The sequence below is a fragment of the Stenotrophomonas sp. genome (assembly GCF_035634915.1).
In the GTDB taxonomy this organism is placed as follows: domain Bacteria; phylum Pseudomonadota; class Gammaproteobacteria; order Xanthomonadales; family Xanthomonadaceae; genus Stenotrophomonas.
Window position 1 is genome coordinate 115,344 of sequence record NZ_DASQCB010000003.1, and the last position, 111,441, is coordinate 226,784.

Annotated in this window: 107 protein-coding genes, 1 tRNA gene and 1 riboswitch (2 of these 109 running past the window's edge); of the genes, 56 read left to right on the forward strand and 52 right to left on the reverse strand. The window is 67.9% G+C overall.

Annotated elements, in window-relative coordinates; translation table 11 throughout:
* Both ftsZ and lpxC read left to right on the forward strand, forming a co-directional pair.
* Positions 1-132, forward strand: partial view of a cell division protein FtsZ gene (gene ftsZ, locus VER16_RS03555; protein WP_324805496.1) — the 3' portion only. Its footprint begins 1,110 nt before the window's first position; only the last 132 of its 1,242 coding nucleotides appear in the window; the start codon falls outside the window, past its left edge; it ends in the stop codon at positions 130-132.
* A gap of 182 nt (positions 133-314) precedes the next feature.
* Positions 315-1,226 carry a UDP-3-O-acyl-N-acetylglucosamine deacetylase gene (lpxC, locus tag VER16_RS03560; protein ID WP_079220636.1) on the forward strand — a complete coding sequence of 304 codons (912 nt, stop codon included), beginning with the start codon at positions 315-317 and terminating at the stop codon, positions 1,224-1,226.
* A gap of 282 nt (positions 1,227-1,508) precedes the next feature.
* Here the strand turns inward: lpxC and VER16_RS03565 are convergent, their stop codons facing one another.
* Positions 1,509-1,958: a DUF721 domain-containing protein gene (locus VER16_RS03565; RefSeq protein WP_324805497.1), complete on the reverse strand. Its 450-nt coding sequence runs from the start codon at positions 1,956-1,958 to the stop codon at positions 1,509-1,511.
* Positions 1,959-1,970: 12 nt separating this feature from the next.
* Here VER16_RS03565 and VER16_RS03570 point away from each other — a divergent pair, with 12 nt between their 5' ends.
* From VER16_RS03570 to VER16_RS03580, 3 genes are all read left to right on the forward strand, one after another.
* Positions 1,971-2,924 (forward strand): M23 family metallopeptidase, encoded by a 954-nt coding sequence (locus tag VER16_RS03570; RefSeq protein WP_108767756.1) that lies wholly within the window; start codon positions 1,971-1,973, stop codon positions 2,922-2,924.
* Between the two features lie 264 nt (positions 2,925-3,188).
* Positions 3,189-5,921 carry a preprotein translocase subunit SecA gene (secA, locus tag VER16_RS03575; RefSeq protein ID WP_324805498.1) on the forward strand — a complete coding sequence of 911 codons (2,733 nt, stop codon included), beginning with the start codon at positions 3,189-3,191 and terminating at the stop codon, positions 5,919-5,921.
* 102 nt (positions 5,922-6,023) lie between these two features.
* Positions 6,024-6,977 carry a Nudix family hydrolase gene (locus tag VER16_RS03580; protein ID WP_324805499.1) on the forward strand — a complete coding sequence of 318 codons (954 nt, stop codon included), beginning with the start codon at positions 6,024-6,026 and terminating at the stop codon, positions 6,975-6,977.
* A 120-nt stretch (positions 6,978-7,097) separates the two neighbouring features.
* Here the strand turns inward: VER16_RS03580 and VER16_RS03585 are convergent, their stop codons facing one another.
* Both VER16_RS03585 and metF read right to left on the reverse strand, forming a co-directional pair.
* Positions 7,098-7,679 carry a DUF4124 domain-containing protein gene (locus VER16_RS03585; protein WP_324805500.1) on the reverse strand — a complete coding sequence of 194 codons (582 nt, stop codon included), beginning with the start codon at positions 7,677-7,679 and terminating at the stop codon, positions 7,098-7,100.
* A 40-nt stretch (positions 7,680-7,719) separates the two neighbouring features.
* A complete protein-coding gene (gene metF / locus VER16_RS03590; protein ID WP_324805501.1) occupies positions 7,720-8,547 on the reverse strand; it encodes a methylenetetrahydrofolate reductase [NAD(P)H] in 828 nt (275 codons plus the stop codon).
* A 203-nt stretch (positions 8,548-8,750) separates the two neighbouring features.
* Between metF and VER16_RS03595 the strand changes: the two genes are divergently transcribed.
* From VER16_RS03595 to VER16_RS03610, 4 genes are read left to right on the forward strand one after another with little or no spacing between them, the layout of a single operon-like run.
* Positions 8,751-9,683: an alpha/beta hydrolase gene (locus VER16_RS03595; protein ID WP_324805502.1), complete on the forward strand. Its 933-nt coding sequence runs from the start codon at positions 8,751-8,753 to the stop codon at positions 9,681-9,683.
* Between the two features lie 26 nt (positions 9,684-9,709).
* Positions 9,710-10,780 (forward strand): sensor histidine kinase, encoded by a 1,071-nt coding sequence (locus tag VER16_RS03600; RefSeq protein ID WP_324805503.1) that lies wholly within the window; start codon positions 9,710-9,712, stop codon positions 10,778-10,780.
* Complete coding sequence (locus VER16_RS03605; protein ID WP_324805504.1) at positions 10,765-11,496, forward strand: LytTR family DNA-binding domain-containing protein; 732 nt, start codon at positions 10,765-10,767, stop codon at positions 11,494-11,496. The genes VER16_RS03600 and VER16_RS03605 overlap by 16 nt, the downstream gene beginning before the upstream one ends.
* A 50-nt stretch (positions 11,497-11,546) precedes the next feature.
* Positions 11,547-12,104, forward strand: coding sequence for a DUF3228 family protein (locus VER16_RS03610; protein ID WP_116862573.1), 558 nt, complete (start codon positions 11,547-11,549; stop codon positions 12,102-12,104).
* A gap of 80 nt (positions 12,105-12,184) precedes the next feature.
* Here the strand turns inward: VER16_RS03610 and VER16_RS03615 are convergent, their stop codons facing one another.
* The 3 genes from VER16_RS03615 to ahcY all read right to left on the reverse strand — a co-directional run bounded on the left by VER16_RS03615 (position 12,185) and on the right by ahcY (position 14,852).
* Positions 12,185-12,667 carry a hypothetical protein gene (locus tag VER16_RS03615; protein WP_324805505.1) on the reverse strand — a complete coding sequence of 161 codons (483 nt, stop codon included), beginning with the start codon at positions 12,665-12,667 and terminating at the stop codon, positions 12,185-12,187.
* Positions 12,667-13,140 (reverse strand): Cys-tRNA(Pro) deacylase, encoded by a 474-nt coding sequence (ybaK, locus tag VER16_RS03620; RefSeq protein WP_324805506.1) that lies wholly within the window; start codon positions 13,138-13,140, stop codon positions 12,667-12,669. The genes VER16_RS03615 and ybaK overlap by 1 nt, the downstream gene beginning before the upstream one ends.
* 266 nt (positions 13,141-13,406) lie before the next feature.
* Positions 13,407-14,852 (reverse strand): adenosylhomocysteinase, encoded by a 1,446-nt coding sequence (gene ahcY, locus VER16_RS03625; RefSeq protein ID WP_324805507.1) that lies wholly within the window; start codon positions 14,850-14,852, stop codon positions 13,407-13,409.
* Positions 14,853-14,888: 36 nt separating this feature from the next.
* A riboswitch (S-adenosyl-L-homocysteine riboswitch) is annotated at positions 14,889-14,972 on the reverse strand.
* Positions 14,973-15,075: 103 nt separating this feature from the next.
* Here ahcY and VER16_RS03630 point away from each other — a divergent pair.
* Together VER16_RS03630 and ppc are read left to right on the forward strand one after the other, a co-directional pair.
* Positions 15,076-17,586 carry a S9 family peptidase gene (locus VER16_RS03630; RefSeq protein WP_324805508.1) on the forward strand — a complete coding sequence of 837 codons (2,511 nt, stop codon included), beginning with the start codon at positions 15,076-15,078 and terminating at the stop codon, positions 17,584-17,586.
* Between the two features lie 221 nt (positions 17,587-17,807).
* On the forward strand, positions 17,808-20,519 hold the full coding sequence (ppc, locus tag VER16_RS03635) for a phosphoenolpyruvate carboxylase (protein WP_324805509.1): 2,712 nt from the start codon (positions 17,808-17,810) through the stop codon (positions 20,517-20,519).
* Between the two features lie 69 nt (positions 20,520-20,588).
* On the opposite strand, the gene VER16_RS03640 is transcribed toward ppc, so the two are convergent.
* Both VER16_RS03640 and metK read right to left on the reverse strand, forming a co-directional pair.
* Positions 20,589-21,092 carry an acyl-CoA thioesterase gene (locus VER16_RS03640; RefSeq protein WP_324805510.1) on the reverse strand — a complete coding sequence of 168 codons (504 nt, stop codon included), beginning with the start codon at positions 21,090-21,092 and terminating at the stop codon, positions 20,589-20,591.
* Positions 21,093-21,229: 137 nt separating this feature from the next.
* Entirely contained in the window at positions 21,230-22,441 is a 1,212-nt protein-coding gene (gene metK / locus VER16_RS03645; RefSeq protein WP_079220656.1) for a methionine adenosyltransferase, read from the reverse strand.
* A gap of 314 nt (positions 22,442-22,755) precedes the next feature.
* Between metK and VER16_RS03650 the strand changes: the two genes are divergently transcribed.
* From VER16_RS03650 to VER16_RS03660, 3 genes are all read left to right on the forward strand, one after another.
* On the forward strand, positions 22,756-24,465 hold the full coding sequence (locus VER16_RS03650) for a lysophospholipid acyltransferase family protein (protein WP_324805511.1): 1,710 nt from the start codon (positions 22,756-22,758) through the stop codon (positions 24,463-24,465).
* Positions 24,462-25,262, forward strand: a complete 801-nt coding sequence (locus tag VER16_RS03655) for a UDP-2,3-diacylglucosamine diphosphatase (protein ID WP_324805512.1) — start codon at positions 24,462-24,464, stop codon at positions 25,260-25,262. The genes VER16_RS03650 and VER16_RS03655 overlap by 4 nt, the downstream gene beginning before the upstream one ends.
* Positions 25,263-25,376: 114 nt before the next feature.
* On the forward strand, positions 25,377-26,432 hold the full coding sequence (locus VER16_RS03660; protein WP_324805513.1) for a metal-dependent hydrolase: 1,056 nt from the start codon (positions 25,377-25,379) through the stop codon (positions 26,430-26,432).
* Positions 26,433-26,457: 25 nt separating this feature from the next.
* Here VER16_RS03660 and VER16_RS03665 read toward each other — a convergent pair whose 3' ends face one another.
* The 4 genes from VER16_RS03665 to VER16_RS03680 form a co-directional block, all read right to left on the reverse strand.
* Complete coding sequence (locus VER16_RS03665; RefSeq protein ID WP_150453395.1) at positions 26,458-27,285, reverse strand: methyltransferase domain-containing protein; 828 nt, start codon at positions 27,283-27,285, stop codon at positions 26,458-26,460.
* A 115-nt stretch (positions 27,286-27,400) separates the two neighbouring features.
* On the reverse strand, positions 27,401-28,396 hold the full coding sequence (gene dusB, locus VER16_RS03670; protein ID WP_324805514.1) for a tRNA dihydrouridine synthase DusB: 996 nt from the start codon (positions 28,394-28,396) through the stop codon (positions 27,401-27,403).
* 331 nt (positions 28,397-28,727) lie between these two features.
* Complete coding sequence (locus VER16_RS03675) at positions 28,728-29,693, reverse strand: ribokinase (RefSeq protein ID WP_324805515.1); 966 nt, start codon at positions 29,691-29,693, stop codon at positions 28,728-28,730.
* Positions 29,694-29,718: 25 nt separating this feature from the next.
* Positions 29,719-31,017, reverse strand: coding sequence for a NupC/NupG family nucleoside CNT transporter (locus tag VER16_RS03680; protein ID WP_324805516.1), 1,299 nt, complete (start codon positions 31,015-31,017; stop codon positions 29,719-29,721).
* 191 nt (positions 31,018-31,208) lie between these two features.
* On the opposite strand from VER16_RS03680, the gene VER16_RS03685 reads away from it, so the two are divergent.
* The 4 genes from VER16_RS03685 to VER16_RS03700 all read left to right on the forward strand — a co-directional run bounded on the left by VER16_RS03685 (position 31,209) and on the right by VER16_RS03700 (position 34,432).
* Positions 31,209-32,180 carry an aldo/keto reductase gene (locus VER16_RS03685; RefSeq protein ID WP_324805584.1) on the forward strand — a complete coding sequence of 324 codons (972 nt, stop codon included), beginning with the start codon at positions 31,209-31,211 and terminating at the stop codon, positions 32,178-32,180.
* A gap of 204 nt (positions 32,181-32,384) precedes the next feature.
* The gene (hemP, locus tag VER16_RS03690; RefSeq protein WP_005412278.1) at positions 32,385-32,579 is read left to right on the forward strand and encodes a hemin uptake protein HemP; all 195 of its coding nucleotides are present in this window, start codon (positions 32,385-32,387) and stop codon (positions 32,577-32,579) included.
* Positions 32,580-32,818: 239 nt separating this feature from the next.
* On the forward strand, positions 32,819-33,421 hold the full coding sequence (locus VER16_RS03695) for a Hemin transport protein (protein ID WP_324805517.1): 603 nt from the start codon (positions 32,819-32,821) through the stop codon (positions 33,419-33,421).
* Positions 33,422-33,505: 84 nt separating this feature from the next.
* Entirely contained in the window at positions 33,506-34,432 is a 927-nt protein-coding gene (locus VER16_RS03700) for a DUF6607 family protein (protein ID WP_324805518.1), read from the forward strand.
* A gap of 132 nt (positions 34,433-34,564) precedes the next feature.
* On the opposite strand, the gene VER16_RS03705 is transcribed toward VER16_RS03700, so the two are convergent.
* From VER16_RS03705 to VER16_RS03715, 3 genes are all read right to left on the reverse strand, one after another.
* Positions 34,565-34,918: a DMT family protein gene (locus tag VER16_RS03705; RefSeq protein ID WP_079220666.1), complete on the reverse strand. Its 354-nt coding sequence runs from the start codon at positions 34,916-34,918 to the stop codon at positions 34,565-34,567.
* Positions 34,919-34,986: 68 nt separating this feature from the next.
* Positions 34,987-37,503 (reverse strand): ABC transporter permease, encoded by a 2,517-nt coding sequence (locus tag VER16_RS03710; RefSeq protein ID WP_324805519.1) that lies wholly within the window; start codon positions 37,501-37,503, stop codon positions 34,987-34,989.
* A complete protein-coding gene (locus VER16_RS03715) occupies positions 37,500-38,147 on the reverse strand; it encodes an ABC transporter ATP-binding protein (protein WP_108767784.1) in 648 nt (215 codons plus the stop codon). Before VER16_RS03715 ends, VER16_RS03710 begins: the two co-directional genes overlap by 4 nt.
* A 75-nt stretch (positions 38,148-38,222) precedes the next feature.
* On the opposite strand from VER16_RS03715, the gene VER16_RS03720 reads away from it, so the two are divergent.
* The 3 genes from VER16_RS03720 (at position 38,223) to VER16_RS03730 (ending at position 41,089) form a co-directional block, all read left to right on the forward strand.
* A complete protein-coding gene (locus VER16_RS03720; protein ID WP_324805520.1) occupies positions 38,223-38,867 on the forward strand; it encodes an arylesterase in 645 nt (214 codons plus the stop codon).
* An 86-nt stretch (positions 38,868-38,953) separates the two neighbouring features.
* Positions 38,954-39,667 carry a response regulator transcription factor gene (locus VER16_RS03725; protein WP_002811889.1) on the forward strand — a complete coding sequence of 238 codons (714 nt, stop codon included), beginning with the start codon at positions 38,954-38,956 and terminating at the stop codon, positions 39,665-39,667.
* A gap of 150 nt (positions 39,668-39,817) precedes the next feature.
* The gene (locus VER16_RS03730) at positions 39,818-41,089 is read left to right on the forward strand and encodes a HAMP domain-containing sensor histidine kinase (RefSeq protein WP_324805521.1); all 1,272 of its coding nucleotides are present in this window, start codon (positions 39,818-39,820) and stop codon (positions 41,087-41,089) included.
* 280 nt (positions 41,090-41,369) lie between these two features.
* On the opposite strand, the gene VER16_RS03735 is transcribed toward VER16_RS03730, so the two are convergent.
* A complete protein-coding gene (locus VER16_RS03735; protein WP_324805522.1) occupies positions 41,370-42,071 on the reverse strand; it encodes an SGNH/GDSL hydrolase family protein in 702 nt (233 codons plus the stop codon).
* A gap of 213 nt (positions 42,072-42,284) precedes the next feature.
* On the opposite strand from VER16_RS03735, the gene VER16_RS03740 reads away from it, so the two are divergent.
* The 9 genes from VER16_RS03740 (at position 42,285) to VER16_RS03780 (ending at position 49,564) form a co-directional block, all read left to right on the forward strand.
* Positions 42,285-42,680, forward strand: coding sequence for a diacylglycerol kinase (locus VER16_RS03740; RefSeq protein WP_324805523.1), 396 nt, complete (start codon positions 42,285-42,287; stop codon positions 42,678-42,680).
* 32 nt (positions 42,681-42,712) lie between these two features.
* Positions 42,713-43,462, forward strand: a complete 750-nt coding sequence (locus VER16_RS03745) for a TerC family protein (protein WP_324805524.1) — start codon at positions 42,713-42,715, stop codon at positions 43,460-43,462.
* Positions 43,463-43,619: 157 nt separating this feature from the next.
* Positions 43,620-44,780 (forward strand): MFS transporter, encoded by a 1,161-nt coding sequence (locus tag VER16_RS03750; RefSeq protein WP_324805525.1) that lies wholly within the window; start codon positions 43,620-43,622, stop codon positions 44,778-44,780.
* Between the two features lie 566 nt (positions 44,781-45,346).
* Positions 45,347-45,964, forward strand: coding sequence for a LemA family protein (locus VER16_RS03755; RefSeq protein ID WP_324805526.1), 618 nt, complete (start codon positions 45,347-45,349; stop codon positions 45,962-45,964).
* A gap of 3 nt (positions 45,965-45,967) precedes the next feature.
* A complete protein-coding gene (locus VER16_RS03760) occupies positions 45,968-46,858 on the forward strand; it encodes a TPM domain-containing protein (protein ID WP_324805527.1) in 891 nt (296 codons plus the stop codon).
* Positions 46,858-47,352 carry a TPM domain-containing protein gene (locus VER16_RS03765; RefSeq protein ID WP_324805528.1) on the forward strand — a complete coding sequence of 165 codons (495 nt, stop codon included), beginning with the start codon at positions 46,858-46,860 and terminating at the stop codon, positions 47,350-47,352. The genes VER16_RS03760 and VER16_RS03765 overlap by 1 nt, the downstream gene beginning before the upstream one ends.
* Positions 47,353-47,388: 36 nt before the next feature.
* Entirely contained in the window at positions 47,389-48,276 is an 888-nt protein-coding gene (gene lgt / locus VER16_RS03770) for a prolipoprotein diacylglyceryl transferase (RefSeq protein WP_324805529.1), read from the forward strand.
* Complete coding sequence (locus VER16_RS03775) at positions 48,273-49,067, forward strand: thymidylate synthase (protein ID WP_324805530.1); 795 nt, start codon at positions 48,273-48,275, stop codon at positions 49,065-49,067. The genes lgt and VER16_RS03775 overlap by 4 nt, the downstream gene beginning before the upstream one ends.
* Positions 49,068-49,072: 5 nt before the next feature.
* A complete protein-coding gene (locus VER16_RS03780; RefSeq protein WP_324805531.1) occupies positions 49,073-49,564 on the forward strand; it encodes a dihydrofolate reductase in 492 nt (163 codons plus the stop codon).
* Between the two features lie 66 nt (positions 49,565-49,630).
* Here the strand turns inward: VER16_RS03780 and VER16_RS03785 are convergent, their stop codons facing one another.
* From VER16_RS03785 to VER16_RS03825, 9 genes are all read right to left on the reverse strand, one after another.
* Positions 49,631-50,638 (reverse strand): symmetrical bis(5'-nucleosyl)-tetraphosphatase, encoded by a 1,008-nt coding sequence (locus VER16_RS03785; RefSeq protein WP_324805532.1) that lies wholly within the window; start codon positions 50,636-50,638, stop codon positions 49,631-49,633.
* Positions 50,639-50,653: 15 nt separating this feature from the next.
* Complete coding sequence (gene apaG / locus VER16_RS03790) at positions 50,654-51,037, reverse strand: Co2+/Mg2+ efflux protein ApaG (protein WP_324805533.1); 384 nt, start codon at positions 51,035-51,037, stop codon at positions 50,654-50,656.
* A gap of 13 nt (positions 51,038-51,050) precedes the next feature.
* On the reverse strand, positions 51,051-51,854 hold the full coding sequence (gene rsmA / locus VER16_RS03795; RefSeq protein ID WP_324805534.1) for a 16S rRNA (adenine(1518)-N(6)/adenine(1519)-N(6))-dimethyltransferase RsmA: 804 nt from the start codon (positions 51,852-51,854) through the stop codon (positions 51,051-51,053).
* Complete coding sequence (gene pdxA / locus VER16_RS03800; protein ID WP_324805535.1) at positions 51,851-52,831, reverse strand: 4-hydroxythreonine-4-phosphate dehydrogenase PdxA; 981 nt, start codon at positions 52,829-52,831, stop codon at positions 51,851-51,853. Before pdxA ends, rsmA begins: the two co-directional genes overlap by 4 nt.
* A 3-nt stretch (positions 52,832-52,834) precedes the next feature.
* Positions 52,835-54,178, reverse strand: coding sequence for a peptidylprolyl isomerase (locus tag VER16_RS03805; protein ID WP_414716016.1), 1,344 nt, complete (start codon positions 54,176-54,178; stop codon positions 52,835-52,837).
* On the reverse strand, positions 54,175-56,646 hold the full coding sequence (gene lptD / locus VER16_RS03810; protein ID WP_324805536.1) for an LPS-assembly protein LptD: 2,472 nt from the start codon (positions 56,644-56,646) through the stop codon (positions 54,175-54,177). The genes VER16_RS03805 and lptD overlap by 4 nt, the downstream gene beginning before the upstream one ends.
* 89 nt (positions 56,647-56,735) lie before the next feature.
* The gene (locus VER16_RS03815; RefSeq protein ID WP_324805537.1) at positions 56,736-57,674 is read right to left on the reverse strand and encodes a histone deacetylase family protein; all 939 of its coding nucleotides are present in this window, start codon (positions 57,672-57,674) and stop codon (positions 56,736-56,738) included.
* A 6-nt stretch (positions 57,675-57,680) separates the two neighbouring features.
* Positions 57,681-58,235 carry a cob(I)yrinic acid a,c-diamide adenosyltransferase gene (locus VER16_RS03820; RefSeq protein ID WP_108758826.1) on the reverse strand — a complete coding sequence of 185 codons (555 nt, stop codon included), beginning with the start codon at positions 58,233-58,235 and terminating at the stop codon, positions 57,681-57,683.
* Between the two features lie 8 nt (positions 58,236-58,243).
* A complete protein-coding gene (locus VER16_RS03825; protein WP_108758827.1) occupies positions 58,244-58,828 on the reverse strand; it encodes a hypothetical protein in 585 nt (194 codons plus the stop codon).
* 89 nt (positions 58,829-58,917) lie between these two features.
* Here VER16_RS03825 and ubiH point away from each other — a divergent pair, with 89 nt between their 5' ends.
* Both ubiH and VER16_RS03835 read left to right on the forward strand, forming a co-directional pair.
* Positions 58,918-60,126, forward strand: a complete 1,209-nt coding sequence (gene ubiH, locus VER16_RS03830; RefSeq protein WP_324805538.1) for a 2-octaprenyl-6-methoxyphenyl hydroxylase — start codon at positions 58,918-58,920, stop codon at positions 60,124-60,126.
* Positions 60,123-61,304 carry a UbiH/UbiF family hydroxylase gene (locus VER16_RS03835; RefSeq protein WP_324805539.1) on the forward strand — a complete coding sequence of 394 codons (1,182 nt, stop codon included), beginning with the start codon at positions 60,123-60,125 and terminating at the stop codon, positions 61,302-61,304. The genes ubiH and VER16_RS03835 overlap by 4 nt, the downstream gene beginning before the upstream one ends.
* 167 nt (positions 61,305-61,471) lie before the next feature.
* Here the strand turns inward: VER16_RS03835 and VER16_RS03840 are convergent, their stop codons facing one another.
* From VER16_RS03840 to VER16_RS03865, 6 genes are all read right to left on the reverse strand, one after another.
* The gene (locus VER16_RS03840; RefSeq protein ID WP_324805540.1) at positions 61,472-61,864 is read right to left on the reverse strand and encodes an EF-hand domain-containing protein; all 393 of its coding nucleotides are present in this window, start codon (positions 61,862-61,864) and stop codon (positions 61,472-61,474) included.
* A gap of 48 nt (positions 61,865-61,912) precedes the next feature.
* Complete coding sequence (gene rlmM, locus VER16_RS03845; RefSeq protein ID WP_324805541.1) at positions 61,913-62,980, reverse strand: 23S rRNA (cytidine(2498)-2'-O)-methyltransferase RlmM; 1,068 nt, start codon at positions 62,978-62,980, stop codon at positions 61,913-61,915.
* Entirely contained in the window at positions 62,964-63,524 is a 561-nt protein-coding gene (locus VER16_RS03850) for a nucleoside deaminase (RefSeq protein ID WP_324805542.1), read from the reverse strand. Before VER16_RS03850 ends, rlmM begins: the two co-directional genes overlap by 17 nt.
* A 92-nt stretch (positions 63,525-63,616) precedes the next feature.
* Positions 63,617-64,345, reverse strand: coding sequence for a DUF6348 family protein (locus VER16_RS03855; protein WP_324805543.1), 729 nt, complete (start codon positions 64,343-64,345; stop codon positions 63,617-63,619).
* 51 nt (positions 64,346-64,396) lie between these two features.
* Complete coding sequence (locus VER16_RS03860) at positions 64,397-65,047, reverse strand: hypothetical protein (protein WP_324805544.1); 651 nt, start codon at positions 65,045-65,047, stop codon at positions 64,397-64,399.
* A 43-nt stretch (positions 65,048-65,090) separates the two neighbouring features.
* Positions 65,091-66,839 carry a glutamine--tRNA ligase/YqeY domain fusion protein gene (locus VER16_RS03865; protein WP_324805545.1) on the reverse strand — a complete coding sequence of 583 codons (1,749 nt, stop codon included), beginning with the start codon at positions 66,837-66,839 and terminating at the stop codon, positions 65,091-65,093.
* Positions 66,840-67,035: 196 nt separating this feature from the next.
* Between VER16_RS03865 and VER16_RS03870 the strand changes: the two genes are divergently transcribed.
* Both VER16_RS03870 and msrA read left to right on the forward strand, forming a co-directional pair.
* Positions 67,036-67,299: a DUF2007 domain-containing protein gene (locus VER16_RS03870; protein WP_324805546.1), complete on the forward strand. Its 264-nt coding sequence runs from the start codon at positions 67,036-67,038 to the stop codon at positions 67,297-67,299.
* Between the two features lie 30 nt (positions 67,300-67,329).
* Positions 67,330-67,995 carry a peptide-methionine (S)-S-oxide reductase MsrA gene (gene msrA, locus VER16_RS03875; protein ID WP_324805585.1) on the forward strand — a complete coding sequence of 222 codons (666 nt, stop codon included), beginning with the start codon at positions 67,330-67,332 and terminating at the stop codon, positions 67,993-67,995.
* 659 nt (positions 67,996-68,654) lie between these two features.
* On the opposite strand, the gene VER16_RS03880 is transcribed toward msrA, so the two are convergent.
* The 5 genes from VER16_RS03880 to ahpC form a co-directional block, all read right to left on the reverse strand.
* Positions 68,655-69,611, reverse strand: coding sequence for a transaldolase (locus VER16_RS03880; RefSeq protein ID WP_324805547.1), 957 nt, complete (start codon positions 69,609-69,611; stop codon positions 68,655-68,657).
* A gap of 50 nt (positions 69,612-69,661) precedes the next feature.
* Positions 69,662-70,066 (reverse strand): nucleoside diphosphate kinase regulator, encoded by a 405-nt coding sequence (rnk, locus tag VER16_RS03885; RefSeq protein WP_004154317.1) that lies wholly within the window; start codon positions 70,064-70,066, stop codon positions 69,662-69,664.
* Positions 70,067-70,189: 123 nt separating this feature from the next.
* A complete protein-coding gene (locus VER16_RS03890; RefSeq protein ID WP_324805548.1) occupies positions 70,190-71,155 on the reverse strand; it encodes a LysR substrate-binding domain-containing protein in 966 nt (321 codons plus the stop codon).
* A 60-nt stretch (positions 71,156-71,215) separates the two neighbouring features.
* Positions 71,216-72,808 carry an alkyl hydroperoxide reductase subunit F gene (gene ahpF, locus VER16_RS03895; RefSeq protein WP_324805549.1) on the reverse strand — a complete coding sequence of 531 codons (1,593 nt, stop codon included), beginning with the start codon at positions 72,806-72,808 and terminating at the stop codon, positions 71,216-71,218.
* Positions 72,809-73,024: 216 nt separating this feature from the next.
* Positions 73,025-73,588, reverse strand: a complete 564-nt coding sequence (gene ahpC, locus VER16_RS03900) for an alkyl hydroperoxide reductase subunit C (RefSeq protein WP_079220707.1) — start codon at positions 73,586-73,588, stop codon at positions 73,025-73,027.
* A 333-nt stretch (positions 73,589-73,921) separates the two neighbouring features.
* On the opposite strand from ahpC, the gene prmC reads away from it, so the two are divergent.
* Together prmC and pip are read left to right on the forward strand one after the other, a co-directional pair.
* The gene (prmC, locus tag VER16_RS03905) at positions 73,922-74,779 is read left to right on the forward strand and encodes a peptide chain release factor N(5)-glutamine methyltransferase (protein WP_324805550.1); all 858 of its coding nucleotides are present in this window, start codon (positions 73,922-73,924) and stop codon (positions 74,777-74,779) included.
* Between the two features lie 48 nt (positions 74,780-74,827).
* A complete protein-coding gene (gene pip / locus VER16_RS03910; protein ID WP_313439906.1) occupies positions 74,828-75,769 on the forward strand; it encodes a prolyl aminopeptidase in 942 nt (313 codons plus the stop codon).
* Positions 75,770-75,932: 163 nt separating this feature from the next.
* Here pip and VER16_RS03915 read toward each other — a convergent pair whose 3' ends face one another.
* Entirely contained in the window at positions 75,933-76,832 is a 900-nt protein-coding gene (locus VER16_RS03915; RefSeq protein ID WP_324805551.1) for a LysR family transcriptional regulator, read from the reverse strand.
* A gap of 91 nt (positions 76,833-76,923) precedes the next feature.
* Here VER16_RS03915 and VER16_RS03920 point away from each other — a divergent pair, with 91 nt between their 5' ends.
* Together VER16_RS03920 and VER16_RS03925 are read left to right on the forward strand one after the other, a co-directional pair.
* On the forward strand, positions 76,924-78,336 hold the full coding sequence (locus VER16_RS03920; RefSeq protein WP_324805552.1) for an MFS transporter: 1,413 nt from the start codon (positions 76,924-76,926) through the stop codon (positions 78,334-78,336).
* Positions 78,333-79,004, forward strand: a complete 672-nt coding sequence (locus VER16_RS03925; RefSeq protein WP_324805553.1) for a DUF7716 domain-containing protein — start codon at positions 78,333-78,335, stop codon at positions 79,002-79,004. Before VER16_RS03920 ends, VER16_RS03925 begins: the two co-directional genes overlap by 4 nt.
* A gap of 111 nt (positions 79,005-79,115) precedes the next feature.
* Here the strand turns inward: VER16_RS03925 and VER16_RS03930 are convergent, their stop codons facing one another.
* From VER16_RS03930 to VER16_RS03945, 4 genes are read right to left on the reverse strand one after another with little or no spacing between them, the layout of a single operon-like run.
* Positions 79,116-79,913, reverse strand: a complete 798-nt coding sequence (locus VER16_RS03930; RefSeq protein WP_324805554.1) for an N-formylglutamate amidohydrolase — start codon at positions 79,911-79,913, stop codon at positions 79,116-79,118.
* Positions 79,906-80,460, reverse strand: a complete 555-nt coding sequence (locus VER16_RS03935) for an NUDIX hydrolase (protein ID WP_324805555.1) — start codon at positions 80,458-80,460, stop codon at positions 79,906-79,908. Before VER16_RS03935 ends, VER16_RS03930 begins: the two co-directional genes overlap by 8 nt.
* Positions 80,457-81,401: a 5'-3' exonuclease gene (locus VER16_RS03940; RefSeq protein ID WP_324805556.1), complete on the reverse strand. Its 945-nt coding sequence runs from the start codon at positions 81,399-81,401 to the stop codon at positions 80,457-80,459. The genes VER16_RS03935 and VER16_RS03940 overlap by 4 nt, the downstream gene beginning before the upstream one ends.
* Positions 81,398-81,976 carry a nitroreductase gene (locus VER16_RS03945; RefSeq protein ID WP_324805557.1) on the reverse strand — a complete coding sequence of 193 codons (579 nt, stop codon included), beginning with the start codon at positions 81,974-81,976 and terminating at the stop codon, positions 81,398-81,400. The genes VER16_RS03940 and VER16_RS03945 overlap by 4 nt, the downstream gene beginning before the upstream one ends.
* Positions 81,977-82,307: 331 nt before the next feature.
* Here VER16_RS03945 and VER16_RS03950 point away from each other — a divergent pair, with 331 nt between their 5' ends.
* Positions 82,308-84,647 carry a DUF1631 domain-containing protein gene (locus tag VER16_RS03950; protein ID WP_324805558.1) on the forward strand — a complete coding sequence of 780 codons (2,340 nt, stop codon included), beginning with the start codon at positions 82,308-82,310 and terminating at the stop codon, positions 84,645-84,647.
* Positions 84,648-84,698: 51 nt separating this feature from the next.
* A complete protein-coding gene (locus VER16_RS03955; RefSeq protein WP_324805559.1) occupies positions 84,699-85,778 on the forward strand; it encodes an NAD(P) transhydrogenase subunit alpha in 1,080 nt (359 codons plus the stop codon).
* A gap of 77 nt (positions 85,779-85,855) precedes the next feature.
* On the opposite strand, the gene VER16_RS03960 is transcribed toward VER16_RS03955, so the two are convergent.
* From VER16_RS03960 to VER16_RS03970, 3 genes are read right to left on the reverse strand one after another with little or no spacing between them, the layout of a single operon-like run.
* A complete protein-coding gene (locus VER16_RS03960; RefSeq protein ID WP_324805560.1) occupies positions 85,856-86,311 on the reverse strand; it encodes a DUF3106 domain-containing protein in 456 nt (151 codons plus the stop codon).
* 5 nt (positions 86,312-86,316) lie between these two features.
* On the reverse strand, positions 86,317-86,643 hold the full coding sequence (locus tag VER16_RS03965) for a hypothetical protein (RefSeq protein ID WP_324805561.1): 327 nt from the start codon (positions 86,641-86,643) through the stop codon (positions 86,317-86,319).
* The gene (locus tag VER16_RS03970; protein WP_324805562.1) at positions 86,640-87,224 is read right to left on the reverse strand and encodes an RNA polymerase sigma factor; all 585 of its coding nucleotides are present in this window, start codon (positions 87,222-87,224) and stop codon (positions 86,640-86,642) included. Before VER16_RS03970 ends, VER16_RS03965 begins: the two co-directional genes overlap by 4 nt.
* Positions 87,225-87,322: 98 nt before the next feature.
* Between VER16_RS03970 and VER16_RS03975 the strand changes: the two genes are divergently transcribed.
* Entirely contained in the window at positions 87,323-87,643 is a 321-nt protein-coding gene (locus tag VER16_RS03975) for an NAD(P) transhydrogenase subunit alpha (protein ID WP_324805563.1), read from the forward strand.
* Positions 87,640-89,100: an NAD(P)(+) transhydrogenase (Re/Si-specific) subunit beta gene (locus VER16_RS03980; RefSeq protein WP_324805564.1), complete on the forward strand. Its 1,461-nt coding sequence runs from the start codon at positions 87,640-87,642 to the stop codon at positions 89,098-89,100. Before VER16_RS03975 ends, VER16_RS03980 begins: the two co-directional genes overlap by 4 nt.
* Positions 89,101-89,427: 327 nt before the next feature.
* Here the strand turns inward: VER16_RS03980 and VER16_RS03985 are convergent, their stop codons facing one another.
* Entirely contained in the window at positions 89,428-89,847 is a 420-nt protein-coding gene (locus tag VER16_RS03985) for a hypothetical protein (RefSeq protein WP_324805565.1), read from the reverse strand.
* A gap of 122 nt (positions 89,848-89,969) precedes the next feature.
* Between VER16_RS03985 and sufT the strand changes: the two genes are divergently transcribed.
* From sufT to VER16_RS04000, 3 genes are all read left to right on the forward strand, one after another.
* Entirely contained in the window at positions 89,970-90,521 is a 552-nt protein-coding gene (gene sufT / locus VER16_RS03990; protein WP_108764140.1) for a putative Fe-S cluster assembly protein SufT, read from the forward strand.
* Between the two features lie 59 nt (positions 90,522-90,580).
* Positions 90,581-91,675: a branched-chain amino acid aminotransferase gene (locus VER16_RS03995; protein ID WP_313439861.1), complete on the forward strand. Its 1,095-nt coding sequence runs from the start codon at positions 90,581-90,583 to the stop codon at positions 91,673-91,675.
* 452 nt (positions 91,676-92,127) lie between these two features.
* Positions 92,128-93,876: a S8 family peptidase gene (locus VER16_RS04000; protein WP_324805566.1), complete on the forward strand. Its 1,749-nt coding sequence runs from the start codon at positions 92,128-92,130 to the stop codon at positions 93,874-93,876.
* 119 nt (positions 93,877-93,995) lie between these two features.
* On the opposite strand, the gene VER16_RS04005 is transcribed toward VER16_RS04000, so the two are convergent.
* The 3 genes from VER16_RS04005 to wrbA all read right to left on the reverse strand — a co-directional run bounded on the left by VER16_RS04005 (position 93,996) and on the right by wrbA (position 95,486).
* The gene (locus VER16_RS04005; protein WP_079220726.1) at positions 93,996-94,481 is read right to left on the reverse strand and encodes an asparaginase domain-containing protein; all 486 of its coding nucleotides are present in this window, start codon (positions 94,479-94,481) and stop codon (positions 93,996-93,998) included.
* Positions 94,482-94,560: 79 nt separating this feature from the next.
* The gene (locus tag VER16_RS04010; RefSeq protein ID WP_324805567.1) at positions 94,561-94,896 is read right to left on the reverse strand and encodes a DUF2069 domain-containing protein; all 336 of its coding nucleotides are present in this window, start codon (positions 94,894-94,896) and stop codon (positions 94,561-94,563) included.
* Positions 94,893-95,486, reverse strand: coding sequence for an NAD(P)H:quinone oxidoreductase (gene wrbA, locus VER16_RS04015; RefSeq protein ID WP_324805568.1), 594 nt, complete (start codon positions 95,484-95,486; stop codon positions 94,893-94,895). Before wrbA ends, VER16_RS04010 begins: the two co-directional genes overlap by 4 nt.
* Positions 95,487-95,563: 77 nt before the next feature.
* Here wrbA and VER16_RS04020 point away from each other — a divergent pair, with 77 nt between their 5' ends.
* The 3 genes from VER16_RS04020 to ppk2 all read left to right on the forward strand — a co-directional run bounded on the left by VER16_RS04020 (position 95,564) and on the right by ppk2 (position 98,287).
* Positions 95,564-96,838, forward strand: a complete 1,275-nt coding sequence (locus VER16_RS04020; RefSeq protein ID WP_324805569.1) for a YihY family inner membrane protein — start codon at positions 95,564-95,566, stop codon at positions 96,836-96,838.
* Positions 96,835-97,407 (forward strand): TlpA disulfide reductase family protein, encoded by a 573-nt coding sequence (locus VER16_RS04025; protein WP_324805570.1) that lies wholly within the window; start codon positions 96,835-96,837, stop codon positions 97,405-97,407. The genes VER16_RS04020 and VER16_RS04025 overlap by 4 nt, the downstream gene beginning before the upstream one ends.
* Before the next feature lie 97 nt (positions 97,408-97,504).
* Positions 97,505-98,287: a polyphosphate kinase 2 gene (gene ppk2, locus VER16_RS04030; protein WP_200753234.1), complete on the forward strand. Its 783-nt coding sequence runs from the start codon at positions 97,505-97,507 to the stop codon at positions 98,285-98,287.
* A gap of 31 nt (positions 98,288-98,318) precedes the next feature.
* Here ppk2 and VER16_RS04035 read toward each other — a convergent pair whose 3' ends face one another.
* From VER16_RS04035 to hemA, 3 genes are read right to left on the reverse strand one after another with little or no spacing between them, the layout of a single operon-like run.
* Complete coding sequence (locus VER16_RS04035; protein ID WP_324805571.1) at positions 98,319-100,022, reverse strand: tetratricopeptide repeat protein; 1,704 nt, start codon at positions 100,020-100,022, stop codon at positions 98,319-98,321.
* Positions 100,023-100,026: 4 nt separating this feature from the next.
* Entirely contained in the window at positions 100,027-101,109 is a 1,083-nt protein-coding gene (gene prfA / locus VER16_RS04040; protein ID WP_324805572.1) for a peptide chain release factor 1, read from the reverse strand.
* A complete protein-coding gene (gene hemA / locus VER16_RS04045; RefSeq protein ID WP_324805573.1) occupies positions 101,087-102,370 on the reverse strand; it encodes a glutamyl-tRNA reductase in 1,284 nt (427 codons plus the stop codon). Before hemA ends, prfA begins: the two co-directional genes overlap by 23 nt.
* 63 nt (positions 102,371-102,433) lie before the next feature.
* Between hemA and VER16_RS04050 the strand changes: the two genes are divergently transcribed.
* The 8 genes from VER16_RS04050 to ychF all read left to right on the forward strand — a co-directional run bounded on the left by VER16_RS04050 (position 102,434) and on the right by ychF (position 109,445).
* Positions 102,434-104,119 carry a tetratricopeptide repeat protein gene (locus tag VER16_RS04050; protein WP_324805574.1) on the forward strand — a complete coding sequence of 562 codons (1,686 nt, stop codon included), beginning with the start codon at positions 102,434-102,436 and terminating at the stop codon, positions 104,117-104,119.
* Positions 104,116-104,772 carry a lipoprotein insertase outer membrane protein LolB gene (gene lolB / locus VER16_RS04055; protein ID WP_324805575.1) on the forward strand — a complete coding sequence of 219 codons (657 nt, stop codon included), beginning with the start codon at positions 104,116-104,118 and terminating at the stop codon, positions 104,770-104,772. The genes VER16_RS04050 and lolB overlap by 4 nt, the downstream gene beginning before the upstream one ends.
* Positions 104,769-105,638 (forward strand): 4-(cytidine 5'-diphospho)-2-C-methyl-D-erythritol kinase, encoded by an 870-nt coding sequence (gene ispE / locus VER16_RS04060; RefSeq protein ID WP_324805576.1) that lies wholly within the window; start codon positions 104,769-104,771, stop codon positions 105,636-105,638. The genes lolB and ispE overlap by 4 nt, the downstream gene beginning before the upstream one ends.
* Positions 105,639-105,649: 11 nt before the next feature.
* Positions 105,650-105,726 (forward strand) — tRNA-Gln (locus tag VER16_RS04065).
* Positions 105,727-105,863: 137 nt separating this feature from the next.
* On the forward strand, positions 105,864-106,823 hold the full coding sequence (locus tag VER16_RS04070) for a ribose-phosphate diphosphokinase (protein WP_025879147.1): 960 nt from the start codon (positions 105,864-105,866) through the stop codon (positions 106,821-106,823).
* 110 nt (positions 106,824-106,933) lie between these two features.
* The gene (locus VER16_RS04075; protein WP_324805577.1) at positions 106,934-107,551 is read left to right on the forward strand and encodes a 50S ribosomal protein L25/general stress protein Ctc; all 618 of its coding nucleotides are present in this window, start codon (positions 106,934-106,936) and stop codon (positions 107,549-107,551) included.
* A 48-nt stretch (positions 107,552-107,599) separates the two neighbouring features.
* The gene (gene pth, locus VER16_RS04080) at positions 107,600-108,178 is read left to right on the forward strand and encodes an aminoacyl-tRNA hydrolase (protein ID WP_079220740.1); all 579 of its coding nucleotides are present in this window, start codon (positions 107,600-107,602) and stop codon (positions 108,176-108,178) included.
* A 175-nt stretch (positions 108,179-108,353) separates the two neighbouring features.
* Positions 108,354-109,445 carry a redox-regulated ATPase YchF gene (ychF, locus tag VER16_RS04085; protein WP_108767842.1) on the forward strand — a complete coding sequence of 364 codons (1,092 nt, stop codon included), beginning with the start codon at positions 108,354-108,356 and terminating at the stop codon, positions 109,443-109,445.
* 850 nt (positions 109,446-110,295) lie between these two features.
* On the opposite strand, the gene VER16_RS04090 is transcribed toward ychF, so the two are convergent.
* On the reverse strand, positions 110,296-111,441 hold the 3' portion of the coding sequence (locus tag VER16_RS04090) for a TonB-dependent receptor (protein ID WP_324805578.1). 1,593 nt of this gene lie beyond the right edge of the window; 1,146 of the gene's 2,739 nt are visible here — the last part of the coding sequence; its start codon lies off the right edge, out of view; it ends in the stop codon at positions 110,296-110,298.

Consider the following 111,441-nt stretch of genomic DNA (forward strand, 5'->3'; position numbering starts at 1 on the left):
CTGCGCCGTGCCAGCAGCGACAGCGTGGCCGCGTCGACCCCGTCGGCGCCGGCTTCCTCGGCCCCGGCCGCGGCTGAACTGCCCAACGATTACCTGGACATCCCGGCGTTCCTGCGCCGCCAGGCGGACTAAGGGAGCTGCCCGGGGCTTGTCCCCCCCGGGTTGCGCCACCATGTCCTGAAAATGCAGGCGCCGGGCCAGGATGGGCCCGGCTGCCTTGCTTCATGCGTGTCCCACCGGCAGCCGCGACGGGCTTTCAGCCGGGGTATGGGGCCCTGCGTGTTAATCTAGTGTGTCACTTCCGGTCTGCCCCCATGATCCAGCAACGCACCCTCAAGAACACGATCCGCGCCACCGGCGTTGGCCTGCACAGCGGTGACAAGGTCTACATGACCCTGCGCCCGGCACCGGTCAACCATGGCATCGTGTTCCGGCGCGTGGACCTGGACCCGGTGGTGGAAGTGCCGGCCAAGGCCGAACTGGTCACCGAAGTGACCCTGTGCACCGGCCTGACCTGCAACGACGCCAAGATCCAGACCGTCGAACACCTGATGTCGGCACTGGCCGGCCTGGGTGTGGACAACATCATCGTCGAACTGTCCTCGGCCGAGCTGCCGATCATGGACGGTTCGTCCGGCCCGTTCGTGTTCCTGCTGCAGTCGGCGGGCATCGTGGAACAGGATGCGCCCAAGCGCTTCATCCGCGTGCTGAAGACCGTGGAAGTGACCGAGGGCGACAAGGTCGCCCGCTTCACCCCGTACGAAGGGTACAAGCTTGGCTTCACCATCCAGTTTGACCACCCGATGATCCCGGCCAAGCAGTCGCGCCAGGAAATCGAGTTCTCGACGATGGCCTACACCAAGGAAATCTCCCGCGCGCGCACCTTTGGTTTCATGCGCGACCTGGAGTACATGCGCGAGCGCAACCTGGGCCTGGGCGGTTCGATGGACAACGCCATCGTGCTGGACGAGTTCCGCGTGCTCAACGAAGACGGCCTGCGCTACGCCGACGAATTCGTGCGCCACAAGATCCTTGACGCGATCGGCGATCTGTACCTGGCCGGTGGCCAGGTGCTGGGTGCCTATGAGGGCTTCAAGTCCGGTCACGCACTCAACAACAAGCTGGTGCGGGCGCTGATGGCCGATGCCACCGCCTGGGAATGGGTGACCTATGAGTCGCCGACCGCCGAAGATCCGGTGGTGTACGCGGTGCCGGCCTACGCCTGATCGCTGCAAACTGTTGAAATAACAAAAGAAAACGCCGCCTCTCAGGGCGGCGTTGTCGTTTCATGGCGTCGTTGGCTGAATGGCGCAGCGCGTAAAGCGACGGTCGGTTGCGGATCACGGTTTTGTGAACCTGACCGCTTTGAAGCCTGAATATAACGATTATTTAACAACAATCTAACGACTCGACCACTCAGGGCGGCTAGGATGCGACCCGGCCCCCGAACATTTCACGCAGCGGTGATGTGTATTTGACGGGGTTCGGAGCTGGATGCTCCGTTGTCCTCAGGACCCTTGCTTCGGTTTCACCGGGGCATCCTGCAGGGCCGCCAAGGCGTCGCGTAGCCCTTTGTGCGTGGCGGCTGAAACTGCGTGGGGGCCATTCCGGTTGTCGTGCGCTGGGGAGCGCGTGGGAGTGGATGACGCAGTCTTGATGGTCACCCTGGTGGCCTTCAGCCCGATGGACCGGGCCGCGTCGAGCAACTGGGCTTCGGCAAGCCGCAACTTGGCATGCCAGACCGGTGATTCGACGAGAAAAACGAGGTGTTCCCCGTCCACATTGGCCAGCCGGCAACGGTTGCGCAACGCGGGCGGTAACTGGGGGCGCAACTGACGGTCCAGCGCATCGAGCCACAGGGCACGACGCAGAGGGTTCCCGCTTTTGTCCGCCATCACTGCATCCAGTGCCGGTTTCGGCCTGGATGCGGGACGAACGCTGGATTTCGGCTCAGACATGAAAACTCACTGATGGCATTCAAAAAGATCGTAATCAAAACGCGTGAAGGGCAGGCCAAATCGCCGATCGCGCGTCTGCGGTTCTATTTCGAGGACCGCCCCCGTGCCCTGCTGGGCAGCGTGCTCGGGGTAGGCTGCATTATCGGCCTTGCCGGCGGCATTGGCGCCAGTGCGCTCAATGATTCGCGCCTGCAGGCCAAGGTCGACCGCCAGGAAGCCGAGCTGGCCAAGGTCCAGCGCGATGCGCAGACCCAGGTCAATGCGCTGGCCGCCCGCCTGGGCGAGCTGCAGGCACAGGCCACCCGCCTGAACGCCTTGGGCGAACGGCTGACCCAGATGGGCAAGCTGGAGGACGGCGAGTTCGACTTCAACGAGACCCCCGGCCTGGGTGACGGCGATGCCGGCGGTCCGACCTCGGACATCCCGGTGAAGGACGTCAACGCCGACTTACAGGTGCTGGAGCAGCGCTTTGCTGCTTCAGGCCGCCAGTTGTCGGTGATGGAATCGCTGATGTTCGACCACCAGCTGCAGCAGAACGCCGTGCCTTCGCGCATGCCGATCCGCAACAGCTACGTGACCTCCGGCTTCGGCACCCGTGCCGACCCGTTCGGCCGCGGTGCCGCCACCCACAAGGGCATGGATTTCCACGCCAAGGTGGGCGACCCGGTGATGTCCGTCGCCGATGGCGTGGTCAGCTTCTCCGGCGTGAAGGGCGGCTACGGCAACGTGGTCGACGTCGACCATGGCAACGGCTACGTGACCCGCTACGCGCACAATTCGCGCCTGGTGGTGAAGGTCGGTGACCTGGTCCGTGCCGGCCAGGAAGTGGCCAAGGCCGGTTCCACCGGCCGCTCGACCGGTGCCCACGTGCACTTCGAGGTCTGGGAAAACGGCAACGTGGTCAACCCGCGCAAGTTCCTCGGCGACGGCGGTAACACCCCGGTCGGCCGCATCAGCCGCGGCTGAACCCGGTTGGGGGTAGCGCGGGGCCATGCCCCGCGAGCGCGCAGCGCGGTGAACCTATGGAGACCGCCGGGCATGGCCCGGCGCTACCGGTTTGCCAAATCCGGGACGATTGCGGCCGGATCAGCGCTTGAAACCCCTCGCGGCCGTCCCAAGCTACAATGGGTGTTGCCATCGACAGGGCGCCAGGCGCCCTGTTTCGTTTGCGGCGGACGGATCCCCGGGGGGGAGGCCGGGCCGCTGTGTCCATCCAACCCGGTTCCTTCAATGATCAACAGCCTGCTTACCCGCGTATTTGGCAGTCGTAATGAACGACAGCTGCGCCAGCTCAACCGCATCGTCGCCAAGATCAATGCGCTGGAGCCGGAGATCGAGAAGCTTTCCGACGAGCAGCTGCAGGCCAAGACGCCGGAGTTCAAGCAGCGCATCGCCGGTGGTGAAGCCCTGGACAAGGTGTTGCCGGAAGCGTTCGCGGTCTGCCGCGAAGCCGGCCGCCGCGTGCTGGGCATGCGCCACTACGACGTGCAGCTGATCGGCGGCATGGTGCTTCACCTGGGCAAGATCGCAGAAATGCGCACCGGTGAAGGCAAGACCCTGGTCGCGACCCTGCCGGTGTACCTCAACGCGCTGGAAGGCAAGGGCGTGCACGTGGTCACCGTGAACGACTACCTGGCCCGCCGCGACGCCGCCCAGATGGGCAAGCTGTACAACTGGCTGGGCCTGAGCGTGGGCGTGGTCTACCCGGGCATGCCGCACAGCGACAAGCGCGAAGCGTATGCCTCGGACATCACCTACGGCACCAACAACGAGTTCGGTTTCGACTACCTGCGCGACAACATGGCGCTGTCCAAGGCCGACCGCTACCAGCGCGGCCTGCACTACGCCATCGTCGACGAAGTCGACTCCATCCTGATCGACGAAGCGCGTACCCCGCTGATCATCTCCGGCCCGGCCGACGATTCCCCGGAGCTGTACATCCGCGTCAACCGCGTCGTGCCGAACCTGGTCAAGCAGGAATCGGAAGACGGCGAGGGCGACTTCTGGGTCGATGAGAAGGGCAAGCAGGTGCACCTGTCCGAAGCAGGCATGGAGCACGCCGAGCAGCTGCTGGTGGACGCCGGCATCCTCGACGGCGAGACCGAAGGCCTGTACGCGCCGCAGAACCTGACCGTGGTCCACCACCTCAACGCCGCCCTGCGCGCGCACGCCATCTACCAGCGTGACGTGGATTACATCGTGCGCGACGGCGAAGTGGTCATCGTCGACGAATTCACCGGTCGTACCCTGGCCGGCCGCCGCTGGTCCGACGGCCTGCACCAGGCGGTGGAAGCGAAGGAAGGCGTGCCGGTCCAGCGCGAGAACCAGACGCTGGCCAGCATCACCTTCCAGAACCTGTTCCGCATGTACAAGAAGCTGTCCGGCATGACCGGTACGGCCGATACCGAAGCGTTCGAATTCCAGAGCATCTACGGCCTGGAAGTGGTGGTCATCCCGACCAACCGCCCGACCATCCGCAAGGACAGCCCGGACCAGGTGTTCCTCAACCGCAAGGGCAAGTTCAATGCGGTGCTGGCCGACATCGAAGAGTGCGCCAAGCGTGGCCAGCCGGTGCTGGTGGGTACCACCTCGATCGAAACCTCGGAAATGCTGTCCGAGCACCTGGCCAAGGCCGGCGTGAAGCACGAAGTGCTCAACGCCAAGCAGCACGACCGCGAAGCGACCATCGTCGCCAACGCCGGTCGTCCGGCTGCGGTGACCATCGCCACCAACATGGCCGGCCGCGGTACCGACATCGTGCTGGGCGGTTCGCTGGAAGCGGAAATCCACGAGCTGGGCGAGGGCGCGACCGACGAGCAGAAGGCTGCGGTCAAGGCCGAATGGCAGAAGCGCCATGACGCGGTGAAGGCCGCCGGCGGCCTGCACATCGTCGGCACCGAACGCCACGAATCGCGCCGTATCGACAACCAGCTGCGTGGCCGTTCCGGCCGCCAGGGTGACCCGGGTTCGTCCCGCTTCTACCTGTCGCTGGAAGACAACCTGATGCGCATCTTCGCCTCCGACTGGGTGCAGAAGGCCATGCGCATGATGGGCATGAAGGAAGACGACGTCATCGAAGACCGCCTGGTCAGCCGCCAGATCGAGAAGGCGCAGCGCAAGGTCGAGGCCCACAACTTCGACATCCGCAAGAACCTGCTGGACTTCGACGACGTCAACAACGACCAGCGCAAGGTGATCTACGCCCAGCGCGACGAGCTGCTGGACGCCGAATCGGTGAAGGACAACGTCGATGGCATCCGCGACGACGTCATCTTCGATGTGGTCGCCCGCTTCGTGCCGCCGAACTCGGTGGACGAGCAGTGGGACCTGCGTGGCCTGGAGGCGACCCTGGAGTCGGACTTCGGCCTGCAGATGTCGCTGGTGGACATGGTCAAGTCGCACGAGGAGCTGGATGCCGAAGGCATCGCGGCCAAGGTGCAGGAGCGCATCAACCAGCACTTCGCCGAGAAGGAAGCCGGCGTGGGCGAGGAAACCATGCGTGCGCTGGAAAAGCACGTGATGCTGACCGTGCTCGACCAGAGCTGGAAGGAACACCTGGCCCGCATGGACTACCTGCGCCAGGGCATCTACCTGCGTGGTTACGCGCAGAAGCAGCCCAAGCAGGAGTACAAGAAGGAAGCGTTCGAGCTGTTCTCGGACATGCTGGAAAACGTCAAGCGCGAAGTGGTGACCCTGCTCTCGCGCGTGCGCATCCGCAGCGACGAGGAAGTGCAGGCGCTGGAAGCGGCCGAGCGCCAGCAGGTGGAAGCCCGCCTGAGCCAGTCGCAGTTCCAGCACCAGGACGCCGGCAGCTACAGCGCCGACGAGGAAGCGGCGCAGGTGGAGGCCGCCCAGCAGGGCGTGGCACAGCTGCAGCGTGACGAGCCGAAGATCGGCCGCAACGATCCGTGCCCCTGCGGCAGTGGCAAGAAGTACAAGCACTGCCACGGCCAGCTGAGCTGACCCCAGGAAGCCCCGCGAAAGCGGGGCTTCTTCGTTGTGGGCAAGGGTGCTGGCCTGCTGCCGGCATTGCGCCGGGTCCGGTCGATTCGGCATTCTGCCCCCATGCCTTCCCCGAAACGAACAATTCATGTCGTGGCTGGTGTCATCACCGACGCCCGTGGCCGCATCCTGCTCAACCGCCGCACCGAGAACCGCGACATGGCCGGCCTGTGGGAATTCCCCGGCGGCAAGCGCGAGGCCGGGGAGAGTTCCGAGCAGGCCCTGGTGCGTGAACTACGCGAGGAGCTTGGCATCGAGGCCGAGATCGGCGAGTGGATCATGGACGTGCCGCAGCACTACCCGGACAAGCACCTGACCCTGGAAGTGCGGCATATCCGCAGCTGGAAGGGCGCCCCGCGCGGGCGCGAGGGCCAGGCCATCACCTGGGTGGCGCCGGACAAACTGGGCCGCTATTCGATGCCCCCGGCTGACCTGCCGGTGGTGGCTGCCCTGCGCCAGCCCGACCGCTACCTGATCACCCCGGTGCCGGAAGAGGGCGAGGCCGCTGTGCGGCGCTGGCAGGAGCAGCTGCAGCAGGCGGTGGCGACGGGCCAGCAGCGCATCCAGCTGCGCCTGCCGGCCACCCATCCGCAGCGGCAGGTGATGATCGAACAGGCGCTGCAGGCCCATCGGCAGGGCATGCAGTGGCTGCTCAACCGCGATATCGACCTGGCCCGTGCGCTGGGCGTCGGCGTGCACCTGGGCAGCGAGCAGGTGCTGGCGCTGCAGGAGCGCCCGCTGCCGGCCGGGCAGTGGGTGGCCGCCTCCTGCCATGACCTGGCGCAGCTGCGGGCGGCGCAGCGGCTGGGCTGTGACTTTGCGGTGCTCGGCCCGGTGCAGGCCACGGCCAGCCATCCTGATGCCACGCCACTGGGCTGGGAAGCGTTCGCCGCGTTGCGGGCGCAGGTGTCATTGCCCATCTATGCGCTGGGCGGGCTCGATGCCGGCCACGTCAGCCAGGCCCGTCGCCACGGCGGCCAGGGCATCGCCGCGATCCGCGGCCTGTGGCCGACCTGAGCCATGCCTTCCGCCGGGCATGGCCCGGCGCTACCGGACGGCGGCTCGCAGTAGATCCACGCCATGCGTGGATGAGGCCTGGCGGCTCGCAGTAGATCCACGCCATGCGTGGATGAGGCCTTACAACGTGATCCAGAAACACCCGTACTGCCGCCGCAGCCCCAGCACCGTGGCCGCGCGCGCCGCGCTGCCCGGCAGGGTCTGTTCCAGGCGCAGGCCGATCGGATGCCGTGGCACCGACGTCCCAGGGTCGGATCCCGGCGCAGCAGGGCTCTGACCCTCGACCACCGGCTGGTCCACGTCCTGCTGCGGATACACCGGCACCACATCCACCAGCGGCCGCCGCACCACCGATTCAAGCTGGCCAAGGATGCGCTGCGCGCCGATGTCGGAGACCGCGCTCCACAGGTACAGCGTCGACAACCGATTGACGTCCCGGGTGTCCACCGCCGTGTGCAGGGCCTGCACCAGTTCGCTCAGGCGGCGCGGGCAGCTGGCACCCAGGCTGTCGCGCTGCAGGGTGTTGCCGGCCGGCGGCGGAGGCGGACGCCGCGACTGCGCGCCGAGGCTGTCACACGGGCGGTCGGTATAGACACTCTGGCCCTGTGCATCGGTGCAGCGGTTCAAGCGCGTGGACTGGGCATGGGCTTCGATGCTGGCGGCGGGCAGCAACGCCAGCAGCAGGGGCAGGACGGCTTTCATGACCACAGGGTAGCGTTGAAAGCGACACCACAGTGCGCTTTCAGCCGTTCAGCAGCTTCAGCACCGAGACCGTCGGCTTGGCCAGGTTCAGCGTGTAGAAGTGCAGGCCCGGTGCACCGCCCTCCACCAGCCGTTGGCACAGCTTGGCCACCACCTCGGCGCCAAAGGCCCGTACCGATTCGCTGTCATCGCCATAGGCCAGCATCCTGCGGCTGATCCAGCGCGGGATCTCGGCGCCGCACTGTTCGGAAAAACGGCGCAGCTGGCTGAAGTTGGCGATCGGCATGATGCCGGGGGTGATCGGTACCTGTACGCCGAGCCGCTGCACTTCATCGACGAAGTGGAAGTAGGCATCGGCGTTGTAGAAGTACTGGGTGATCGCCGCATCCGCACCGGCATCGACCTTGGCCTTGAAATGCTTCAGGTCGGTCAGTGCGTCCGGCGCCTGCGGATGGGTTTCCGGGTAGGCCCCCACTTCGATGCGGAAGGCGTCGCCGTGCTCGGCGCGGATGAAGGCGATCAGTTCGGACGCGTAGCGCATGTCGCCGGGGAAGCCCATGCCGGAGGGCAGGTCACCGCGCAGCGCGACCAGGCGCCGGCAGCCGATGGCGCGGTACAGCTTGAGCAGCTCGCGGATCTCCTGGCGGGTACCACCCACGCAGGACAGATGCGGTGCGGCGTCCAGGCCGTGGTGCTGGTTGAGGTGGCGCACCGTTTCGGAGGTGTAGCTGAGGGTCGAGCCACCGGCACCGAAGGTACAGGACACGTACTCGGGCGCATACGCCTTCAGCCGGGCGGCAGCCCGGTCCAGCTGGCCACGCTGCTCATCGGTCTTGGGCGGGTAGAACTCGAAGCTGATGGCGGTCATGGCACGGGCGGTGGCGGCGGGTACGGTTGAGTATATCTCTCCATCAAGATGGATGTGAAGCGGTGCGGCGTGAAGAATCGGTCCGCGCCGGGCGACCGTTCACCCGGGCACACGACCGTTGCTCCGCTACTGCAACACGCCGGCAGCCACGGCGGCCACGCTGGCCATATCCCCCACGCACCCGTCCCTGCAAGGAGTACGCGATGAAGATGATGCTGGCGATGTACTACGCGATGAAGGCCCTGGCCAGGCTGGCGATGCTGGGCATGGCGCTGGCCGTGCTCGGCTCGGGCGCTGCCCATGCCGCCGGGGCGGCCCCGGCTGGCACCGGCAAGGTGCAGGTGGAAGTGGTCGGGCATGGCCGCCCGCTGCTGATGATCCCCGGCCTGAACAGCAGCGCCGAAGTCTGGCGCGAGACCTGTCGGGCGCTGAAGGAGGTGCAGTGCCATCTGGTGCAGCTGCCGGGCTTCGCCGGTGCCCGCGCTGCCGACCCGCGCCCGGCGGACTTCCTGTCGGCCATGCGCGACCAGCTGCTGGCCTATGTGCATGACCAGAAACTGGACCATCCGGCGGTGATCGGCCACAGCCTGGGTGGCGTGCTGACGCTGCAGATGGCGGTGAAGGAACCGGACGCACTGGGGTCGCTGGTCATCGTCGATTCGCTGCCGTTCTACGCGGGCATGCAGAACCCGCAGGCGACCGCGCAGAGCGTGCAGCCGATGGCCGAACAGATGCGCACGGCGATGCTGGCGGCAGCCCCGGCCAGCTACCAGGCGCAGGCCGAAGCGGCGCTGGCCCCGCTGACCAACAGCACCGCGCGCCTGCCCGAACTGAAGCGCTGGGGCCATGACAGCGACCGCGCCACCACCGCCGATGCGATGTACTCGCTGCTGGTGACCGACCTGCGCAGCGAGGTGGCCGGCATCCGTTCGCCCACGCTGGTCCTCGGCGCCTGGGCGTCCTACCAGGCCATGGGTGCGACCGAAGCCTCGGCGCGTGCGATCTTCCAGTCGCAGTACGCCGCGCTGCCCGGCGTGCGCATCGAACTGAGCGCGACCGGCCACCACTTCCTGATGTGGGATGATCCGCAGTGGCTGCGTGGGCAGGTGCAGGCATTCCTGGACAGCCACCGCTGATCCTTCCGTCCGCTCCGGCCATCGTCATGCCCGATTCGACTTCCACACTGCGCTTCTGGCTGATCAACACCTTCGGGTGGGCGCTCTTCTGCGCGCTCAGCCTGGCGATGACCCGCACCTTCGGCGGCGGCACCAGCAGTGGTGGCACGCTCATCAGCGTCGGCCTGGGCGTGCTGCTGTGGGGCATCAGTGCAGGCGTGCGTGCACTGGCCCTGCGGCGCGGCTGGTGGCAGCGCGAGTTCGGCGCATTGGTGCTGCGGCTGGCGCTGGCGGTGCTGCTGGGGGCAGTGCTGGCGCAGCTGCTGTTGACCGCCGTGCTGCAGCCGGCGCTGGCACTGGGCTGGGTGGATTTCGGCGGCCGCGCGGGTGACTTCCGTCCGGTGGCACGGCTGGCCTATCTGCTCAATACCGTGCTGCTGCTGGGCCTGTGGACTGCGCTGTGGGCCGGCCTGCACAGCCTGCGCCAGGCACGCCACGCGGAACTTGAACGCCTGCGGGCCGAGGCCCAGCGCAGTGCGTTGGAGCGCGATGCACTGCGCGCGCGCTTGAATCCGCACTTCATGTTCAATGCGCTCAACAACCTGCGCGCGTTGATCCTCGAGGACCCCGAGCGCGCACGGCAGATGGTGACCGATCTGTCGCGCACGCTGCGCCACGCGCTGGAGCACGCGCGCAAGGAGGAGGCACTGCTGGCCGACGAGCTGGCCGTGGTGCGCGATTACCTGGCCGTTGAATCCGTGCACTACGAACAGCGCCTGCAGGTACGCATCGACGTGAGTGACGAGGCGGCGCAGGCACGGTTGCCGGTGATGGCGCTGCAGCTGCTGGTGGAAAATGCGATCAAGCACGGCATCGCCGTGTGTCCTGGCGGTGGCGAGGTGCGCATCAGCGCGCAGTGCCGCGATGGCCTGCTGCGGCTGCAGGTCGACAACCCGCTTGGCCTGGCTACGGCCGGCACGGATGCCACGACCGCCGGGCACGGTGTCGGCCTGGCCTACCTGCGTTCGCAGCTCGACCGTGGCGGCCGCTTCCATCTGCAACCGCTGGACGGCCGCATGCAGGCCGTCCTGGAGATTCCGCAATGCGCACGACCCTGAACGTCCTGATCGTCGATGACGCGCGGCTGGCGCGGCAGGAACTCCGCACGCTGCTGGCGGGGCTGCCGTGGGTGCAGTGCGTGGGCGAGGCCGATGACGTACCGGCCGCGCGCGAAGCGATCGCCCGCTTGAAACCTGACCTTGTGCTGCTGGATGTGCAGATGCCGTCCGGCACCGGCTTCGACGTGCTTGATGGCCTGGACCCGGCGCCGGCGGTGGTGTTCGTCACCGCCTACGATGCCTATGCGGTGCGCGCGTTCCAGACCAATGCGCTGGATTACCTGGTCAAGCCGGTGGAAGCGCCGCGCCTGCATGAAGCGCTGGAACGCGCGCGCCAGCACGCGGTGCCCGCCGCGCCGGTGGTGGCCGCAGGCGGCACCCTGAACGCGCAGGACCAGGTGTTCGTGCGTGATGGCGAGCGTTGCTGGTTCGTGGCGGTGGGCGAGATCCGCCGGCTGGTGGTGGATGGCAACTACACGCGCCTGTGGTTTCGCGACCAGAATGCGCTGCTGGCACGCAGCCTGAGCGCGCTGGAAGCACGTCTGCCGGCCGAGCTGTTTTTCCGCGCCAACCGCAACACGCTGGTGAACCTGCGACGCATCCGCAGCGTTACCCCCAGTATTGGCGATGGCTACGACCTGACGCTGGATGACGGCAGCGAGGTGGACGTCTCGCGGCGGCAGGCGCGTGAGCTGCGCGAGCGGATGGCGTTGTAGCTGGGCGCAGCGGTTACCCTGTACGCCTGATATTCCAACCCCGGCACGCCATGTCCATCGTCCTCACTGAATTCGCCCGTCCCCGCCTGTTCCCGCGCGTGCCGCGCGCCAACACCATCCAGGATGTCAGTGCCGAGCAGTTCCAGGCGCACCTCAACGCGCATGCGCCGCTGAAGGTGCTCGACGGCTACGCGCCGTTCTGCAAGCTGTTCGTGTACGAGAACTGGACCAGCACGCGCTGCCTGACCGTGCCGGTTACCGAGGCCAACCGCCACCTGCTGCGCAGCGGCTACGAAGCGCGCAACCGCGAGGAGCTGCCGGTGCTGGTGCGCTGGTTCGAGGGCGTGGAATCGCCGCGTGCGAACTACCTGGTGGTGATCCTGTACAGCGCCGAACAGCTGGCCAAGGAAGGCTCGCCAATCGATGCGGACTGGGGCATCGTCGGCTGCATCTACACCGCCGAGCCGGAAGAGGTGCCGATGGCACCGATCACCATGATGCGCAACGCCCTGGGCGTGGAGGAGGGCGGTTCCGGCGTGCCGCTGGACCGCGAGGCCTACCAGCGCGCCGTCCAGTTCTGGGAGAACAACGCCAACTGGCGGCCGTGAGTGCTGGATTGCGCATCCACGCATGGCGTGGATCTACTCGGGGTTGCAGTAGATCCACGCCATGCGTGGATGCTCTTGCATCACGTGACCTTCCACTCCCACCACGGGTAATGGTATTCGCGGTCGGTGGCCTGCCAGCGCTGGCCGCACTGCGTGCAGGCAACGTGGTGGCATTCGCCCCAGCCGTCCTCGGCGTCGTCTACCGAGAGCAACTGCATCTGCCCCTGTTCGATCAGCCTGCGCGGGTCGAAGAACGGGTAGTGCGGATTGAGTGCGCACAGGCAGCCGTTGCGCGCCTGCCAGTAGTTCAATCGCCGCAGGGCGAATTCCAGGTGGGTCTTCAGGCTGAGCAGGGCGCCACCGAGTGCGATGCCGGCGCAGGCGGATTCGATACGACCGACGTGCGGTGCCAGCGCGTCCAGCACGGCGGTGTCGAACAGCCGGGCGACGGTGCGTGCCGCGTCGACGATGCGCGTGGCGTCACGCGAGAGCAGATCCTGCAACAGTGCATCGGCCTGCGTATTTTCCAGGCGCACAAGCTGCGAAGACCACGGCCAGCGCATCAGCGTGCCTTGCCGATCGGTGCGTAGTGGCCTGCGGTCAGCCGCAGCAGGTCGGCAGGGGCCAGTTCCACTTCCAGGCCGCGGCGGCCGGCGCTGACGTGCAGCCTCGGCAGCGCCTGTGCGCTGGCATCGAGGAAACTGCGCAGGCGCTTCTTCTGCCCGAGCGGACTGATGCCGCCGACCAGGTAGCCGGTGGCCCGCTGCGCGGCGTCGACGGCGGCCATCTCGCACTTCTTGCAGCCAGCGGCTTCGGCCAGCGCTTTCAGGTCCAGCTGGCCGGCCACCGGCACGATCGCCACCAGCAGTTCGTGGGTTTCGGTGCTGGCCAGCAGGGTCTTGAACACCTGCGCCGGGTCCAGGCCCAGCTTCTCCACGGCTTCGCCGCCGTAGGACTCGGCGTGTGCGTCGTGCACGTAGCTGCGCACGGTGTGGGCGATCTTCTCGCGCTTGAGCAGGTTGATGGCGGGGGTCATGGGCGCATCGTAGCGCGCGCGGGTCGCGTTGCCTTGACCGAGGCTGTTGCCGGAAGGCATCCACGCATGGCGTGGATCTACTGTGGCTGGTATCCACGCCATGCGTGGATGGACCAACGAGCATGCCCGGACGCCAACGCAGAACGGGCGCCCGAAGGCGCCCGTTCCGTGTGCATCCGTTACTGGGGTCAGAGCCCTTTCCTGCGGAAAGGGATCCGACCCCGCAGCCTTTGTAGAGCCACGCCATGCGTGGCTGCATCGGCCGATCAGTAGCGGTAGTGGTCCGGCTTGAACGGGCCTTCCACCGGCACGCCGATGTAGTCGGCCTGTTCCTGGGTCAGGGTGGTCAGCTTCACGCCGATCTTTTCCAGGTGCAGGCGGGCCACTTCTTCGTCCAGGTGCTTGGGCAGCAGGTAGACCTTCTTCTCGTAGCTGTCCTTGTTGGCCCACAGGTCGATCTGGGCCAGGGTCTGGTTGGCGAACGAGTTGGACATGACGAAGCTCGGGTGGCCGGTGGCGCAGCCCAGGTTCACCAGGCGGCCTTCGGCCAGCAGGAAGATCGCATTGCCGTTGGGGAAGATGTACTTGTCCACCTGCGGCTTGATGTTCACGTGCTGCACGCCCGGGAACGCCACCAGCGCATCGACCTGGATCTCGTTGTCGAAGTGGCCGATGTTGCAGACGATGGCCTGGTCCTTCATCGCGCTCAGGTGCTCGATGCGGATGATGTCCTTGTTGCCGGTGGTGGTGACGTACAGGTCGGCACGGCCCAGGGTCGATTCGATGGTGTTGACTTCATAGCCTTCCATCGCCGCCTGCAGGGCGCAGATCGGGTCGATCTCGGTGACGATGACGCGCGCGCCGTAGGCACGCAGCGACGCCGCGCAGCCCTTGCCCACGTCGCCGTAGCCGCAGACCACGGCGACCTTGCCGGCCAGCATCACGTCCATCGCGCGCTTCAGGCCATCGGCCAGCGACTCGCGGCAGCCGTACAGGTTGTCGAACTTGCTCTTGGTGACCGAGTCGTTGACGTTGATCGCTGGGATCAGCAGGGTGCCGGCCTGGGCCAGCTGGTACAGGCGGTGCACGCCGGTGGTGGTCTCTTCGGAGACGCCCTTCCAGTCCTTGACCACGCGGCCCCAGTAACCCGGACGCTCGCTGGCAACGCGCTTGAGCAGGTTCTTGATGACCTGTTCTTCGTGCGAGGAGGAGGCGGTGTTGACCCAGTCGCTGCCGTTTTCCAGCTCATAGCCCTTGTGGATCAGCAGGGTCACGTCACCGCCGTCGTCCACCACCAGTTCCGGGCCGGTCAGGGTGCCGTCGGCCAGGGTGAAGGTCAGCGCGTCCAGGGTGCACTCCCAGTACTCTTCCAGGGTTTCGCCCTTCCAGGCGAACACCGGCGTGCCGGTGGCGGCGATGGCCGCAGCGGCGTGGTCCTGGGTCGAGAAGATGTTGCACGAGGCCCAGCGCACGTCGGCGCCGATGTCCTTCAGGGTCTCGATCAGCACCGCGGTCTGGATGGTCATGTGCAGCGAGCCGGTCACGCGCACGCCCTTCAGCGGCAGGCTGGTAGCGTGCTTGCGGCGGATCGACATCAGGCCCGGCATCTCGTGCTCGGCGATGTCCAGCTCCTTGCGGCCCCAGTCGGCCAGGGTGATGTCGCGGATCTTGTAGTCACCTTCGGTGGAGAAGGTCTTGGCAACAGCGTTCATGCAGTAGCTCCGGTTGTGGGCGAGCGGGTACTCGCATCTAGCCGGGCGCCGTTGTTACAAAGCCACCTTACCGAGCCTGGCCGGGCCTCATGGGTTCCGGTCGCAGCGCCCCTCGGCAGGGGAGAAGGCCCAGTATATCGCGGCCCCCAACCATCGGCAGATGGGGGCAGGAGGACTGGCTGTTAAGGTCGAAGGTCTTCACACACCTACATCAGGAAGAACGATGAGCAAGCACGCGCGCCGCAGCCGGCGCTGGACCGGCCTGGTCCTGTCCATGGCCCTGCTGGCGGTGGTCCCGCAGGCGTGGTCGGCCGACAGCCCGCAGGTGGCCGCCGCCAGGGACGTGGCCGGTTATGAGCTGCCCTCGGCCGCGCTGCAGGCGGTGGTCGACGCACCGCGTGCGCCCAGCCTGTTCCTGTCGCCGCGCCGCGACGTGGCCGCGCTGATGCAGATGCCGTCGCTGCCGTCGATCCAGGTGGTGGCGCAGCCGGAACTGAAGCTGGCCGGCGTCCGCATCAACCCGCGCACGTTCTCCGACAGCCGCTTCAGCTTCGGCGAGAAGCTGTGGCTGATGAACGTGGCCGACGGCAAGGAACGGCAGATCAGCGGCCTGCCGGCGCAGCTGTCGATCGCCGGCCTGGCCTGGTCGCCCGACCAGAAGTGGCTGGCGTTCAACCAGGTCGACGCCGCCAGCGGTGCCAACGAGCTGTGGCTGGTGGATGTGGCCAACGGCAGTGCGCGCCGCCTGCAGGCCAACCTCAACACGGTGTTCGGCGACGGTTACCAGTGGCTGCCCGACAGCCGCGGCCTGATCGTGATGACCCGCGTGGCCAATGCCGGCGATCCGCCGCCGGCCGATGGCATCCCGACCGGCCCGGCCGTGCAGCAGACCGGCAAGAGCAGCGGCGTGGTGTCCATCCGCACCTACCAGGATCTGCTGAAGAACGAAGCCGACGCGCGCCTGTTCGATTACTACGCGCGTGCGCAGCCGATGCAGGTCGGCCTGGACGGCCAGGCCCGCGCCATCGGCATGGCCGGCATCTACCTGGGTCTGTCGGCCTCGCCGGACGGCAACTACCTGCTCAGCCAGACCGTGCAGCGCCCGTACTCCTACGTGGTGCCGGTGGGCAGCTTCCCGCGCCGCATCGACGTGCTCGACCGCAACGGCCAGCTGGCCCACAGCGTCGCCTCGCGCCCGCTGGTGGAAGGCCTGCCGACCGGCAACGATGCCGAGGTGACCGGCGTGCGTGACATCAGCTGGCGCGCCGATGCGCCGGCCACCCTGGTCTGGGCCGAAGCGCAGGACGGCGGTGACCCGAACCGCGAAGCGAAGGTGCGCGATGCGGTGTTCATGCAGGCCGCGCCGTTCGAGAAGCCGCCGGTGACCCTGGCCGAGCTGGGCAGCCGTTTCGGTGGCATCACCTGGGGTCGAGGCGATCTGGCCCTGCTCAGCGAATCGTGGTGGAAGACGCGCAACACCAGGACCTGGCGCATCGCTCCGGACGATGCGACGCAGTCGCCGCAGCTGCTGTGGGACCGCGACGCACAGGATCGCTACAACGACCCGGGACGTGCCGCCGTGATGCGCGATGCGAACGGCCGCAGCCTGCTGCAGACCACCGCCGATGGCCGCAGCATCTTCCTGTACGGGCAGGGCGCATCGCCTGAAGGTGATCGTCCGTTCGTCGACCGCTTCGACATCGAAAGCCGCACGACCACCCGCCTGTTCCATTCGCAGGCACCGGTCTATTCGGCTCCGGTGGCGCTGCTGGACCAGGAAGGCACCTCGCTGCTGCTGACCCGCGAAAGCCCGGACGAGCCGACCAACTTCTTCGTGCAGTCGCTGGCCCAGGCCGATACCGCACCGCGCGCGCTGACCCACTTCGCTCACCCGCTGCCGCAGCTGAAGGGCGTGCAGAAGGAACAGATCCGCTACAAGCGTGCCGATGGCGTGGACCTGACCGCGACGCTGCTGCTGCCACCGGGTTACGACCCCAAGCGTGATGGCCCGCGGCCGCTGCTGATGTGGGCCTACCCGGGTGAGTTCAAGAGTGCCGCGGCCGCCAGCCAGGTGACCGATTCGCCGTACCGTTTCAACGCGATCAGCTACTGGGGTCCGCAGGCATTCCTGGCCAAGGGCTACGTGGTGCTGGCCAGCCCGACCATGCCGATCATCGGCGAGGGCGACAAGGAACCCAACGACACCTACATCGAACAGCTGGTGGCCAACGCGCAGGCCGCCGTGGATGAAGTGGTGCGTCGTGGCGTGACCGACCGCGGGCACATCGCCATCGGTGGCCATTCCTACGGTGCGTTCATGACCGCCAACCTGCTGGCCCACACCCGCCTGTTCAAGGCCGGCATCGCCCGCAGCGGCGCCTACAACCGCACGCTCACCCCGTTTGGTTTCCAGGCCGAAGAACGCAACTACTGGCAGGCGCAGGACGTCTACCAGAAGATGTCGCCGTTCAACTACGCGGACAAGATCAAGGATCCGATCCTCTTCATCCACGGCGTGGACGACAACAACTCCGGCACGTTCCCGATCCAGAGCGAGCGCATGTTCGCCGCGGTGAAGGGCCTGGGCGGTACCGCGCGGCTGGTGATGCTGCCGAACGAATCGCACGCCTACCGCGCACGCGAATCGATCATGACCATGCTGGCCGAGAGCGAGCGCTGGCTGGAACAGACCATCGGCCCGGTGCAGCAGGGCAAGGCGAAGAAGAAGCGCTGATGCGCACGTGATGATGGCGGCCCCTGCAACGGGGGCCGCCTGTGCGGCGGCGGCGCCGCCCGAGCACGGTGTCACGCACCATGACGTCTGTAGAGCCGAGCCGACGCTCGGCTGCTTCAACTGCGGATACGTGCATATGAAACCATTTCTGCAACGCAGCAACGGCTTCGAATTGGGATAGGCTTGGCGACGGATCATGCCCCGAGGTTCGTGCGTCGCCGATGAACGAGTACCGCAGCAGCATCGAATTCGCTTCCCCCGATCTTCCGCTTCGCGATGATGTGCGCCGCCTCGGTGCACTGGTCGGCGACCTGCTGGTCGAACAGGTGTCCGCCGCGTTCCTCGACGACGTCGAGGACGTGCGTACCCGCGCCATCGCGCGCCGCGAGAACCAGGCGCCGCTGTCCGAGCTGGCCGATGGCCTGGCCGGGCGCACGCCAGAGCAGGCCGAAACCATGGTGCGTGCGTTCAGTACGTACTTCCAGGTGGTCAACATCGCCGAGCGCGTGCACCGCATCCGCCGCCGCCGCGATTACCAGCGCGCCGGTACTGCCGCGGCGCAGCCCGATGGCCTGCAGGATGCGCTGCAGCACCTGAAGGCGCAGGGCGTGAGCCTGGACGAACTGGCGCAGTGGCTGCCGCGCATCGACATCGAACCGGTGTTCACCGCCCACCCGACCGAAGCAGTGCGCCGCGCGTTGCTGGAAAAAGAACAGCTGATGGTGGCCAGCCTGGTGGACAACCTGGACGGCCAGCGCACGCCGGGCGAGGCCGCTGCCGATGCCGCGCGCTTCCGCATGGCGCTCACGGCGTCGTGGCAGACCACCGATTCCTCGCCGGTGCGGCCCACCGTCGATGACGAACGCGAGCACGTCGGCTTCTATCTGGTGCAGGTGCTGTACCGGGTGATTCCGGTGCTGTACGAATCACTGCAGCAGGCACTGCGCGATACCTATGGCGAGGAGCTGCCGCTGCCACGCCTGCTGCGCTTCGGCACCTGGGTGGGCGGTGACATGGACGGCAACCCGAACGTGGATGCCGGCACCATCCGCAACACGCTGGATGCGCAGCGGCAGGCCGTGCTCGGCCGTTACCAGAAGGAACTGCTGCAGCTGGCCAGCCTGCTCAGCCAGTCCACCGAACGGGTGGGCGTGAGCGATGCACTGCAGGCACGCGTGGCGCACTACCAGCAGCTGCTGCCGCAGGTGCAGTCGCGCCCGCGCCACGCCGACATGCCGTATCGCCTGCTCAACGACCGCATGCGCGCGCGCCTGCAGGCCACGCTGGATGATGGCGACGGTGCCTATGCCGGCCCTGACGAACTGATCGACGACCTGCAGCTGATCCTCGACAGCCTGCGTGCCCACCGTGGCGAGCACGCCGGTGGCTTCGCCGTGCAGCGCCTGCTGTGGAGGGTGAAGACCTTCGGCTTCCATCTGGCGCGGCTGGACGTGCGCCAGGAATCGAGCGTGCATGCACGCGCACTCGCTGCGGTGCTGGGCGGCGAAGACGCCTGGCAGTCACTGGATGCACTGGGCCGTGCAGGCCTGCTGGGCCCGCATGCCAGCGGCGAAGCACCGCTGCCCAAGGGCGATGACGAGGGCAACCAGCGCCTGGACGCGGTGTTCGCGGCGTTGGCTGATGCACGCGCACGCCATGGCGGCGATGCACTCGGCAGCTACATCATTTCGATGGCGCACGATCGCGGCGACGTGCTGGCCGTGCTGGCACTGGCGCGACGCGGTGGCCTGGTCGATGCCGATGGCGGCGTGCCGCTCGACATCGCGCCGCTGTTTGAAACCGTGGATGACCTCAAGCGCGGCACTGCCACCCTACGTGATCTGCTGGAGGATCCGGTGTACCGCGCGCACCTGCGTGCACGCGATGACGTGCAGATGGTGATGCTGGGTTACTCGGACAGCAGCAAGGACGGCGGTATCGCCGCGTCGCGCTGGGGCCTGCAGCGGGCGCAGGTGGAACTGCTGGATGTCGCGGCCGAGGCCGGCATCCGCCTGACCTTCTTCCATGGCCGTGGCGGTTCGATCAGCCGTGGCGGCGGCAAGACCACCCACGCGGTGGATGCATCGCCGCGCGGCAGCATCGATGGCCGCCTGCGGGTGACCGAGCAGGGCGAGGTGATCCATCGCAAGTACGGCATCCGCGCGCTGGCGCTGCGTTCGCTGGAACAGGCCACCGGCGCGGTGCTGCGCGCCAGCCTGCGCCCGCGTGCGCCGGAGCCGCGCGAAGACGGGTGGCGGCCGGTGATGGACACCGTCTCCGCGGCCAGCAGCGAGGTGTACCGCGCCTTCGTCGGCCAGTCCGGCTTCATGGATTACTTCCGCACGGCCACGCCGATCGATGTGATCGAGCGGATGACCCTGGGCTCGCGGCCGTCGCGCCGGCTGGGCCAGGACGCGGCGCTGGGCAACCTGCGTGCGATTCCGTGGGTGTTCGCCTGGAGCCAGGCGCGTGCCGTCATTCCCGGCTGGTACGGCGTGGGCAGTGGCCTGCAGGCGGCAGTCGATGCCGGTCACGAACAGACGCTGCGCGGGATGGCGCGTGACTGGCCGTTCTTCCGCACCTTCCTCGACGACATCGCGATGGTGCTGTCCAAGGGCGACATCACCATCGCCGAACAGTTCTCGCAGTTGTCCGGTGACCTGCACGGCCGCTTCTTCCCGCAGGTCGAAAAGGAGCTTGAGCTGACCCGGCACTGGCTGCTGGCGCTGATGGGCCAGCAGACCCTGCTGGACCATGATGCGCGGCTGGCCCTGTCGATCCGCCTGCGCAATCCCTACGTGGACCCGATCAGCGTGCTGCAGGTGGACCTGCTGCAGCGCTGGCGCGCCAGCGGGCGCGAGGACGATGACCTGCTGCGCGCGCTGGTGGCCTGCGTGAACGGTGTTTCGCAGGGCGTGCAGAACACCGGCTGACCCATGCACGGCGAGCGGTAGCGTCGAGCTTGCTCGACTGACGTGGAAAGCAGTCGAGCAGGCTCGACGCTACTCCGGCGACGGCGGATTGGACGCGAGCAGTTCCAGGTGCCGCTGTTCCATTTCCTGCCGCAGCTGGCGGCGGATCTGCGCGGCGGCCTGGCGGCGCTTTTCGTCCGAGCTGGCCGGCTGCAGCGGCGGCACCGGCGTCGGCCGGCCTTCTTCGTCCACCGCCACCATGGTGAAGAAGCAGCTGTTGGCGTGGCGCACGCTGCGCTTGAGGATGTCCTCGGCCACCACCTTGATGCCGATCTCCATCGACGAGGTGCCGGTATGGTTCACCGAGGCCAGGAAGGTGACCAGCTCGCCCACCGCGATGGGCTGGCGGAACATCACCTGGTCCACCGACAGGGTGACCACGTAGCTGCCCGCATAGCGGCTGGCGCAGGCGTAGGCCACCTGGTCGAGCAGGCGCAGGACGGCGCCGCCGTGGACCTTGCCGGAAAAATTGGCCATGTCCGGCGACATCAGCACGGTCATGGACAGCTGGTGGGTTTTCAGTTCGGTCGACATGCGCTGATTGTATCGACCCCCGGCCCCGTAGAGTCGAGCCCATGCTCGGCTGCTCTTGGCGCAGGAAAAAGAAAAGCCGAGCATGGGCTCGGCTCTACAGAAAGCAGAAGGGCCGCTTGCGCGGCCCTCCGTGTTTCTTACTTCAGCTTCGCATCGGCGCGCAGGGCGGCGGCGCGGTCGGTCTTCTCCCAGGAGAAGGCCGTGGCGTTGACGGTCTCGCCTTCGCCGTTGAGGTAGCTGAATTCCTTCGGCTTGCGGCCGAAGTGACCGTAGGCGGCGGTCTGCTGGTACATCGGGTGCACCAGGTCCAGCATCTTGATGATGCCGTACGGGCGCAGGTCGAAGTGCTTGCGGATCAGCTTCTCGATCTTGTCGTCGCTGATCTTGCCGGTGCCGAAGGTGGTGACCGAGATCGAGGTCGGCTCAGCCACGCCGATGGCGTAGGAGACCTGCACTTCGCAACGGTCGGCCAGGCCGGCGGCAACCACGTTCTTGGCGACGTAGCGGGCAGCGTAGGCCGCCGAACGGTCGACCTTGGACGGGTCCTTGCCGGAGAAGGCGCCACCACCGTGACGGGCCCAGCCGCCGTAGGTGTCGACGATGATCTTGCGGCCGGTCAGGCCGCAGTCGCCCACCGGGCCGCCGATCTCGAACTTGCCGGTCGGGTTGATGTGGAACTTGGTGCCCTTGTGCAGCCACTTGGCCGGCAGCACCGGCTTGATGATCTCTTCGCGGACGGCCTCGATGAGGTCCTTCTGCTTGATGCCCGGGGCGTGCTGGGTGGACAGGACGACGGCGTCGATGGCCGAGACCACGCCGTTTTCATAGCGCAGGGTGACCTGGCTCTTGGCGTCCGGGCGCAGCCAGGACAGCGGCGAGTTGCGCTTCTTGCGGATCTTGGCCTGCTGTTCCACCAGGCGGTGCGACAGGTGGATCGCGGCCGGCATGAAGCTGTCGGTCTCGTTGGTGGCGTAGCCGAACATCAGGCCCTGGTCGCCAGCGCCCATTTCTTCCGGCTTCTTGCGGTCCACGCCCTGGGCGATGTGCGGCGACTGCTTGCCGATCAGGTTCAGCACGCCGCAGGTGGCGCCGTCGAAGCCGACGTCGGAGCTGTCGTAGCCGATGTCCGTGATGACCTTGCGGGTCAGGGCTTCCAGGTCGATCCAGGCGCTGGTGGTGATTTCACCGGCGACGATGGCAACACCGGTCTTGACCATGGTCTCGCAGGCCACGCGGGCGCGCTGGTCCTGGGTCAGGATCGCGTCCAGCACCGCATCGGAGATCTGGTCGGCAACCTTGTCCGGATGGCCTTCGGAGACCGACTCGGAGGTGAAGAGATAGCTGGACATCAGGCGGTATATCCCTTGATTCGGATGGAAAGATGGGCGCGCATCATACACGGGGTGCGCCGCCTGTGCATTGTGAACCGGTATGGGTTGCCGGTGGTTAAGGTGTTGTGCCCAGCGCGACAAGGCCTGGCGGGCCGCTGGGGACCATGGTGCGCAGGCAGTGTTCCACTGGCGTGACCATTGCCGGGTGGCCTTCACGGCCCCGGGCGACCGGCTGGGGCCGTCATCGTTCTGCCGCCAAACCGCCATCTGCCTGCCCCATGGCGGGCGCAGGCTCTCGGCCAATCCGGCCGCCGGGCAGCAGTGACCACGCCATGCAGGAACTCGAGCAGCGCTTGCAGCAACGTTTCCCCGACTGGTTCCACGGCCCCCGTGGGCGGTTGTCGCGGCCCCTGCTGCGCAGCGTGGGCCGCTGGTCGCGGCTGGACCGGGTGGAGGCCTTCCTGCAGCGCAGCGCGAATCTGCGCGGCTTCGATTTCGTCGCCGCCGGCCTGGAGTTCCTCGAAAGCGGCTACCAGGTGGAGCCAACGGACCTGGCCCGGATCCCGGCCAGCGGCCGCCTGCTGATCGTGGCCAACCATCCTTCCGGTGCGCTGGACGCGCTGGCCCTGCTGGACGCGGTCGGCAGGGTGCGGCGCGACGTGCGCATCGTCGCCAACGACCTGCTGGGCGCCATCGGCCCGCTGCAGGACCTGCTGCTGCCGGTGCGCATCCTCGGCGGGAAAGCCCAGCGTGGCAGCCTGCAGGCGGTGGAACAGGCGCTGGACGCCGAGCAGTGCGTGATCGTATTCCCCGCCGGCGAGGTGTCGCGGCTGTCGCTGCAGGGCATCCGCGATGGCCGCTGGCAGCGCGGCTTCGTCCGTTTCGCCCGCGCTGCCGGGGCGCCGGTGCTGCCGGTGCGGGTGGAAGCGCGCAACTCGGCGCTGTTCTACGGTGCCTCGACCCTGTTCAAACCGGCCGGCACCGCCCTGCTGGCCCGCGAGATGTTCGCCCGCCGTGGGCGCCCGCTGCGCCTGCGCATCGGCCAGCCGATGCAGCTGGGCCAGGGCGACCCCGGCGCGCAGCTGCTGGCGGTGCGCCGCGCGCTGTACGCCCTCGGCCCCGCGGACAGCGCGGCGGGCGGCCTGCCGGCCGGCCCCGAGCCGCTGGCCGCCCCGGTGCCGCCGGCGCAGGTGGCCGCCGACATTGCCCGGGCCACGGTGCTGGGCCAGACCGGCGACGGCAAGCAGATCCTGCTGGCCACCTGCACGGCCGACTCTGCGCTGCTGCGCGAGCTGGGCCGGCTGCGCGAGCTGACCTTCCGCCAGGTGGGCGAGGGCACCGGCCGCAGCCGCGACCTGGACGACTACGACCTGCAGTACCAGCACATCGTCATCTGGGACGGCAGCGCACAGCGCATCGCCGGTGCCTACCGCATCATGCGCGGCGCGCAGGCGCTGGCCCGCCGCGGCCTGGCCGGGCTCTACAGCGCCTCGCTGTTCCGCTATTCCGACGATGCCATCACCCGCATCGCCGAAGGCCTGGAACTGGGCCGCAGCTTCGTGGTGCCCGATTACTGGGGCAGCCGCAGCCTGGATTACCTGTGGCAGGGCATCGGCGCGTATCTGCAGTGCCAGCCGGGCATCCGCTACCTGTTCGGTGCGGTGTCGATCAGCGCCGCGCTGCCGCGCGAGGCACGCGAGCAGCTGGTGGCCTACTACCAGCGCTATTACGGTGGCCGCAGCGGCCTGGTCGAATCCAACCAGCCGTTCCAGTACTTCGCCGCACCGCCCAGTTTCGGCGACCTCGATGCCGGTGCGGCCTTCGACGTGCTGAAGGCCAACCTGGCTGCGCTGGGTACGGGGGTGCCGACGCTGTACCGCCAGTACACCGATCTGTGCGAACCGGGCGGTGCACGCTTCCTGGCGTTCGGCGTCGATCCGGATTTCAGCGATTCGATCGACGGCCTGATCGAAGTGGACCTGCAGGCGATCCGCCCGAACAAACGCAAACGCTACCTGCGCGACGCGGGGATGCCGGCATGAGCGCGCTGGCGAACCTGTCGCCGCACCGGCGTGCAGTGTTCGTCTCCGATGTGCACCTCGGGTCGCGCCACTGTCACGCCGCCGAACTGGCGACCTTCCTCGGCCAGCTGCGCTGCGAGCGGCTGTATCTGGTCGGCGACATCATCGACCTGTGGTGGATGGCGCACCGCCGTGCCAACTGGCGTGCCTCGCACAGCGAGGTGATCCAGGCATTGCATGCGCTGCGCCGCGCCGGGACCGAGATCATCTACATCCCCGGCAACCACGATGCCTCGCTGCGCCATGTGTGCGGGCTGATGCTGCCGGCGATGCAGGTGCGCCGCCGCGCCATCCACGTGACCACCGACGGGCGTCGCCTGCTGGTGGCGCACGGCGATGACTACGACGGCGTGACCCACTTCGGTGGCCTGCAGGAGCGTTTCGGCGACTGGCTGTACTACCGCATCCTCACCGGCAACCAGGTGTTGAATGCGGTGCGGCGACGGCTGGGCATGCGCTACTGGTCGCTGTCCGAATTCCTGAAGAAGCGCAGCGGCGCCGCCGAGCGCTACATCGAGCGGTTCGTCCAGGCCGGCCTGGATGATGTGCGCCGGCGCGGGCTGGACGGCATCATCTGTGGCCACATTCACCGCGCCGCGCTGATCGAGCGCGATGGGCTGGTCTATGCGAACGACGGCGACTGGGTGGAAAGCCTGACCGCGCTGGCCGAGGACCACGATGGCGCGCTGCGCCTGCTGGACCACCATGGGCAGACATTGGTTGAACTGCCCGGCGCGCGGATGTCGCAGGCGGCCTAGCGCCTGCTTTCTGTAGAGCCGAGCCCATGCTCGGCTGTCGTGGCGCCAGACGAAGAGCAGCCGAGCACCGGCTCGGCTCTACATACACCACGCGCAAGCGGCTAGCATCGGCGCATGGACTCGTTGACCCAGATCGTTCTCGGTGGCGCCGTCGCTGCCGCCATCGCTCCGCCCGGCCACCGCCGTGCGGCCCTGCTGGCCGGCGCTGCACTCGGCACGCTGCCCGACCTCGATGCCCTGTGGCTCGGCTTCGCCGCGGCCGACCCGGTGGCCAACATGGTCGACCACCGCAGCTTCAGCCATTCGCTGCTGGTGCTGCCGTGGGTGGCCGCGCTGATCTGGTGGCTGTTCAAGCGCTTCGGCAACGGCCGCGTGGCGCAGTCACCGCTGCGCTGGTTCTGGGCCATCCAGCTGGCCCTGGTCACCCATCCGCTGCTGGATGCGTTCACCGTCTACGGCACCCAGCTGTGGTGGCCGCTGCGACCACATCCGACAATGGGCTCCAGCGTCTTCATCATCGACCCGGCTTACACCGTGTGGCTGCTGCTGGGCTGCGTGGTGGCCTGGTTCGCGCGCGCACGGCCGTGGGCGGGCAAGGTGCTGGGCGTCTCGCTGCTGGTCAGCACGGCCTACCTGGGCTGGGGCCTGGTGGCCAAGGCCCAGGTCGACCGCGCCGCGCAGCAGAGCCTGGCCGCGATGGGCCTGGGCGATGCGCCGCGGTTCTCGGTGCCGATGCCGTTCAATACGCTGCTGTGGCGGGTGGTGGCGATGACCCCCAGTGGCTACGTGGTGGGCGACCGTTCGCTGGTGGCCGACCAGGGCCCGATGCGGTTTGAAGGCCATCCGTCCAACGTGCAGGCGCTGCGCGAAGCGTCCGCGATTCCCGCCGTGCAGCGGCTGCAGTGGTTCAATCGCGGCTTCATGCGCGCGCAGGTCGTGGACAACCAGCTGGTGCTGAGCGATCTGCGCATGGGGCTGGAACCGGACTACACCTTCAATTTCGCCGTGGCCGAGCAGGTGGACGGGCAGTGGCGGGCGATCGTGCCGCAGCAGCAGCGCATGGATTACAGCAGCCCGGCCGCACGCGCCGATGCCGGCCGCCGCCTCGGCGCGATGTGGCAGCGGATCTGGCGCGCGCCGGCGGCGGCCGCCCCACACATCGATCCCTGAGCCCGCGCACCGCGCAGCTGGCGCCTCAATACACCGTCGCGCGGCCCTGCACGAACGAATAGAAGAACACCGCGTTCGGGTCGTTCTGCACCAGGCGGAATTCGCGGCGCATGCCTTCCACGGTGTCCTCATCCACGGCACCGGCCTGCAGCAGCTGGTCGGCCGCCGAAAGCAGCAGCTGTTCCCAGAACGCGATCATCGTCTTGCGGCGTGCCGGTTCGCGGTTGTCCAGGTGGATCGTCTTGATCTCGGTGTGCACATCACGGAAGCCACCGGCCAGCAGCAGGTTGCCGAGCTTGGCGCCGACGAACGGATCGCCGCCGTGGTCGTGCTGGAAATCATTGAACGCCATCCAGTAGCGCCAGATGTGCGGCGAATACGGGTCCAGCAGGAACGAGGCATTCATCACCTCGGTGATGTAGACCGGCGAGCCCGGCGCGAGCACGCGGCGCACTTCGCTGAGCACGCGGGCAGGGGAGGGCACGTGTTCCAGCACCCAGCACAGGAAGGCCGAATCGAAGCTGCGGGCCTCGAACGGCAGTTCGCCGGCGTCGGCCTGCTGCAGGGTGTAGCGGTCGCTGCACCACGGCGTGCGCGCCAGGTTCTCACGCGCGGTGGCAAGCTGCGCCTCGCTCAGGTCCACGCCGGTGACGTGCAGCTCGGGGAAGCGGCGCAGCAGGATTTCAGTCTGCGCACCGACGCCGCTGCCGACTTCCAGCAGGTGGCGCGCACCGGTGTAGTCGATCTGGCTGAAGATGCTCGATTCCAGCAGGCGCGCCTGGGTCATCAGGCGCTGCTGTTCGGTGCCGGAAAAACCGTGCAGGTAGGTCGGGGAAGAGATCGGCGGCGTCATGGTGGCGGACTCTGGGGCGTCGAGCGTGATCGACGGTGTTCAACGGTAGAGTCGAGCTTGCTCGACTGTTCGGGAAAGCCAGTCGAGCAGGCTCGACGCTACGGTGTGCGGGCGCTCAGGCAGCCGAAGGCATCGCCGGTTCACCTGCAATCAGGCGGTCGAAATACTCGGCAGTCAGTGCGATCTGGCTGGTCGGATCTTCGGCACGGTTGACCACCGCGCGGAAGGCCGCGTTTTCAGGCCGGTCCTTGGCGTACCAGCCCAGATGCTTGCGGGCGATGCGCACGCCCTGCGGTTCACCGTAGAACGCATGCAGCGCGTGCAGGTGGCCCAGCAGGATGTCGCGCACTTCCTGCAGCGAGGGCGGCGGCAGTTCCTGGCCGGTGGCCAGGTAGTGCGCCACTTCGCGGAAGATCCAGGGTCGCCCCTGTGCGGAACGGCCGATCATCACCGCGTCCACGCCGGTCTGCTGCAGCACATGGGCGGCCTTCTGCGGCGAATCAATATCGCCGTTGGCGATGACCGGGATGCGCAGCGCCGCCTTGATCTCACCGATGGTGCCGTACTCGGCCTGGCCGGTGTAATGCTGGTCGCGGGTGCGGCCGTGCACGGCCAGCGCGGCGATGCCGCTGTCCTCGGCGATGCGCGCGATCACCGGCCCGTTGCGATGGTCGCAGTCCCAGCCGGTGCGGATCTTCAGGGTGACCGGCACGTCCACTGCGTTGACCACGGCTTCGAGGATGCGCGCCACCAGCAGCTCATCGCGCATCAGTGCCGAGCCCGCCCAGGCGTTGCACACCTTCTTGGCCGGGCAGCCCATGTTGATGTCGATGATCTGCGCGCCATGGTCGACGTTGTAGCGCGCCGCGTCAGCCAGCTGCTGCGGCTCGGTGCCGGCAATCTGCACGCTGATCGGCGCCGGCTCACCCTCGTGGTCCATGCGGTGGATCGACTTGCGCGTGGTCCAGAAGCGCGGGTCGCTGATGGTCATTTCCGAGGCGGCCAGACCCGCGCCCAGCCGTTTGCACAGCAGGCGGAAGGGCTTGTCGGTGACGCCGGCCATGGGCGCCAGCACGACGTTGGGGGCAATGGTGTACGGGCCGATCTGCATGTGCCCATTGTAGGGCGCGGGGGGCGCTGCCGCGGCGTCAACGGTGGCCCTGTTCAGGCCCATCCGGACCGACCTCATGCCACACCGGCATCAGCAGATGCTTGATGGTCGGTTCCGCCGCCCCCATGGCTGGGTCAGGGTGGGCGGCTGGGTGGTGGGGGAAGGCCCATCCACGCATGGCGTGGATCTACTGCGCCGGAGCCTGCATCCACGTATGGCGCGGCACATACACCCGGTAGATCCACGCCATGCGTGGATGGCGCGTGTCGCCGGACACAAAAAACCCCGGTCGTTCGCACGACCGGGGTTTTCATCCACGCATGGCGTGGCTTTATTTCATTTCAGCGTCGGCCGGGGTGAAGCGCGGCATCGCCGCGGCGGCACCTTCCTTCTCGGTGGAACGGCCGGCGAACTGGTTGGCGAAGCGCACGTGGCGGGCAAACGGTGCGTCCGGCACCTGGGCGATCGAGGCCGCCAGCGCACCGTTGAAGGCATCACCGGCACCGGTGGTGTCGATCGCCTGCACCTGTTCGGCGCCCACGCGGTAGTACGGCTGGGTGTCGCCACGCAGGTTCTCGTCGGCGTGCGAAACGAACACGCCCACCGCACCCAGGGTGACCACCACGGTGCCGTTGCCGACCAGCTTGCGGCACAGCGCGTGCAGGCTGGCGCCATCCAGCGCGGCCACGTCGTCGGCATCCACGCGCTCACCCACGTGGCGGCCGAGCAGCGAAGCGAACTCGGTCTCGTTCGGGGTCAGCACGTCGGCCAGCTTCAGCAGGCCGATGCTGGACGGGGCGTCGGCCGGTGCGGCGTTCAGCACGGTGGTGACACCGGCCTCGCGCGCCGCAGCCAGCGCGGCTTCAATCGTCTGCACCGGCGATTCCAGCTGCACCAGCACCACCTTGGCACCGGCCAGCAGCGACTGCTGCTGTTCCAGGAACCCGGTGCTCAGTGCGGCGTTGGCGCCGGGGCCGATGACGATGGTGTTGCGGCCACGGGCATCGACGTAGATGCCGGCGGTGCCGGTCGGCTCGCTGCTGGCCTCGGCGATCAGCGCGAAGCCATCCTGTGCGGCCAGGTCACGCGCCGTCGCGCCACCGGCGTCATCGCCCAGGGCGCACACGAACGTGGTGTCGGCGCCGGCACGGCAGGCGGCCACGGCCTGGTTGAAGCCCTTGCCACCCGGGCCGGTGCTGTAGCGGCCGGCAATGGTCGCGCCCGGCGCCGGCAGCGCTTCGCACCGCCACACGTGATCGACATTGAAGGAACCGACGACAACGACACTGCTGCTCATAGGGGATTTCTTCTCAAACAAGGGTTCAACTGAAGTGCGTCAGCACGCCGGCGATGGTCGCCGTCATGAAGGTGGCGATGGTACCGCCCAGCACCGCGCGCAGGCCGAACTTGGCCAGGTCGTGGCGACGTTCCGGGGCCAGGCCACCGATACCGCCGATCTGGATCGCGATCGAGCTGAAGTTGGCGAAGCCGCACAGGGCGTAGGTGGCGATCAGGCGGCCTTCGTCGGACAGCGACACGCCGGCGATCTGGCCGTTCACGATCTGCGACAGCTCGGTGTAGGCCACGAACTCGTTGATGACGACCTTCTGGCCGATCAGCGAGCCGACGGTGGTGGCATCGGCCCACGGGGTGCCGATGACCCAGGCGATCGGGGCCAGCAGGTAGCCGAAGATGGTCGACAGGTTGGTCGGCTTGCCGATCGCGGCAGCCAGGCCGGTGACATCACCGATCCAGGTCAGCGGCGCGTTCAGCAGGGCGATCAGGGCGATGAAGGCCAGCAGCATCGCGCCGATGTTCAGCGCCAGCTTCAGGCCGTCGCCAGCGCCGGCCGCAGCCGCGTCGATGATGTTGCTGGAGGTCTTCTCCACTTCCATCTTCACCGTGCCGCGGGTCAGCGGGGTGCCGGTTTCCGGAATCAGCAGCTTGGCCACGACCAGGGTGGCCGGGGCCGCCATGATGCTGGCCGCCAGCAGATGCTTGGCGTAGAAGGCCTGCTGCGCCGGGTCACCGCCGCCGAGCATGCCCACGTAGGCCGCCAGCACGCCGCCGGCAATGTGCGCCATGCCGCCGATCATCATGGTCAGCAGCTCGGACTGGGTCATCTTCGCGATGTACGGGCGCACGGTCAGCGGCGCCTCGGTCTGGCCGATGAAGACGCTGGCGCAGACGCTGGTGGTTTCCGCACCGGACACGCGCATCACCTTGGTGATCGACCACGCCATCACGCGGACGATGGCCTGCATGACGTTCAGGTGGTACATCACGCCCATCAGCGCCGAGAAGAAGATGATGGTCGGCAGCACCTGGAAGGCGAAGATGAAGCCGTAGTTCTGGGTGTCCATCAGCGAGCCGAAGATGAAGCCCGAACCTTCATTGACGAAGCTGAGGATCTTGACGAAGCCCTTGCCCAGGGCATCGAACACGTCGCGCCCGCCGGGCACCAGGATCACCAGCGCCGCAAATGCGATCTGCAGGGTGATGCCGGTGATGACCAGCTTCCAGTCCACCGCACGCTTGTTGTTGGAAAACAGCCAGGTGATGCCGATCAGCACCGCCAACCCGAAAAGGCCGAAGCCGATCCTGCCCAAACCTTCGACCATGAGAGCTCCCCCCGGGGGCGCGCGAAAAACGGGAAGCCTAGTGCAGGGCCGGGGCTGGGGCAAGGAAAAGCGGCGTGCGCGGGCCCATCGGCACCGATCAGGCCAGCAACCGCAAGGGCTGGGCGCCGCTGGGGCCGGGTAGAATGGGGCTCGATCCCGGCCCGTATGCGGGCCTGCAACAGGAGAATCGCATGCTCTACCGCCGCCTCGGCTCCTCCGGCCTGCCGGTGTCCGCCCTGTCCTTCGGGGCGTGGGTGACCTTCGGCGACCAGGTGCCGCGTGACGAGGCCCGCAACCTGGTCGCCGCCGCCTGGGATCACGGCATCAATTTCTTCGACAACGCCGAGGGCTACGCCAACGGCCGCGCCGAGCAGGTGATGGGCGATGTGATCGCCGACCTGCGCCTGCCGCGCGACGGCTTCTGCGTGTCCAGCAAGGTGTTCTTCGGCAGTGCCAAGGACCCGCGGCCGACCCAGCGCGGCCTGTCGCGCAAGCATGTGACCGACGCCTGCCATGCCGCGCTCAAGCGCCTGCGGGTGGATTACCTGGACCTTTATTACTGCCACCGCCCGGATCCGGACGCGCCGATCGTGGAGACCGTGCATGCCATGGACACCCTGGTCCGGCAGGGCAAGGTGCTGTACTGGGGCACCTCGGAGTGGTCGGCTGCGCAGATCCAGGAGGCGGTGGACATCGCCGCGCGCCATAACTGGCAGGCGCCGTCGATGGAGCAGCCGCAGTACAACCTGCTGCACCGTGAGCGGGTGGAGGTGGAGTACGCCCCGCTGTACGCCAGCGCCGGGCTGGGCACCACCATCTTCTCGCCGTTGGCCTCGGGCCTGCTCAGTGGCAAGTACGACCAGGGCATTCCCGCCGATGCGCGGCTGGGCCGCGAGGGCATGGGCTGGCTGCAGGACCTGGTGCTGGGCCAGAACGCGGCCGTGCGCTTGGCCCAGGTGCGTCGCTTCAGCGAGGTCGCCGCCGAGCTGGGCCATGCCCCGGCCAGCCTGGCCATCGCCTGGTGCCTGCGCAATCCCCATGTGTCCAGCGTGATCCTTGGCGCCAGCCGGGTCAGCCAGCTGCTGCAGAACCTGGAGGCGCTGGAGGTGCTGGAAAAGGTGGACGATGCCGGCTGGGCTCGGGTGGAAGCGGCCTTCGTCTGACCGCTCTTTGTAGAGTCGAGCCATGCTCGACTCCGCGCGCTCGAAAAACAGTCGAGCATGGCTCGACTCTGCGTTTTGATTGATGTGATCTATCGAAATTGAGAAATCGATCATAAATCTCATCAATGGAATTGAGAATGCTTGTTGATTGTTAACTGAGAATCATTATCATCTAACTCGTCCCTCGCACGAGTCCAGATGCTCATGAATGCTCAACCTGTACTGCTGCGCCCCGAAACGCTGACCCTGCGCGACCGCCCGGTGCGTGTCGTTCCGCCGGAAGAAGTGATCGACAGCGAAGCCCTGCTGAAGGGCCGCCGCGAAATCCTGATCCAGCACGGCGACCGTTTCTACCGGCTGCGCCACACCAGCAACGACAAGCTGATCCTGACCAAGTAACGCGGTCTGGTCGCCCGCCGCCCTCCCTCCTGCCGGCAGCGCTGGCAGGGTGGGCGACCCGTCCGCTCCCGCTCTCTCCCCCTCGGCTGTCCGTGCACGCCTGGCGTGCCGGTGGCCGGGGGCTCCCCCTGCCTGGTCAGGCCCTAGCCGATGACCTGTTGCCTCGCCGCGCGTCCAACCGACGCGTACGCCATCGGTCCGACCTTGTCGGCCACCCCTGTCGCTTCCTGGTGAATCCCATGAGCCGAGCCCTGTCCGCCCGTCGCCTGTCGTCCTTCCTGCCGCACCACGCGCTGCAGGCCTGGCCCACGCCGGCGCAGCTGGCTGCGCTGGGTACCGTGCTGTGCCTGTACCACGCCGACAGCAGCGAGCTGGGCGGCTGGCGCCAGGCTGTGTCGGTGCATGCCTGCCAAGGCGTGGACAGCGAGGGCCTGCGCGAAAGCCTGTGCTTCCTCGATGGCCGTGGCCGCTGCGTGTGGCGCCTGTACCTGCTGCCCGACAGCGATTTCCTCGCCTGGGACCGGCTGGTGGCATCGCTGCCGCCGGGCCCGCAGCACGATGCCGAAGGCAGTGTCGGCGAACGCCTGTGGCGGCGCCTGGCCGGCCACCTGGGCGGCCAGCGCTGGCGCCTGTGCGCGCTGCGCCTGCACGCCGCTGACGACGGCAGCACCCTGGCCGCCAGCCTGTCCACGCTGTCCTCGCTGGGGGCCACCACGGCCCGCCGTATTGCTCGCCTGGAAGGTGCCGAGGGCGAACTCTCCATCGATGACTGCTGCTGCGCCGACGCCGCCCGCAGGCCTGCGCCGCGCCTCCCCGGCGACCTGCCGCTGGTGCATCTCTGAACCCGGTTTGATGGAACCCTGATGGATCGATTGCGGCCACGGATGGCCACCCATCGAACCTGACACTCCCCAAGGAACTCCCTGATGAAGTCGCACGCCGCCAGCGTGATGCTGCTGTTTGCCGTCGCCGGTGCCGCCAGTGCCCAGCCCACCGATATCGCCCGTGACCACGCCAGCATCCTGGCCATGCAGGGCGAATACACCGTGGATTTCGCCTTCGATGAAACCGTGCTGCTGAAGCCCGGCTATGAGCGCGCACCGGCCATGCGCAGCGCTGGCAACGAAGTGGTGATCGTGGTCGAGGACAGCCCGCAGCGCATCGTCCTGCAGCACCTGCTGGTGGACGCGAAGAGCGGCCATGTCACCAAGCACTGGCGGCAGGATTGGGTGTATGAAGCGCGCAACCGCTTCGAGTTCAGCGCCGACCAGACCTGGCAGGTACGCACGATCGACGCGGCCACCCACAAGGGGGCCTGGACCCAATGCGTGTACGAGGTGAGTGACGCGCCGCGCTACTGCGGCACCGGTACCTGGACCTACGACAACAACGTCCCGACCTGGACCAGCGACATCAGCTGGCGCCCGTTGCCGCGCCGCGAATACACCCGGCGCAGCGACTACAACGCGCTGGCCGTGGTCAACCGCCACACGCTCACCCCCAACGGCTGGACCCACGAGCAGTTCAACACCAAGGTGCAGCGCAACGCCGACGGCAGCCAGGTCGAGATCGCCCGCGAGTTCGGCTTCAACGATTACGCCAGGACCACCGAAGTCGATTTCAGCCCCGCGCGCGATTACTGGAAGGCCACCGCCGGCTACTGGGCGAAGGTGCGCCAGCGCTGGGACGGCTTCCTGACCCGGGCCCCGGGCGTGCACCTGAAGACCAGGCTCGATGGCATGGCGATGATCATCCCGCTGTTCACCCAGGCCGACGATATCCAGTCGGGCAAGAAGGTGAAGGACGAACAGATCGACGCCGTGTTCGCCGAGTTCGTGGAAAAGGCCCGGTAACGCCGGGCCGCAACCGCAGACGTAACGGCATCCACGCATGGCGTGGATCTACTGGAACCGGTCGTCAGTAGATCCACGCCACGCGTGGATGCCGTCATCCGTCAGTAGATCCACGCCATGCGTGGATGGCCCTTATTCCTTGAACATCAAAAACGCCGCCAGCACGATCAACCCGAACGCGGCGTAGTGGTTCCACTTCAACGGCTGGCCCAGGTAGAACGCGGAGAACACCGCAAACACCACCAGGGTGATCACTTCCTGCATGCCCTTCAGCTGCGGCGCCGAATACACCGCGCTGCCCAGGCGGTTGCCGGGCACCTGCAGGCAGTATTCGAAGAAGGCGATGCCCCAGCTGACCATGATGACCATCATCAGCGGCGCGCTCTTGTACTTGAGGTGGCCGTACCAGGCGAAGGTCATGAAGATGTTGCTGCCAAGCAGCAGCAACACCGGGTACAGGTAAGCAGCGAACGACGTGCCGGGCATCCGGGCGATCTCATCGGGTGGGGCGCGCAGCATACCGCCGGTCCCACCCGCTGCGTGTCACGGCCGCGTCAGGCCTCGCGCAGGGCCAGTGCCGGCGGGGTGTGCAGGATCGCCCGCGTGCCCCACCAGCCGGCCAGCAGGCTCAGGCCGATGCCGACCACACCGCCCAGCAGCAGGCCCGGCCAAGGCGGCAGCAGCGGCAGTTCAAACACCTTCTGCGACACCGCCACGCCGATGCCGGCCGCCGCGCCCACTGCCAGCAACGCGGCCAGTGCACCCAACGCCCCGAACTCCACCAGCACCGCACCGCGCAGCTGGCGCCGGGTCGCGCCCAGCGTACGCAGCACCGCGCTGTCGTAGCGGCGCTCGCCGGCGGTGGCCTGCAGCGCGGCCAGCAGCACCAGCACACCGGCCAGCAGACTGAACACCATCACCAGCTGCACCGCCTGCGCGACGCGGTTCATCACCTCGCGCACCTGCGAGATCACCGCGTCCACATCGAGCAGCGACAGGTTCGGCTGTTCGCGCACCAGCGCACCCAGCCCCGCCGCCTTGCCCGCCGGCAGATGGAAGGCCGACAGCAGGTTGTGCGGCGTATCGCCCACCGCATTGGGGTTGAGCAGCACGAAGAAGTTCGGGCGGAAGGTGTTCCAGTCCGCTTTGCGCACGCTGGTGATGGTGAACTCACGCTCCTGCTCGCCCACGGCAATGGTGATGCGGTCGCCCATGTGCACGCCGTAGCGCTTGGCCCAACCCGTTTCCACCGAGGCTTCCGGCGCGGTGCTGTCGGCCTTCCAGAACGTGCCATCGACCAGGGTGTTGGCCGGCGGGAAGGTACTGCGCCAGCTGAAGTTCAACGGCCGGTTCTCATCATCGTCGTCGCGCTGGCCTTCACCCTGCGCCGGCTGGCCGCTCTGTTCCGGCGTACGGTCCACGCGCAGCGGCGGCTTGCCGTTGATCGCGATCAGGCGGCCGGTGGCCATCGGTTCGACGCTGGCATCGGCCGCGCCCAGCCCCTGCAACGCGGCCAGCACGTGGTCGCGCTGTTCGGGCTGGATGTTGATGAGGAAGTAGTTGGGGGTGTTTTCCGGCAGGCGCTCACGCCACTGCTGCAGCAGGCCGGGGCCGGTCACCGCCAGCAGCAACAGCGCACACAGCGACAGCGACAGGCCCACCAGCTGCATCACCGCCAACATCCGCCGCCTTGTCAGCGCCGCCAGGCCCAGCCGCCAGTTGCCATGCAGGCGGTGCTGCAGCCCACGCAGCAGCTGCAGCAGCACGAAGCCCACCACGCCGGCGGCCACGGCCAGCGCGGCCAGACCACCCAGCACCCACAGCGCCAGCTTCAGATTGCCGGTGACCTGCACCGCCAGCACCAGGCTGGCAGCCAGCGCCGCCACGTAGGCCAGCAGCGACGCCGGCGGCAGGGCAGCGAAAGAGCGGTTGAGCACGCGCATCGGCGGCACCCCGCGCAGGCGCAGCAGCGGCGGCAGGCCAAAGCCGAACAACAGCAGCAGGCCAATGCCTGCGCCGGTCAGCGCCGGGGTCGCCTCGGGCAATGGCAGGCGCTGCGGCACCAGGCTGCCCAGCACCTGCACCAGGCCTTCCTGTGCGGCCATGCCCAGGCCGATGCCGAGCACGCAGGCTGGCACCGCCAGCATCAGCAGCTGCAGCGCCAGGCCAGCGAGGATGTCGCGCTGGCGCGCGCCCAGGCAGCGCAGGATCGCCACCTGGTCGATACGGCGCAGGGCGAAGCGGTTGGCCGCCAGCGCGGTGGCCACGCCGGCCAGCAGCACCGCCAGCAGCGCGCTCAGGCCCAGGAAGCGGCCGGCCAGATCGAAGGCCTGGCGCACGCCGCGCTGGGTGTCGTCCACGCTCAGCAGGCGCATGCCCTTCACCTGCGGCAGCAGCCACTGCCGGTATGCGGCCACCTGGTCGGGTGCACCGGCCACCATCAGCCGGTAGTTGATGCGGCTGCCCGGCCCGAGCAGGCCGGTGCCATCGACATCGGCGCGGTTGACCAGCAGGGTGGGGGAGAGCGTGAGCAGGTCGCCGCCGGTATCCGGCTCGGCCTCGATGATGCCGGCCACGCGCAGCGTGCCCGCCCCGAACTCCAGCGCATCACCCACCTTCAGGCCCAGCGCCTGCAGCAGGCGCGGGTCGGCATAGGTCTGGCCCTGCGGCGGCATGCCGGCATCGGCGATCAGCGCGCCGCCCGGCGTGGCCCGCACCCGCAGCGTGCCGCGCAGCGGGTAGCCGGCCTGCACCGCCTTGATGCTGGCCATCTGGCTGGCATCACCGTTGAACAGCACGCTGCCGAAGCCGGCGATGCGGGTGGAGGTCAGTCCGCGCCGCTGTGCTTCCTCGGCGAAGGCTGCGGGTGGATCGTTGCGCCCGGCCACGCCGAGGTCGCCGCCCAGCATCTCGGCCGCGCTGCCGGTCAGGGCCAGGTTGACCCGGTTCACCAGCGTGCCGACGGCGGTCATCACCGCCACGCCCAGCACCAGCGCGGCGAATACGGTCAGCAGGTCACCGGCCAGGGCTTCGCGGCGCAGCGCGCGCCAGGCGTGCCGCAGCAGGTTCATGCCTGCGCCCCGTACTCGACCGCCTGCAGGCGGCCGTTGTCGATGCGGTGGATGTACTGGCAGCGCTGGGCCAGGCGCAGGTCGTGGGTGACCAGCACCAGGGTGGTGCCGCTGCCGGCATTGAGTTCGAACAGCAGGTCGCTGATGTGCTGGCCGGTGGCCTGGTCCAGCGACCCGGTGGGTTCATCGGCGAACAGGATGCGCGGGCGGGTGACGAATGCGCGGGCCAGGGCCACGCGCTGCTGTTCGCCGCCGGACAGCTGTCGCGGGTAGTGGCGGGCGCGGTGCGAGAGGCCGACCTGGGCCAGCACCTCGTCGACCCGCGCGCGGTCCTCGCGGCCGGCCAGTTCCAGCGGCAGTGCGACGTTTTCGGCCGCCGTCAGCGCCGGCAGCAGGTGGAAGCTCTGGAACACGAAGCCCACTTCGCGCGCGCGCAGCTGCGCCCGGGCTTCCTCGTCCAGCGCGCCCAGCGCCTGCCCGGCCAGGGTGATGCCGCCGCGGCTGGGCAGGTCCAGCCCGGCCAGCAGGCCGAGCAGGGTGGTCTTGCCGGAACCGGAGGCCCCGACAATCGCCACGCTGGTGCCTTCATGGACGGTGAGGGTGATGTTGTCCAGTATGTGGACTTCACCCTCCGGGCCATGCACGGATTTGCCGACCTGGTCGACGGCGATGGCGACGGACGCGCTGCGGGGGGACAGGCTGTCGATGAGGAGACTCCAATGCGCATTACAGGATGGAGCCGGCAAGCCGGCACGATGATGGTGCTGCTGCTAGGGTTGCTGCTGTGGTCCGGGCTGGCGTGTGCCAAAGGTCCGGCCGGCACCGTGCTGGTGCTCGGTGACAGCCTCAGTGCTGCCCACAATATCCCGGCCGATGCAGGCTGGGTCAGCCTGCTGGACAAGCGGGTCAGGCAGCAGTCGAAAACCCCGCCCCGCATTGTCAACGCCAGCATGAGCGGGGAAACCACCGCCGGCGCGCTGACCCGCCTGCCCGGCCTGCTGGCCAGGGAGAAACCCATGGTGGTGGTGATCGCGCTGGGCGGCAACGACGCCCTGCGCGGGCTGACCCCGGCACAGGTGCAGGGCAACCTGGAAAAGATGCTGCTGGCCAGCCGCGCCGCCGGCGCCAAGGTGCTGCTGCTGGGCATCGACGTGCCGCCCAACTATGGCCCGGCGTACCGCCAGCGCCTGGCCGCCGCCTACCGCGCGCTGGCCGACAAGTACAAGGTGCCGCTGCTGCCGTTCCTGCTGGAGGGCGTGGCCCTGCAGCCGGGGCTGATGCAGGCCGACGGCCTGCACCCCACCGCACAGGCCCAGCCGAAGGTGCTGGACAACGTCTGGCCGCTGCTCAAGCCCCTGCTGTAATTTTTTTTCAGCATCTTGAACGAACTTCACATCGCGTCCACCGTCGATGCGGCATGTTTCACAAAGCTGAAGACAGAGGTACTCATATGCGTCAGACGAAGGAGACTTCCGGCTTGGTGCTGGTGGTCGAGGACAACCGCAACATCTCCGAGATGATCGGCGAATACCTGGAAGGCCGTGGCTTCGAGGTGGACTATGCGCAGGATGGCCTGGACGGCTACCGTCTGGCCGCTGAAAACAGCTACGACGTGGTCGTGCTGGACCTGATGCTGCCGCGCCTGGATGGCATCGAAGTGTGCCGCCGACTGCGCAACGATGCGCGCAAGTCAACGCCGGTGCTGATGCTGACCGCGCGCGACACGCTGGACGACAAGCTCACCGGCCTCGGGTTCGGTGCCGATGATTACCTGACCAAGCCGTTCGCCATCCAGGAACTGGAAGCCCGCCTGCGCGCGCTGATCCGCCGTGAACGTCGCCAGGTCGGTTCGGAAGTGCTCAAGGTCGCCGACCTGGTGCTCGACCCGGTCAGCATGCGGGCGACCCGTGCCGGTACCGAGCTGCAGCTTTCGCCGATCGGCCTGCGCCTGCTGACCATCCTGATGCGCGAATCGCCGCGTGTGGTCACCCGCCAGGAAATCGAACGCGAGATCTGGGGCAACGGGCTGCCGGATTCGGACACCCTGCGCAGCCACCTGTACAACCTGCGCAAGATCATCGACAAGCCGTTCGACCGTCCGTTGCTGCACACCGTGCAGAGCGCCGGTTACCGCATCGCCGACATCGCCCAGCCGATGGCCTGAGCCGTGCTGGTGCAGGAACAAGCCCGCCCCGGCTCCGGCCGGGTCGCGGGGCAGGGAACGGGCCCTTGCTCGTGCCGGCGGTCACCGTCCGTGCACGACGATGGCACGACGCGCTGCCTATAATCGCAGCGCTTCGACCGGGACCCCGCAATGCCGCACGGCCTGCCGCGCAAGATCCGTATCGCTTTCATCCTGCAGGCCGTGCTGGCCAGCCTGGGCGTCCTGCTGGGTGCATGGCTGGTCTCGCTGGTCATCAAGCACAGTCTGGTCGGTGCGGCCCTGCGCGAAGAGGCCGCCTACTACTGGACGCTGCACGAGGCTTCGCCCACGCAGCCGCCCCCCAATACCCAGAACATCCGCGGTTACCTGCTCGAGCGCGGGCGCTCCAGCCTGTCGCTTCCGGCTAATCTGCGCGGCCTTGAACCCGGCTTCCACGAGCTGCCCGGCGATGACCAGCTGGTGCTGGTCGATGCCCGGCCGCAGGGCCGGCTGTACCTGGTGTTCCTGCGCTCGCGCGCGGAAATGCTGGCGTTCTGGTTCGGCATCGTGCCGGTGCTGCTGACCCTGCTGGCCGTCTACGGCGCCAGCTGGGTGACCTACCGCGCTTCCAAACGCCTGGTCTCGCCGGTGAACTGGCTGGCCCGGCGCGTCTCACGCTGGGACCCGGGCCACCCCGAGGCGGCCGACCTTGAGCCGGATAAGCTGCCGGCCGACATGCAGGGCGAGACCCGCCAGCTGGCGGCGGCGCTGCATTCACTGGCCAACCGGGTCACCGACCATGTGGCCCGCGAGCGCAACTTCACCCGCGATGCCAGCCACGAACTGCGCACGCCGCTCACGGTCATCCGTGTGGCCAGCGACATGGCACTGGGCGATGACAGCCTGGAGCCGCGCCTGCGCCGCAGCCTGCAGCGCATCCAGCGCGCTGGGCGGGACATGGAGGCAGTGATCGACGCGTTCCTGATCCTGGCCCGCGAGGCCGACATCGAACCGCAGATCGAGTTGTTCGATGTCAACGACATCGTCCGCTACGAGGTGGACAACGCCAACGAACTGCTGGCCAACCGGCCGGTGGCGGTGCACCTGCACAGCGCTGGTCCGGTGCAGCTGCATGCGCCGCCGCGGGTGCTGCAGGTGGTGGTCAGCAACCTGGTGCGCAACGCCTGCAACTACACCGATGAAGGCCGCATCGACGTGCAGGTGACCTCTGATCGGGTGGTGGTGCGTGATACCGGCATCGGCATGTCGGCCGAGGCGCTGTCCCGTGCCTTCGAGCCGTTCTACCGCGCTGAACCCGATCGCCCGCAGGGCACTGGCCTTGGCCTGTCGATCGTGCGGCGGCTGTGCGACCGTTTCGGCTGGAAGGTCAGCCTGGCCAGCGAGCCCGGCAAGGGCACCGAAGCCACGGTCATTTTCCGGTAAGGAGCTTCTGCCGGGCTGCACCCGGCACCCGCGGTAGTGCCGGCCGCTGGCCGGCAACTTCAACATCAAATGCGGACATTCCGTGGGATGGCGGGGCGGTGTGGGTTTGCGGGGACGCCGTGAACCCGTCCATGGGGGCTTGGTCGCCGCATCCAAGCGGCTCACGCCCCGCAAACCCACACCGCCCCGCCTCTGACAGATTGCTGCGATCTGCAGTAGATCCACGCCATGCGTGGATGAATCCCGGGTCACGCCAGGCATGGCCCGGCGCACGTCTTGCTCAATCGCACTTCACCTTCGGTGCCACGGCCTTCGTCCAGATCGCATAGCCGGCCGGGGTCATGTGCAGCATGTCCTCGCGGAACAGCGTCGCATCCGGCTGGCCATCGGCGCCCAGCATCGGGGTGTAGATGTCGGTGTAGCCGGTGTTGGGAAGCTTGGCCAGGGCAGCCTTGATCAGTGCGTTGGCCTGGTTGATCGCCGGCAGCAGGTGCGCGCGCGACGGGCTGGGCTTGATCGACAGGTATTCCACCCTGGTCTTCGGCAGGTCGCGGTGCACGCGCTGCACGAAGGCCACCACGTCGTCGCGCACCTGGGTGGCGCTGCGGCCGCTGTTGAGGTCGTTGTCGCCGGCGTAGAAGAACACCTTGCAGGGCGCATACGGCACCACGATCCGGCCGGCATACCAGGTGCTGTCGCGCACTTCCGATCCACCGAAACCACGGTTGAACACCGGCTGGCCCGGGAAGTCCTGGGCCAGGCTCTCCCAGAAGCGGATCGAGGAGCTGCCGATGAACTCGATGCCTCCGCGCGGCGGCGGATTGCTCTGGTCGGCCTTGAGGAAGCTGGCCATGTCACCTTCCCAGGCCACGTTGGACGCCTGCTCGGGCACGCGCGGCGGGGCGGGCGGGCTCAGTGCCTGGGCCAGCGGGGCCAGGGTCAGCAATCCAAGCGACAGCAGGCAGGTACGGGCAACGGACATCAGGGACTCCAGCGAGGGCAGGGGACACCCATCATAGGACTTCACCGCGGTGCCGCGCTTGCCGATGGCGGGCCGTTGGCCGGCCGCCGCGGGGTGCCGCCGTCGCCCTTGTGGCAAAATGGGGGCTGTCTGCCCATTCCTGTGCACCCATGATTGCCTGCCGTGCGTCTGAGCGGTCGCTGCGCCGCGCTCCTGTTGCTGGTTGTTCCCCCCGTGGCTGATCAGTTCGGTCACATGCCCCGCGGTCCGCGCCGCATCTTCCAGGCCGCCCGCTGGTCCTGGCAGGGCCTGCGCGCTGCCTGGCTGCACGAGTCCTCGTTCCGGCTGGAGGTCTACCTGCTGATCGTGCTGACCCCGCCGGCGCTGTGGCTGGGCCAGACCCCGGTCGAGCGCGCGCTGATGATCGGTTCGATGCTGCTGGTGCTGGCGATGGAACTGGCCAACTCGGCCATTGAAGCGGTGATCGAGCGCTACGGCGCGGAGATCCACGAGCTGGCTGGCCGCGCCAAGGACATGGGCTCGGCCGCGGTGTTCGTGCTGATGATGAACGTGCTGCTGTGCTGGGCCCTGGTCGTGGTGCCCCACCTGCTGGCCGGCACGTACGCCTGACCCCCATTCCCCCACTGTCCTGAAGAGTTTCCATGTCCTTTGAGTTCCTCGCCGACCCCAACGCCTGGGTAACCCTGTTTACCCTCAGCGCCCTGGAAATCGTGCTCGGCATCGACAACCTGGTGTTCATTTCCATTGCCGTCAGCAAGCTGCCGGAAGAGCGCCGCCCGTTCGCTCGCAAGCTCGGCATCGCCGTGGCCTGCATCACCCGCATCGCGTTGCTGGTGTCGCTGGCCTACCTGGCGCACATGGCGGCCAACCTGTTCACCGTGGCTGGCATGGGCATCTCCATCCGCGACCTGGTGCTGATCGTGGGCGGCCTGTTCCTCATCATCAAGGGGTACATGGAGATCAAGGAACTGATCACCGGTGGCGAGGATGAAGACCCCAGCACGACCAAGGCCTCGGCCGTGTTCGGCTACGTCATCGCACAGATCGCGGTCATCGACATCGTGTTCTCGCTGGATTCGGTGATCACCGCCGTCGGCATCGCCGACCACATCCCGGTGATGGTCGCCGCCATCCTGCTGTCGGTGCTGGTGATGCTGCTGGCCGCCAACCCGCTGGGCCGCTTCATCGATGCCAACCCGACGGTGAAGATGCTGGCCCTGGCCTTCATCCTGCTGATCGGTGCGGTGCTGATCCTGGACGGCCTGGACGTGCACGTGCCCAAGCCCTACATCTACGCCGCGATGGGCTTCTCGGTGCTGGTGGAGTGGCTGAACCTGCTGATGCGCCGCCGCGCGCGGGATCACAACGTGCCGGGCGCCGGCAACTGGTAAACGATCCACCCAGGACCCCCGGCACTGCCGGGGGTTCTGCGTTATGGGGCCGCCACCTGTGAACCGGGGTCAACACTGTTTTCCCGCGGCGAGGCTTAATCGGCGCCGGCAAAGCGCGCAGGCTGTGCAGCTTCCCGTTTCCTCCCCCAGGAACCCCATGAATTCCAGAGCTGCTCTGCTCGCGCTGGCGGTCGGTGCCTTCGGCATCGGCACCACCGAGTTCACCCCGATGGGCCTGCTGCCGGTCATCGCCGATGGCGTGGACGTCAGCATCCCGACCGCCGGCATGCTGATCACCGCCTACGCCGTGGGCGTGATGGCCGGTGCGCCGGTCATGACCCTGCTGATGGGGCGCTTCTCACGGCGCACCGCGTTGATGCTGCTGATGTCGATCTTCATCGTCGGCAACCTGCTGTCCGCGCTGGCGCCCAACTATGGGCTGCTGTTGCTGTCGCGGCTGGTCACCAGCCTCAACCACGGTGCGTTCTTCGGCATCGGTGCGGTGGTGGCGGCCAGCCTGGTACCCAAGGAAAAGCAGGCGGCAGCGGTGGCGACCATGTTCATGGGCCTGACCATCGCCAACATTGGTGGCGTGCCGCTGGCCACCTGGGTCGGCCAGCAGCTGGGCTGGCGCCTGGCGTTCGCCGGCACGGCGGTGCTGGGCGTGGTGGCGATCAGTGCGCTGGCGCTTGCCCTGCCGGCCTCGGCACCGGGCGCACGCCCGGATGTGCGCCGCGAACTGAAGGCGATCCTGCAGCCGCAGGTGCTGCTGGCGATGGCGACCACGGTGCTGGGTGCCGGTGCGATGTTCACCCTCTACACCTACGTGGCGCCGGTGCTGAGCGAGTTGACCGGTGCCTCCAATGCGTTCATCGCGATGTCGCTGGCCTTGATCGGTATCGGTTTTACCTTCGGCAATGGCATCGGCGGGCGCATGGCCGACTGGTCGCTGGATGGGGCCACGCGCATCCTGCTGGCGTCGCTGGCCGTGCTGATGTTCGTGCTGCCGCTGGCGCTGCTGAACCCTGTGACCGCGGCCATTGGCATGCTGCTGTTCGGCGCGGCGACGTTTGCGATCGTGCCGCCGCTGCAGATCCGGGTGATGCAGGCGGCTACCGATGCGCCGGGGCTGGCGTCGTCGATCAATGTGGGTGCGTTCAACCTCGGCAACGCGGTAGGTGCCGCACTGGGTGGCGCAGTGATCAGCGCGGGCCTGGGCTATGCGGCGATTCCGGTGGCCGGTGGGTTGCTGGCGGTGTCGGGGTTACTGCTGGCGTGGCTGGGGCGGATGCGCGCGCCGGTGGCTGAGGCCTGTTGAACGGTGTGGGGTTCCGGCAGGGCTTGCAGCCCTGCACCCGCTACAGGCCAGGGCAACGTCAACGTCAACGTCAAAGGCCTGCATTCCGTGGGTTGGCGGGGTGGGTCCGGTTGAGGGGGACGCCGTAAACCCGTCCATGGGGGCTTGGTCGCGGCATCCATGCCGCTCACACCCCCTCAACCGGACCCACCCCGCCTTCGACAGTTCTCCGCGATCTGCCGGAACGGCACCCGCTCTGGACGGCACCCGCGTTGGTAGGTGTCGACCTTGGTCGACACGAATGCCTGAAGGATGGGCTTCTGCTTCTGCTCTTGCTCTTTTTGATCTTTCCCGCGGTGCCAGGAAACCGTCCATGGTCGGGAGGGTGGGTTGGCTGGGGGCGTGAGCGCCATGGATGGCGCGACCGAGCCTCCATGGACGGATTCACGGCGTCCCCCAGCCAACCCACCCTCCCGACCACCTCCCGATAACAGCGCACCACCACCGCGGAGGGGGCCCCGCCCGATGGCCGCTCGTTAACGCGAACCATGGCATGCTCGGCAGCCAGTCCACCCGGAACTCCCGCCATGCGCCTGTTCACCCGCGTCCTGCCCCTGATGCTGCTGGCCTCCCTGCTCTCCGGCTGTGGCTACAACGCCATCCAGCAGAAGGATGAGGCGGTCAAGGCCAGCTGGTCCGAAGTGCTCAACCAGTACAAGCGCCGCGCCGATCTGGTGCCCAACCTGGTGCAGACCGTCAAAGGGTTTGCCAGCCAGGAAGAGCGCGTATTGACCGAAGTCACCAACGCCCGCTCGCGCGTGGGCCAGATCAACGTCAATGCCGATGACGAAGCCTCGCTCAAGCAGTTCCAGCAGGCCCAGGGCGAACTGGGCAGTGCGCTGTCGCGCCTGCTGGTGGTCACCGAGAACTACCCCACGCTGAAGTCCGACGCCAACTTCCGCGACCTGCAGGCGCAGCTGGAAGGCACCGAGAACCGCATCACCGTGGCCCGCGGCCGCTACATCCAGCAGGTGCAGGACTACAACACCTACATCCGCTCGTTCCCGCAGCTGGTCACCGCGAAGATCTTCGGCTACCAGCCCAAGCCCAACTTCAGCGTCGAGAACGAGGCGCAGATCTCCAACGCGCCGGCGGTCGATTTCGGCAACGCGCCACAGCAGCCGGCACCGCAGCCGGCGCACTGACCGATGCGCCTGGCCACCGCGCTGCTGCTGGCGTTCCTGCTGTGGCTGCCGCTGGCGGCGCAGTCGCAGTCGCTGGCGCCGATTCCCGCACTGGATTCGCCGGTGGTCGACACCACCGGCACTCTCGATGCCGCGCAGAAGCAGGCGCTGGTGCAGCAGGCACTGGACCTGCAGCAGCGCAAGGGCAGCCAGCTGCAGGTACTGGTGGTGCCCAGCACGCAGCCGGAGGACATCGCCCAGTACACCACCCGCGTCTTCGACCAGTGGCAGATCGGCCGCAAGGGCGTGGATGACGGCGTGCTGCTGGTGGTGGCCAAGGACGACCGGCGCGTGCGCATCGAGCCGGGCTATGGCCTGGAAGGTGCGATTCCCGATGCCATCGCCAACCGGGTCATCCAGGAATACCTGGTGCCGCGCTTCCGCAGCGGCGATTACGCCGGTGGCATCACCGATGCCACGGCGGTGCTGGTGAAGCTGGTCGATGGCGAGCCGCTGCCGGCGCCGGTCAGTGGCCAGCGCGGCCACGAACCAAGCGGTGGTGGCGATACCTGGATCCTGGCGCTGTTCATCGGCGTGTTCGCCGGCAGCATCCTGCGCGGGGTGTTCGCCCGGGTGCCACGCCCGCTGCGCGGCCTGCTCGGCGGCGGCGGCGCGGCGCTGGCCGCCTTCCTGTTCACCTCCACCCTGCTGGCCAGTGGCCTGGCGGGCATCGTCGGCCTGGTGGTGGCGATGCTGTCCGGTCATCCCGGGCGCTTTGCCGGGGGCGGCGGCTGGGGCGGTGGCAGCTGGGGTGGGGGAGGCGGCTTTGGCGGCGGTGGCGGTTTCGGTGGTGGCGGCGGCTGGGGCGGTGGTGGTGGCCGCTCCGGCGGCGGCGGCGCCTCGGGGGGCTGGTGATGATCCGGCGCCTGTTCCGCCATGTCTTCGCGCCCTCGGTGCGGCGCTCCTTCCCGCCGGACACCCTGCAGGCCATCACCGAGGCCATTGCCGCTGGCGAGGCACGCCATGGCGGGCAGGTGATGTTCGCGGTGGAAGCGGACCTGCCGCTGCATGCCCTGTGGCGGGGCGTGACCCCACGGCAGGCCGCCGAGCAGGCCTTCGCCCAGCTGCGCACCTGGGATACCCAGCACAACAACGGCGTGCTGATCTATCTGCTGCTGGCCGACCACGCCATCGAGATCGTGGCCGACCGCGGGCTGCATGGCCGGGTCAGCAACGCCCAATGGCAGCGGGTCTGCACCCACCTGCGCGAAGGCCTGCGCGGGGCCAACCCGGTCGAGGCGCTGCGCAGCGCCATCGATGAAGTCTCCGCGCTGGTGGAAGGGCACTTTCCGGCCGGCACGCGGTCCGATGATGACGGCCTGCCCGACACCCCGCAGATCCTGGGTTGAGCCGTAAAATACCCGTACTCCCGCAAGGCAGCTTCCATGATCTATTTCCACGACATCGACCCCATCGCCCTTTCGCTGGGGCCGATCAAGGTGCACTGGTACGGCATCATGTACCTGCTCGGCTTCACCGCGGCCTGGCTGCTGGGCCGCAAGCGCATCGCGCAGGGCCGCCTGCCGGGCGTCGATGCCAACGGGTTCTCCGACCTGCTGTTCTACGCCATGCTGGGCGTGGTACTGGGCGGGCGCATCGGCTACATGCTGTTCTACGCGCTGGGCGATTTCCTGCACAACCCGCTGCTGCTGTTCAAGGTGTGGGATGGCGGCATGAGCTTCCACGGTGGCCTGCTGGGCGTCATCGCCGCCTGCTGGTGGTGGTCGCGCAAGCACGCGCTGCACTTCTTCGACACCATGGACTTCATGGCCCCGCTGGTGCCGCTGGGCCTGGGCTTCGGCCGCATAGGCAACTTCATCGGCGCCGAGCTGTGGGGCAAGTACACCGACGGCAGCTGGGGCGTGGTGTTCCCGTCCGGCCTGCCGGCCCCGTTGAACCAGTTCGACCACGCCACCCTGCAGGCGCAGTTCGCCACTGGTGCGCTGAACCAGTACGCCCGCCATCCCTCGCAGCTGTATGAAGCGGCGCTGGAAGGCCTGGTGATGTTCGTGGTGCTGTGGGCGGTATCGGCCAAGCCGCGCCACCGTTACCTGGTGGGCGGCCTGTTCGCGCTGCTGTATGGCGTCTTCCGTTTCGCGGTGGAGTTCGTGCGCATGCCCGACAACGGCATCTACATGGCCTTCGGCTGGCTGACCAAGGGCCAGATCCTGTGCGTGCCGCTCATCGCCTTCGGCCTGGTGCTGCTGGCCCTGTCGCGCCGCGCACCGGTGCTGCAGCCGCAGCCGCTGGTCGTCGCGGAGGGCAAGGCATGAAGGCCTACCTGGACCTGCTCTCGCACGTACTCGAACACGGTACGGAGAAGAGCGACCGCACCGGCACCGGCACCCGCAGTGTGTTCGGCTGGCAGATGCGCTTCGACCTCAACGAAGGTTTCCCGCTGGTCACCACCAAGAAGCTGCACCTGCGCTCGATCATCCACGAGCTGCTGTGGTTCCTGAAGGGCGATACCAATATCGGCTACCTGAAGGACAACCAGGTGCGGATCTGGGACGAGTGGGCCGACGAGAACGGCGACCTCGGCCCGGTCTACGGCAAGCAGTGGCGCAGCTGGGCGACGGCCGATGGCCGCGAGATCGACCAGATGCAGTGGCTGGTGGACGAGATCAAGCGCAACCCCGATTCGCGCCGGCTGGTGGTCAGCGCCTGGAACGTGGGCGAGCTTTCGCAGATGGCGCTGATGCCGTGCCACAACCTGTTCCAGTTCTACGTGGTGGACGGCAAGCTCAGCTGCCAGCTGTACCAGCGCAGCGGCGACATCTTCCTCGGCGTGCCGTTCAACATCGCCAGCTACGCGCTGCTGACCCACATGGTGGCGCAGGCCACCGGCCTGGGCGTGGGTGACTTCGTGCACACGCTGGGCGACGCGCACCTGTATTCGAACCACTATGAGCAGGCACGCGAGCAGTTGTCGCGCGCGCCTCGCGCGCTGCCGAAGCTGTGGTTGAACCCGGAGGTGACCGACCTGTTCGGCTTCCAGTTCGACGATATCCGCATCGATGGCTACGACCCGCACCCGGCCATCAAGGCGCCGGTGGCGGTGTGAGTGCAATGAAGCTGTCGATGATCGTGGCGCTGGATCGCAACCGTGGCATCGGCCAGGGCAATGCGATGCCCTGGCACCTGCCGGACGACTTCAAGCACTTCAAGGCGCTCACCCTGGGCAAGCCGATCCTGATGGGGCGCAGGACTGCCGAATCGATCGGCCGCGTGCTGCCGGGGCGGACCAATCTGGTGCTGACCCGCAGCGGCCAGGTACCGTTCGAGGGCATGCGGGCGGTGGCATCGCTGGACGAGGCGAAGGCCATTGCCGAAGGCGAGGGCGCTGCTGAGCTGTGCATCATCGGCGGCGGCGAGATCTTCCGCCAGCTGCTGGACCAAGCCAGCGACCTGTACCTGACCTGGGTGGATGCCGAAGTGCCGGCTGACACGCATTTCCCCGAGGTGGACCCGGGCCTCTGGCAGGAAACCAGCAGCGAGCCGCACCCGGCTGACGCGCGCCATGCCTACGCGTTCCGCTTCGTGCACTACGTGCGCCGCTGACCATCGCTGTCTGTAGAGTCGAGCCATGCTCGACTGCTGTTGCTCTTCAAGACCGCGTTGAACGTATCAGCCCTGCGGCGGTGCGCTGTTGCCGTTACCGCCACCACCGCCGCCACCACCACGGCGTCGTCGACGACGCGGACCACGGTTGCCCGGGGCGGCTGGCTGGCCGTTGCTGCCTTCCCTGGCCTGTTCCGCAGGTGCACGCGGCGGCGCCGGGCGTGCCGGCGGGCGCGCATTGGCCACCGGGGCCGGCACATCGCGGCCCTGCACCTGCACTACGCGCAGGTCGTCGGTGTCGAGCTGGAGGGCGGTGAGCTTGCCGCCCCACACCGCACCGGTGTCGATGGCGTGCACGCCCTGGGTGATGGTCAGGCCCAGCGCCGACCAATGGCCACAGACCACCTTCAGATCGCGCTCGACCCGGCCCGGCACTTCGAACCAGGGGTACAGCCCCTGTTCCTGCGTGCCAGGCGTGCCCTTGTCCTCGATGCCGATACGCCCGCGCGGGGTGCAGTAGCGCATGCGGGTGAGCACGTTGATGATTGCCCGCGAGCGATCGTAGCCGGACAGATTGGGTGCCCAGCTCGGCTTGTCGCCGTACATGTTGCGGAACAGCTTGCGGTAGCCTGCACCATGCAGCTGTACTTCCACTTCAGCCGCATGCTTCTCGGCCATCTGCGTGGTCCACTTCGGCGCCAGGCCGGCATGCACCATCATCCAGCCCAGCTCGCGGTCCACGTGCACCAGCTTCTGCAGGCGCAGCCAGTCCAGCAGTTCGTCGCGGTCTTCGGCCTGCACGATGCGCAGCAGGTCCGGGTTGACCTTGCGCTGTTCCTCTTCGGTGCGGGCACCGACGGCCAGCAGCGAAAGATCATGGTTGCCCAGCACGACAACACTGTGTTCGCGCAGAGAATGCACCAGCCGCAGGGTTTCCAGCGACTGGCCGCCGCGGTTCACCAGATCGCCGCAGAACCACAGGGTGTCCTGCGCCGGGTCGAAGCGGATTTTTTCCAGCAGCCGCTGGGTTACGTCGTAGCAGCCCTGCAGGTCGCCGATCGCCCACACACTCATCGTCCGGCCTCCGTGTCAGTGCAGGGTACGCGGCACGGCCAGCACGAAAGGTGCGACCGGCGCGGCGAATTCGGTGCCGTCATCGGCAACCATGTCGTAGTGGCCCTGCATGGTCCCGTGGTCGGTACCCAGCATGACACCGGAGGTGTAACGGAAGTCTTCACCCGGGCGCAGGCGCGGCTGTTCGCCGATCACCCCGTCGCCATCGACATGCTCGACGCGGCCGTTGGCATCGGTGATGCGCCAGTGGCGGGCGACCAGGCGCGCGGCAACGCGCCCCTGGTTGAGGATGCGGATCGTGTAGGCGAACGCATAGCGGCCGTCTTCCGGCGCGGATTGGTCGTCGAGGAAGCGCGGGGCAACCTCGACAGTAATTGCGTAAACGTCAGCGTCTTCCATACCGGCAGTGTAATCAGGAGGCATTGGCCAAAGCGATGAATTCAGCCACATCCAGCTGTTCCGCACGGGCATCGGGGCGCACGCCGGCGGCGACGAACTGCTCGGCGCTGACGACGTTGTTGAGCGCATTGCGCAGGGTCTTGCGGCGCTGCCCGAAGGCGGCCTTGACCACGTCGGCAAAGCGCTTGTGGTCGTTGATGTTGACGCTGGCCGGGTCACGCGGCACCAGCCGCACCACGGCCGAATCGACCTTCGGCGGCGGCCGGAACGCGCCGGGCGGCACCACGAACAGCGAGGTCACCTGGCAGTAGGCCTGCAGCATCACGCTGAGGCGGCCATACACCTTGCTGCCCGGGCCGGCAGCCATGCGGTCCACCACTTCCTTCTGCAGCATGAAGTGCATGTCGCGGACGACCGCGGCGTGCTCCAGCGCGTGGAACAGGATGGGTGAGGAGATGTTGTAGGGCAGGTTGCCGACCAGGCGGATCGGCTGGCCGGCGGCCAGCGCGGTGAAATCCACGCGCAGCACGTCGCTCTGGATGATGGTCAGCTCGCCCAGCGGTTCGGCGGCGGCGGTGAGCGGCGCGATCAGGTCGCGGTCGAACTCGATCACCGTCAGCTTCGGGTGCACGCGCAGCAGGGGCAGGGTGATCGCGCCCTGGCCGGGGCCGATCTCGACCAGACGGTCACCGTCCTTGGGATTGACCGCCATCACGATCTTGTCGATGTAGTGGCGGTCGGCCAGGAAATGCTGGCCAAGCTGCTTCTTGGCCGGGGCGGTGAACACCGGGCCGGAGGGGGAATGCGGGGAATTCATGCGCTCAGTGTACGTTGCCGGGCCAGCCGCGCACACAGTGTCGTTGCGGCCTGCAGGCTGGAAGGATCGGCGATGCCACGCCCGGCCAGCTCCAGCGCGGTGCCGTGGTCGACGGCCACGCGCGGGTAGGGCAGGCCCAAGGTCAGGTTCACGGCCTGTTCGAAGCCGGAATACTTCAGCACCGGCAGGCCCTGGTCGTGGTACATGGCCAGCACGGTGTCGAAGCCGGCCAGCTTGGCCGGCAGAAAGGCGGTATCGGCCGGCAGTGGCCCGACCAGGTCCATGCCCTCCGCGCGCAGGCGCTGCAGCAGCGGGATGACCAGATCCAGTTCCTCGCGGCCGAGGTGGCCGTCTTCGCCGGCATGCGGGTTCAGCCCGAGCACCGCGATGCGGGGTGCGGGCAGGCCGAATTCGCGGCGCAGTGCGGCGTGCACGGTGCGCAGGGTGTGTTCAAGGCTGGGGGCGGTGATCGCATCGGCCACCTCGCGCAGGGGCAGGTGGGTGGTGGCCAGGGCCACGCGCACGATGTCGTTGGCCAGCATCATCACCACCTTCACCCCGGCCTGGTCGGCCAGCAGTTCGGTAGTGCCGCTGTAGGCGATGCCGCCTTGGTTGATGACCGCCTTGTGCACCGGGCCGGTGACCACGCCGTGCAGTTCGCCGGACAGGCAGGCCTGGCCGGCCGCCAGCAGCGCACCGATCACCGCGCCCGCGTTGGCAGGGTCGGTCTGGCCGAAGTGGCTTGGGGTGGTATTGGGCAGGGCCCGCAGGCGCAGATCGCCGGGCAGGCGGGCCTCGGCATCCTCGGGCAGCAGCTGCAGAGGCAGCTTCAGCGCGGCTGCGGCCGCGCGCAGGGTATCCGGGTCGGCGAAGGCCAGCAGCCGGCAATCATCACGCGGCTGCTGGACAAGGCGGACACACAGCTCCGGGCCGATCCCCGCCGGCTCGCCCGGTACCAGAGCGAGCTCGGGGCGCATCGGTCAGGGCTGCGGCGGGGTGGCGGTGTTCTCCGCGCGGTCACCGCTGCGGAAGCTGACGTAGGCTTCGCCACGCAGTTCCTGCAGGAAGCGGTTGTATTCCTCTTCCAGCTTGCGGCGGCCGATGGTCTCGCGGATCTGGGCACGCTGGTTGTCGCTGGTCACGTCGGTCTGGCGGGTGGCCACGCGCTGCACGATGTGCCAGCCGGCATCGGTACGGAACGGCTGGCTGACGCCGCCATCGGCGATGCCCTCGACCTGCTGGCCGAACGCCGGACCGAAGGCATCGGCCGGGAACCAGCCCAGATCGCCGCCCTGGCCCTTGCTGTTGGTGTCTTCCGAGGATTCCTTGGCCACGGCCTGGAAGTCGGCGCCGCCGGCAATGCGGGCACGCAGGGTATCGATCTTGGCCTTGGCGGCCGCGTCGGTCTGGTTGTCGTCCACGCGCACCAGGATGTGGCGGCCGTGGAACTCGGTGACGGTGTGGGTACCGGCGGCCGCGGTGGCATCACGCACTTCCACCAGCTTCAGCAGCTGGAAGCCGCTGGGGCCACGGATCGGGCCGACCACGTCGCCGGCCTTCATCTGCTGCATCATCTGCGCGAAGGCGGCCGGGATTTCGTCCAGCGAACGCCAGCCCAGATCGCCGCCTTCCAGCGCGTTGGGGCTGTCCGAATAGCGCACGGCGGCCGCGTTGAAGTCCAGCTCGCCCTTGTCCAGCAGGGCCTTCACGCCTTCGGCCTTCTTCTGGCCGGTGGCGATCTGGTCGGCGGTGGCACCGTCAGGCAGGGCCACCAGGATGTGTGCCAGGTGGTACTGGTTGCCGGCGGTGGCCTGCTGCTTCAGGGCGGCGTCGACCTCGCCCTCGCTGACGCTGATGCGGCTCTGGGCGAAGCTCTGGCGCAGGCGCTGCACGGTGATCTCGTCACGCACCGAGGCGCGGAAATCATTGAAATCAATGCCGTCGTGGGCCAGGCGCTGGCGCAGGGCGTCCAGGTTGGAGCCGTTCTGCTGGGCGATGGAGTTCATCGCCTGGTTCAGTTCCTGGTCGCTGATGCGGATGCCGCTGCCCTGGGCGCGGGCCACCTGCAGCTTCACCAGCACCAGGCGTTCGAGCACCTGGCGGCTGAGCACGTCATCCGGCGGCAGCTGGTTCTCGCGGCCGGCGTACTGGGCCTTGATGTTGCTGATCGCACGATCCAGTTCGCTCTGCAGGACCACGTCCTCATCGACGATGGCTGCAATGCGGTCCAGCGGCTGGGCCTCCTGGGCGATGACCTGCAGGGGGGCGGACACGCTGGACACCGCCAGCAGCGAAGCGAGTAGGACGGGGAAGCTCTTGGTCATGGGATCTGGTTTGGATCGTAGTCGTCCCGGGTCGCCCCGGTGTTGCTGGGCGGCACGAGGTAGAGGTCGTCGCGGTTGTACCCGAGGATAGCACGGCGCAGGGTGCGGTCCGTGTCCTGGCCCAGCGAGCTCAGGCCCTTGAGTACGAACTCGAGCTGGATGGAGTTGTTCAGTTCACCTTCGCGGTTGCGCACGTAGCGGCGGGCCACGGCGCGTACCGCCAGGCAGCAGCTGTCCCACTGCACGCCGCCGATGATTTCCAGCGGCTTGCTGTCCTGGATGGAGTAGTAGTAGCGGCCCACCAGGCTCCAGCGCTCGTTCAGCGGGTACAGGAACGACAGGTCGGCCTGTTCCAGCAGGGTGCGCTCTTCCTTGGTGGCATTGGCCGCCGCGCCGGCGTTGATGCGGTAGCGGTAGCTCAGGTTGACCACGCCGTCGTTGGACATCAGGTAGCGGGCACGGACGCTGGCCAGATCCTCGCGCTTGTACTTGGGGTCCCACTGGTAGGTGGCACCCAGGGTCCAGCGGTCGTTGATCATGTAGTTCGAATCGGCGATCCAGGCCGACTTGCCCTCTTCCACCGGGGCACCGCCCGGGGTTACGGTCACCCGCGATTCGTCGAAGTACTGGATCTGGCCGATCGACGCCGAGAAGCGTTCCTTGCCCGTGGTCTGGTCGATGAAGCGGGTGCTGAGGGCCAGGGTCAGCTGGTTGGCGTCGTTCTGGCGGTCGGCGCCGGTATAGCGCGAATCGCGGAACAGCTGGCCCCAGCTGAAGGTGAAGTCGCGGGTGTCGAAGATCGGCAGGTCGTCCTGGTTGCGGTACGGCGTGCGCAGGTAGAACAGGCGCGGTTCCAGGGTCTGCAGGAACGACTTGCCGCCGATCTTCGTGTCGCGGTCGAAGAACAGGCCGGCATCCAGGCTGGCGATCGGCAGGCTGCGGGTGGGCGAGGTGTTGCCGCGCAGCTGATCGGCGGTCAGCGTGCTCGTATCCACGTTCTGCGATGCCAGCACGGTGCTGCGGATGCTGTCGGCCAGGCCGCGGTCCAGCTGGTAGGCCGTGTAGCGGTAGGCCAGGGTCGGGGTGACATACCAGGCCGCACCGCTGATCGGGAACGAGATCGACGGCTTGATGTCCAGGCGCGAACCGCCATACATGCGGGTCACTTCACCGGTGCGCACGTACTCGCCGTCGCTGTTCTGGGTTTTCAGGTTGATGTCATCGTGGGTGAAGCGCACTGCCTCGGCGTACAGCGAGGTTTCCACCCACGGCAGCAGCGACTTGTCCCAGTTGAAATACACGCGCGGCTGGCGGTTGTAGGCCAGTGCCGATTCGGTCAGCGTGTAATCGGTCAGCTGCCAGCGGTCGGCCATGATGCCGGCCGTCCAGTCCTGGCCGGTGCCGTACAGGCCGATGGTGCTCTGCAGGTTCGATGCAGTGACGCCGACCAGGCGGTTGGCGAAGTCCTCGATGTAGCGCTCGTCGCTGACCCAGGCCAGGTTCGCGCGCGCCTGCCAATGGGCGTCGACGTTGTGGTAACCGTTGAACATCACCCGGCCGCGGTCCATGTCGCGCAGCTTGTCGTTGGGGATGTAGCTGGTCAGCAGCTCGCCGCGGCCGCCGTTGTAGAGATAGCGGAACTCGTTGTCGAGCATCAGCCCGCGCCGGCTCATGTAGCGCGGCATCAGGGTGTCGTCGTAGTTCGGCGCCAGGTTCAGGTAGATCGGCTGGGTGTAGTCGAAGCCGTTGCGGCCGGACATGCCCAGCTGCGGGAACAGCAGGCCGGTCTTGCGGCGGTCGTCGATCGGGAACTTGAAGTACGGTGCCCACAGTACCGGCACCTTGCCGATGCGCAGCACGGCATTGCGGGCGGTGCCGAAGCCTTCGTCGTTGTCCACTTCGATTTCCGGCGCGGACAGCTTCCACACCGGCTGCGAGGGATCGCAGGTGGTATAGGTCGAACGGTGCATCTGGCCGACGGCGCCCTGCAGGTCGACCGACTCGGCATCGCCGTTGCCGCGGCGCGACACCAGCTGGTACTGGATGTCGGTGATCTTGTGCGTATCGCTTTCCTGGTTGCCTTCGGCGCGCTTGGCCACCATGCGGATGGAGCTGTCCTGGTAACGGACGTTGCCGTCGGCGATGTAGTTGCCGCTGTCGGTGTCGAAGCTGAGCTTGTCGGTGCCGACGAACTGGTCACCACGGCGCAGCGCCACGTTGCCCTGGTACTGCGGCACGGTGGTGGTGCCCAGCAGCTGGTCGCCCTCGATGTCGGTGGGCTGCTGCTCGCGCTCGGCGCTGGCGGCGGCCTTGTCCTGCCCGGGTACCGGGGTGGGCGCATCGGTGAAGGCGGGAATCACCTCGGTCGCCGGGCACAGGCCCCAGTTGAGCGGCTTGTCATCGGCCATCGCGGGAAGGCAGACGGCGATGCTCAGGGGCAGGGGAAGCAGGCGGAGGGCTCGGCGCACGCGGTTCGGATTCGGGCGAAAACGGACGGTAGATTGCCCCATCCGCTGCATAGGGGCAATGAAGGTCCCGGCCCGGGACCGGCTCGGGTTCATCCAGCCCGTGGCCCGTTGGCCCCGTCCAGCAAGGCCCGCACATGGGCCACGCTGCACTCGGACAGGGCCTGCAGGTCGTAACCACCTTCCAGCATGGATACCACGCGGCCGGCGGCATGGCGGCGTGCCAGCGCATGCAGTTCACGGGTGATCCAGGCGAAATCGTCGGTTTCCAGCATCAGGTCGGCCTGCGGATCGCGCAGGTGCGCGTCGAAGCCGGCCGAGACCAGCAGCAGCTGCGGGCGGAAATCGTCGATGGCCGGCAGCATCTCGTCGGCCCAGACGTTGCGGAAGCGGAAACCGCCACTGCCCGGCGGCAACAGGATGTTCATCAGGTTGCCGGCGCCACGGTCGCGGCGCAGGCCCGAATTGGGGAACAGCCCGGCCTGGTGGGTGCTGTAGTACGACACCCGGGCGTCGTGCTGGAAGATGTCCTGGGTGCCGTTGCCGTGGTGGACGTCGAAGTCCACCACCGCGATGCGTTCCAGCCCATGCCGGTCGCGGGCGTAGGCGGCGGCCACGGCGATGTTGTTGAGCAGGCAGAAGCCCATCGCCGTACTGCTGGTGGCGTGGTGGCCGGGCGGGCGCACCGCGCAGAAGGCCAAGGGGTCATCGCCCAGCATCACCGCATCGACGGCGGCAACGCCGGCGCCGGCGGCGTGCACGGCGGCACTGGCCGAGCCGGGCGAGGTCCAGGTGTCCATGTCCAGCTGGCGCAGCGGCGTGGTCTGCGGCTGCAGCACGAAGTCGAGCAGGGCGCTGTCGTGTACCCGGCTCAGTTCACCGAACTTGGCGGGCGGTGCCTGCCGCCATTCCAGCTGGCCGGGGAAGGCCTGGTGCAGCGCATCGAGCACCACCTGCAGCCGCTGCGGGCATTCGGGATGGCCGGGGCCGGGATCGTGCAGCAGGCAGGAGGGGTGGGTATAGACCAGCATCGGGGGTCAGCGCTGCCGGTGCTGCGGCTGCCACAGGGCCTCGCCGTGGCCGTCGGCGCGGGCCAGCACCCGCGACAGCACGAACAGCAGGTCCGACAGCCGGTTGAGGTATTGCAGCGCCTCGCTGCGCACGCTTTCCACCCGCGCCAGGGCGACGGTCTCGCGCTCGGCACGGCGCACGATGGTGCGCGCCAGGTGGCAGCGCGCGGCCGCTTCGCCGCCGGCCGGCAGGATGAATTCCTTCAGCATCGGCAGGTCGGCGTTGTAGTGGTCCAGCTGCTGTTCCAGCGCCGAGATGTCGGCGGCATGGATGGCGGCGTGGCCGGGCACGCAGAGTTCGGCGCCCAGGTCGAACAACTGGTGCTGCAGGTGGACCACCAGCGCGCGCACGTCGTCGGGGAGCGCGGCGGCCAGCAGCAGGCCAAGGGCGGCATTGGCTTCGTCCACCGTGCCGTACGAGGCCACGCGCAGGTCGTCCTTGCCGACCCGGCTGCCATCGCCGAGGCCGGTGCTGCCGTCATCGCCGGTGCGGGTGTAGATGCGCGAAAGACGGTGGCCCATACGATCGCTCAGTGGTGGATGTCGCGGCGGGCCTGCTGCAGCTTCAGCACCTGCTCCACGGCCAGTTGCAGGGCGGCGGCCAGCGCCACGTAGAGGGCGGTGGTGCGCAGGTAGGGGCCGAACCACTGTGCGTAGTTCTGCGCCCAGCCGGCCACGGTCGGCTCGGCCACATTGCGGGTGGTCCAGTAGAAGCCGCCCTGCGCCAGCAGGTGGCACAGCGCCACCGAGGCCACCAGCAGCAGCACGCCCTTGGCCAGGGTCGACCAGTGCGCGCCATGGTAGTTGCGGCCCAGCAGCAGGCCACCGGCCCACAGCGAGAAGTACGCCGGCAGCAGCAGCCAGTAACCGGGCGACACGCAGTAGTGCTGCCAGAAATCCAGCCCGCTGCTGCGGATCACGATCCAGTCCACCAGCACGGCGAAGACCATCAGCAGCGGGAACGCCCAGCGCGTCCAGCGCGCCAGGTAGAAACCACCGATGAAGAACACTGCCCACGACGCATCGGGGATGGCCGCGAAGTGGTTGACCCGGGTCGCCGCCAGCAACAGCACAAGCACGGAAAGGACGAAGGCGCGGTTGGCGGTGTCGGACATGGCAGCGGGCCCGGAGCGGATTCAGCTTTCATTCTAGCCCGCCGCGCGGGTCGGCGCAGGGTTCGGCAGCGAGCGCGTATCATTGGCTCATGAGTGAACGACATGACGTGCTGATCGTCGGTGGCGGCCTGGTGGGAGCCAGCCTGGCCATCGCCCTGGACCGGCTGGGCCTGGACGTGGGCCTGATCGAGGCCAGCCCGACCGGCGAACTGCCGGCGGTGTTCGACCAGCGCAATCTCAGTTTCGCCGCCGCCACCGTCAACGCGTTGACCGCGCTGGGGGTGATGCAGAAGCTGGCGATGGCGCCCGGCCCGATCCGGCGCATCCATGTCAGCCGGGCCGGCGATTTCGGCCGCGTGCAGCTCGATGCGGCCGATTACGACCGGCCCTGGTTCGGCCAGGTGGTGGTGGCGCGCGATTTCGGCCAGGCGCTGGAAGCGCGCCTGCAGGAACTGCCGCGCCTGCACCGTTACCGGCCGATGCGCTTCCTTGGCCTGGGCGAGGTGGTCGACGGCCACCGCCAGGTGCGCGTGGCCGACGAGAGCGGCGAGCGCGTCCTGCAGGCACGGCTGGTGGTCGGCGCCGATGGCACCGCCAGTGGCGTGCGCGGCGCGCTGGGCATCGAGGTTGACCGGGATGACTTCCAGCAGACCCTGTTCGTCGCACGCGTGCGCAGCCAGCGCGCGCCCGATGGCAGTGCCTGGGAGCGCTTCACCGACACCGGGCCGACGGCCCTGCTGCCGCGCGGCGACCGCCATTTCGGCTGCGTGCACGGCGTGGCCCGCGACCAGGCCGAGGCGGTGATGGCGCTGGACGATGCGGCCTGGCTGCAGCGCCTGCAGAGCGCGCTTGGCTGGCGTGCCGGCCGCCTGCTTGAATCAGGCCCGCGCACTGCCTACCCGCTCATCCAGGTGCTGGCGCGCGCGCTGGCCGGACAGCGCACGGTGCTGCTGGGCAATGCGGCGCAGACCATCCATCCGCTGGGGGCGCAGGGTTTCAACCTGGGCCTGCGTGATGCGCTGACCCTGGCCGAGCTGCTGGAAGACGGCGCCGCCGATGCCGGCAGCGATGCCCTGCTGCAGGCCTACGTGGCCCGCCGCGAAGAGGACCGCCGGCAGACGGTGGCGTTCTCCGGTGGCCTGGCCCGGCTGACCAGCAACCCGGCGCCGCTGCTGCGGCCGCTGCGCAGCCTGGGCCTGGTCGCCGCGCAACGCGCGTCGGTGCAGTCGATGCTGGTCGGCGGCGCGATGGGTTTCCGCGGTGACGTGCCGCGCCTGTGCCGTGGGGAGGCCGCATGAGCCGCCGCATGCGTCTGGACGTGGCCGTCGTTGGCGGCGGCGTGGTCGGTGCCGCCTGTGCGCTGGCGCTGGCCGATGCCGGCCTCTCGGTCGCCCTGGTCGAAGGCCGCGAGCCGTCGCGGTGGCAGGCTGCACAGCCTGACCTGCGCGTGTTCGCCTTCGCTGCCGACAACGTACAGCTGCTGCAGCGCCTCGGCGTGTGGCCGGCGATTGCCCAGGCCCGTGCCTGGCCGTACCGGCGCATGCAGGTGTGGGATGCAGCCGGTGGCGAGGACCTGGTGTTCGATGCCGATCGCTTCGGCCGCCGCGAGCTGGGCTACATCGTCGAGAACGGGCTGCTGCAGGACCGCCTGTGGGCGGCGCTGCCGGCCGCTGGCGTGCAGCTGCACTGCCCGGCGCGGGTGGAGGCGCTGGAACAGGACGACGACGGCGTGCGCCTGCGCCTGGACGATGGCCGTCGCCTGGATGCTGCACTGGCCGTGGCTGCCGATGGGGCCGAATCGACGCTGCGCCAGCGGGCCGGGATCGAGGTCGAGCACCACGATTACCACCAGCGCGGCGTGGTGGCCTATGTGGACAGCGACCTGCCCAACCAGGCCACGGCCTGGCAGCGCTTCCTGCCGGGCGGGCCGCTGGCCCTGCTGCCGGTGGCCGAGCGCCGCAGCTCGATCGTCTGGACCCTGCCCGAGGACGAGGCCGCGCGCGTACTGGCGCTGGACGAAGCCGCCTTCAATCGCGAACTGACCCGTGCCTTCGCTGCGCGCCTGGGCGAACTGCGCCTGGCCTCGCCGCGTGCGGCGTTCCCGCTGCGTCGCCAGCTGGCCCGTCATTACGTGGCCGGCCGCGTGCTGGCACTGGGTGATGCCGCGCACGTGGTGCACCCGCTGGCCGGGCAGGGCGTGAACCTGGGGTTGCGCGATGTCGCCGCCCTGCAGCAGTGGCTGGCACCGTCGGCCGAACGCCGTGGCCAGCCGCGTCTGTCGCCGCAGCGCCTGCAGCGCTGGGCACGCGAACGGCGCAGCGACAACCACATCGCCGCCTACAGCTTCGATGCGATCAACCGCCTGTTCTCCAACGACGAGATGCACCTGACCCTGGCCCGCGGCCGCGCGCTGGGCTGCGTCGGCAAGTGGCCGCCGCTGGTGCAGGCCTTCTGGAAACGCGCCGCCGGCGTCTAAGCGGAATGCCCGGTAGGCGCCAACCTTGGTTGGCGCGCGTGATGCCAACCAAGGTTGGCAGCTACCAACAGCAGGTCATGCCGTGGGACGCCCCGGTAGCGCCGGGCCATGCCCGGCGAGCGCGTAGCGCGGTAGTCGCCAACCTTGGTTGGCGCGTGTGAATCGGATCAATCAGCCAGCCAGCCGGCCAGGTCGGTGCGGTCCAGCCTGCCGCGGTGCTTCACGTCCAGCGAAGTGAATTCATCGGCCAGCGCGGGGTTGGCTTGTGCTTCTTCGCGGCTGATGAAGCCATCGCCGTCCACATCCAACGCGGCGAAGTGGATGCGGTACTGGCCGACCACGCTGGCTGGGCTGACCGAGCGCACGGTCACCGGTGTTTCGCCCAGCGGCACGGTGATGTCGACGCTGCCGGTGACCCGGCCGCTGGCCAGTGACTGCTGGCGGACCACGCCGCTGTCGTCGCGCAGCGGTGCGCTCTGCGCCGGCTGCGGCACGGCCACCTGCGCCGATGCAGCCGCCGGCAGCAGGGCCATCAGGAGTGGAATCAGTCGATGGTTCATGGCGCGTGTTCCCGGTAGCGCCGGGCCATGCCCGGCGGACGTCGTGTCTCAGCGCAGCGGCGAGGCCAGTACGGTGATCTCTTCGCGGTCGTGGTAGAGCTGCTTGGCACGTACCACCAGCGGTTTGCCGGCCTGCTCCTGGAACAGGTCCAGGCACAGTCGGGTCTCGTCCCAGCGCTTTTTCATGGGCAGCTTCAGGTTGAAGATCGCGTGCCTGCACCAGCCTTCGCGGAACCAGGTGGCCATGCGCTCGGCTACGCGCCGCGGCTGCTCGACCATGTCGCAGACCATCCAGTCCAGCGGCTGCTCCGGGTGCCAGTGGAAGCCATCGGCACGCAGGTGCTCGACCAGGCCGGTGTCCAGCACATGCTGGCGCAGCGGGCCGTTGTCGATGCTCAGCACGTGCATGTGCTGGCGGGTCAGCACCCAGGTCCAGCCACCCGGTGCGGCGCCCAGGTCGGCGGCACGCATGCCGGGCTTTGCCAGCGTTTCGCGTTCTTCCGGGGTCAGCAGGGTCAGCAGCGCTTCGTCCAGCTTCAGCGCCGAGCGCGAGGGCGCTTCGGGCAGCAGCTTCAGGCGCGGAATGCCCAGTGCCCACGGTGCGCTGTCGGCCGGGTCGGCCACGCAGACGAAGGCATGGGTGCCGTCGACAAACACCACGTGCAGGCGCGGCAGGCGCGCATTGGGTTTGTCGGTCAGCTTGCCGGCCTTGCGCAGCGCCGGGCGCAAGGCATTGCCGAACGCACGCGCCAGCCCGGACAGCGGCTTGCCGGCATCCGAATCAGGATGCTCGACCCACAGGTCGCCGAAGCGCGGCGCATCGGCCAGCACCTCCAGCATCGGGGTGATGCGGTCAGCCGGGTCCAGCTGCGGCAGTTCGGCCAGCACCACCAGCTTCTGCCGCGCGAAGATCAGCTCGCGCCAGCGCAGGCGCGGGGCCAGTGCGGCGGCTTCGTCGCACATGAACAGCACGTAGCCATCGTTGCGCTGGGTGCGCGCATAGCCGGCGAAACCGGCTTCGCCTGCACGGAACTGCAGTTCGCCGGCCAGCTCGGGCTCGAAGCCCTGGCGGCACAGGCACAGCAGGCCGATGCCGGCCTCAGTAACGGGCGCCATCACTTTCTCCATAGGCACGCAGCACGCTGCGGGCGTCATCGCGGTTCAGGCCCTGCACCACTTCAATGCCACGCTTGTTGAGTTCACCCACCCAATCGGCGGGCAACGGGCCTTCGTCGAACGGGGTCAGTTCTTCCACATCGGCGGCGCTGGCGCCGATCAGCAGGCGATCGATGCCGGCCCACACGGTCGCGCCATAGCACTGGCAGCACGGCTGCGAGCTGGTGGCCAGGGTGACCGGCGACAGCACGGCGTTCAGGCGCGGGGTCTGCAGGCGCTGCTGGGCCAGCATGTAGGCCATGTTCTCGGCATGCGCCAGCGAGGTCGCATGCGGCATCACCCGGTTCACGCCGGCGGCGATCACCTTGTCTTCCGGCCCGAACACCACCGCGCCGAATGGGCCGCCACTGGCGTGCTCGACGTTCAGCCGCGACAGTTCGATGGCCAGCGCGACCTTGGCCTCATCGCCCGGATAGCGACGGTCCAGGTCGATCTGGTCGTGGATCCAGGCAGGAAGGGTCAGGTGGACTTGCGCGTACAGCATCGCGGGGTGCCTCGTATGGCCAGGGAGAGGTGCGGGCGGTTCGGAAACCGGCGCGCAGTGTAGCGGCACCAGGGTGCAGCGGGGGTATCCACTCAATCTTCGATGTCGTTGCGGACGACAACGTACTGTTTGCGGAATTCCAACCCCGCCTGCGGCCAGCGCGCGGCATAGGCGCGCAGCAGGGGCAGGGCGGCCGGGAAGTCATGGCCGTTGACCCGGCAGTCGGCCTCGCACTGGCCGTCGGCATCGCGCGAGGCGAACAGGCGGATGCCGAGGAACTGGCGGGTCTTGAGCAGTTCGTTGAAGGCGTCCAGGCTCTGGGTGAACAGGCAGCACGGGCAGGAGCCATGGTCGTCCTCGCTGCAGGCGGCGGCGTTGTCGGCAGGCTCGCCGCGGTAATGGGCCAGCGGGCCGAGCACCACCGCGCGTGCCAGCGGGGTTCCGGTCTCCTCGGCGCCATAGCGCAGGGTCAGCATCTGCAGTTCCGGCGCATCGTCGGCGCCGATGGCGGCCTGCAGGGTGGCCAGGTCCACCCGCACCCAGTTCTCGAAGCCGGACAGCGTGGCCTCCTTCTGGCTTTCACCGGCGGCGTGCTGGTACTCGAACAGGCCATCGGCAAACAGCTCCGGGTGGCGGGCCTCGATCACCGTGGACGTCTGCCAGCCGCCGTTGCCGTCGCGCGGCTCGGCGCCGACCGGGTGCGGGCTCAGGCGCAGGCCGCTGTCCAGCACCAGTTCGTCGCCGTCGACCGAGCAGGCGATGTCACGGCCCAGCAGCACCTGCTGCAGCAGCGGAAGAAGGGCATTGGCGGAAGCGGTCATGTTCAAGGGCCTGCCTGGAGCGGTGGGTGGACAGCCAGGCGGTGCCTGGCATCAGCGAAGGGCGTCGAGTTCGGCGCGATAGCGCTGCGCCTCGGACTGCTGCTGCGGGTCGTTGCCGTGTTCGCGCAGCCATCTTTCCAGCTCGCGTCGATAGTCGGCGCGGAACCCGGCGTTGTCCGGGCTGAAATGCAGCTTGCGCGCGGCCACGTCCACCCGTTCGCGCGCACGTGCGCGGGCCTGGGCGATGCCGTGCGGTGATTCATTGGTGAGGATGACGAAGTTGCGCGGGAAACCCGGCGTGTACTTCACCACGAACGGTTGCTCGCGCGCCGGAATGCGGATGGTGTTCTCCAGCGGCCACAACGAGGCGGTGTTGGTATGGAACACCACCTCCACATCGCGGCCCTCGGCGGTGTGCAGCACCGCTTCATAGCGCCAGATGTACTGTTCGTTGAGCGTGGAGTTGGTTTCCTCGGCGTTGACGATCACCGCTTCACCGCGCTCGCCCACCGCATTGAGGAACGTGGCATTGAGGAAGCTGCCGAGGAAGATGTTGAGCATTGCCAGCGGGAACACCACGATGGCGTAGCCGGGCGCGCGCCGCCACCACGAGACCAGCCCGGCCAGCACCATCGCTGCGAAGAACGTCAGCAGCGGATGCTGCGACGTGAACCAGAGCAGGGCGGAGAGGGCGGTGATCATTGTCGGCGGTGTGCGGGCGCCATCCCGGCGCCCGCGCAGGTCCTCAGGCCGACCAGGTGTCGCGCAGGGTCACGCTGCGGTTGAACACCGGCTTGGCTTCGGTGTGGTCGCGGCGGTCGGCGACGAAGTAGCCGGTGCGCTCGAACTGGAACGACTGTTCCGGGGTGGCGCTGGCCGCGGCCGGCTCGACATAGCCGGTGACGGTGCGGCGCGATTCCGGGTTGAGGTAGTCGCGGTAGGTCTTGCCTTCCGACTCGTCGTCCGGGTTGGGCACCGAGAACAGGCGGTCGTACAGGCGGATCTCGGCCGGCACCGCGTGCACGGCGCTGACCCAGTGGATGGTGCCCTTGACCTTGCGGTTGGCGCCTTCCATGCCCGGACGCGATTCCGGATCCAGCCAGCCGCGCAGCTCGGTGATGGTGCCGTCGGCATCCTTGATCACTTCATCGCAGCGGATGATGCCGGCACCGCGCAGGCGCACTTCGCCACCCGGCACCAGGCGCTTCCAGCCCTTGGGCGGCACTTCGGCGAAGTCCTCGCGGTCGATCAACAGCTCGCGGGCGAACGGCACCTGGCGGCTGCCGAAGCTTTCGTCCTTGGGGTGGTTGCTGAAGGTCAGCTGCTCTTCGTGGCCTTCGTCCAGGTTGGTCAGCACCAGCTTCAGCGGATCGATGACGGCCATGCGGCGCGCGGCGGCGCTGTCCAGGTCCTCGCGCAGCGCGCCTTCGAGCACGCTGAAATCGATCAGCGAATTCTGCTTGCTGATGCCCACGCGTTCGGCGAACAGGCGCATTGCCGCCGGGGTGTAGCCGCGGCGGCGCAGGCCCTGCAGGGTCGGCATGCGCGGGTCTTCCCAGCCGTCCACCAGCTGCTCGGTGACCAGCGCCATCAGCTTGCGCTTGCTCATCACCGTGTAGTTGATGTTCAGGCGCGAGAACTCGATCTGGCGCGGCTTGGCCGCTTCGCGGGGCAGGCCGGCGTCGACCAGCGGCTGGGTCAGCGCATCGTCATGGGCGAAATCGACGTTGTCCACGCACCAGTCGTACAGCGGGCGGTGGTCTTCGAATTCCAGCGTGCACAGCGAGTGGGTGATGCCCTCGATGGAATCGCCCAGTGCATGCGCGAAGTCGTACATCGGATAGATCGGCCACGCGTTGCCGGTGTTCTGGTGCTCGACATGCTTGATGCGGTACAGGGCCGGATCGCGCAGGTTGATGTTGCCGCTGGCCATGTCGATCTTCGCGCGCACGGTGCGCGCGCCATCGGGGAACTCACCCGCGCGCATGCGGCGGAACAGGTCGAGGTTCTCCTCGACGCTGCGGTCGCGCCACGGCGACGGGCGGCCCGGCTCGGTAAGGGTGCCGCGGTAGGCGCGCACTTCCTCGGCCGACAGGTCGCAGACGTAGGCCTTGCCCTGCTCGATCAGCTTCTCGGCGGCCAGGTAATAGGTCTGGAAGTAATCCGAGGCGTGGCGCAGCTCGTTCCACTCGAAGCCCAGCCAGCGCACGTCGTCCTGGATGGCGGCTACGTACTCGGGGTCTTCCTTTGCCGGGTTGGTGTCATCGAAGCGCAGGTTGCAGACGCCGCTGAACTCGCCGGCCAGGCCGAAGTTCAGGCAGATCGACTTGGCATGGCCGATGTGCAGGTAGCCGTTCGGCTCGGGCGGGAAGCGGGTCTTGATCGCCTGGTGCTTACCGCTGGCCAGGTCCTCGCGCACGATCTGGCGGATGAAATCGCGCTTCTCGTGGCTGTCGGCGGGGGTCTCGGGGCTGGCGGGGGTGTGCTCGGACATGAGTCGGCGAAAGAGAAAGGCAGAAAGACCAACAGTTTAGCGCGTCAGGGGCGGGGCTGCCCGGTGGCGTCTGCGGTTGCCGGCCAGCGGCCGGCACTACCCCCATCTTCTGGTAGCGCCGGCCGCTGGCCGGCGAACTCACCGCCGGCATTCAGGCCCCGGGCGTATGCTGGACCCCTGTCCCGAGGAGCCGCCCATGCACATCGTGTACAAGGCCGACAATCTGTTCGACGCCCACCTGGTCAAGCACGCGCTGGAGGATGCCGGCATCCCCGCGTTCGTGTTCGGCGAGCAGCTGCTGGGCGGCATGGGCGAGCTGCCGTTGTTCGGCGTACTGCGGGTCGGCATCCCCGACGTGGCACGGCCGCAGGCGGAGGACATCGTGGCCGCGCTGGACTTGGGCCAGGGCCCATCCGACCCCATTTCCGATGCAGACGATTGGGCCGGACAGCCGGCGTAGGAGCGCATCATGTTGGGAATCAGCCAGGGCATCCTCGGCATCGGGGCCTTCAAGCAGCGCCTGCCGCGGCCGGAAGAGGCGCTGCCGGGGCGCGACCAGCCGCTGCCGCTGCACAGCAACCAGCACTTCGTGAACAGCCATCCGCTGAAGGACCGTTTTGCCGGCCTGCAGCAGATCCGCTTCGCGCTGGGCTGCTTCTGGGGCGCTGAGCGCAGGTTCTGGACCGAGCCGGGCGTGTACAGCACCTCGGTCGGCTATGCCGGCGGCGTTACCCCGAACCCGACCTATGAAGAGGTCTGCTCGGGCCTGACCGGCCATACCGAGGTGGTGCAGGTGGTGTTCGACCCGGCGGTGGTGAGTCTGGAGCGGCTGCTGCAGCTGTTCTGGGAGAGCCACGACCCGACCCAAGGCATGCGCCAGGGCAACGACACGGGCACCCAGTACCGTTCGGCGATCCACGCCTCCGACGAGGCGCAGTACGCGGCGGCGCTGGCCAGCCGCGAGGCTTACCAGGCGCAGCTGGACGCAGCCGGCTACGGGCCGATCACCACCGAGATCGTGTACCCGGCGCCGGCGTACTACTACGCCGAGGATTACCACCAGCAGTACCTGGCGAAGAACCCGAACGGGTATTGCGGGATGGGTGGCACCGGCGTGAGCTGCCCGATCGGGCTGGATGTCGGGGCGCCGCGCTGACGCGCGGAGGTCCGCCTGCGGCGGGCAGAAGCCAAAGCCAAAGCCAAAGCGGCTCTGGGTTTTCATCGGTTTGGCAGGGCGGGCACAGATGGCGGGACACGCCGTAAACCCGTCCATGGGGGCTCGGCCACGGCATCCATGCCGTGGACGGTCCCGCTATCTGTGCCCGCCCTGCCTTCGACAGTTTCCCGGTGACGGTGGGCAAGAGCATTGGGTTTCTGACGAACGGATGGAAAAGAAAAAAGGACGCGGCCTTCGCCGCGTCCTTTTTCTTTGGTTCTGCAGTGCTCTTGTAGAGCCGAGCCATGCTCGGCTGCGAGCAAGCGAAGCGCGCGACCCGCGGTTGCTCTTCTTTCTTTCTTCCGTGACGGGCGGCCACAGGAAACTGTCAGAGGGCGGGCGGGCTGGGTTCGCGGGAGTGTCCGCCGCATGGGCCCGAGGCATGCCTCGGGCGGGTTGGGCAGGACGCCCAACCCCGGTCTTGCCGTGTGCGCAGGACAGCGCACACGAGCAAGCGGCGGCCAAGCCTCCAAGGATGGATTCACGGCGTCTCCCGCGAACCCAACCCGCCCGACCCAGCGCGGCTGTTGCTCTTGCAGTCAGTCGAGCAAGCTCGACTCTACACCCCCCGCCACGAGGGGCTCAGCCGTTCGCCGCAATCACAGTTCCGAACGGATCCGCTCGCGCAGCGCCTGCAGATCCTTGGCAAACGCATCGATACCCGTGGCCAGCTTCTCGGTCGCCATCGGGTCGGCCGCCAGATCCGCTGCGAACTTCGCCGCGTCGATCGGGGTCACCGCCACGCCGTCGGCCGCAGCGGCCACCAGCTTGCGCGGCAGCTCGCCGTGGTCGGCATCCAGCTTTTCCAGCAGGTCCGGCGAAATCGTCAGGCGGTCACAGCCGGCCAGCGCTTCGATCTGCGCGGTCGAACGGAACGAGGCGCCCATCACCACCGTCGGCGAACCGCGGCGCTTGAATTCGGCATACACGCCACGCACGAACTTCACGCCCGGGTCCTCGTCGATGGTGGCCGGGGTCTGGCCGTTGGCCACGTACCAGTCCAGGATGCGGCCAACGAACGGCGAGATCAGGAACGCGCCGGCTTCGCTGCAGGCCAGGGCCTGGGTCGGGTTGAAGATCAGGGTCAGGTTGCAGTCGATGCCTTCGGCCTGCAGGATGCGCGCGGCTTCCACGCCTTCCCAGGTCGCGGCGATCTTGATCAGGATCTTCTCGCGCGGCACGCCGGCATCGGCGTACATCTGGATGAACTGGCGGGCCTTGGCCACGGTGGCCTCGGTGTCGTGGGCCTGGTCGGCATCCACTTCGGTGGACACGCGGCCCGGCACCAGCGTGCTCAGCAGCGCACCGACGCCGATGGTCAGGCGGTCGGCCACGGCGTGCACCACCGCTTCGCGATCACCGTCCTGCTGGCGGCCCCAGGCCAGTTCGCGTTCGATCAGCTCGGCATAGACCGGCAGGTCCAGTGCCTTCTTCACCAGGGTCGGGTTGGTGGTGCAATCCACCGGCTGCAGGCGCTTGATCGCGTCGTAGTCACCGGTATCGGCGACAACCACCGACAGTTCGCGCAGCTGGGACAGTTTGGACGGGGTACTCATTACGGCTCCTGGTGCAGGGAAATCGAATCGCGCGCGGTGCGCAGCGGGTGTCAGGGGCGGTCGTTGTGGACCGCGGTCACGCGCAGGCGCAGCTTGCGGCCGCCGGGCGCGTTCCAGTCGATGCTCTGGCCGATGGCCAGGCCAAGCAGGGCACTGCCGACCGGGGCCAGCACGGAAACCTTGCCTTCATCGACATTGGCTTCGCGGGGGAAGACCAGGGTCAGGACGTGCTTCTCGCCCGACACTTCATCTTCGCACTCCACGCGCGAATGCATCATGACGATGCCTTCGGGAATCTGGTCCGGCGCCAGCACGGTGGCCCGGTTGAGTTCCTCGGCTAGCGCGAGCGCGGCAGGCGTCTGGCTCAGCGCGGGCGAGTCGAGCATGGCCTCGAGGCGGTCCATGTCGAACGTAGAGACAGTGATGGATGGCGGCAGGCCGCTGGCGGTGTTCATGGTGGTGCTCCTTGATTGAAAGCCATGCAAAAGGCGGCACCACCTGGCGCCGCCTGACTGTATTGTGGGGACAAATGCGGCCGGAATCGACTCCCGTCCTGGCGGCGGGCCGGCGCCACCGGCTCAGCCGTTCAGCAGCGGGCCGGACAGGGCCGGTGCTTCGCCGGCCGGCACGCCCTCGGCATCGAGGGTGAACAGGGCCTGCGGCAAACGCTTGAACTGGTCGGCCAGCTCCAGCAGGAAGCCATGCATGGCCGAGCTGCGCCGCCAGACCATGGCGATGCGCCTGCTGGGGCGACCTTCGCCGGTGAAATCGAGCAGGCGGATGTTGTTCGAGCGCGGCACCGGCGGCTGCACCGACAGGCTCGGCAGCAGGGTGATGCCGACGTCGGCGGCGACCATCTGCCGCAGCGTTTCGAGGCTGGTGGCGCGGAATTCGGATTTCTCGTTGGCGCCGAACAGGCGGCACACTTCCAGCGCCTGGTCACGCAGGCAGTGGCCGTCTTCCAGCAGCAGCAGCTTCTGCGTGGCCAGCTCCTGCACATCCAGATGATCGCGACGGGCCAGTGGGTGGCGGCCGGACACGGCCAGCAGGAAGGGTTCCTCGAACAGGAATTCGGCATGCAGTTGGTCGTCGATCACCGGCAGCGCCAGCAGCGCGGCGTCCAGCTTGCCTTCGCGCAGGCGCTCCAGCAGCACATCGCTCTTTTCCTCGACCAGCAGCAGTTCCAGTTCGGGGAAGCGGTCGCGGATGCGCGGAATGACGTGCGGCAGCAGGTACGGGCCCAAGGTCGGGAAGATCCCCAGGCGCACCGTGCCGGCTTCCGGGTCGCGGCTGCGTCGCGCCGCTTCCTTCAGCTGTTCCACCTCCGACACGATCACCCGTGCCCGCATCGCCGCTTCCTGACCGGCCGGGGTCAGCATCACCTTGCGCGGTGCGCGTTCCACCAACGGGACGCCCAGCTCCTCTTCCAGCTTGCGGATCTGGGTGGACAACGTGGGCTGGCTGACGAAACAGGAGGCGGCGGCCCGGCCGAAGTGCTTGTGATCGGCCAGGGCCACCAGGTATTTCAGATCGCGAAGGTTCATCGTAAGACCCCAGGGGTAACGGACCGGCAATGGTGCCCCCGATACCCTGGGAACGAATGATCAGGCCGCCTCGGCCACCGCGCCGCTGCCCTTGCTCACGGACGAACGGATCAGGTGGTCGAAGGCACTCAGTGCCGCAGTGGAACCGGCGCCCATGGCGATGATGATCTGCTTGTAGGGTACCGTGGTGCAATCGCCTGCGGCGAACACGCCCGGCAGGTTGGTCTGCCCGCGGTCATCGATGACGATCTCGCCACGCGGCGACAGCGCCACGGTGTCCTTCAGCCATTCGGTGTTGGGCAGCAGGCCGATCTGCACGAAGATGCCTTCCAGTTCGACCCGGTGGGCATCGCCGCCGACGCGGTCCTTGTAGACCAGGCCGGTGACCCGGCTGCCGTCGCCCAGCACTTCGGTGGTCTGCGCACTGGTCAGCACGGTCACGTTGCCCAGGCTGCGCAGCTTCTTCTGCAGCACTTCATCGGCACGCAGGCTGGAATCGAATTCCAGCAGCGTTACATGCGACACGATGCCGGCCAGGTCGATGGCCGCTTCCACGCCGGAGTTGCCACCGCCGATCACCGCCACGCGCTTGCCCTTGAACAGCGGGCCGTCGCAGTGCGGGCAGTAGGCCACGCCCTTGTTGCGGTACTGGTCTTCGCCCGGCACGTTCATCTGCCGCCAGCGCGCGCCGGTGGACAGGATGACCGAGCGCGACTTCAGCACCGCGCCGTTTTCCAGCTGCACCTGCACCAGGCCGTCTTCGCCGGCCGGCACCAGCGCAGTGGCGCGCTGCAGGTCCATGATGTCCACCTCGTACTCGCGCACATGCTGTTCCAGCGCGGTGGCCAGCTTCGGACCCTCGGTCTCCTTCACCGAAATGAAGTTCTCGATGGCCATCGTGTCCAGCACCTGGCCGCCGAAACGCTCGGCGGCGATGCCGGTGCGGATGCCCTTGCGCGCGGCGTAGATGGCCGCTGCGGCACCGGCCGGGCCGCCGCCCACCACCAGCACGTCGAAGGCGTCCTTGGCGGCGATCTTCTCGGCATCGCGCTTGCCGGCGTTGGTGTCCAGCTTGGCCACGATCTGTTCCAAGGTCATGCGGCCCTGGTCGAACACTTCACCGTTGAGGTACACGGTGGGCACGGACATGATCTCGCGCTTCTCCACTTCATCCTGGAACAGCGCACCGTCGATGGCCACGTGCTGGATGCGCGGGTTGAGCACGGCGGCCAGGTTCAGCGCCTGCACCACGTCCGGGCAGTTCTGGCAGGACAGCGAGAAATAGGTTTCAAACCGGTACTCGCCTTCCAGGTTCTGCACCTGCTCGATCAGCTCGGCGGTGGCCTTGGACGGGTGGCCGCCGACCTGCAGCAGGGCCAGCACCAGCGAAGTGAACTCGTGGCCCATCGGCAGGCCGGCGAAGGTCAGGTGGATGTCCTGGCCCGGGGTGCCCAGGTCGAAGGACGGCACGCGGCCCTGGCCGTCGCGCAGGACCTGCAGCGAGATCCTGTCCGACAGGCTTTCCAGGGTCTGCAGCAGTTCCAGCATTTCCTGCGACTTGGCACCGTCATCGGCGTGCGCGGTGATCTGGATCGGGCGGGTCACGCGCTCCAGATAGGTCTTCAGCTGCGACTGCAGGTTGGCGTCCAACATGGTCTTCTCCTGGCTTCAGGCAAACACGGGGCGTGGCACCGCTGCAAAAGGTAGCGGACCAGCGAGGGGGTAGGGGTGAACCCAAGAGGGCAGCGCGGACCTGTGGAAGGGGCGATGCGGGCGCGGCTGTCTTGGGTTCACCCCCACGCCGGCGTGGGGCCGGCACGGGGATGAGGGGCGCACCGCGGCGTGGGGCCGCGGCAGGCCGGTGCTGCTTTAGATCTTGCCGACCAGGTCCAGCGACGGGGTCAGGGTCTTCTCGCCTTCCTTCCACTTGGCCGGGCAGACCTGGTTCGGGTTGGCGGCGGTGAACTGGGCAGCCTTCAGCTTGCGCAGGGTCTCGGAGACGTCACGGGCGATCTCGTTGGAATGGATCTCCAGGGTCTTGATCACGCCCTCCGGGTTGATGATGAAGGTGCCGCGCAGGGCCAGGCCTTCTTCTTCAATGTGCACGCCGAAGGCGCGGGTCAGCTTGTGGGTCGGGTCGCCGACCAGCGGGAACTGGGCCTTGCCGACGGCCGGCGAGGTTTCGTGCCACACCTTGTGCGAGAAGTGGGTGTCGGTGGTGACGATGTAGACCTCGGCACCGGCCTTCTTGAACTCGGCGTAATGCTCGGCGGCGTCTTCGATCTCGGTCGGGCAGTTGAAGGTGAAGGCGGCCGGCATGAAGATCAGGACGGACCACTGGCCCTTCAGGCTGGCATCGGAAACCTTGATGAACTCGCCGTTGTGGTAGGCGTTGGCTTCGAACGGCTGGATCTGGGTGTTGATGAGGGACATCGTTTTTCCTCTGGGTGAAGGGGAGTGGGTGAATCGACAGGAGCTAGGTTACCGATTCATCGGCGATAAGAACAATGCATTGATTTCATCTATTTGATAGATGTAGTCTATTGAAATGCGATGAGCCTGCCATGAATCCGGTCATTGCCAGCCTGCAAGTGGTTGTATGAAAAGGGAAACCGTGGAGGGCCGTGAAGATGGGCCGATAGCCCCTCCTTATGCCGCCCCGCCGAACCTGAACGAATTCCGGTTTTTGTAGAGTCGAGCCGTGCTCGACTGCTTGGCTCTGCCCTGCCGGAGCAGTCGAGCATGGCTCGACTCTACAATTGCCGGATGTCCACCCAATCCGAACCCTCCCTGCGCCAGGCCGTAGCCGACGGCACTGCCCGCCTCGCCGGCATCGACGCCCGCCACGAGGCCGAACTGCTGCTGCTGCACGTGCTGGACCGGCCGCGCAGCTGGCTGTTCGCCCATGCCACCGATCCCCTGCCGGCCGCCGATCTGGCCACGTTCGAGGCCCTGCTGGCCCGCCGCGCGGCCGGCGAACCGGTGGCTTACCTGACCGGCCGCCGTGGCTTCTGGACGCTGGACCTGGACGTCGACCCGTCCACCCTGATTCCGCGCCCGGAAACCGAGCTGCTGGTGGAACTGGCGCTGGAGCGCCTGCCGGCCGATCGCGACCTGCTGGTGGCCGATCTCGGCACCGGCAGCGGCGCCATCGCGCTGGCCCTGGCCAGCGAGCGCCCGCAGGCCCAGGTGCTGGCCACTGACGCCAGCCCCGGCGCGCTGGCGATGGCCGCGCGCAATGCCGCCCGCCATGAACTGGGCAACGTGCGCTTCGCCGAAGGCGGGCACGACTGGTACGCGCCGCTGCAGGCCCAGCGCTTCGATCTGATCGCCAGCAACCCGCCGTATATCGCCAGCGATGACCCGCACCTGCAGCAGGGTGACCTGCGTTTCGAACCGGCCACGGCGCTCGCGTCCGGCGCGGATGGACTGGATGACATCCGCCGCATCGTCGCCGGTGGCCAGGCGCACCTGCTGCCCGGCGGCTGGCTGCTGATCGAGCACGGCTGGGACCAGGGCGGGGCGATCCGCGCGCTGTTCGAAGCGGCTGGTTTTGCACAGGTGCAGACCGCGCAGGACCTGGAGCAGCGCGACCGCATCACCCTGGGCCAGCGCCCGGCCTAGAATGGAGGTTCTCCTGCCTTGGCAGGGCATCACCCTGGAGCTGCAAGCATGCGTACGCTGTATCCCGCCATCACCCCCTACGACGTCGGCACCCTGAAGGTCGACGACCGCCACACGCTGTATTTCGAACAGTGCGGCAACCCGGACGGCAAGCCGGTGGTGATGCTGCACGGTGGTCCGGGCGGCGGCTGCAGCGACAAGATGCGCCAGTTCCACGACCCGTCGAAGTACCGCATCATCCTGTTCGACCAGCGTGGCGCCGGTCGTTCCACCCCGCACGCCGACCTGGTGGACAACACCACCTGGGATCTCGTTGCCGATATCGAGAAGCTGCGCGAGCACCTGAAGGTGGACCGCTGGCAGGTGTTCGGCGGCAGCTGGGGTTCGACCCTGGCCCTGGCCTACGCCGAAACCCATCCGCAGCGCGTGACCGAGCTGGTCCTCCGCGGCATCTTCATGCTGCGCCGCTGGGAGCTGGAATGGTTCTACCAGGAAGGCGCCAACCGCCTGTTCCCGGATGCGTGGGAGCACTACCTGAAGCCGATCCCGGCGGTGGAGCGCCACGACCTGATCTCGGCCTTCCACCGCCGCCTGACCAGCGAAGACGAAACCACGCGGCTGGAAGCGGCCAAGGCCTGGGCGGTGTGGGAAGGTGCGACCAGCTTCCTGCACGTCGATGATGACTTCATCAACAGCCACGAAGACCCGCATTTCGCCCTGGCCTTCGCACGCATCGAGAACCATTACTTCGTCAACGGCGGTTTCTTCGAGGTGGAAGACCAGCTGCTGCGCGACGCGCACCGCATCGCCGATATTCCGGGCGTGATCGTGCACGGCCGCTACGATGTGGTCTGCCCGCTGGCCAATGCCTGGGACCTGACCAAGGTCTGGCCGAAGGCCAAGCTCGAGATCACCCCGGCCTCGGGCCATTCGGCATTCGAAGCGGAGAACGTGGACGCGCTGGTGCGCGCCACCGATAGTTTTGCCTGAGGCAAAACCATCCACGCATTCCACCTTATCCCCGCGCCTGTCGGCGCGCCCCCTTCAACAACAAGGGGGCTCTGCTCCAGAACGGGTACGGTGCACTGATCAGTAGAGCCAGGCCACGCCTGGCTGCTCCTGCTCTGGATCCTCATCCACGCATGGCGTGGATCTACCAGTGCCCGGCCAGCAGCGCGTCGGCCAGCACCTGCAGTTTCGGTGAGTGCTGGCGCGAGGGCGGGTAGATCAGCGACAGCTCGCGGCTGCGGCCTTCAATGGGCTGCAGCACGCGCTGCAGGCGGCCGTCGGCCAAGGCGTCGGCCACGGCGAAATCCATCACCTGCACGATGCCGATGCCGGCAATGGCTGCCTCCACCAGCGGATCGCCGCTGTCGAACACCATCCGCGTCGGCGGCGTGACATCGCGCAGCTGGCCGTCCTGCAGGAACTGCCAGTCGACCACCCGCCCGCTGCGCAGGTTGCGTACCGCCAGGCAGGCGTGATCCTGCAGCGCGGCGATGTCCGTCGGCGTGCCGCAGCGGGCCAGATAGGCCGGACTGGCTACGGTCACCCAGCGCAGCGGCCGCAATGGCCGCGCAACGATGCGCTGGTCGGCAATGACGCCGGTACGCAGCGCCGCGTCGAACCCCTCTTCAACCAGATCCACCAGGCGGTCGCTCAGCACGGCCTCCACCTGCAGCTGGGGATGCTGTTGCAGCAGAGGCCCCAGCAGCGGCACCAGCACCTTGCGCCCGAACATCGACGGCGCACTGATCTTCAGCGTGCCCGACGGCGTGCAGGGGCGGTCGGCCAGCTGGCGCTCGGCATCTTCGAAGCCGCACAGCAGCGGCGACACCTGGTCGACAAACTGGCGGCCATCTGGGGTCAGCGCCACGTTGCGGGTGTTCCGCTGCAGCAGCTTCACCCCCAGCGAGGCCTCCAGCCGGCTGATCGCGCGTGACAGCCCGGACTGGCTCAGGCCCAGCTGCCCGGCAGCAACGGTGAAGCCGCGCGCCTCGGCCACCTGCACCAGCATGCGTACGGCATTGAGGTCCAACGAAGATCCATTCATGCCGAAAATCATGACAGATATGGATGGGCGGGGGTTTATTGATCTCATCTCATCAATGAGACTGCGTTCCCCCACTGAACCACCGCTGCCGATGCCCCCTCTCAAGTACCCCCGCTGGGCGCTGACCCTGCTGGCCACCGCCCAGCTGATCATCGCTCTGGACGCCACCATCATCTTCGTCGCCCTGCATGACATGGGCCGCGCGCTGCAGATCAACGCGCAGCAGCTGCAGTGGGTGGTCAGCGCCTACACCGTGGCCTTCGGTGGCAGCCTGCTGCTGGGCGGGCGCGCCGCCGACCTGATCGGCCGCCGTCGCTTCTACCGGCTGGGCATGCTGCTGTTCGCGCTGGCCTCGCTGCTCGGCGCGCTGGCGCCGAACGCCACGCTGCTGATCATCGCGCGCGCCGCGCAGGGCATCGGCGCGGCGCTGCTGTTCCCGGCGACGCTGGCGCTGATCAACACGCTGTATGCCGAAGGCCCGGTGCGCAACCGCGCGCTGGCGATCTGGAGCATGGCCAGCGCGGTCGGCCTGGCTTTGGGCACCCTGCTCGGTGGCGTGCTGACCCAGGCGTTCGGCTGGCCGGCCGTGCTGGCGGTGATCGTGCCGCTGGCCACCGCCTGCGCCGTCGCCGCCGGTGCATGGCTGCCGGCCGATGGCCCGCGCGCGCAGGGGCGCTCGTTCGATCTGGCCGGCTGCATCACCGTCACCCTCGGTGGCAGCCTGCTGGTGACCACCCTGGTGCAGGGACCGGAATGGGGCTGGACCGCGCCGGCCACGCTGGGCTGCCTGCTGCTGTCGGCGCTGCTGCTGGTGGCCTTCGTGCAGATCGAACAGCGCAGCCGCGACCCGCTGATGCAGTTCGCGCTGCTGCGCCTGCCCGGCCTGCGTGCCGCGCTCGGTCTCACCTTCGCCTTCATGAGCAGCTACGGCGTGCAGTACTACTTCATGGCGCTGTATTTCCAGGATGGCTATGGCTGGAGCCCGCTGCAGGCCGGCCTCGCATTCCTGCCGGCCACGGCGGTGTGCACGGTCGGCATCCAGCTGGCCGAGTGGGCGCTGAAGCGCTGGAGCGCACGCAAGGTGCTGGTGCTCGGCCAGCTGGCCGGTGCCGTCGGCATTGCCTGGGTGGCGGTCACCCTGCCGCAGGGTTCGAACTTCTGGCCGTTGCTGCCGGGCGTGGTGCTGCTGAGCATCGGCCAAGGCATGACCTGGACCGCGATGTGGATCGTGGCCGGGCAAGGCGTGCCGGCGGCGCAGCAGGGCGTGGCCTCGGGCATGGCGGCCACCGCGCAGCAGATCGGCGGCGCGCTGGGCCTGGCGGTGCTGGTGATGGTGGCCAATGCCGGCGCCGGTGCAGCAGGCTCACCGAGCGCGCTGGCCGGGCTGGTACGTGCTGAGTACGGTGCCGCGCTGTTCGCCCTGTTCGGCGTGGTCATCGCGCTGGGCCTGCGCCGGGCACCGGTAGACTGCGGTTCCCTCGACGGCCAGGCCAACAACGCATGATCGAACTGCTCGACCTGCAACAGACCCTGCACGCGTTCGCTGCCTGCAACGACGACCATGCGGTGTATCAATCCTTCGGCTGGGTGCATGCCACCGACGGTGACCTGCTGCAGGCACGCTTCTGGTTGCCACCCGACGAGGAAACCGCCTTCGACGATGACAGTGAGGTGCCGGCCGATGCGCGCGCGCTGGGGCTGTCTAGCTACCTCGAACCGGCGACCTTCGCCGACGTGCTCGAGGTACAGAAGCGGCAGCGTCCCCTGTCCACCCTGGCCGAGTACGCGCAGGCGCTGGTGCATTACCACGAGTACGACGCGTTCCAGCAGGTCGAAGGCATCGACGAGGCGCTGGGTGAGGCGACCGCTGCAGATCGGGCGGCGGCGCGTGATGCCGGTGTTGGCGCAGGCATCTTTGCTTCGTTCGATCTGCAGCTGCTGGCCTGCGCAGACGATCAGTTGAAGGTGACTGCACAGCGTGTGGCGCACCTGCACGAGGTGACGGTGGGTGAAGCGCTGGCGCGCTGCCGTGCGTTGCCGCTGTCCCTGGGCGAAGCTTTGGATCGCAACCGCGCGCAGGCCATCAAGGATCAGTTCGAAGCCATCGGCGCGACCGTGCAGGTGCACGGTTTCAAGCCGTTCCCGTGGATGGACGCGCCGGTATTGCGTTGAACAACACCCTCCACGCATGGCGTGGATCTACTGGGGTATCGCGAGTAGATCCACGACACGCGTGGATGGCCGCCACCCCGGCAGTAGATCCACGCCATGCGTGGATGAGGGTCACCCCGCCGCCAGCAACCCCGGCTGCAACGCGCTGAAGATCCGCGCCAGCCGCTCGGCCCAGGCCTGCTGCCCGGCCACATCGGCAATCAGATCCTGGCGGATCTCCAGCTCCACATGCACCAGGCCACGACCTTCGCCATGCACCGGCACCGCGTAATCGCTGGTGCTGCTCACCGAATACGGTTCGTTGTCGCCCACGACCAGGTCGCCTTCGTCGCGCAGTGCCTGCAGCAGCGCATGGGCGAAGCGCGTGTCCTGGTGGTACAGCACGCCGGCGTGCCACGGCCGCGGCGTGTGGTTCATCACCGGGGTGAAGCTGTGCATCATCACCAGCAGGGTCGGGCGGCCGGCATCGCGGCGCGCGTCCAGTTCGGCATCGATGCGCGCGTGATAAGGCGCGTGGATGGCCTCGATGCGCTGCTGCCGCTGCGCGGCCGACAGCCCTGCATTGCCCGGCACCACGGTGTGGTCGCTTGCTTCCGGAATCAGCGTGGGCGAGGCCAGCGGGCGGTTGCAGTCGATCAGCAGCCGCGAATAGGTCTGTTCAATGGCCCAGGCATCCAGCAGCCCGGCCAGCGCGCGGGTGGTGCCGGCAATGCCGATGTCCCAGCCGATATGGCGGTCCAGCTCGGCCTGCGGCAGGCCCAGCCCGGCCAGTGCGTGCGGCACCTGCTGGCCGGCATGGTCGGCCAGCAGCACGTAAGGCGAAGCCCCCTGCGCGCGGTGGACCGTGTAGATGGCCGGGTCGTCGGCACCGAGCAGGGCCGGCGCGACGTGCAGGTCGGCGTCAGCCACGCGGGCGCCCATCCAGGTGGTGCTCGATCATCCACAGGCCGGCCCAGAGTTTGGCGTCCAGCGCATAGCCTTCGCCCATCTTCTGCACCAGCCAGGCAGCGGCCTGCGCGCGCGGAATCTCGTGCACGGTGATGTCTTCGCTGTCATCGCCGCCGCCTTCGCCGATGCGGCGCAGGCCGGTGGCGCGGACGAAGGCGATCTGTTCGCTGCTGGCGCCGGAGGAGGTCGGGCCGATCATCAGTACTTCGGCGTGCTCGGCGGTCCAGCCTGTTTCTTCCTCAAGCTCGCGCACGGCCGATACTTCGATCGACTCGCCCGCCGTGATGTCACCGACCAGGCCCGCTGGCATCTCGATGGTGGCTGACTGCAACGGCACGCGGAACTGTTCGACGAACAGCACCTTGTCCTCGGGGGTGACGGCAATGATGATCGCCGCAAGGCCGCCGGCGTGGGTGCGTTCGCTGTACTCCCAGGTGCCGCGCACGACCATGCGCTGGTACCTGCCTTCGTAGACGACGCGCGGGGCTTCGGTGTTTCTCTGGCTCATGCGGGCTCGCTGGAGATGGGGGAAGGGTCGGACAGGCCGGCAGCGCTGAACAGGCGCCGGCGGGTCATCGGGCCGAAGCGCAGCACCTGGCACAGGCCGCCCAGCAGTTCCGGGTCGGCCGCCTGCCGCAGCAGGCCGGGTTGGCTGCCTTCCAGCGGCGCATCCAGCGCGATGGTGGTCAGTTGCCGCCACAACTGTGCGTGTTCGCGCTGCTCGCGCAGGCGCACGGCCATCTGCGCGGCACCGCGCAGGCGCAGGAAGGGCACTTCGTCCAGGCGTTCGTACAACACATCCAGGCTGCCGAAGTGGGCCAGCAGCACCGCGGCCGATTTGGCGCCCACGCCGCTGACCCCGGGAATGTTGTCCACCGCATCGCCGCACAGCGCCAGGTAATCGGCGATCTGGTGCGCGTGCACGCCGTGCCGCGCCTTCACCCCGGCCACGTCCCAGCGCTGGTTGCGTGCGTAGTCCCACTGCTCGTCGTGGTCCAGCAGCAGCTGCGACAGGTCCTTGTCGGCGGAAATGATCACGCCGCGATGGCTGCGCCGGTGCTGGTTCAGGGCGCTGCCGATCAGGTCGTCGGCCTCATAGTCATGGTGCGCCAGCACCACCAGGCCCAGCGCCGCGCACAGCGCCTTGCAGTGCACGAACTGGCGTTTCAGCGCTTCCGGGGCGGGGTCGCGGTTGGCCTTGTAGGCCGGGTACAGACGGTGGCGGAAACCACTGTCCAGCGCCTCGTCGAAGGCGATGGCGATGTGCTGCGGACGCTCGCGCTCGAGCAGGTCCAGCAGGAAGCGGGCGAACCCGTGCACGGCGTTGGTTGGCCAGCCCTGGCTGTCCTGGAACTCATCCGGCAGCGAATGCCAGGCGCGGAACACGTAGATGCTGGCGTCGACGAGGTACAGCGGCGGCGGAATCGCCACGGGAATGACCGCGCTCACTGGCCGGTCCAGTCCTGCAGCAAAGCTGCGGCGTCGGGGCGCTCGCGTTCGGGCACCTCGGCCTTCGGCGTACCGATGTGGATGAAACCGGCGATGCCTTCGCCCTCGGCCAGGCCCAGGTGGGCATGCACGGCCGGGTCGAAGGCCATCCACGCGGTCAGCCACTGCGCACCGAAGCCCAGCGCCTGGGCGGCCTGCAGCAGGGCAAAGCAGACGCAGCCAGCAGTCATCAGCTGCTCCTGCTCGGGCACCTTGGCGTCCGGGCGTGGGCTGGCCACCACCACGATCACCACGGGGGCGTGGTTGAAGCGCTGGCGGTCCTTCTCGAACACCGCCTCGCCGGCGTGTGGATCGCGCTGGCGGCTGCGTTCTACCAGGAAATCACCCAGAGTGTGACGCGCATCGCCGGCGATCTTCAGGAAGCGGAACGGCACGCGCTTGCCGTGGTCGGGCACGCGCACGGCCGACTGCAGCATGCGCAGCAGGGTGGCCGGGTCCGGGCCGGGTTCGCCCAGCTGCCGCGAGGGCACCGAACGGCGGGCATCGAGGGCGAGCAGGGCAGCGGGGGCAGGCATGGAGTCTGAACCGGTCATCACGGGCTGAAGATTATAGTCGGGGCGGTTGATGGCGCTGTCTGCGCCGTGTCTGCCCTTTCAATAACAAACTGTGATGAACGTCATGCCACTGCCGGGCATCCGGCGATCACTCCCACTCGCCTCGCAGGCCCCGCACGGCTTAGGATATCCGTCTTGCCGGGCCGCCGGTCGTGAGGTTTGAAGTGAGGACTGTTTCACTGTCCGTGACAGGCTGGCCGGCCTACCATCGACGCACCGGTACATGGGGTGTACCGGCCGTCGCATCATCCATGACGTCTGCCGTACCAGTGAAGGTGGGGAGCCTTCCCGAATGATGAGCGCGCCCACTCCGATGGGATCGCCGGGACGTGACCCGGCCCAGCTCCAGCTTGCGCGGGACGTCGTCCTGCCCGCACTGTGCCAGGCCTTTGGCGCGGCGCTGGCGCGGTTTGACGACGCCCTGTTCGACCGTGCCGGCAATGCCGGTTCATCGCAGTTGCTGTTCCTGGATGCCATGCGCGAGCTGCGCCGGCGCCGCGACGAGATCGCCGCGGCCTTCGCCGCCCATCTCGACCAGGCCTGGGCTGCGATGGCTGCGGGTGTGCCGCTGTCAGCCGAGGCCACGCTGTCCGGGCCTGCCGAGGAAGGCCTGAGCCTGATTCCCGAGCACGTGCTGGAATCGCGGCTGGCGGTGCGCAACTTCGCTACCGTGCTGCTGCGCGATTTCAAGCCCGTGCTGGCCCGCCTGGACCGTCGCCTGGGCTGGCTCGCGGGCGGCATTGAACTGGATGCCGACCTGGACCCGGTCAGCCCTGAACACCTGGGCGTGGCCATCCACCACGCCTTCGCCGGCTGCGAGCTGGCACCGGAAGTCCATCTGGTGCTGATCAAGCTGTGCGAGCGCGACATGCGCGCGCCGGTGGGACGCATCTACGAGAAGCTGGACGAGCAGCTGGCTGCGGCCGGCGTGATGCCGCAGATGGGCGCCTCGCGGCGACCGCTGGCCACAGCTCCGGCGGCGCATGCCGCGCATGGGCTGGACGACCTGGTCGCGCAGCGTGCGGCGTCGGGCTTCGAGACCGATTTCAGTGACGAGGAACAGGCCGCGCCGGCCTGGGCGCAGCGTTTTGCCGCGCGCTGGTCCGAGCGTCGCGGCCACATGCAGCATCTGGCCGGTGACGAGGGCCTGCCCGGCGGTGCGCCCGCAGGTCCCGCCGAGGCCTATCCGGGCCAGCAGGGCATGCTGCTGGAGGCGCTGCACGAACTGCTGCAGCAGACACGGCACGTCCGCGAAGACGCCACCTCGGCCGCGCAGGTGGCAGTGGGCCAGCATCGCCCGCTGAGCCAGCGCGAGATGATGTCGGTGCTGTCGCTGCTGCAGGCCACGCCCAGCGCGACCCTGCGTGCAGCCATCGGTGAAGACGGTGAATCGCTGGCACAGCGGCTGAAGAGTGAAGTGCTGTCCAGCGCCACCCGGCTGGGCGTCGATCCCGGCCAGACCCGGCTGGACCCGCAGGACGAGGATGCGATCGACCTGGTCGGCATGCTGTTCGATGTGATGCTGGACGAGCGCGAACTGGAAGGCCGCTCGCGCGAGCTGATCGGCCGCCTGGTGGTGCCCTTCGTCAAGGTCGCCATGCTCGACCGCCGCATGTTCGTGCAGAAGACCCATCCGGCCCGCAAGCTGCTCAATTCGCTGGCCGAGGCCTGCGAAGGCAATACCGGTGAAAGCCAGGCCGAGCGCATGCTGATGGCCAAGGTCGAGGAGATCATCGAGCGCCTGGTGGCCGAGTTCAACGAGAACCTGGCGATCTTCCTGACCCTGGAAGAAGAATTCCGCGATTTCCTCGTGCAGCACCGCCGCCGGGTGGAAATTGCCGAGCGCCGTGCCGCCGAAACCCAGCGCGGCCAGGAAAAGCTGGAAATGGCCCGCAACCGTGCCGGCGCTGAACTGGACCGCCGCATCGGCGATGCCACCCTGCCGCCGGCCATCGCCGAGTTCCTGCGCCAGCCCTGGCAGCACCACCTGACCCTGGCGCTGCTGCGCGAGGGTGAGGACGGCGCATCGGTGGCCGAGGCCCTGGGCCTGGGCGATGGTCTGTTGGAAGAAGTGGCCGAGGCGCGCCGGCAGATCGTCGGCAAGCCCTGGCTGCAGGCCTGGCAACCGGTGCTGGCGAAAGTGTTCGCCAGTGTCGGCGTGCATGGCGACGCGGCGTCGGCTGCCATCGACGCCCTGCATGGCACCCTGCAGGGCATTGCCGAATCGCGGCCGGAACTGCAGCGCGCGCTGCCGGAGCTGCCGCAGGTGGCGCTGCCGACCGCACCGTTGCCCGAAACCAGCGCCGTGGAACTGGGCGGGCAGGTCGATACCGATGATTTCGACAACGCCGATGCCGATCGCTTCCGCCGCATGGAGATCGGCAACTGGCTGGACTTCGTCGACAAGGACGGCAAGGTGCAGGCCGGCAAGCTGTCCTGGGTCAGCCCGATCTCCTCGCGGCTGCTGTTCGTCAACCGCCGCGGCGTGCGCTTCTGCGTGGCCTCGCCGGAAGAACTGGCGGTGATGGTGCGGCTGGGCCGCCTGCGTGCCCACGTCGATGATGGTGCCTTCGACAGCGCCATGCAGGGCGTGATCGACCGTCTGGACCCGGGCAGCGCCACCCTGCACTGAGGGTGGCTGCCTGCTAGGATCGGGAAAACTCACCGATCAGCGGGGACCTGCATGGCCGTGGCGTTGCTGGGGATGAAGGAGACCGCGCCGGGCGAACGGCGCGTGGCACTGACGCCGGAAACGGCGCGCAAGCTTGGGGCCTTGGGCATCACCGTCTGGTACGAAGCCGGCGCCGGACTGGCCGCGGGCTTCCCCGACGCCGCCTACGACGACGCCGGGGCGCGGGCCTTCGACGCCGGCCGCTGGAACGAGATCGACCTCCTGCTGTGCGTACAGGCACCACCGGCAACCGTGCTGGCCAAGCTCAAGCCCGGTGCCAGCGTGGTCGGCCTGCTGACCCCGGCAAGCGACCCATCGCTGGCTGCACTGGCCGGCGATGACCGCCTGATGCTGTTCCCGCTGCAGCAGCTGCCGCGCACCACCCGTGCGCAGGCCATGGACGTGCTCAGCTCGCAGGCCGGCATGGCCGGTTACAAGGCTGCGCTGATCGCCGCCGAGCGTGCACCGCGCTTCTTCCCGATGCTGACCACCGCCGCCGGAACCGTGCGTCCGGCCAAGGTGCTGGTGATCGGTGCCGGCGTGGCCGGCCTGCAGGCCATCGCCACCGTGCGTCGCCTGGGCGCCCAGGTGGAAGGCTTTGACGTGCGCCCGGAAACCCGCGAACAGATCCAGTCGCTGGGCGCGCGCTTCCTCGATCTGGGCGTGAGCGCGGCGGGCGAGGGCGGCTATGCGCGCGCGCTGACCGACGAGGAACGCGCCGAGCAGCAGCGCCGCCTGGCCGACCATCTGCGCGGCGTGGATGTGGTGATCTGCACCGCAGCGGTGCCGGGACGGCCCGCGCCGACGATCGTCACCTCGGCCATGGTCGAGGGCATGGCCGTAGGCAGCGTGATCGTCGACCTGGCCGCCGAGAGTGGCGGCAACTGTGCGCTGACCCAGCCGGGCCAGTGCATCGACCATCAGGGTGTGACCATCGATGGCCCGCTGAACCTGGCCAGCCGTGGCGCCACCCAGGCCAGCGAGATGTATGCGCGCAACCTGCTGAACTTCGTCGCCCTGTTCGTGCGCGAGGGCCAGCTGAACTTCGACTGGGAAGACGAACTGCTGGCAAAGACCCGCTGGCAGGCCTGAAGCGGTAGCGCCGGGCCATGCCCGGCGGATTTGCCGCGTGCCGCTGCGCTCGCCGGGCACGGCCCGGCGCTACCCATTTACCGCGGCTTTGCCGGCGGCGGGTTGTCGCGCACCCATGCCTTGCGCTGTTCCGGGGTCATGTCCGCCCAGCGTTCGCGCAGCGCATCACGCTGGGCCGGGCTCAGCGTGCGCATCTGCCCGAACAGCGCGCGTGCCTGCTCACGCTGTTCCGGGCTCATGTGTTCGAACCGGCGCAGGCCACGGCGGGCCTTGTCGCGTTCTTCCGGGCTCATCGACTGCCAGCGCTGGCCGTGCGAGAGCATGCGCTGGCGCTGTCCGGCATCGGCGCCGTTCCAGCGGTCACGCAGTGGGGCCAGCAGTGCTTCGCGCTGGGCCGGGCTGAGCTGTTCCCAGTTCGGTAGCGCGGCGCTCGCACCCGGCGCGCCGGCAGGCGCGGTCGTCTGTGCCAGCAGCGGCGCGGCCGGCAACAGGATCAGGGCGAACAGCAGGGGTAGTGTGGGGTTTCGCAGCATGGTTCTCACTCCATCGCCAGGTCGGTGTCGCCCAGCCACAGGTACATGTCGGGATTCTCGTCGTACAGCGCGCTGTTGTCTTCCAGCGCGGCCACCGTCGGTGCCGGGGCCGGGCCGGAATGCGTACCCAGGCCAGTGAACTGCACGCCGATACCCAGCGCCATCACCAGCGAGCAGGCGCTGGCCAGCCACCAGCGCCAGCGGTCGGCGTGTGCTGCCTGGGCGCCGTGGCGGGCCTGGCGCAGCCGCATCAGCGTGGCCGGCGACAGCGACTGCAGTGACTGCGCGTGCAGGCTGCGCAGGGCGTCATCGGAAGGCAGGGGGCGGTTCACGGGTGGTTCTCCAGGTAATCCTGCAGCGCCTGCCGGGCGCGTGCCAGATGGGTTTTTACCGCGCCTTCGCTGCAGCCCATGGCGCGGGCGGTGGTGGCCCCGTCCAGGTCCTGCAGCACGCGCAGGGTGAAGGCCTCGCGCTGGCGGGCGGGAAGGGTGCGCAGGGCCTGCACCAGCTGCTGGTACTGTTGGCGCTGCTCAAGCGCCTGCGCCGGGTCCGGGCCGGGGTCGGCCCAGTCGATGTCGGCGCCGTCGGCATCGTGGTTGTCGCGCCAGAACGGCAGGCGGAAGCGGCGCCGGCGCTGCAGGTCGATCACCCGCCGGCGCAGGATGCTCCAGAACAGCGGCGCCCATTCGGCGGCCGGCTTGTCGGCGTAGTCCAACATGCGCAGCAGCGCGTCCTGCACCGCATCCAGCGCATCCTCGCGCTGGCGCAGCCCGGCCTCGGCGAAGCGGAACGCGCGCGGGCCGACGCTGGCCAGGAACGCGTCCAGCGACGCCGGCAGGGCGTCGGCATCAGCGGTCGGGGGGAGGGGGCTGCTCACCAGCACAGGGTACGGTTCCTCGCTCGGGGTCACCATCGACAACGCGTGAGCGCGGCTCTGGTTGACCGGAGTGCGCGTCGGGTTCAGCCCGTGGTTATGATGGGGCGACGAAGACAGAGCGGGAGGCGTTGCCGATGAGTGACGGGTTCGTGGCGCTGTACATCTTCATGCTGGCCGCAATCGCGGGCCACGTGATCATTTCGCGGGTGCCGGTCATCCTGCATACCCCGCTGATGTCGGGTTCCAACTTCATCCACGGCATCGTGCTGATCGGCGCGATGGTGGTGCTGGGCCACGCGCAGACACCGCTGGAGAAGGCCCTGGGCTTCCTCGCCGTGGTGCTGGGGGCCGGCAACGCTGCCGGTGGCTACGTGGTCACCGCGCGCATGCTGGAAATGTTCAAGCCGAGCGCACCCAGGGCTGGCAAGGACGAACCGAAGGAGCCGCAGGCTTGAACATCAGCACCGTCGAACTGCTCGATTGGCTGGTCAAGGCCAGCTACCTGGTGGCCGCCACGCTTTTCCTGCTGGGCCTGCAGCGCATGGCCTCACCACTCACCGCGCGCAGCGGCATCCGCTGGGCCGGGCTGGGCATGCTGCTGGCCACCGTGGCCACCTTCTTCCTGCCCGAGCTGCACAACGTACCGCTCATCCTGGTGGCCCTGCTGCTGGGCGCCGGCCTGGCCTGGTGGTCGGCCGGCAAGGTCGCCATCACCGACATGCCGCAGATGGTGGCGCTCTACAACGGCATGGGCGGTGGCTCGGCCGCGGCCATCGGCGCGGTCGAACTGCTGCGCTATGCCTTCCTGGCCAACCGCGATACCAGCCACTGGAGCGCGCAGGCGCTGGCCGACCTGGCCGCGCGCCAGCCCTCGGCCACCATGCTGCTGCTGGCGGTGGTCGGCGCGGCCATCGGCGCGGTGTCGCTGTCTGGTTCGGTCATCGCCTGGGCCAAGCTCGACGGTCGCCTGGACAAGCGCGTCACCTGGCCCGGCCAGCAGGCGCTGAACCTGCTGGTGGCGCTGGCCGTGGTGGTGCTGGCGATCATCGCCGCCAGCACCCTCAGCACCTGGTCCATCGTCGCCTTCTTCGTGCTGGCGCTGGCCCTGGGCGTGCTGATGACCCTGCCCATCGGCGGCGCCGACATGCCGGTGGTGATCTCGCTGTACAACGCGTTCACCGGCCTGGCGGTGTCCTTCGAAGGCTACGTGCTGGGCAACGAGGCGCTGATCATCGCCGGCATGATGGTCGGCGCGGCCGGCATCCTGCTGACCCGGCTGATGGCCAAGGCGATGAACCGGCCGATCAGCAACGTGCTGTTCTCCAACTTCGGCGGCGGTGCAGGCGGCGAGGCGCAGGCCATCACCGGCTCGCAGAAGCCCATCGAAGCGGCCGACGTGGCAGCGATGATGGCGTTCGCCGAGCGCGTGGTGATCGTGCCCGGCTACGGCATGGCCGTGGCCCAGGCCCAGCACAAGATCTGGGAGCTGGCGCAGCGTCTGGGCCAGCGCGGGGTGAAGGTGAAGTTCGCCATCCACCCGGTGGCCGGGCGCATGCCCGGGCACATGAACGTGCTGCTGGCCGAAGCCGGCGTGCCCTACGACCTGATCGCCGACATGGACGACATCAACCCCGAGTTCGCCAACACCGACGTGGTGCTGGTGATCGGTGCCAACGACGTGGTCAACCCGGTGGCGCGCACCGACCCGGCCAGCCCGATCTACGGCATGCCGGTGCTGGATGTGGTCAATGCCCGCAACGTGGTGGTGATCAAGCGCGGCAAGGGCACCGGCTTTGCCGGCATCGAGAATGCGCTGTTCTACGCCGACAACACCCGCATGCTGTACGGCGATGGCGCCGAGGCCGCGGCCTCGCTGGTGAGCGAACTGAAGGCGCTCGACGGCGGCCATTGAGGGGCGGTTGCACCCGGCAGGTGCGGACCTACCCGCGCATCCACGGTAGGTGCGGACCTACCCGCGCATCCCCGGTAGGTGCGGACCTTGGTCCGCACGCTCCTGCCGGTCAGCAACCGGCACCACCGCATCCACGCATGGCGTGGATCTACCCGGGCATCCCCGGCAGGTGCGGACCTTCCCGCGCATCCACGGCAGGTGCGGACCTTGGTCCGCACGCTCCTGCCAGCCAGCAGCCGGCACCACCGCATCCACGCATGGCCTGGATCTACCCGGGCATCCCCGGTAGCGCCGGGCCATGCCCGGCGGGCGCAGCAATAGGCGTGCTCAGCGCGCCAGCCAGGCGCCCACAACCACAGCCACCGCCAGCCAGACCCACTCCATCGCGCTGTTGGCCAGGCTGGTGAGGGTCCAGGCCAGGTGCGGGCCCATCCGCAGGGCGGCGTCCACCGGGCTCAGGCCGATCGAGCCGCCCATCCAGGCGCTGGCGATGCACCAGTAGGCGGTCAGCGAGACCAGCAGGGTGCCCAGTACCACCAGCACCACGCGCAGGCGGCCCGGGCCCAGCGTGCCCAGCCGCAGCATGAAGGTCAGTTCCAGGGCGGTCAGCACCGCCATCCAGCCGACCTGACGGCCGGTCATCAGGGCCAGCAGCACCCAGAGCATCGGAGCGACAACCAGGCCCAGCAGCAACATGAAGGGCCAAAGCCAGGTGACGGTCCTGGCACGCGCGGCATTGGAGGACATCGAAGCTTCCTGAAGGACACCCACAGGATACTGTGGTTTGCCGCGGTGCACCGGCGGGGGCAGGGCGGCTGGGCTAGAATGCCGTCTTGCGTGGCTCCAGCCGCGGCCCCATATCGGTCCCCATGTATTCCCGTAGCAGCGAACCTGTCCACTTCGAACGCGACTGCGAGGCCGTGATGGTCCCGCAGGGCGACACCGTCACCCTGCCTGCCGGCAGCTATGGCTACATCACCCAGGCGCTGGGCGGCAGCTATTCGGTGTTCGTCGAAGGCAATCTGTTCCGCATCGCCGGCAAGGACGGCGACGCCATCGGCAAAGAGGCGCCGGCACCGCTGGAACTGCCCGCCGATGCCACCGATGAACAGGTGGAACAGCTGGTCTGGCAGCAGCTGCGCACCTGCTTCGACCCGGAAATTCCGGTCAACATCGTCGAACTGGGCCTGGTCTACGAAGTGCAGATCAAGCACCTGGACGACGGCCAGCGCGAGATCGACGTGAAGATGACCCTGACCGCGCCCGGCTGCGGCATGGGTGACATCCTGGTCGACGACGTGCGCAGCAAGCTCGAGATGGTCCCGACCGTGGCCCAGGCCGATGTCGAACTGGTGTTCGACCCGCCGTGGAACCAGCACATGATGTCCGAGGCCGCCCGGCTCGAAACCGGCATGCTTTGACCCACGGCCCGCTGCACGGCGGGCCCGGCACTACCCGCAACCAGAACAGGAATCCTCCGGTGTCCCAGTCCATTCCCAGCTTCGCCGTCACCCGTTCGGACCACCCGCGCAGCGCTGAAGAGCGCGCCCAGATCCTGGAGAAGCCCGGCTTCGGCCTGCACTTCACCGATCACATGGTGGAAGTGCGCTGGGACAAGGATGCCGGCTGGCACAACGCCAACGTGCGTGCCTACGGCCCGCTGCAGCTGGACCCGGCCGCAGCCGTGCTGCATTACGGCCAGGAAATCTTCGAAGGCATCAAGGCCTACCGTCATGCCGACGGCTCGATCTGGACCTTCCGCCCCGACGCCAACGGCCGCCGCCTGCAGCGTTCGGCGCAGCGCCTGGCGCTGCCGGAACTGCCGGTGGAGATCTTCGTCGAATCGCTGAAGCAGCTGATCGCGCTGGACAGCGCCTGGGTGCCGTCGGCCGATGAGTCCAGCCTGTACTTCCGTCCGTTCATGATCGGCGACGAAGCCTTCCTCGGCGTGCGCGGCGCGCACAAGGCCGGCTACTACGTCATCGCCAGCCCGGCTGGCCCGTACTTCGCCAAGGGTGTGGCCCCGGTGTCGATCTGGCTGTCCACCGAATACGCGCGTGCAGCCAAGGGCGGCACCGGCGCGGCCAAGTGCGGTGGCAACTACGCCGCCTCGCTGCTGCCGCAGCAGAAGGCGCAGGCACAGGGCTGCTCGCAGGTGCTGTTCCTGGACCCGGTCGAGGGCAAGTACCTGGAAGAACTGGGTGGCATGAACGTCTTCCTGGTCTACAAGGATGGCACCCTGGTTACCCCGGAACTGTCCGGCAGCATCCTGGAAGGCATCACCCGCGAAAGCATCCTGCAGCTGGCCCGCGACCGCGGCATGAAGGTCGAAGAGCGCAAGGTCACCATCGACGAGTGGAAGAACGGCGTGGCCTCCGGTGACATCGCCGAAGTGTTCGCCTGCGGCACCGCTGCGGTGGTCACCCCGATCGGCCAGCTCAAGGGCGAAGGCTTCTCGGTGGGCGACATCAATGCCCCGGCCGGCGAAGTGACCATGTCGCTGCGCAAGGAACTGACCGACATCCAGTACGGCCGCCTGCCGGACCGCCACAACTGGCTGGTCAAGCTGGGCTGATCGCCCGCACTGCACCGTAGAGTCGAGCCATGCTCGACTGCCGTACCCCGGAAAGCCCGTCCCCGCGACGGGCTTTCTGCGTTATGGCGGCCTGCCGCCGGGCCCGGGCCTGGTCCTGCCGCGTCGGTTCCCGACACGGTGGCTGCCGATGTCGGCAAAGACAAGCCGGGACAGTAAAAGTCCCGTTCATGTCTGTGCAGGTCTCGTGAATTTGTCTTCATCTTCACAAACCCTGCACTCATCACGTCTCAGAACGGACATTTCATGTAGCTGAAAAGACGCTGAAAATCTTGTGGAGTCCGTTTCGGGCCATTAGCGTCAACAGTACGGCGGATCGCAGGGGAATCCGCTGACTGACCGGACCTCGAGCCATGCGTGCACACCTCCACCGCGCGCTCGGGCCGGTGCTTCTGCCGATTCCGGCATTCACACCACTAGAAAGGGAAATTCCGATGTCCCAGGTTTCGCAACTGCGTCTGCGCAGGTCGTGGGTGGTTCTCAGTGCATCCGTCGTCACCTCCCTGCTGCTGGCCGCCCCGGCCTTCGCTGGCGATGTCCAGCTCAGCGGGTTGAAGTCCGCGCCGCTGCACCAGCAGTTCATCGTCAAGTACAAGGATGGCAGCCAGGCCGTGGCCAACACCACCGTGCTGGCCTCCTCGCTGAAGACCGCCGCTGCCGGCCTCTCCAGCACCCAGGGCCGCGCCCTGGGCCTGCAGCAGGTCCGTCGCCTGGCGACCGGCCCGAGCGTGGTCCGTTCCGACCGCGCACTGGACCAGGCCGAATCCGAGCTGCTGATGCGCAAGCTCGCTGCCGACCCGAACGTCGAGTACGTGGAAGTCGACCAGATCATGCGCGCCAACCTGGTGCCCAATGATCCGCGCCTGAGCGAACAGTGGGGCTTCGGCACCTCCAACGCGTCGATCAACGTGCGCCCGGCGTGGGACCAGTCCACCGGTACCGGTGTGGTCGTGGCGGTCATCGATACCGGCATCACCAGCCACCCGGATCTGAACGCCAACATCCTGCCCGGCTATGACTTCATCAGCGATGCCTCGATGGCGCGCGATGGTGGTGGCCGCGACAACAACCCCAACGACGAAGGTGACTGGTACGCCGCCAACGAATGCGGCGCTGGCTACCCGGCCTCCAACTCCAGCTGGCACGGCACCCACGTGGCCGGCACCATCGCCGCGGTGACCAACAACAGCACCGGCGTGGCCGGTACCGCCTACAACGCCAAGGTCGTGCCGGTTCGCGTGCTCGGCAAGTGCGGCGGCTACACCTCGGACATCGTCGACGCCATCACCTGGGCCTCCGGTGGCACGGTCAGCGGCGTGCCGGCCAATGCCAACCCGGCGGAAGTCATCAACATGTCGCTGGGCGGCAGCGGTACCTGTTCGACCACCTACCAGAACGCCATCAACGGCGCCGTCGGTCGCGGTACCACCGTAGTGGTCGCCGCCGGCAACGAGTCGGCCAACGTTTCCACCTCGGTCCCGGCCAACTGCGCCAATGTCGTCGCCGTTGCGGCGACCACCTCGGCCGGCGCCAAGGCCAGCTTCTCCAACTACGGTACCGGCATCGATGTGTCGGCCCCGGGCCAGAGCATCCTCTCCACGCTCAACACCGGCACTACGGTTCCGGCCAGCGCGACCTATGCCTCCTACAACGGTACCTCGATGGCGGCCCCGCACGTGGCCGGTGTGGTGGCGCTGATGCAGTCGGTGGCGCCCTCGCCGCTGAGCCCGGCACAGGTGGAAAGCATCCTCAAGAGCACGGCACGTGCACTGCCGGGCGCCTGCTCGGGTGGCTGCGGCGCGGGCATCGTCGATGCCAATGCCGCGGTTACCGCCGCCAAGAACGGCACCGGCGGCGGCAACCCGAACCCGGGTGGCACCGTGCTGCAGAACAACGTGCCGGTGACCGGCCTGGGCGCTGCCAGCGGCGCCTCGCTCAGCTACACGGTGGAAGTGCCGGCCGGTCGTTCGCAGCTGCGCGTGGCAATCAGCGGCGGCAGCGGTGATGCCGACCTGTATGTCCGCCAGGGCAGCGCCCCCACCGACACCACCTACACCTGCCGCCCGTACCTGAGCGGCAACAACGAAACCTGCACCATCAACAGCCCTGCGGCTGGCACCTGGCATGTCCGGGTGAAGGCCTACAGCACCTTCTCGGGCGTGACCCTCAACGCCCAGTACTGAGCCCAAGTCCCTCTCCAAGGGCACGCCCCGGCCTCGGCCGGGGCGTTTTTTTCTGTAGAGCCGAGCCCACGCTCGGCTGTCAGAAGTCTGCCGAGCATGGGCTCGGCACTACAACTTCGTCAGACCGACTCGAAGCGGTTGGCCGCCACGTTCTTGCGCACATGCTGCGGGTCGAAGATGCGGCCGTTCATCGCGATGTACACGCCGGTCGGCAGCGACTGCACTGCACCGATCGCGCAGCCGATGTTGAACTCCGCATCCGAACCACGGAAGCGTGCCGGGCTCAGCGCGCCGGTCATCACGATGGTCTTGTCCGGAATCGTCGCCAGCACCTGGCCGGTCTGCACCATCGAATCGGTGCCATGGGTCACCAGCACATGGCGGGTCGCCTGCGCAGCGATGGTCGCGCGGATCAGCTCGCGGTCGTCGTCGTTGATGTGCAGCGAATCCTTGCGCAGGATCGGAATCACATTGAAGCGGAAGGTCACCCCAAGCTCCCGCAGGATCATGCCGATCTGCGGGTCACCGATCTGGTAGTCCGACTTGTCGTCGAAGTAGATCTTGTCGATCGTGCCACCGGTGGTGACGACCAGGAGCTCTTCCATCATGTGCATGCGCGAAACCAGGACAGGTACAGCGGCGCGGGGCCGGGAACACAGATGATAAGGCCCGGCGGCCGCAGCGTCAGCGTCGCTTGCTGAAGCGGGCGCGCAGCCCCGGCAGGCTGGCGGCGAAGATCACCAACAGGGCCAGGGCGATCTCGATCAGCGCCAGCCAGCGGGTCTCCGGGTGGCTCCAGGCGCTCATCACGCCATGACTGAACCAGCCCAGGGCCAGCACCGAGGCCCAGAACCCGGCCTTGCGCCAGCCCAGCTGCAGGGCAATGGCCAGCGCCAGTGGCGGTGCGGTGAACACCAGCTGGGTGGCCAGCCAGTGCTTGTCATTGATGAACCAGCCGACGTACAGCGCTGCCAGGCCCAACAGGGCCAGCAGCAGGGCCGTGCGCGGCGCGGTGTTCATCGGGCCAGCCGCTGGGCGATGTCGGCCACCCGGCGGCCCAGTGCGCGGGCCAGCATGGCCTCGTCGTCGGTCGGCTGCGGGTCGTCGGCGGCGCCGGCCACGTGGCTGGCGCCATAGGGGGTGCCGCCGCTGGTGGTGTGGCTCAACGCCGGCTCGGTGAAGGGGATGCCGACGATCAGGCAGCCGTGGTGCAGCAGCGGCACCTGCATCGACAGCAGGGTCGACTCCTGTCCGCCATGCATCGAAGCGGTGGAGGTGAATACGCCGGCCGGCTTGCCGGCAAGGGTGCCATTGACCCATTCGGCGCCCAGCCCATCAAGGAAATGCTTGACCGGGGCGGCCATGTTGCCGAAGCGGGTAGGGCTGCCCAGCAGCACGCCCTGGCAGTCGGCCAGGTCCTGTACGCTCACGTAGGGCGCGCCGTCATCGGGTACCGGCGGCTGCGCGGTCTGGGTCACCGCGGCCACGGGCGGCACCGTGCGCAGGCGCGCGGTCATGCCCGGCACCTCGCCGATGCCCCGCGCGATCTGGCGCGCCAGCCGTGCCACCGAACCGCCCCGGCTGTAGTACAGCACCAGAATCTCGCCCATCGCGCCCAGGTCTCCTCATCGTGTGGATGCCAGTATGGCTATCCTGCATCGATTGCGCATCGGGTACCCTTGCCCCGATGGAACCTCTGGATACGCTCAACCTGTGGATGGAGCGCGCGCGGGACCGCGCACGGGCCGCCAGCTTCGGTCGCTTTCTCTGGCGCCGCTTCCTCGACGACCGCCTGTTCCAGGCAGCGGCGGCGCTGGCCTACACCACCGTCTTCGCGCTGGTGCCGCTGGCGATCGTGGTGTTCGGGGTGCTGTCGGCGTTCCCGGTGTTCGACCGCTGGAGCGACCAGCTCAGCGACTACGTGTTCTCCAACTTCGTGCCCAGCGCCGCGCGCGCGGCCGAAGGCTACCTGCGGCAGTTCTCGGCCAGTGCCGGCCAGCTCACCGCCGCCGGCTTCATTGCCCTGGTCGTCTCGCTGCTGATCACCCTCAACAGCGTCGAGGAAACCTTCAACCAGATCTGGCGGGTGGGCAGCACGCGGCCCAAGCTGACCCGCTTCCTGGTCTACTGGACCGTGCTGACCCTGGGCGCGATGCTCGCGGCCGCTTCGCTGGCGGTGTCGGCGCGGGTGTTCGCGATGCCGCTGTTCGGCACCCAGGAAGGGCGCTGGCTGGCGGACCTGTCGCTGCGGCTGGCGCCGGTGCTGATCGAGTTCGTCTGCATCATGCTGATGTTCCGCGTGGTACCGCACCACACGGTGAAGTGGCGGCATGCGATTCCCGGCGCGGTGCTGGCCGCAGTGCTGCTGGAGCTGATCAAGTGGGGCATCGGGGCCTACCTGGGCAGCTTCCAGTCCTACCAGAAGCTCTATGGCACGGTCGCCTTCGTGCCGATCCTGCTGCTGTGGATCTACCTGTGCTGGGTGGCCGTACTGCTGGGCGCTTCGCTGGCTTCGTCGATGGCCGCCTTCCGCTACCAGCCGGTGGAACTGCGCCTGCCGCAGGGCTTCGAGTTCTACGGCCTGCTGCGCCTGCTCGGGCGCTTCCACTACGCGCGCGGCAAGGGCCGTGGCCTGGCCGACGATGAGATCCTGCGGCTGGAGCCGATGCTGACCGATTCGCTGCTGCAGGACCTGGCCTGCAACCTGCAGGACATCGGCCTGCTGCGCCGCGACGAGCGCGGCGAATGGCTGCTGGCACGCGATCTGGACCAGGTCAGCCTGGCCGATCTGTACGAATGCACGCAGTTGCGCATCCCGGTGTCCGAGCAGCATCTGCCGTACCGCGATGACAGCCTGGGCCAGGCCGCGCTGGCCGCCCTGGACGAACTTCGCCTGCCGCTGCGTGAGCGCCTCAAGCGCCGCGTCAGCGACATCTATCCTGATTCCGGAGAAAAACCATGATCCGCTCGCCCCTGTTGAAGGCCCTGCCGCTCGCCCTGCTGCTGGCCCTGGCTGCCTGCAAGCCTGCGCAGGAGCCGGCCCCGGCCAGCAGCGCACCGCCTGCCCAGGCACCGGCGCCGGTGGCCCCGGCGGCTGCGGACGAGAATCCGGCCGAGCGCACCACGGCCGAGTTCCCGACCCTGAAGATGAAGGCCATCGACGGCAGCGAGTACGACCTGGCCGCGCACCGTGGCAAGTGGGTGGTGGTGAACTTCTGGGCGACCTGGTGTGCGCCGTGCCGCAAGGAGATGCCGGAGCTTTCAGCGCTGCACGCCATGCGCAGCAACATCGAAGTGGTGGGCCTGGCCTACGAGGACATCGAGACGCCGGAGATGCAGGCGTTCCTGGCCAAGCACCCGGTGACCTATCCGATCGTGGTGGTGGATCCGTTCGACCCGCCGGCCGATTTCGCGATCCCACGCGGCCTGCCGCTGACCCACCTGATCGATCCGAAGGGCAAGGTCGCGCACACATTCCTGGGGCCGGTCACTGCAGCTGACATCGAACAGCAGATCGCGGCTGCCCGGTAGAGTCGACCGTTGGTCGACCGTTCCGCTCTACCCGGCGTCAACACCGCCTCGGCAACCACTGCGCTACGCTCGGGCATCTTTCCAGCGTGGTGCAACGATGGGCAAGCTCAAGCGCAAGGAATACGACGAACTGCTGCAGCCGCTGCAGCTGGAACTGACCGCAATGGCGCGCTGGGTGCAGCACAGCGGCCAGCGCCTGCTGGTGCTGTTCGAAGGCCGTGACACGGCCGGCAAGGGCGGCGCGATCCAGGCCATCAGCCAGCACCTCAACCCGCGCCAGTGCCGGGTGGTGGCGCTGCCGAAGCCGACCGACCGTGAATCCACCCAGTGGTACTTCCAGCGCTACGCCAGCCACCTGCCGGCGGCAGGCGAGATCGTGCTGATGGACCGCAGCTGGTACAACCGCGCCGGTGTGGAACGGGTGATGGGCTATTGCAGCGAGGCCGAGTATCAACAGTTCCTGCACCAGGCTCCGGTGTTCGAACAGCTGTTGGTGGACGATGGCATCCTGTTGTTCAAGTACTGGCTGTGCGTGGACCAGGCACAGCAGGAAAAGCGCTTCGAGGAGCGCCACAGCGATCCGTTGAAGGGCTGGAAGCTGTCACCGGTGGATCTGAAATCGCGCAGCAAGTACAGCGCCTATACCGAAGCCCGCGAAGCGATGCTGCGCGCCACCCATCGCGATGCGGCGCCGTGGACGCTGGTGGATTTCAACGACCAGCGCCTGGGGCGGCTGTCGCTGGTACGCAACCTGCTGGATCGTCTGCCGGATACGCGGGTGGATGAGCCGGTGCTGGACCTGCCGAAGCTGAAGGGCAAACTGCATGTGGAGCATTACGACGTGCTGCGGCCGATCGAGGACTTTCCCGTGAAGGATTGAGCGGACCGGTAGAGTCGACCGTTGGTCGACTCTACCCCGCCAGGCCAATCCAGCCGTGCTCGCGCGCCAATGCCTGCAGCAGCGCCGACAGATCCATCGCAAACCCGGCCATGTCGAACACGCCGCTGCCCCCGCGTGCCTGCGCCAGCTCAGCGCGCAGCGCGGCCAGCGCTGCAGGGTCGTTGCCCAGTGCGCTGGCAGCAGCGATGAAGGCAGCATCATCGGCCACATTCATGCGCGCCATGCCGAGGTGATGGTTGAGGCTGCCGGCCACACGCGCAGCGAAGGTGTCGCCAGGGCAGGTCAGCACCGGGCAGCCGGCCCACAGCGCATCGGAGGCTGTGGTGTGCGCGTTGTACGGGTGCGTGTCCAGGAACAGGTCGGCCAGCGCATAACGGGCGAGGTATTGCGGGTGTGGCAGCTTGGCCATGAACACCAGTCGTGCCGGATCCACGCCGGCCGCCTGCACGGCCGCGCGCAGGCGCGCATCGGCCTGGCCGGGGCCGGACAGCAGCCACAGCACGCTGCCCGGCACCGCCTGCAGTACCGCAAAGGCGCGGTGCATGCTGCGCGGGTTGAGCTTGTAGCTGTTGTTGAAACAGCAGAACACCACGCCGCGTTCGGGTAGACCACACTCGGCACGCGTCGGTGCCGGCTCCAGCACGCGGGTATTGTCCGAGGGCTGGAAGGCACGCGGCAGGCGCAGTACGCGTTCGCTGTAATGCGGCTCCAGTGCCGGCGGCAGGGCAAAGGCATCGCCAACCACCGCATCCATCCATGGCGCACCGGACGTGCCGGGGTAAGCCAGCCAGTTCAGCTGCAGCGGCGAGGGGCGCAGGGCCAGCACCTCCGGCGTACCGCCGCCGCCCCAGCCGCGCAGGTCGAACAGCATGTCGATCCCCTGCGCGCGGATCTGCGCGGCCGTATCGGCATGGCGTAGTCCGGCCACTTCATGCAGCCGGGTGGCCGCCTGCAGGCGCTGGCGGATGCGGCTGCCGTCGCTGCGGTTGAGCGCGAACAGATGCAGCTGCAGTGCCGGGTCGGCCTGCAGCTGTTCCAGCAGGGCGACGGTCAGCAGGCCAGTGGGATGGGCGCCGAAACCGTTGGAGAGGAAGCCGATCCGCAGTGGGCCACGGGCACGCACCGTTACCGCCGGCAGCGGGCGCACGGCTGCGGCTACGGCAGCCGCACGCACGCGGGCGCAGGCCAGCTGTTCGGCGGCGCTGGCGTCCTCGCTGAGGAAGGCGAAGGGTTCGACCACTCCCTGGCCGCTGGCAACGGCGGCGCGCACCTGCGCGGCCAGCGCATCCAGGTCCTGCCAGTCGCACAGGCGGCGCTGCCATGCCAGGCGCTGTGCGGCGATGTACGGCTCGCCGGGCAGCAGCGTGTGCGCGCGGCGGTAGGCGGCGGCCGCACCTTCGGCATCGTCGGCATCTTCCAGCGCGTGCCCCAGCCACAGGGCGATGCCAGGGTGTTCCGGTGCCAGCGAGGCGGCCTGGCCGAGCAGGGTGGCCGCATCGGCATGGGCGCCCGCCATCCACGCTACACGGCCCAGCCGGGCCAGTGCTTCGGGGTGGTTGGGCCGCAGTTGCAGGGCGCGGCGCGCGGCACGCTCGCCAGCACCGATGTCGCCCGCTTCCAGCTCCAGGTCAGCCAGCATCACCCAGGCGATGAAATCACCCGGCTGGCGTGCCAGCGCCTGCTGCAGTTGCTGCCGCTGCTGCCAGGCCGACACCGGCTCAGCCCGCCGCCAGCTGGGCCAGCGCGTCCACCTGGTGCTCGTGGCTCAGGCGCTGCAGCAGCGCGTCGAGGTCGCCAGCCAGGATGTTGGGCAGGTCGTACAGGGTCAGCCCTTCCACGCGGTGGTCGGTGATCCGGCCCTGCGGGAAGTTGTAGGTGCGGATGCGCTGGCTGCGGTCGCCGCTGCCCACCTGCAGGCGCCGCGATTCAGCCTGTGCCGCGTCCTGGCGCTGGCGCTCGGCATCCAGCAGCTGCGCCTTCAGGCGCTTCATGGCCTTGTCCCGGTTGGCGTGCTGGCTGCGCTCGGTCTGGCATTCCACCACCACGCCCGTGGGCACGTGGGTGATGCGGATGGCCGATTCGGTCTTGTTGACGTGCTGGCCGCCAGCGCCGGACGAACGGAAGGTATCGACCTTCAGGTCGGCCGGACTGATGACGATCTCTTCGACTTCGTCAGCTTCGGGAATGATCGCCACGGTCGCCGCCGAGGTATGGATGCGGCCCTGCGATTCGGTGGCCGGCACGCGCTGCACGCGGTGCGTGCCCGATTCGAACTTCAGGCGCGAGAACGCACCGCGACCAACCACGCGCGCCACCACTTCCTTGTAGCCGCCATGTTCGCCGGGGTTGTCCGATTCGATCTCGACCTTCCAGCCCTGGCGCTCGGCATAGCGGGCGTACATGCGGAACAGGTCGCCGGCGAAGATCGCCGCCTCGTCGCCGCCGGTACCGGCGCGCACTTCCAGGAACAGGTTGCCCTCGTCGCGCGGGTCACGTGGCACCAGCAGCAGGGCCAGTTCCTGTTCCAGTTCCTGCAGGCGGGCCTGGGCAGCGGCGATTTCCTCCTCCGCCAGTTCGCGCAGGTCGGGGTCGGCGCGCATGCCTTCGGCGGCGGCGAGGTCGGCCTTGGCACGGGCTTCGTCGGCCAGGGCGGTGGCGACCGGTTCAAGTTGGGCGAATTCGCGCGAAAGATCGCGGAAACGGGTGTTATCGGCGACCACGTCGGGTTCGGCGAGCAGGCGTTCCAGTTCTTCGCGGCGCTCGGCCAGCGCTTCCAGCTTACGGCGCAGGGTCGGCGTCATCGGGTCTCACGGGTGGGTGGCGGTAGCCCGGCGTGGCCGGGAACAGGCGCTCGGCGGCGCGGGTCAGGTCGGCATCGCCAGTGAGCGCGGCCGCGCGCAGGGCGGCGGTGGGCGGGTGCAGCAGGCGGTTGGTCAGGCCGTGGGCCAGCAGTTCCAGCACTTCGTCGGCTGGCTTGCCATTGGCCAGCTGCTGCCGGGCGCGTTCCAGCAGCTCGGCGCGGGTGGCCTCGCCGAAGGCACGCAGCTGCCGCAGCGGTGCCTGGTGCGCACTGGCCTGCAGGGTTTCGACAAAGCGCGACACCTGCAGGTCGATGATCGCCTCGGCTTCGGCGGCCGCCTCGCGGCGACCGCGGCGGTTGTCTTCCACCGCGCGTTCAAGATCGTCGACGGTGTACAGGAAGGCGTCGTTGAGCGTGCCGACCTCGGCTTCGATGTCACGCGGCACGGCCAGATCGAACAGCAGCATCGGCTTGTGCCGGCGCGCGCGCAGGGCCTTGGCCACCATCTCGCGGTGGATGACCGGTTCACGCGCGGCGGTGGCCGAGAACACCACGTCGGCCTCGGCCAGGTGGCGTTCCAGTTCGGTCAGCGGCAGCGCCACACCGCCATGGCGGGTGGCCAGTTCCTGCGCATGGGCCAGAGTGCGGTTGGCAATCAGCAGGCGGCGCACCTTGCCTTCGCTCAGGTGCCGTGCAGCCAGCTCGATGGTCTCGCCCGCGCCGACCAGCAGCACGGTTGAATCGTCCAGGCGGGCGAACGCGTTCTGCGCCAGGCGCACTGCGGCCGAGGCCACCGACACCGGGTTGGCGCCCACCTGGGTGTCGGTGCGCGCGCGCTTGGCGACCGAGAAGGTCTGCTGGAACAGCCGGTCCAGGCGCTGGCCGAGCAGGCCGTGGTCGCGCGCGGTGGACCAGGCGTCCTTCACCTGGCCCAGGATCTGCGGCTCGCCCAGCACCATCGAATCCAGCCCGGTGGCGACCCGGAACAGGTGGCGCACCGCATCGGCGTCAGCGTGCTTGTACAGGTAACCCTGCAGATCGCCGGCCTGGCTGTGCAGCCACTGGTCAAGCGCCTGCGGCGAGTCGGCCACCGCGTACAGTTCAGTGCGGTTGCAGGTGGACAGCAGGACCGCCTCGGCGATCTGCGGGGTATCGCGCAGCGAACCGAGCGCGCGCGGCAGCGCGTCACCGGCGAAGGCCGCGCGCTCGCGCAGCTCTACCGGTGCGGTCTGGTGATTCAGTCCGAGCACCCACAGGGTCATTGTTCAGTTGCTTGCGATAAGCTGCTGGCCATTGGACGACATTTTAAGGCCCCGATGCCGACGATGCCCGCATTGATTCGCATCCCCAGTGTTCTGCTGCTGTCCCTGGCCTGCAGCCAGGTGCTGGCGGCGGCGCCCACCAAGGCTCCCGTGCGAGCCCCGGCAAGCGAACAACTGGCCCTGGAACCGGTCCTGGCCGGTGAATTCGCGCTGCAGGCCGGCAAGCTGGCCGATGCCGCGCACGCCTACCTGCAGGCGGCCGAGCAGACCGACGGCGACGCCGGGCTGGCCGAGCGGGCCACCCGCATCGCCATGCTGGCCAATGATGATGCCAGCGCCGCCAAGGGCCTGGCCCTCTGGGAAAAGCGCGCCCCCAGCTCGTTGTCGATGCGCAGCGCCGCCGGTGCGCTGGCCATGCGCCAGGGCAACGTGAAGGCCGCGCGGACCGAGCTGCAGGCACTGCTGGCCGACCCCGACGAGCGGGGCTGGAAATTCGCCCTGGCCGCCCTGATCGGTGGCGGTCGTGACCCGGCCGTGCCGGCGCAGGTGCTGGGCGAACTGGTCGATGCCAACGCCATTCCGCCGAAGATCGAGGCCTGGCAGGAATTCGGCCGTCTGGCCCTGCGCATGGACAAGCCCGAGCTGGCCCGGCGCATGATCGACGAGGTGGTCAAACGCTTCCCCGACGAGCCGCGGGTGGCCCTGCTGCGTGCCAGCCAGCTGCAGCAGGCGGGGCAGACCGCGCAGGCGCTGGCCCTGTTGCAGGGGGGGGAGCCGAAGACCCGGCAGGACCCGGAACTGCGCAACGCCGTGGCCATCGCCTATGACAGCCTCGGCCAGCCGGCCGCGGCCGAGCGCGTGCTGGCGGTGGGCCCGCAGGACGTGCAGACCTGGGGCATGCGTGCCTCGCTGCTGGCCAAGCAGGGCGACACGGCAGCGCTGTCGGGTCTGTACAACGAACTTTCGCGGCAGGCCGCCAAGCCCGATCCGGCGCAGCGCCTGTTGCTGGGCAAGATTGCCGAGTACCTCAAGCGCTACCCCGAGGCGGTGAACTGGTACCACAGCGTGCCCGGTGGCGACGAGCTGAGCGAGGCCCGGCTGCGCGCAGCCAATGCGCAGGGCCTGGCTGGCCGCCAGTCGCTGGCACTGGACGAGGTGCATGCGATCCAGTCCGATGCCACGGTTGACGACGATGTGCGTCGCGATGCCTACCTGCTGGAAGCCGAACTGCGCCAGCGCGCCGATGACCTGACCGGTGAACTGGAGGCGCTGGCCCGCGGCCTGGCCGCCTATCCGGACGCGAATGCGCTGCTGTATGCCCGTGCACTGGCCTGGGAGCGGCGCGACGACATCCCCCGTGCCGAGGCCGACCTGCGCAAGGTACTGGTGACCGAGCCGGAAAACGTGGCGGCACTGAACGCGCTGGGCTACACCCTGGCCGACCGCACAAGGCGCTACCAGGAAGCACTGGAACTGATCGACCGCGCGCGCGTGGCCGATCCGGACAACCCGGCCATCGTCGACAGCTACGGCTGGGTGCTCTATCGCCTGGGCCGCAACGAGGAAGCCCTGGTGCAGCTGCGCCGGGCCTGGACGCTGTCACGTGACGCGGAAATCGCCGCCCACGTCGGCGAAGTGCTGTGGGTGCTGGGCAAGCATGACGAAGCCCGCCACTTCCTCGACGAAGCGGCCAAGATCGACCCTGAAAACCGCGCGCTGCAGCGTGCCCGCGAGAAATTCAATCCATGAGTGTTTCCAAGATCCGGCCGCTGCTGCTGGCGGCCGTGACCCTGGCGGTGAGCGCCTGTACCAGTGTCGGCACGCAGAAGACGCCGGCCCCGGATGTGGTCTACACCGTCTCGCCGGCCGCCGAGCGCGCCGAAGAAGCCCGCGTGCAGGCCCTGCGCGCGCAACCCGATTACAGCTTCCAGGGTCGGGTCGCGGTCAGCAAGGGCAAAAATGGCGGCAGTGGCCGCATCGACTGGGTCCAGCAGGGCAGCGGATACCGCATCCAGCTGAGCGCGCCGGTCACCCGCCAGAGCTGGACCCTGCAGGGCGATTCGGTACAGGGCGGGGCACGCCTGGAAGGGCTCGGCGACGGCCCGCGTGCCGGTGATGACGCCCGCCAGCTGCTGCTCGATGCCACCGGCTGGGATATCCCGGTCAATGAACTGTCCGACTGGACCCGTGGCCTGGTACTGCGTGGATCCGGCGAAAGCAGCGTCGAGCGCGATGCCGAGGGCCGCCCGCGGCGCATGCAGCAGGCCGGCTGGCTGATCCAGTACCTGGACTGGTATCCGGCCCAGGAAGGAACCCCGGCGCTGCCGCGGCGCATCGAGGCCAGCCGCGAGGACGCCAAGGTCCGCCTGCTGGTCGACCAGTGGGGCGCGGACGCGCCATGACCGCGCAGAGTGACGCTGACGGCTGGTCCTGGTGGCCGGCCCCGGCCAAGCTGAACCTCTTCCTGCACATCACCGGCCGCCGTGCCGATGGCTACCATGAGCTGCAGACCGTGTTCCGCCTGCTGGACTGGGGGGACCGCATCGGCCTGCGCCTGCGCGACGATGGCCAGGTGCGACGGCAGGGCGAGGGCCTGGCCGGTGTCGCCGAGGCCGATGATCTGGCGGTGCGTGCGGCTAAATTGCTACAAAAATTCGCCAATGTCGAGCAAGGTGCCGACATCATCGTTGAAAAGAATGTCCCTGCCGGTGGTGGTTTCGGCGGCGGGTCATCCGACGCGGCGACCGTACTGGTGGCCCTCAACCGGCTCTGGAACGCGGGCCTGGACGAGGATGCACTGGCGGCGCTGGGCCTGCAGCTGGGCGCCGATGTGCCGGTGTTCGTGCGCGGCCACAACGCCTGGGCCGAGGGCGTGGGCGAGCGCTTGCAGCCGGTTGCGCTGGCGCCGGCCTGGTATGTCATTGCCGAGCCGGGCGTTCATGTTCCGACCCCGGCCCTGTTCGCTGACCCGGATTTGACGCGCGACTGCCCACAGGCGAAAATAGACGACTTCGCTTCCGGCGCTCTGGTCGGAAACGTGTTCGAGCCGGTGCTGCGCCGTCGCGAGCCTGCCGTCGAGGCCGTGCTTGCCGCGTTGAGCAGCGTGGGCCAGGCACGTTTGACCGGGTCTGGAAGTGGTTGTTTCGTCGAGTTCGATTCGCAGGCTGCCGCAGAGCAGGCGCGAGCGGAATTGCCGAAGGAGTTGCGGGCAAGGGTGGCCGCGGGCGTTGCACGTTCGCCACTGCTGGATGCACTCGAGCAACACTGATTCATCAATGCAGGGGCGTCGCCAAGAGGCCCAAGGCACCAGGTTTTGATCCTGGCATTCGGAGGTTCGAATCCTCCCGCCCCTGCCAATGCGGCTGTGTCCGCGCCATCCAGCGCATCACTGCGCGGGACGTGGAAACAGTCGCGGTGTTGTAAGCAGCAGGGGCCGCAGCGGTCCCTGCCGCTACCGGATCCCCGCCACTCGTCCCCGCCCGAGACAATCATGATGCAAGAGTCCCCGAACCTGCTGGTATTTTCCGGCAACGCCAACAAACGTCTGGCGCAGAACATCTGCAAGGAACTGGGGGTCCGCCCGGGCAAGGCACTGGTCTCGCACTTCTCTGATGGCGAAGTGCAGGTGGAGATCGAAGAAAACGTCCGCAAGCAGGACGTGTTCGTGATCCAGCCGACCTCGGCGCCGAGCGCGGAAAACCTGATGGAGCTGCTGGTGCTGATCGACGCGCTCAAGCGCGCATCGGTGGCCAGCGTGACTGCCGTGGTGCCGTACTTCGGCTACTCGCGCCAGGATCGCCGCATGCGTTCCTCGCGCGTGCCGATCACCGCCAAGCTGGCGGCCAAGATGTTCAGCACCGCTGGCGCTGATCGCGTGCTGACCGTCGACCTGCACGCCGACCAGATCCAGGGTTTCTTCGATATCCCGGTGGACAACGTGTATGCGTCCCCGCTGCTGCTGGCCGACATCTGGCGCGCCTACGGCACCGAGAACCTGATCGTCGTCTCGCCGGACGTGGGCGGCGTGGTCCGCGCCCGCGCAGTGGCCAAGCGCCTGGATGACGCCGATCTGGCGATCATCGACAAGCGCCGCCCGCGCGCCAACGTCTCCACCGTGATGAACATCATCGGTGACGTCGAAGGCAAGACCTGCGTCATGGTCGATGACATCGTCGATACCGCCGGCACCCTGTGCGCCGCTGCCGCTGCCCTGAAGGCGCGCGGTGCGCTCAAGGTCGCCGCCTACTGCACCCACGCGGTGCTGTCGGGCCCGGCGGTGGACAACATCACCAATTCCCAGCTCGACGAACTGGTGGTGACCGACACCATCCCGCTGAAGGACGCCGCGCGGGTGTGCAGCAAGATCCGCCAGCTGAGCGTGGCGGAAATGCTGGCCGAAACGATGCGCCGCATCGCCTTCGGCGAGTCGGTCAGCTCGCTGTACGTCGACTGAGTTTTTCGTCCCTGCCGGCAACGGTGGGGACACACCCCGGGTGCTTCTGGTCGCGGAAGCATCTTCAACCGCCACGCCGCAAGGCAGGGCAACAACCTGAGTAGTCGAAAATGTCGAAGACCCATGAAATCAAGGTCACCAAGCGTGAACTGCAGCGTAAGGGTGCGAGCCGCCGCCTGCGTCACGCTGGTGTGATCCCGGCCATCGTGTACGGCGGCAACGCCGAGCCGGTCGCCATCAGCCTGGACCACAACGAAATCTGGCTGGCCCAGCAGAACGAGTGGTTCTACGCCTCCATCCTGGACCTGAACCTGGATGGCAAGGTCGAGCGCGTGCTGCTGCGTGACATGCAGCGCCACCCGTACAAGCAGCTGATCATGCACCTGGACTTCCTGCGCGTGAACGAGAACGAAGCCCTGACCGCTTCGGTTCCGCTGCACTTCATCAACGAAGACACCTCGCCGGCTGGCAAGGCTGCCGACGTCGTGGTCACCCACGAACTGAAGGAAGTCACCATCAGCTGCCTGCCGAAGGACCTGCCGGAGTCGATCGAAGTCGACCTGGGCGCCCTGAACGCTGGCGACGTGGTGTACCTGTCCAACATCAAGCTGCCGAAGGGCGTGGAAATCCCGGCCCTGGCGCTGGGCAAGGACCACGACGACGCCATCGTCACCGCCAAGCACGGCAAGGAAGACGCTGCCGACGCTGAAGCTCCGGCTGCCGAGTAATACCGTAGCGGTGCCTGCCTCCGGGCAGGCACCGTTCTGGAAGGAACCATGGCAGGACTGCGACTGATCGTCGGTCTGGGCAATCCCGGATCGGAACACGCCCGGACCCGGCACAATGCCGGGTTTCATTTCGTTGAGGCCCTGGCTGAAAAAGCCGGTGCACGCTGGAATGTGGACAGCAAGCTGTTCGGCGAGACCGCCAAGGTCGAGATCGCCGGGCAGACTGTGTGGCTGCTGAAGCCGGCCACCTTCATGAACCTCAGCGGCAAGTCGGTCACCGCCGCACAGCGGTTCTGGAAGATCGAGCCGGAGGAAACCCTGCTGGCCCACGACGAACTGGACCTGCCACCCGGCGCGGTACGGCTGAAGTTCGACGGCGGGCACGGCGGCCAGAACGGCCTGCGTGACACCATGCGCCTGCTCGGCCACGGCAAGTTCCACCGCCTGCGCGTGGGCATCGGCCATCCCGGCCACAAGGACCGCGTGGTGGGCTGGGTGCTCGGCCGTCCGTCCAAGGACGACGACGTGCTGATCGCCCGCGCCATCGACGACGCGATCGACGTGCTGCCGCTGGCGGTACAGGGCGATTTCAACGAAGCCATGAAGCGGCTGCATACCCCGAAATAGCCCGCTTTGGGTAGGTGCCAACCTTCCCGATCCCGGTAGGTGCCAACCTTGGTTGGCAGACGTTCCACCCCGGTAGTTGCCAACCTTGGTTGGCAGATCGTCCACACCGAGATGGATTGGCCAAGCAGCGCGCGCGCTGTTTCACCAATCACTTTCACCCCAGAGAGCTGTCACCATGGGTATCAAATGCGGCATCGTCGGCCTGCCCAACGTCGGCAAGTCGACCCTGTTCAACGCGCTGACCAAGGCGGGCATCGCCGCGGCGAACTTCCCGTTCTGCACCATCGAACCGAACGTCGGCATCGTGCCGGTGCCGGACCCGCGCCTGGGTGAGCTGGCGGCGATCATCAACCCGCAGAAGGTCATCCCGACCGCGGTCGAGTTCGTCGACATCGCCGGCCTGGTCGCCGGTGCGGCCAGCGGCGAAGGCCTGGGCAACAAGTTCCTGGCGCACATCCGCGAAGTCGATGCGATCACCCACGTGGTGCGCTGCTTCGAGAACGCCGACGTCATCCACGTCAACAACAAGGTCGACCCGATCTCGGACATCGAAACCATCGATACCGAACTGGCCCTGGCCGACCTGGACAGCGTCGAGAAGGCACTGAACCGCGCCGAGCGCGCCGCCAAGGGTGGCGACAAGGAAGCGGCCGCGCGCAAGCCGGTGCTGGCCAAGCTGCAGGCCGCCCTGGCCGACGGCAGGTCCGGTCGCTCGGTCGGCCTGGACGAGGAAGAAAAGGCACTGGTCCGTGACCTGTTCCTGCTGACCCTCAAGCCGGTGATGTACATCGCCAACGTGCTGGAAGACGGCTTCGAGAACAACCCGCACCTGGACGCTGTGCGCGCCCACGCCGCCGCCGAAGGCGCGCAGGTGGTGCCGGTGTCGGCCGCCATCGAAGAAGAGCTGTCCCAGCTCGACGACGAAGACCGCGACACCTTCCTGGCCGACCTCGGCCTGAGCGAGCCGGGCCTGAACCGCGTGATCAACGCGGCCTACAGCCTGCTGGGCCTGCAGACCTACTTCACCGCAGGCGTGAAGGAAGTCCGCGCGTGGACCGTGCGCAAGGGCGCCACCGCCCCGCAGGCTGCCGCAGTCATCCACACCGACTTCGAGAAGGGCTTCATCCGCGCTGAAACCATCGCGTATGACGACTTCATCAAGTACAAGGGCGAAGCCGGTGCCAAGGAAGCCGGTCGCCTGCGCCTGGAAGGCAAGGAATACCGCGTGCAGGAAGGCGACGTGCTGCACTTCCGCTTCAACGTCTGATCCAGCGGCAACGGATCGACCCCGGACGCCCCGCCTTGTGCGGGGCGTTCGCGTTTCCGGCCTCGGCTGCGGGCGTGGACAAAAAGTCACCACCCTTCGAAACGCCTGCGGCGCAACGTTCGCACACACTTGTCCACACCAAACCCCCACCGCTTTCCACGCGCGGTGTGGAAAACCCAGCGTGCCCCCGTCTGGTAGGTGCCAACCTTGGTTGGCACAGTATGCCGTGGACAAACTTTCACCACGCTTCAAAAGGCCTGTGGCGTAACGCTCGCACCCACTTGTCCACATCAAGTTCCCATCGCTTTCCACGTACCGTGTGGAAAACAATCGGCGCAATGGACAAAAAATCACCACGCCCGGAAACCCCTGCGGCGCAATGCTCGCGCCCACTTGTCCACACCAAGTTCGCATCGCTTTCCACGCGCGGTGTGGAAAACCAGAGCCAGGTTCCCCTCGCATCCTGCGCTCTGGTAGTCGCCCACCTTGGTGGGCGCGTGGCAATGCCGTGCCCACCAAGGAGGGCACCTACCAAGGCCGGGTTCCCCTCGCACCCTGTGCTCTGGTAGTCGCCCACCTTGGTGGGCGCGTGGCAATTCAGTGCCCACCAAGGTGGGCACCTACCAGGGCCAGGTTCCCCCTCGCATCCTGTGCTCTGGTAATCGCCCAGCAAGGTGGGCATCTACCAAGGCCGGGTTCCCCCTCGCATCCTGCGCTCTGGTAGTCGCCCACCTTGGTGGGCGCGTGGCAATTCAGTGCGAACCAAGGTGGGCACCTACCAAGGCCAGGTGCATGAACAACAAGGCCCGCCAATGGCGGGCCTCGTCGTCCACGTCCTGCGAAGCCGCGCTTACAACGCGCTGCCACCAAACTTGTGGGTGTACTGCAGGTTGATCGTACGGCCCACGCTGTCGAACCAGGACACGTCGTAATACGGGTAGGCCGTATACGAAGCGTCCTTCGGCGGCATCTTGTTGAACACGTTGACCACCGACAGCGATACCCGCGAGTGGTCGTCGAAGCGGTACTGCAGCGAGACGTTGTAGCGGTAGGTGGCCTTGATGTACGGACTGTCACCGCTGTCGGGATCGAACACCTGATCGTAGCTGTCCGAGGTCGGCAGCTTGCCCAGACGCGAGCCATACACGGTGGCCGACCACGCATCCTTCTCCCAGCTCACGCTGGCGCTGGTCTTGGTGCGGGGGATGTCGAAACCGCTGTTCACCGCGAACTGGTCTTCCACCGGGTCGCCCGGGAACTGCTGGAAATCGTGCTTCTTCACCCACGTGTGGTTGCCACTGAAGGAGAACTCGCCAATGCCCGTCTGCAGGCGCCAGCGCAGGCCGACGTCCACGCCCTGGGTGCGTTCGCGGGCAACGTTCACCGGGTTCACGTGCACGCCATACAGGCGGCCATCGTCGGTGCGGGTCACCCGGGCGAGGGCGTCCACGCACGTCGGCGAAGTGGCCACCAGCTCGCCCAGGCGGCAGGCGGCCTCGTCGCGCAGGATGGCATCCACGTTCATGTCCTGCACCTGGTTGCGCATGTCGATGTCGAACCAGTCGGCGCTGACATCGAAGCCGCCGCCCGGCGACCAGACGAAACCGGCGCTCCACGAAGTGCTGGTTTCCGGGTCGAGGTTGCGATTGCCCTCGCGGCTGCGGATCAGGTTCTCTTCGTAGTCACTGCAGTCATCGGCACCGTCGGACAGGCAGTTGTAGTAGTCGTTGCCGGCGGTCTCGTCGTTGCCGGGGCCGGCGTACACGTAATGCAGGTCGGGCGCGCGGAAAGCGGTGCCGTACGAACCCCGCACCAGCAGAGTATCGATCGGGCGCCACTCCAGGCCGCCGCTCCAGGTCGCCTTGCCGATGGTGTGGCCCGAGTAGCGGTACTGGTCGTAGCGGCCGGCCACGCTCAGGTTCAGCGTCTCGTGCAGGGGCAGGCGCAGTTCGGCGGCGGTGGCCCAGCGGTTGCGCGAGCCCTGGCCGTCCGAATC

Bases quoted from the DNA above. Each gene is read 5' to 3' on its own strand.
- lpxC (WP_079220636.1), top strand. From the start codon at position 315: ATGATCCAGCAACGCACCCTCAAGAACACGATCCGCGCCACCGGCGTT.
- VER16_RS03565 (WP_324805497.1), bottom strand. From the start codon at position 1,958: ATGTCTGAGCCGAAATCCAGCGTTCGTCCCGCATCCAGGCCGAAACCG.
- VER16_RS03570 (WP_108767756.1), top strand. From the start codon at position 1,971: ATGGCATTCAAAAAGATCGTAATCAAAACGCGTGAAGGGCAGGCCAAA.
- secA (WP_324805498.1), top strand. From the start codon at position 3,189: ATGATCAACAGCCTGCTTACCCGCGTATTTGGCAGTCGTAATGAACGA.
- VER16_RS03580 (WP_324805499.1), top strand. From the start codon at position 6,024: ATGCCTTCCCCGAAACGAACAATTCATGTCGTGGCTGGTGTCATCACC.
- VER16_RS03585 (WP_324805500.1), bottom strand. From the start codon at position 7,679: ATGAAAGCCGTCCTGCCCCTGCTGCTGGCGTTGCTGCCCGCCGCCAGC.
- metF (WP_324805501.1), bottom strand. From the start codon at position 8,547: ATGACCGCCATCAGCTTCGAGTTCTACCCGCCCAAGACCGATGAGCAG.
- VER16_RS03595 (WP_324805502.1), top strand. From the start codon at position 8,751: ATGAAGATGATGCTGGCGATGTACTACGCGATGAAGGCCCTGGCCAGG.
- VER16_RS03600 (WP_324805503.1), top strand. From the start codon at position 9,710: ATGCCCGATTCGACTTCCACACTGCGCTTCTGGCTGATCAACACCTTC.
- VER16_RS03605 (WP_324805504.1), top strand. From the start codon at position 10,765: ATGCGCACGACCCTGAACGTCCTGATCGTCGATGACGCGCGGCTGGCG.
- VER16_RS03610 (WP_116862573.1), top strand. From the start codon at position 11,547: ATGTCCATCGTCCTCACTGAATTCGCCCGTCCCCGCCTGTTCCCGCGC.
- VER16_RS03615 (WP_324805505.1), bottom strand. From the start codon at position 12,667: ATGCGCTGGCCGTGGTCTTCGCAGCTTGTGCGCCTGGAAAATACGCAG.
- ybaK (WP_324805506.1), bottom strand. From the start codon at position 13,140: ATGACCCCCGCCATCAACCTGCTCAAGCGCGAGAAGATCGCCCACACC.
- ahcY (WP_324805507.1), bottom strand. From the start codon at position 14,852: ATGAACGCTGTTGCCAAGACCTTCTCCACCGAAGGTGACTACAAGATC.
- VER16_RS03630 (WP_324805508.1), top strand. From the start codon at position 15,076: ATGAGCAAGCACGCGCGCCGCAGCCGGCGCTGGACCGGCCTGGTCCTG.
- ppc (WP_324805509.1), top strand. From the start codon at position 17,808: ATGAACGAGTACCGCAGCAGCATCGAATTCGCTTCCCCCGATCTTCCG.
- VER16_RS03640 (WP_324805510.1), bottom strand. From the start codon at position 21,092: ATGTCGACCGAACTGAAAACCCACCAGCTGTCCATGACCGTGCTGATG.
- metK (WP_079220656.1), bottom strand. From the start codon at position 22,441: ATGTCCAGCTATCTCTTCACCTCCGAGTCGGTCTCCGAAGGCCATCCG.
- VER16_RS03650 (WP_324805511.1), top strand. From the start codon at position 22,756: ATGCAGGAACTCGAGCAGCGCTTGCAGCAACGTTTCCCCGACTGGTTC.
- VER16_RS03655 (WP_324805512.1), top strand. From the start codon at position 24,462: ATGAGCGCGCTGGCGAACCTGTCGCCGCACCGGCGTGCAGTGTTCGTC.
- VER16_RS03660 (WP_324805513.1), top strand. From the start codon at position 25,377: ATGGACTCGTTGACCCAGATCGTTCTCGGTGGCGCCGTCGCTGCCGCC.
- VER16_RS03665 (WP_150453395.1), bottom strand. From the start codon at position 27,285: ATGACGCCGCCGATCTCTTCCCCGACCTACCTGCACGGTTTTTCCGGC.
- dusB (WP_324805514.1), bottom strand. From the start codon at position 28,396: ATGCAGATCGGCCCGTACACCATTGCCCCCAACGTCGTGCTGGCGCCC.
- VER16_RS03675 (WP_324805515.1), bottom strand. From the start codon at position 29,693: ATGAGCAGCAGTGTCGTTGTCGTCGGTTCCTTCAATGTCGATCACGTG.
- VER16_RS03680 (WP_324805516.1), bottom strand. From the start codon at position 31,017: ATGGTCGAAGGTTTGGGCAGGATCGGCTTCGGCCTTTTCGGGTTGGCG.
- VER16_RS03685 (WP_324805584.1), top strand. From the start codon at position 31,209: ATGCTCTACCGCCGCCTCGGCTCCTCCGGCCTGCCGGTGTCCGCCCTG.
- hemP (WP_005412278.1), top strand. From the start codon at position 32,385: ATGAATGCTCAACCTGTACTGCTGCGCCCCGAAACGCTGACCCTGCGC.
- VER16_RS03695 (WP_324805517.1), top strand. From the start codon at position 32,819: ATGAGCCGAGCCCTGTCCGCCCGTCGCCTGTCGTCCTTCCTGCCGCAC.
- VER16_RS03700 (WP_324805518.1), top strand. From the start codon at position 33,506: ATGAAGTCGCACGCCGCCAGCGTGATGCTGCTGTTTGCCGTCGCCGGT.
- VER16_RS03705 (WP_079220666.1), bottom strand. From the start codon at position 34,918: ATGCCCGGCACGTCGTTCGCTGCTTACCTGTACCCGGTGTTGCTGCTG.
- VER16_RS03710 (WP_324805519.1), bottom strand. From the start codon at position 37,503: ATGAACCTGCTGCGGCACGCCTGGCGCGCGCTGCGCCGCGAAGCCCTG.
- VER16_RS03720 (WP_324805520.1), top strand. From the start codon at position 38,223: ATGCGCATTACAGGATGGAGCCGGCAAGCCGGCACGATGATGGTGCTG.
- VER16_RS03725 (WP_002811889.1), top strand. From the start codon at position 38,954: ATGCGTCAGACGAAGGAGACTTCCGGCTTGGTGCTGGTGGTCGAGGAC.
- VER16_RS03730 (WP_324805521.1), top strand. From the start codon at position 39,818: ATGCCGCACGGCCTGCCGCGCAAGATCCGTATCGCTTTCATCCTGCAG.
- VER16_RS03735 (WP_324805522.1), bottom strand. From the start codon at position 42,071: ATGTCCGTTGCCCGTACCTGCCTGCTGTCGCTTGGATTGCTGACCCTG.
- VER16_RS03745 (WP_324805524.1), top strand. From the start codon at position 42,713: ATGTCCTTTGAGTTCCTCGCCGACCCCAACGCCTGGGTAACCCTGTTT.
- VER16_RS03750 (WP_324805525.1), top strand. From the start codon at position 43,620: ATGAATTCCAGAGCTGCTCTGCTCGCGCTGGCGGTCGGTGCCTTCGGC.
- VER16_RS03755 (WP_324805526.1), top strand. From the start codon at position 45,347: ATGCGCCTGTTCACCCGCGTCCTGCCCCTGATGCTGCTGGCCTCCCTG.
- VER16_RS03760 (WP_324805527.1), top strand. From the start codon at position 45,968: ATGCGCCTGGCCACCGCGCTGCTGCTGGCGTTCCTGCTGTGGCTGCCG.
- VER16_RS03765 (WP_324805528.1), top strand. From the start codon at position 46,858: ATGATCCGGCGCCTGTTCCGCCATGTCTTCGCGCCCTCGGTGCGGCGC.
- lgt (WP_324805529.1), top strand. From the start codon at position 47,389: ATGATCTATTTCCACGACATCGACCCCATCGCCCTTTCGCTGGGGCCG.
- VER16_RS03775 (WP_324805530.1), top strand. From the start codon at position 48,273: ATGAAGGCCTACCTGGACCTGCTCTCGCACGTACTCGAACACGGTACG.
- VER16_RS03780 (WP_324805531.1), top strand. From the start codon at position 49,073: ATGAAGCTGTCGATGATCGTGGCGCTGGATCGCAACCGTGGCATCGGC.
- VER16_RS03785 (WP_324805532.1), bottom strand. From the start codon at position 50,638: ATGAGTGTGTGGGCGATCGGCGACCTGCAGGGCTGCTACGACGTAACC.
- apaG (WP_324805533.1), bottom strand. From the start codon at position 51,037: ATGGAAGACGCTGACGTTTACGCAATTACTGTCGAGGTTGCCCCGCGC.
- rsmA (WP_324805534.1), bottom strand. From the start codon at position 51,854: ATGAATTCCCCGCATTCCCCCTCCGGCCCGGTGTTCACCGCCCCGGCC.
- pdxA (WP_324805535.1), bottom strand. From the start codon at position 52,831: ATGCGCCCCGAGCTCGCTCTGGTACCGGGCGAGCCGGCGGGGATCGGC.
- VER16_RS03805 (WP_414716016.1), bottom strand. From the start codon at position 54,178: ATGACCAAGAGCTTCCCCGTCCTACTCGCTTCGCTGCTGGCGGTGTCC.
- VER16_RS03815 (WP_324805537.1), bottom strand. From the start codon at position 57,674: ATGCTGGTCTATACCCACCCCTCCTGCCTGCTGCACGATCCCGGCCCC.
- VER16_RS03820 (WP_108758826.1), bottom strand. From the start codon at position 58,235: ATGGGCCACCGTCTTTCGCGCATCTACACCCGCACCGGCGATGACGGC.
- VER16_RS03825 (WP_108758827.1), bottom strand. From the start codon at position 58,828: ATGTCCGACACCGCCAACCGCGCCTTCGTCCTTTCCGTGCTTGTGCTG.
- ubiH (WP_324805538.1), top strand. From the start codon at position 58,918: ATGAGTGAACGACATGACGTGCTGATCGTCGGTGGCGGCCTGGTGGGA.
- VER16_RS03835 (WP_324805539.1), top strand. From the start codon at position 60,123: ATGAGCCGCCGCATGCGTCTGGACGTGGCCGTCGTTGGCGGCGGCGTG.
- VER16_RS03840 (WP_324805540.1), bottom strand. From the start codon at position 61,864: ATGAACCATCGACTGATTCCACTCCTGATGGCCCTGCTGCCGGCGGCT.
- rlmM (WP_324805541.1), bottom strand. From the start codon at position 62,980: ATGGCGCCCGTTACTGAGGCCGGCATCGGCCTGCTGTGCCTGTGCCGC.
- VER16_RS03850 (WP_324805542.1), bottom strand. From the start codon at position 63,524: ATGCTGTACGCGCAAGTCCACCTGACCCTTCCTGCCTGGATCCACGAC.
- VER16_RS03855 (WP_324805543.1), bottom strand. From the start codon at position 64,345: ATGACCGCTTCCGCCAATGCCCTTCTTCCGCTGCTGCAGCAGGTGCTG.
- VER16_RS03860 (WP_324805544.1), bottom strand. From the start codon at position 65,047: ATGATCACCGCCCTCTCCGCCCTGCTCTGGTTCACGTCGCAGCATCCG.
- VER16_RS03865 (WP_324805545.1), bottom strand. From the start codon at position 66,839: ATGTCCGAGCACACCCCCGCCAGCCCCGAGACCCCCGCCGACAGCCAC.
- VER16_RS03870 (WP_324805546.1), top strand. From the start codon at position 67,036: ATGCACATCGTGTACAAGGCCGACAATCTGTTCGACGCCCACCTGGTC.
- VER16_RS03880 (WP_324805547.1), bottom strand. From the start codon at position 69,611: ATGAGTACCCCGTCCAAACTGTCCCAGCTGCGCGAACTGTCGGTGGTT.
- rnk (WP_004154317.1), bottom strand. From the start codon at position 70,066: ATGAACACCGCCAGCGGCCTGCCGCCATCCATCACTGTCTCTACGTTC.
- VER16_RS03890 (WP_324805548.1), bottom strand. From the start codon at position 71,155: ATGAACCTTCGCGATCTGAAATACCTGGTGGCCCTGGCCGATCACAAG.
- ahpF (WP_324805549.1), bottom strand. From the start codon at position 72,808: ATGTTGGACGCCAACCTGCAGTCGCAGCTGAAGACCTATCTGGAGCGC.
- ahpC (WP_079220707.1), bottom strand. From the start codon at position 73,588: ATGTCCCTCATCAACACCCAGATCCAGCCGTTCGAAGCCAACGCCTAC.
- prmC (WP_324805550.1), top strand. From the start codon at position 73,922: ATGTCCACCCAATCCGAACCCTCCCTGCGCCAGGCCGTAGCCGACGGC.
- pip (WP_313439906.1), top strand. From the start codon at position 74,828: ATGCGTACGCTGTATCCCGCCATCACCCCCTACGACGTCGGCACCCTG.
- VER16_RS03915 (WP_324805551.1), bottom strand. From the start codon at position 76,832: ATGAATGGATCTTCGTTGGACCTCAATGCCGTACGCATGCTGGTGCAG.
- VER16_RS03920 (WP_324805552.1), top strand. From the start codon at position 76,924: ATGCCCCCTCTCAAGTACCCCCGCTGGGCGCTGACCCTGCTGGCCACC.
- VER16_RS03925 (WP_324805553.1), top strand. From the start codon at position 78,333: ATGATCGAACTGCTCGACCTGCAACAGACCCTGCACGCGTTCGCTGCC.
- VER16_RS03935 (WP_324805555.1), bottom strand. From the start codon at position 80,460: ATGAGCCAGAGAAACACCGAAGCCCCGCGCGTCGTCTACGAAGGCAGG.
- VER16_RS03945 (WP_324805557.1), bottom strand. From the start codon at position 81,976: ATGCCTGCCCCCGCTGCCCTGCTCGCCCTCGATGCCCGCCGTTCGGTG.
- VER16_RS03950 (WP_324805558.1), top strand. From the start codon at position 82,308: ATGATGAGCGCGCCCACTCCGATGGGATCGCCGGGACGTGACCCGGCC.
- VER16_RS03955 (WP_324805559.1), top strand. From the start codon at position 84,699: ATGGCCGTGGCGTTGCTGGGGATGAAGGAGACCGCGCCGGGCGAACGG.
- VER16_RS03960 (WP_324805560.1), bottom strand. From the start codon at position 86,311: ATGCTGCGAAACCCCACACTACCCCTGCTGTTCGCCCTGATCCTGTTG.
- VER16_RS03970 (WP_324805562.1), bottom strand. From the start codon at position 87,224: ATGGTGACCCCGAGCGAGGAACCGTACCCTGTGCTGGTGAGCAGCCCC.
- VER16_RS03975 (WP_324805563.1), top strand. From the start codon at position 87,323: ATGAGTGACGGGTTCGTGGCGCTGTACATCTTCATGCTGGCCGCAATC.
- VER16_RS03985 (WP_324805565.1), bottom strand. From the start codon at position 89,847: ATGTCCTCCAATGCCGCGCGTGCCAGGACCGTCACCTGGCTTTGGCCC.
- sufT (WP_108764140.1), top strand. From the start codon at position 89,970: ATGTATTCCCGTAGCAGCGAACCTGTCCACTTCGAACGCGACTGCGAG.
- VER16_RS04000 (WP_324805566.1), top strand. From the start codon at position 92,128: ATGTCCCAGGTTTCGCAACTGCGTCTGCGCAGGTCGTGGGTGGTTCTC.
- VER16_RS04005 (WP_079220726.1), bottom strand. From the start codon at position 94,481: ATGGAAGAGCTCCTGGTCGTCACCACCGGTGGCACGATCGACAAGATC.
- VER16_RS04010 (WP_324805567.1), bottom strand. From the start codon at position 94,896: ATGAACACCGCGCCGCGCACGGCCCTGCTGCTGGCCCTGTTGGGCCTG.
- wrbA (WP_324805568.1), bottom strand. From the start codon at position 95,486: ATGGGCGAGATTCTGGTGCTGTACTACAGCCGGGGCGGTTCGGTGGCA.
- VER16_RS04020 (WP_324805569.1), top strand. From the start codon at position 95,564: ATGGAACCTCTGGATACGCTCAACCTGTGGATGGAGCGCGCGCGGGAC.
- VER16_RS04025 (WP_324805570.1), top strand. From the start codon at position 96,835: ATGATCCGCTCGCCCCTGTTGAAGGCCCTGCCGCTCGCCCTGCTGCTG.
- ppk2 (WP_200753234.1), top strand. From the start codon at position 97,505: ATGGGCAAGCTCAAGCGCAAGGAATACGACGAACTGCTGCAGCCGCTG.
- prfA (WP_324805572.1), bottom strand. From the start codon at position 101,109: ATGACGCCGACCCTGCGCCGTAAGCTGGAAGCGCTGGCCGAGCGCCGC.
- hemA (WP_324805573.1), bottom strand. From the start codon at position 102,370: ATGACCCTGTGGGTGCTCGGACTGAATCACCAGACCGCACCGGTAGAG.
- VER16_RS04050 (WP_324805574.1), top strand. From the start codon at position 102,434: ATGCCCGCATTGATTCGCATCCCCAGTGTTCTGCTGCTGTCCCTGGCC.
- lolB (WP_324805575.1), top strand. From the start codon at position 104,116: ATGAGTGTTTCCAAGATCCGGCCGCTGCTGCTGGCGGCCGTGACCCTG.
- ispE (WP_324805576.1), top strand. From the start codon at position 104,769: ATGACCGCGCAGAGTGACGCTGACGGCTGGTCCTGGTGGCCGGCCCCG.
- VER16_RS04070 (WP_025879147.1), top strand. From the start codon at position 105,864: ATGCAAGAGTCCCCGAACCTGCTGGTATTTTCCGGCAACGCCAACAAA.
- VER16_RS04075 (WP_324805577.1), top strand. From the start codon at position 106,934: ATGTCGAAGACCCATGAAATCAAGGTCACCAAGCGTGAACTGCAGCGT.
- pth (WP_079220740.1), top strand. From the start codon at position 107,600: ATGGCAGGACTGCGACTGATCGTCGGTCTGGGCAATCCCGGATCGGAA.
- ychF (WP_108767842.1), top strand. From the start codon at position 108,354: ATGGGTATCAAATGCGGCATCGTCGGCCTGCCCAACGTCGGCAAGTCG.